Origin of the sequence: Streptomyces sp. NPDC001828, from assembly GCF_042892175.1 — a bacterium.
Lineage (GTDB): Bacteria > Actinomycetota > Actinomycetes > Streptomycetales > Streptomycetaceae > Streptomyces.
Genome location: NZ_JBIATV010000001.1, coordinates 446,585 through 558,129, shown reverse-complemented (window position 1 = coordinate 558,129; position 111,545 = coordinate 446,585). Strand labels below are relative to the sequence as shown.

At 72.0% G+C, this 111,545-nt stretch carries 103 protein-coding genes and 1 tRNA gene (1 of these 104 cut by a window edge); 51 read left to right on the top strand and 53 right to left on the bottom strand.

All coding sequences use genetic code 11. The annotated features are described in order from the left end of the window. Positions 1 to 72 precede the first annotated feature (72 nt). The 5 genes from ACFYZA_RS02625 to ACFYZA_RS02605 all read left to right on the top strand — a co-directional run bounded on the left by ACFYZA_RS02625 (position 73) and on the right by ACFYZA_RS02605 (position 6,730). Complete coding sequence (locus tag ACFYZA_RS02625) at positions 73 to 879, top strand: class I SAM-dependent methyltransferase (protein ID WP_388487963.1); 807 nt, start codon at positions 73 to 75, stop codon at positions 877 to 879. A 245-nt stretch (positions 880 to 1,124) separates the two neighbouring features. Then, the gene (locus ACFYZA_RS02620; protein WP_388487960.1) at positions 1,125 to 2,672 is read left to right on the top strand and encodes an MFS transporter; all 1,548 of its coding nucleotides are present in this window, start codon (positions 1,125 to 1,127) and stop codon (positions 2,670 to 2,672) included. Between the two features lie 299 nt (positions 2,673 to 2,971). Continuing rightward, positions 2,972 to 4,330 (top strand): cytochrome P450, encoded by a 1,359-nt coding sequence (locus tag ACFYZA_RS02615; RefSeq protein ID WP_388486492.1) that lies wholly within the window; start codon positions 2,972 to 2,974, stop codon positions 4,328 to 4,330. Between the two features lie 187 nt (positions 4,331 to 4,517). Further along, positions 4,518 to 5,882 (top strand): FtsW/RodA/SpoVE family cell cycle protein, encoded by a 1,365-nt coding sequence (locus ACFYZA_RS02610; RefSeq protein ID WP_388487958.1) that lies wholly within the window; start codon positions 4,518 to 4,520, stop codon positions 5,880 to 5,882. Positions 5,883 to 6,052: 170 nt separating this feature from the next. Continuing rightward, entirely contained in the window at positions 6,053 to 6,730 is a 678-nt protein-coding gene (locus tag ACFYZA_RS02605) for a hypothetical protein (RefSeq protein WP_388486490.1), read from the top strand. Between the two features lie 20 nt (positions 6,731 to 6,750). Here the strand turns inward: ACFYZA_RS02605 and ACFYZA_RS02600 are convergent, their stop codons facing one another. From ACFYZA_RS02600 to ACFYZA_RS02590, 3 genes are all read right to left on the bottom strand, one after another. Beyond that, the gene (locus ACFYZA_RS02600) at positions 6,751 to 8,013 is read right to left on the bottom strand and encodes a cytochrome P450 (RefSeq protein ID WP_388486489.1); all 1,263 of its coding nucleotides are present in this window, start codon (positions 8,011 to 8,013) and stop codon (positions 6,751 to 6,753) included. Further along, positions 8,006 to 9,064 carry a cytochrome P450 gene (locus ACFYZA_RS02595; protein WP_388486488.1) on the bottom strand — a complete coding sequence of 353 codons (1,059 nt, stop codon included), beginning with the start codon at positions 9,062 to 9,064 and terminating at the stop codon, positions 8,006 to 8,008. Before ACFYZA_RS02595 ends, ACFYZA_RS02600 begins: the two co-directional genes overlap by 8 nt. A gap of 112 nt (positions 9,065 to 9,176) precedes the next feature. After that, positions 9,177 to 9,338: a hypothetical protein gene (locus ACFYZA_RS02590; protein ID WP_388486486.1), complete on the bottom strand. Its 162-nt coding sequence runs from the start codon at positions 9,336 to 9,338 to the stop codon at positions 9,177 to 9,179. 421 nt (positions 9,339 to 9,759) lie between these two features. Between ACFYZA_RS02590 and ACFYZA_RS02585 the strand changes: the two genes are divergently transcribed. Then, positions 9,760 to 10,149, top strand: a complete 390-nt coding sequence (locus ACFYZA_RS02585; RefSeq protein WP_388486484.1) for a nuclear transport factor 2 family protein — start codon at positions 9,760 to 9,762, stop codon at positions 10,147 to 10,149. A 163-nt stretch (positions 10,150 to 10,312) separates the two neighbouring features. Then, complete coding sequence (locus tag ACFYZA_RS02580) at positions 10,313 to 10,456, top strand: hypothetical protein (protein ID WP_388486482.1); 144 nt, start codon at positions 10,313 to 10,315, stop codon at positions 10,454 to 10,456. Between the two features lie 55 nt (positions 10,457 to 10,511). Here the strand turns inward: ACFYZA_RS02580 and ACFYZA_RS02575 are convergent, their stop codons facing one another. The 3 genes from ACFYZA_RS02575 to ACFYZA_RS02565 form a co-directional block, all read right to left on the bottom strand. Next, positions 10,512 to 11,498 (bottom strand): alpha/beta hydrolase-fold protein, encoded by a 987-nt coding sequence (locus ACFYZA_RS02575; protein ID WP_388486480.1) that lies wholly within the window; start codon positions 11,496 to 11,498, stop codon positions 10,512 to 10,514. Between the two features lie 202 nt (positions 11,499 to 11,700). Then, entirely contained in the window at positions 11,701 to 13,170 is a 1,470-nt protein-coding gene (locus ACFYZA_RS02570) for a condensation domain-containing protein (protein ID WP_382584277.1), read from the bottom strand. Between the two features lie 607 nt (positions 13,171 to 13,777). Next, positions 13,778 to 14,173, bottom strand: a complete 396-nt coding sequence (locus ACFYZA_RS02565) for a hypothetical protein (protein WP_388486477.1) — start codon at positions 14,171 to 14,173, stop codon at positions 13,778 to 13,780. A gap of 173 nt (positions 14,174 to 14,346) precedes the next feature. Between ACFYZA_RS02565 and ACFYZA_RS02560 the strand changes: the two genes are divergently transcribed. Beyond that, positions 14,347 to 14,895 carry an NUDIX hydrolase gene (locus tag ACFYZA_RS02560; protein ID WP_388486475.1) on the top strand — a complete coding sequence of 183 codons (549 nt, stop codon included), beginning with the start codon at positions 14,347 to 14,349 and terminating at the stop codon, positions 14,893 to 14,895. On the opposite strand, the gene ACFYZA_RS02555 is transcribed toward ACFYZA_RS02560, so the two are convergent. From ACFYZA_RS02555 to ACFYZA_RS02545, 3 genes are all read right to left on the bottom strand, one after another. Beyond that, positions 14,851 to 15,138, bottom strand: a complete 288-nt coding sequence (locus ACFYZA_RS02555; protein ID WP_382584286.1) for a hypothetical protein — start codon at positions 15,136 to 15,138, stop codon at positions 14,851 to 14,853. The genes ACFYZA_RS02560 and ACFYZA_RS02555 overlap by 45 nt on opposite strands. A 108-nt stretch (positions 15,139 to 15,246) precedes the next feature. Continuing rightward, positions 15,247 to 15,939 carry a hypothetical protein gene (locus ACFYZA_RS02550; RefSeq protein ID WP_388486472.1) on the bottom strand — a complete coding sequence of 231 codons (693 nt, stop codon included), beginning with the start codon at positions 15,937 to 15,939 and terminating at the stop codon, positions 15,247 to 15,249. After that, positions 15,936 to 16,568 (bottom strand): hypothetical protein, encoded by a 633-nt coding sequence (locus tag ACFYZA_RS02545; protein WP_388486470.1) that lies wholly within the window; start codon positions 16,566 to 16,568, stop codon positions 15,936 to 15,938. Before ACFYZA_RS02545 ends, ACFYZA_RS02550 begins: the two co-directional genes overlap by 4 nt. 211 nt (positions 16,569 to 16,779) lie before the next feature. Here ACFYZA_RS02545 and ACFYZA_RS02540 point away from each other — a divergent pair, with 211 nt between their 5' ends. Together ACFYZA_RS02540 and ACFYZA_RS02535 are read left to right on the top strand one after the other, a co-directional pair. Next, entirely contained in the window at positions 16,780 to 17,022 is a 243-nt protein-coding gene (locus ACFYZA_RS02540; RefSeq protein WP_382584294.1) for a chaplin, read from the top strand. A 216-nt stretch (positions 17,023 to 17,238) separates the two neighbouring features. Beyond that, positions 17,239 to 17,538 carry a hypothetical protein gene (locus ACFYZA_RS02535; protein WP_382584297.1) on the top strand — a complete coding sequence of 100 codons (300 nt, stop codon included), beginning with the start codon at positions 17,239 to 17,241 and terminating at the stop codon, positions 17,536 to 17,538. A 67-nt stretch (positions 17,539 to 17,605) separates the two neighbouring features. On the opposite strand, the gene ACFYZA_RS02530 is transcribed toward ACFYZA_RS02535, so the two are convergent. Continuing rightward, the gene (locus ACFYZA_RS02530; protein WP_382584300.1) at positions 17,606 to 18,481 is read right to left on the bottom strand and encodes a JmjC domain-containing protein; all 876 of its coding nucleotides are present in this window, start codon (positions 18,479 to 18,481) and stop codon (positions 17,606 to 17,608) included. A gap of 199 nt (positions 18,482 to 18,680) precedes the next feature. Here ACFYZA_RS02530 and ACFYZA_RS02525 point away from each other — a divergent pair, with 199 nt between their 5' ends. From ACFYZA_RS02525 to ACFYZA_RS02515, 3 genes are all read left to right on the top strand, one after another. Beyond that, positions 18,681 to 20,564: an ABC transporter ATP-binding protein gene (locus tag ACFYZA_RS02525; RefSeq protein WP_388486466.1), complete on the top strand. Its 1,884-nt coding sequence runs from the start codon at positions 18,681 to 18,683 to the stop codon at positions 20,562 to 20,564. Positions 20,565 to 20,811: 247 nt separating this feature from the next. Then, positions 20,812 to 21,924 carry an alpha/beta hydrolase gene (locus ACFYZA_RS02520; protein ID WP_382584306.1) on the top strand — a complete coding sequence of 371 codons (1,113 nt, stop codon included), beginning with the start codon at positions 20,812 to 20,814 and terminating at the stop codon, positions 21,922 to 21,924. 154 nt (positions 21,925 to 22,078) lie between these two features. After that, complete coding sequence (locus tag ACFYZA_RS02515; RefSeq protein WP_388486464.1) at positions 22,079 to 23,053, top strand: aldo/keto reductase; 975 nt, start codon at positions 22,079 to 22,081, stop codon at positions 23,051 to 23,053. A gap of 96 nt (positions 23,054 to 23,149) precedes the next feature. On the opposite strand, the gene ACFYZA_RS02510 is transcribed toward ACFYZA_RS02515, so the two are convergent. Beyond that, entirely contained in the window at positions 23,150 to 23,413 is a 264-nt protein-coding gene (locus ACFYZA_RS02510; RefSeq protein WP_382584313.1) for a DUF6225 family protein, read from the bottom strand. A gap of 99 nt (positions 23,414 to 23,512) precedes the next feature. After that, positions 23,513 to 24,196: a peptidylprolyl isomerase gene (locus ACFYZA_RS02505; protein WP_382584316.1), complete on the bottom strand. Its 684-nt coding sequence runs from the start codon at positions 24,194 to 24,196 to the stop codon at positions 23,513 to 23,515. A 269-nt stretch (positions 24,197 to 24,465) separates the two neighbouring features. On the opposite strand from ACFYZA_RS02505, the gene ACFYZA_RS02500 reads away from it, so the two are divergent. Both ACFYZA_RS02500 and ACFYZA_RS02495 read left to right on the top strand, forming a co-directional pair. After that, positions 24,466 to 24,843, top strand: a complete 378-nt coding sequence (locus tag ACFYZA_RS02500) for an SH3 domain-containing protein (protein WP_382584319.1) — start codon at positions 24,466 to 24,468, stop codon at positions 24,841 to 24,843. Positions 24,844 to 25,114: 271 nt separating this feature from the next. Then, complete coding sequence (locus tag ACFYZA_RS02495; protein ID WP_388486462.1) at positions 25,115 to 26,842, top strand: TIGR03767 family metallophosphoesterase; 1,728 nt, start codon at positions 25,115 to 25,117, stop codon at positions 26,840 to 26,842. A 35-nt stretch (positions 26,843 to 26,877) separates the two neighbouring features. On the opposite strand, the gene ACFYZA_RS02490 is transcribed toward ACFYZA_RS02495, so the two are convergent. After that, positions 26,878 to 27,927, bottom strand: a complete 1,050-nt coding sequence (locus tag ACFYZA_RS02490; RefSeq protein ID WP_388486459.1) for a phosphotransferase family protein — start codon at positions 27,925 to 27,927, stop codon at positions 26,878 to 26,880. 183 nt (positions 27,928 to 28,110) lie between these two features. On the opposite strand from ACFYZA_RS02490, the gene ACFYZA_RS02485 reads away from it, so the two are divergent. The 3 genes from ACFYZA_RS02485 (at position 28,111) to ACFYZA_RS02475 (ending at position 30,781) form a co-directional block, all read left to right on the top strand. Further along, positions 28,111 to 28,626: a histidine kinase gene (locus ACFYZA_RS02485; protein WP_388486457.1), complete on the top strand. Its 516-nt coding sequence runs from the start codon at positions 28,111 to 28,113 to the stop codon at positions 28,624 to 28,626. 250 nt (positions 28,627 to 28,876) lie between these two features. Continuing rightward, complete coding sequence (locus tag ACFYZA_RS02480; protein WP_388486455.1) at positions 28,877 to 30,052, top strand: alanine--tRNA ligase-related protein; 1,176 nt, start codon at positions 28,877 to 28,879, stop codon at positions 30,050 to 30,052. A 108-nt stretch (positions 30,053 to 30,160) separates the two neighbouring features. Continuing rightward, positions 30,161 to 30,781, top strand: a complete 621-nt coding sequence (locus ACFYZA_RS02475; RefSeq protein ID WP_388486453.1) for an L-threonylcarbamoyladenylate synthase — start codon at positions 30,161 to 30,163, stop codon at positions 30,779 to 30,781. Between the two features lie 90 nt (positions 30,782 to 30,871). On the opposite strand, the gene ACFYZA_RS02470 is transcribed toward ACFYZA_RS02475, so the two are convergent. Both ACFYZA_RS02470 and ACFYZA_RS02465 read right to left on the bottom strand, forming a co-directional pair. Then, positions 30,872 to 31,090: a ferredoxin gene (locus ACFYZA_RS02470; protein ID WP_382584336.1), complete on the bottom strand. Its 219-nt coding sequence runs from the start codon at positions 31,088 to 31,090 to the stop codon at positions 30,872 to 30,874. A 5-nt stretch (positions 31,091 to 31,095) separates the two neighbouring features. Further along, positions 31,096 to 32,286, bottom strand: coding sequence for a cytochrome P450 (locus ACFYZA_RS02465; protein WP_382584339.1), 1,191 nt, complete (start codon positions 32,284 to 32,286; stop codon positions 31,096 to 31,098). Between the two features lie 109 nt (positions 32,287 to 32,395). Here ACFYZA_RS02465 and ACFYZA_RS02460 point away from each other — a divergent pair, with 109 nt between their 5' ends. Continuing rightward, positions 32,396 to 32,992 carry a TetR/AcrR family transcriptional regulator gene (locus tag ACFYZA_RS02460; RefSeq protein WP_382584342.1) on the top strand — a complete coding sequence of 199 codons (597 nt, stop codon included), beginning with the start codon at positions 32,396 to 32,398 and terminating at the stop codon, positions 32,990 to 32,992. A gap of 223 nt (positions 32,993 to 33,215) precedes the next feature. On the opposite strand, the gene ACFYZA_RS02455 is transcribed toward ACFYZA_RS02460, so the two are convergent. Then, positions 33,216 to 33,407, bottom strand: a complete 192-nt coding sequence (locus ACFYZA_RS02455) for a ferredoxin (protein WP_382584345.1) — start codon at positions 33,405 to 33,407, stop codon at positions 33,216 to 33,218. Between the two features lie 20 nt (positions 33,408 to 33,427). Beyond that, positions 33,428 to 34,657, bottom strand: coding sequence for a cytochrome P450 (locus ACFYZA_RS02450; protein ID WP_382584348.1), 1,230 nt, complete (start codon positions 34,655 to 34,657; stop codon positions 33,428 to 33,430). 113 nt (positions 34,658 to 34,770) lie between these two features. Between ACFYZA_RS02450 and ACFYZA_RS02445 the strand changes: the two genes are divergently transcribed. Continuing rightward, a complete protein-coding gene (locus ACFYZA_RS02445) occupies positions 34,771 to 35,475 on the top strand; it encodes a TetR/AcrR family transcriptional regulator (protein WP_388486447.1) in 705 nt (234 codons plus the stop codon). A 218-nt stretch (positions 35,476 to 35,693) separates the two neighbouring features. Next, positions 35,694 to 36,020, top strand: a complete 327-nt coding sequence (locus ACFYZA_RS02440) for a hypothetical protein (protein WP_388486445.1) — start codon at positions 35,694 to 35,696, stop codon at positions 36,018 to 36,020. 445 nt (positions 36,021 to 36,465) lie between these two features. On the opposite strand, the gene ACFYZA_RS02435 is transcribed toward ACFYZA_RS02440, so the two are convergent. The 3 genes from ACFYZA_RS02435 to ACFYZA_RS02425 all read right to left on the bottom strand — a co-directional run bounded on the left by ACFYZA_RS02435 (position 36,466) and on the right by ACFYZA_RS02425 (position 39,018). Next, positions 36,466 to 37,611, bottom strand: a complete 1,146-nt coding sequence (locus ACFYZA_RS02435) for a permease (RefSeq protein ID WP_388486444.1) — start codon at positions 37,609 to 37,611, stop codon at positions 36,466 to 36,468. 186 nt (positions 37,612 to 37,797) lie between these two features. After that, the gene (locus tag ACFYZA_RS02430) at positions 37,798 to 38,493 is read right to left on the bottom strand and encodes a DUF305 domain-containing protein (RefSeq protein ID WP_388486442.1); all 696 of its coding nucleotides are present in this window, start codon (positions 38,491 to 38,493) and stop codon (positions 37,798 to 37,800) included. 99 nt (positions 38,494 to 38,592) lie between these two features. Next, positions 38,593 to 39,018 carry a hypothetical protein gene (locus ACFYZA_RS02425; RefSeq protein WP_382584362.1) on the bottom strand — a complete coding sequence of 142 codons (426 nt, stop codon included), beginning with the start codon at positions 39,016 to 39,018 and terminating at the stop codon, positions 38,593 to 38,595. A 252-nt stretch (positions 39,019 to 39,270) separates the two neighbouring features. On the opposite strand from ACFYZA_RS02425, the gene ACFYZA_RS02420 reads away from it, so the two are divergent. The 3 genes from ACFYZA_RS02420 (at position 39,271) to ACFYZA_RS02410 (ending at position 41,369) form a co-directional block, all read left to right on the top strand. Next, complete coding sequence (locus tag ACFYZA_RS02420) at positions 39,271 to 40,188, top strand: MurR/RpiR family transcriptional regulator (protein WP_382584365.1); 918 nt, start codon at positions 39,271 to 39,273, stop codon at positions 40,186 to 40,188. Between the two features lie 406 nt (positions 40,189 to 40,594). After that, positions 40,595 to 40,996, top strand: a complete 402-nt coding sequence (locus ACFYZA_RS02415) for a hypothetical protein (RefSeq protein WP_382584369.1) — start codon at positions 40,595 to 40,597, stop codon at positions 40,994 to 40,996. Between the two features lie 196 nt (positions 40,997 to 41,192). Then, on the top strand, positions 41,193 to 41,369 hold the full coding sequence (locus ACFYZA_RS02410; RefSeq protein WP_382584372.1) for a hypothetical protein: 177 nt from the start codon (positions 41,193 to 41,195) through the stop codon (positions 41,367 to 41,369). A 184-nt stretch (positions 41,370 to 41,553) separates the two neighbouring features. Here the strand turns inward: ACFYZA_RS02410 and ACFYZA_RS02405 are convergent, their stop codons facing one another. After that, the gene (locus tag ACFYZA_RS02405) at positions 41,554 to 42,432 is read right to left on the bottom strand and encodes a maleylpyruvate isomerase family mycothiol-dependent enzyme (protein WP_388486439.1); all 879 of its coding nucleotides are present in this window, start codon (positions 42,430 to 42,432) and stop codon (positions 41,554 to 41,556) included. Positions 42,433 to 42,638: 206 nt separating this feature from the next. On the opposite strand from ACFYZA_RS02405, the gene ACFYZA_RS02400 reads away from it, so the two are divergent. Both ACFYZA_RS02400 and ACFYZA_RS02395 read left to right on the top strand, forming a co-directional pair. Next, on the top strand, positions 42,639 to 43,775 hold the full coding sequence (locus tag ACFYZA_RS02400) for a PP2C family protein-serine/threonine phosphatase (protein WP_388486437.1): 1,137 nt from the start codon (positions 42,639 to 42,641) through the stop codon (positions 43,773 to 43,775). An 89-nt stretch (positions 43,776 to 43,864) separates the two neighbouring features. Further along, positions 43,865 to 44,695 carry a class I SAM-dependent methyltransferase gene (locus tag ACFYZA_RS02395; protein WP_388486435.1) on the top strand — a complete coding sequence of 277 codons (831 nt, stop codon included), beginning with the start codon at positions 43,865 to 43,867 and terminating at the stop codon, positions 44,693 to 44,695. Positions 44,696 to 44,740: 45 nt separating this feature from the next. On the opposite strand, the gene ACFYZA_RS02390 is transcribed toward ACFYZA_RS02395, so the two are convergent. Then, entirely contained in the window at positions 44,741 to 45,079 is a 339-nt protein-coding gene (locus ACFYZA_RS02390; RefSeq protein ID WP_388486432.1) for a thioredoxin family protein, read from the bottom strand. A gap of 297 nt (positions 45,080 to 45,376) precedes the next feature. Here ACFYZA_RS02390 and ACFYZA_RS02385 point away from each other — a divergent pair, with 297 nt between their 5' ends. Further along, positions 45,377 to 46,450: a hypothetical protein gene (locus tag ACFYZA_RS02385; RefSeq protein ID WP_388486430.1), complete on the top strand. Its 1,074-nt coding sequence runs from the start codon at positions 45,377 to 45,379 to the stop codon at positions 46,448 to 46,450. Positions 46,451 to 46,591: 141 nt separating this feature from the next. On the opposite strand, the gene ACFYZA_RS02380 is transcribed toward ACFYZA_RS02385, so the two are convergent. The 3 genes from ACFYZA_RS02380 to bla form a co-directional block, all read right to left on the bottom strand. After that, on the bottom strand, positions 46,592 to 47,065 hold the full coding sequence (locus ACFYZA_RS02380; protein ID WP_382584390.1) for a hypothetical protein: 474 nt from the start codon (positions 47,063 to 47,065) through the stop codon (positions 46,592 to 46,594). 270 nt (positions 47,066 to 47,335) lie between these two features. Continuing rightward, the gene (locus tag ACFYZA_RS02375) at positions 47,336 to 47,665 is read right to left on the bottom strand and encodes a LuxR family transcriptional regulator (protein ID WP_382584393.1); all 330 of its coding nucleotides are present in this window, start codon (positions 47,663 to 47,665) and stop codon (positions 47,336 to 47,338) included. A gap of 167 nt (positions 47,666 to 47,832) precedes the next feature. Then, positions 47,833 to 48,822: a class A beta-lactamase gene (bla, locus tag ACFYZA_RS02370; protein WP_388486427.1), complete on the bottom strand. Its 990-nt coding sequence runs from the start codon at positions 48,820 to 48,822 to the stop codon at positions 47,833 to 47,835. Between the two features lie 308 nt (positions 48,823 to 49,130). Here bla and ACFYZA_RS02365 point away from each other — a divergent pair, with 308 nt between their 5' ends. From ACFYZA_RS02365 to ACFYZA_RS02350, 4 genes are all read left to right on the top strand, one after another. Further along, complete coding sequence (locus ACFYZA_RS02365; protein WP_382584398.1) at positions 49,131 to 49,778, top strand: DUF4956 domain-containing protein; 648 nt, start codon at positions 49,131 to 49,133, stop codon at positions 49,776 to 49,778. Continuing rightward, positions 49,775 to 50,617 (top strand): polyphosphate polymerase domain-containing protein, encoded by an 843-nt coding sequence (locus ACFYZA_RS02360; protein ID WP_388486425.1) that lies wholly within the window; start codon positions 49,775 to 49,777, stop codon positions 50,615 to 50,617. Before ACFYZA_RS02365 ends, ACFYZA_RS02360 begins: the two co-directional genes overlap by 4 nt. 110 nt (positions 50,618 to 50,727) lie before the next feature. Then, positions 50,728 to 51,750, top strand: coding sequence for a trypsin-like serine peptidase (locus ACFYZA_RS02355; RefSeq protein WP_382584404.1), 1,023 nt, complete (start codon positions 50,728 to 50,730; stop codon positions 51,748 to 51,750). Positions 51,751 to 51,948: 198 nt separating this feature from the next. Further along, entirely contained in the window at positions 51,949 to 52,524 is a 576-nt protein-coding gene (locus ACFYZA_RS02350; RefSeq protein WP_382584406.1) for a TerD family protein, read from the top strand. 81 nt (positions 52,525 to 52,605) lie between these two features. Here the strand turns inward: ACFYZA_RS02350 and ACFYZA_RS02345 are convergent, their stop codons facing one another. Further along, positions 52,606 to 53,010: a peptidase inhibitor family I36 protein gene (locus ACFYZA_RS02345; RefSeq protein ID WP_388486423.1), complete on the bottom strand. Its 405-nt coding sequence runs from the start codon at positions 53,008 to 53,010 to the stop codon at positions 52,606 to 52,608. 693 nt (positions 53,011 to 53,703) lie between these two features. Between ACFYZA_RS02345 and ACFYZA_RS02340 the strand changes: the two genes are divergently transcribed. Next, a complete protein-coding gene (locus ACFYZA_RS02340) occupies positions 53,704 to 55,110 on the top strand; it encodes a lipase maturation factor family protein (protein ID WP_388486421.1) in 1,407 nt (468 codons plus the stop codon). A gap of 95 nt (positions 55,111 to 55,205) precedes the next feature. Here the strand turns inward: ACFYZA_RS02340 and ACFYZA_RS02335 are convergent, their stop codons facing one another. The 8 genes from ACFYZA_RS02335 to ACFYZA_RS02300 form a co-directional block, all read right to left on the bottom strand. Further along, positions 55,206 to 55,862, bottom strand: a complete 657-nt coding sequence (locus ACFYZA_RS02335; RefSeq protein WP_388486419.1) for a hypothetical protein — start codon at positions 55,860 to 55,862, stop codon at positions 55,206 to 55,208. Positions 55,863 to 56,105: 243 nt separating this feature from the next. Beyond that, positions 56,106 to 59,006, bottom strand: coding sequence for a condensation domain-containing protein (locus ACFYZA_RS02330; RefSeq protein ID WP_388486417.1), 2,901 nt, complete (start codon positions 59,004 to 59,006; stop codon positions 56,106 to 56,108). Next, a complete protein-coding gene (locus tag ACFYZA_RS02325; RefSeq protein ID WP_388486416.1) occupies positions 58,993 to 60,789 on the bottom strand; it encodes an amino acid adenylation domain-containing protein in 1,797 nt (598 codons plus the stop codon). Before ACFYZA_RS02325 ends, ACFYZA_RS02330 begins: the two co-directional genes overlap by 14 nt. A gap of 48 nt (positions 60,790 to 60,837) precedes the next feature. Beyond that, positions 60,838 to 62,730, bottom strand: coding sequence for a non-ribosomal peptide synthetase (locus tag ACFYZA_RS02320; protein ID WP_388486414.1), 1,893 nt, complete (start codon positions 62,728 to 62,730; stop codon positions 60,838 to 60,840). After that, on the bottom strand, positions 62,730 to 65,933 hold the full coding sequence (locus ACFYZA_RS02315) for an amino acid adenylation domain-containing protein (RefSeq protein ID WP_388486411.1): 3,204 nt from the start codon (positions 65,931 to 65,933) through the stop codon (positions 62,730 to 62,732). Before ACFYZA_RS02315 ends, ACFYZA_RS02320 begins: the two co-directional genes overlap by 1 nt. 159 nt (positions 65,934 to 66,092) lie before the next feature. Beyond that, entirely contained in the window at positions 66,093 to 67,388 is a 1,296-nt protein-coding gene (locus ACFYZA_RS02310) for a non-ribosomal peptide synthetase (RefSeq protein ID WP_388486409.1), read from the bottom strand. A gap of 96 nt (positions 67,389 to 67,484) precedes the next feature. Next, positions 67,485 to 68,798, bottom strand: coding sequence for an MFS transporter (locus tag ACFYZA_RS02305; protein WP_388486407.1), 1,314 nt, complete (start codon positions 68,796 to 68,798; stop codon positions 67,485 to 67,487). 294 nt (positions 68,799 to 69,092) lie between these two features. Then, positions 69,093 to 69,542, bottom strand: a complete 450-nt coding sequence (locus ACFYZA_RS02300; RefSeq protein WP_388486404.1) for a DUF6299 family protein — start codon at positions 69,540 to 69,542, stop codon at positions 69,093 to 69,095. A gap of 329 nt (positions 69,543 to 69,871) precedes the next feature. Here ACFYZA_RS02300 and ACFYZA_RS02295 point away from each other — a divergent pair, with 329 nt between their 5' ends. Together ACFYZA_RS02295 and ACFYZA_RS02290 are read left to right on the top strand one after the other, a co-directional pair. Then, positions 69,872 to 71,005 carry a glutamate--cysteine ligase gene (locus ACFYZA_RS02295; protein ID WP_382584438.1) on the top strand — a complete coding sequence of 378 codons (1,134 nt, stop codon included), beginning with the start codon at positions 69,872 to 69,874 and terminating at the stop codon, positions 71,003 to 71,005. 210 nt (positions 71,006 to 71,215) lie between these two features. Next, on the top strand, positions 71,216 to 71,848 hold the full coding sequence (locus ACFYZA_RS02290) for a hypothetical protein (protein WP_388486402.1): 633 nt from the start codon (positions 71,216 to 71,218) through the stop codon (positions 71,846 to 71,848). Between the two features lie 81 nt (positions 71,849 to 71,929). Here ACFYZA_RS02290 and ACFYZA_RS02285 read toward each other — a convergent pair whose 3' ends face one another. The 3 genes from ACFYZA_RS02285 to ACFYZA_RS02275 all read right to left on the bottom strand — a co-directional run bounded on the left by ACFYZA_RS02285 (position 71,930) and on the right by ACFYZA_RS02275 (position 73,639). Then, positions 71,930 to 72,631 (bottom strand): ribonuclease H, encoded by a 702-nt coding sequence (locus ACFYZA_RS02285; protein ID WP_388486399.1) that lies wholly within the window; start codon positions 72,629 to 72,631, stop codon positions 71,930 to 71,932. 174 nt (positions 72,632 to 72,805) lie between these two features. Beyond that, positions 72,806 to 73,246 (bottom strand): lamin tail domain-containing protein, encoded by a 441-nt coding sequence (locus tag ACFYZA_RS02280; RefSeq protein WP_388486397.1) that lies wholly within the window; start codon positions 73,244 to 73,246, stop codon positions 72,806 to 72,808. A 319-nt stretch (positions 73,247 to 73,565) separates the two neighbouring features. Continuing rightward, positions 73,566 to 73,639, bottom strand: a tRNA-Met gene (locus ACFYZA_RS02275). A gap of 192 nt (positions 73,640 to 73,831) precedes the next feature. Here ACFYZA_RS02275 and ACFYZA_RS02270 point away from each other — a divergent pair. Beyond that, a complete protein-coding gene (locus ACFYZA_RS02270; RefSeq protein ID WP_382584450.1) occupies positions 73,832 to 74,017 on the top strand; it encodes a hypothetical protein in 186 nt (61 codons plus the stop codon). 105 nt (positions 74,018 to 74,122) lie between these two features. Here ACFYZA_RS02270 and ACFYZA_RS02265 read toward each other — a convergent pair whose 3' ends face one another. The 4 genes from ACFYZA_RS02265 to ACFYZA_RS02250 all read right to left on the bottom strand — a co-directional run bounded on the left by ACFYZA_RS02265 (position 74,123) and on the right by ACFYZA_RS02250 (position 80,811). Then, positions 74,123 to 75,172 carry a PHP domain-containing protein gene (locus ACFYZA_RS02265; RefSeq protein ID WP_388486394.1) on the bottom strand — a complete coding sequence of 350 codons (1,050 nt, stop codon included), beginning with the start codon at positions 75,170 to 75,172 and terminating at the stop codon, positions 74,123 to 74,125. A gap of 229 nt (positions 75,173 to 75,401) precedes the next feature. Next, positions 75,402 to 75,788, bottom strand: a complete 387-nt coding sequence (locus ACFYZA_RS02260) for a hypothetical protein (protein WP_388486392.1) — start codon at positions 75,786 to 75,788, stop codon at positions 75,402 to 75,404. Positions 75,789 to 75,940: 152 nt separating this feature from the next. Then, a complete protein-coding gene (locus ACFYZA_RS02255; protein WP_388486390.1) occupies positions 75,941 to 76,828 on the bottom strand; it encodes a C40 family peptidase in 888 nt (295 codons plus the stop codon). 218 nt (positions 76,829 to 77,046) lie between these two features. Continuing rightward, a complete protein-coding gene (locus ACFYZA_RS02250; protein ID WP_388486388.1) occupies positions 77,047 to 80,811 on the bottom strand; it encodes a helix-turn-helix domain-containing protein in 3,765 nt (1,254 codons plus the stop codon). A 399-nt stretch (positions 80,812 to 81,210) separates the two neighbouring features. Here ACFYZA_RS02250 and ACFYZA_RS02245 point away from each other — a divergent pair, with 399 nt between their 5' ends. Continuing rightward, positions 81,211 to 82,995: a M4 family metallopeptidase gene (locus tag ACFYZA_RS02245; RefSeq protein WP_388486386.1), complete on the top strand. Its 1,785-nt coding sequence runs from the start codon at positions 81,211 to 81,213 to the stop codon at positions 82,993 to 82,995. Positions 82,996 to 83,053: 58 nt separating this feature from the next. Here ACFYZA_RS02245 and ACFYZA_RS02240 read toward each other — a convergent pair whose 3' ends face one another. Next, positions 83,054 to 83,947 (bottom strand): hypothetical protein, encoded by an 894-nt coding sequence (locus ACFYZA_RS02240; protein ID WP_388486383.1) that lies wholly within the window; start codon positions 83,945 to 83,947, stop codon positions 83,054 to 83,056. 155 nt (positions 83,948 to 84,102) lie between these two features. Then, complete coding sequence (locus tag ACFYZA_RS02235; RefSeq protein WP_388486381.1) at positions 84,103 to 85,446, bottom strand: serine hydrolase domain-containing protein; 1,344 nt, start codon at positions 85,444 to 85,446, stop codon at positions 84,103 to 84,105. 349 nt (positions 85,447 to 85,795) lie between these two features. Here ACFYZA_RS02235 and ACFYZA_RS02230 point away from each other — a divergent pair, with 349 nt between their 5' ends. From ACFYZA_RS02230 to ACFYZA_RS02215, 4 genes are all read left to right on the top strand, one after another. After that, the gene (locus tag ACFYZA_RS02230; RefSeq protein ID WP_382584473.1) at positions 85,796 to 86,002 is read left to right on the top strand and encodes a hypothetical protein; all 207 of its coding nucleotides are present in this window, start codon (positions 85,796 to 85,798) and stop codon (positions 86,000 to 86,002) included. 162 nt (positions 86,003 to 86,164) lie between these two features. Then, positions 86,165 to 87,709 carry a carboxylesterase/lipase family protein gene (locus ACFYZA_RS02225; protein WP_388486379.1) on the top strand — a complete coding sequence of 515 codons (1,545 nt, stop codon included), beginning with the start codon at positions 86,165 to 86,167 and terminating at the stop codon, positions 87,707 to 87,709. A gap of 136 nt (positions 87,710 to 87,845) precedes the next feature. Continuing rightward, positions 87,846 to 89,354, top strand: a complete 1,509-nt coding sequence (locus ACFYZA_RS02220) for an MFS transporter (protein WP_388486377.1) — start codon at positions 87,846 to 87,848, stop codon at positions 89,352 to 89,354. A 211-nt stretch (positions 89,355 to 89,565) separates the two neighbouring features. Beyond that, positions 89,566 to 90,519: an NAD-dependent epimerase/dehydratase family protein gene (locus tag ACFYZA_RS02215; RefSeq protein WP_388486374.1), complete on the top strand. Its 954-nt coding sequence runs from the start codon at positions 89,566 to 89,568 to the stop codon at positions 90,517 to 90,519. A 17-nt stretch (positions 90,520 to 90,536) separates the two neighbouring features. Here the strand turns inward: ACFYZA_RS02215 and ACFYZA_RS02210 are convergent, their stop codons facing one another. After that, positions 90,537 to 90,953 carry an organic hydroperoxide resistance protein gene (locus tag ACFYZA_RS02210; RefSeq protein ID WP_161245877.1) on the bottom strand — a complete coding sequence of 139 codons (417 nt, stop codon included), beginning with the start codon at positions 90,951 to 90,953 and terminating at the stop codon, positions 90,537 to 90,539. Between the two features lie 134 nt (positions 90,954 to 91,087). Here ACFYZA_RS02210 and ACFYZA_RS02205 point away from each other — a divergent pair, with 134 nt between their 5' ends. The 4 genes from ACFYZA_RS02205 to ACFYZA_RS02190 all read left to right on the top strand — a co-directional run bounded on the left by ACFYZA_RS02205 (position 91,088) and on the right by ACFYZA_RS02190 (position 93,484). Next, complete coding sequence (locus ACFYZA_RS02205) at positions 91,088 to 91,564, top strand: MarR family winged helix-turn-helix transcriptional regulator (protein WP_388486373.1); 477 nt, start codon at positions 91,088 to 91,090, stop codon at positions 91,562 to 91,564. A 152-nt stretch (positions 91,565 to 91,716) separates the two neighbouring features. Continuing rightward, a complete protein-coding gene (locus ACFYZA_RS02200) occupies positions 91,717 to 92,457 on the top strand; it encodes an SDR family NAD(P)-dependent oxidoreductase (protein WP_382584487.1) in 741 nt (246 codons plus the stop codon). A 38-nt stretch (positions 92,458 to 92,495) separates the two neighbouring features. Continuing rightward, a complete protein-coding gene (locus ACFYZA_RS02195; protein ID WP_382584490.1) occupies positions 92,496 to 92,936 on the top strand; it encodes a hypothetical protein in 441 nt (146 codons plus the stop codon). A gap of 80 nt (positions 92,937 to 93,016) precedes the next feature. Beyond that, a complete protein-coding gene (locus tag ACFYZA_RS02190; protein ID WP_388486372.1) occupies positions 93,017 to 93,484 on the top strand; it encodes a hypothetical protein in 468 nt (155 codons plus the stop codon). A gap of 21 nt (positions 93,485 to 93,505) precedes the next feature. On the opposite strand, the gene ACFYZA_RS02185 is transcribed toward ACFYZA_RS02190, so the two are convergent. Further along, entirely contained in the window at positions 93,506 to 94,540 is a 1,035-nt protein-coding gene (locus tag ACFYZA_RS02185; protein ID WP_382584495.1) for a methyltransferase, read from the bottom strand. 235 nt (positions 94,541 to 94,775) lie between these two features. Here ACFYZA_RS02185 and ACFYZA_RS02180 point away from each other — a divergent pair, with 235 nt between their 5' ends. Continuing rightward, complete coding sequence (locus ACFYZA_RS02180) at positions 94,776 to 95,162, top strand: PPOX class F420-dependent oxidoreductase (protein ID WP_382584498.1); 387 nt, start codon at positions 94,776 to 94,778, stop codon at positions 95,160 to 95,162. Between the two features lie 13 nt (positions 95,163 to 95,175). Here ACFYZA_RS02180 and ACFYZA_RS02175 read toward each other — a convergent pair whose 3' ends face one another. Beyond that, positions 95,176 to 97,401, bottom strand: coding sequence for an RICIN domain-containing protein (locus ACFYZA_RS02175; RefSeq protein ID WP_388486371.1), 2,226 nt, complete (start codon positions 97,399 to 97,401; stop codon positions 95,176 to 95,178). Between the two features lie 244 nt (positions 97,402 to 97,645). Between ACFYZA_RS02175 and ACFYZA_RS02170 the strand changes: the two genes are divergently transcribed. After that, entirely contained in the window at positions 97,646 to 98,173 is a 528-nt protein-coding gene (locus ACFYZA_RS02170) for a hypothetical protein (protein WP_388486369.1), read from the top strand. A gap of 122 nt (positions 98,174 to 98,295) precedes the next feature. On the opposite strand, the gene ACFYZA_RS02165 is transcribed toward ACFYZA_RS02170, so the two are convergent. Continuing rightward, positions 98,296 to 99,513: a trans-sulfuration enzyme family protein gene (locus ACFYZA_RS02165; protein WP_388486368.1), complete on the bottom strand. Its 1,218-nt coding sequence runs from the start codon at positions 99,511 to 99,513 to the stop codon at positions 98,296 to 98,298. Between the two features lie 59 nt (positions 99,514 to 99,572). Between ACFYZA_RS02165 and ACFYZA_RS02160 the strand changes: the two genes are divergently transcribed. Beyond that, the gene (locus ACFYZA_RS02160; protein WP_362728097.1) at positions 99,573 to 100,046 is read left to right on the top strand and encodes an Lrp/AsnC family transcriptional regulator; all 474 of its coding nucleotides are present in this window, start codon (positions 99,573 to 99,575) and stop codon (positions 100,044 to 100,046) included. 76 nt (positions 100,047 to 100,122) lie between these two features. Here the strand turns inward: ACFYZA_RS02160 and ACFYZA_RS02155 are convergent, their stop codons facing one another. The 3 genes from ACFYZA_RS02155 to ACFYZA_RS02145 form a co-directional block, all read right to left on the bottom strand. Then, positions 100,123 to 101,706 (bottom strand): GMC family oxidoreductase, encoded by a 1,584-nt coding sequence (locus tag ACFYZA_RS02155; protein WP_388486367.1) that lies wholly within the window; start codon positions 101,704 to 101,706, stop codon positions 100,123 to 100,125. Further along, entirely contained in the window at positions 101,687 to 103,228 is a 1,542-nt protein-coding gene (locus ACFYZA_RS02150; protein WP_388486365.1) for an APC family permease, read from the bottom strand. The genes ACFYZA_RS02155 and ACFYZA_RS02150 overlap by 20 nt, the downstream gene beginning before the upstream one ends. 89 nt (positions 103,229 to 103,317) lie before the next feature. Beyond that, entirely contained in the window at positions 103,318 to 104,805 is a 1,488-nt protein-coding gene (locus ACFYZA_RS02145) for an aldehyde dehydrogenase family protein (RefSeq protein ID WP_382584517.1), read from the bottom strand. Between the two features lie 282 nt (positions 104,806 to 105,087). On the opposite strand from ACFYZA_RS02145, the gene ACFYZA_RS02140 reads away from it, so the two are divergent. Beyond that, positions 105,088 to 105,687: a Type-2Aa cytolytic delta-endotoxin gene (locus ACFYZA_RS02140; RefSeq protein ID WP_388486364.1), complete on the top strand. Its 600-nt coding sequence runs from the start codon at positions 105,088 to 105,090 to the stop codon at positions 105,685 to 105,687. A 9-nt stretch (positions 105,688 to 105,696) separates the two neighbouring features. Here the strand turns inward: ACFYZA_RS02140 and ACFYZA_RS02135 are convergent, their stop codons facing one another. The 3 genes from ACFYZA_RS02135 to ACFYZA_RS02125 all read right to left on the bottom strand — a co-directional run bounded on the left by ACFYZA_RS02135 (position 105,697) and on the right by ACFYZA_RS02125 (position 109,586). Next, positions 105,697 to 107,406 (bottom strand): ricin-type beta-trefoil lectin domain protein, encoded by a 1,710-nt coding sequence (locus tag ACFYZA_RS02135; RefSeq protein ID WP_388486362.1) that lies wholly within the window; start codon positions 107,404 to 107,406, stop codon positions 105,697 to 105,699. A 315-nt stretch (positions 107,407 to 107,721) separates the two neighbouring features. Further along, a complete protein-coding gene (locus ACFYZA_RS02130; RefSeq protein WP_388487956.1) occupies positions 107,722 to 108,375 on the bottom strand; it encodes a response regulator in 654 nt (217 codons plus the stop codon). 5 nt (positions 108,376 to 108,380) lie between these two features. After that, positions 108,381 to 109,586: a sensor histidine kinase gene (locus ACFYZA_RS02125; RefSeq protein ID WP_388486360.1), complete on the bottom strand. Its 1,206-nt coding sequence runs from the start codon at positions 109,584 to 109,586 to the stop codon at positions 108,381 to 108,383. Between the two features lie 168 nt (positions 109,587 to 109,754). On the opposite strand from ACFYZA_RS02125, the gene ACFYZA_RS02120 reads away from it, so the two are divergent. The 3 genes from ACFYZA_RS02120 to ACFYZA_RS02110 all read left to right on the top strand — a co-directional run. After that, on the top strand, positions 109,755 to 110,270 hold the full coding sequence (locus ACFYZA_RS02120; RefSeq protein ID WP_388486358.1) for a YceI family protein: 516 nt from the start codon (positions 109,755 to 109,757) through the stop codon (positions 110,268 to 110,270). Between the two features lie 59 nt (positions 110,271 to 110,329). Next, the gene (locus ACFYZA_RS02115) at positions 110,330 to 111,088 is read left to right on the top strand and encodes an N-acetyltransferase (protein ID WP_382584532.1); all 759 of its coding nucleotides are present in this window, start codon (positions 110,330 to 110,332) and stop codon (positions 111,086 to 111,088) included. A gap of 199 nt (positions 111,089 to 111,287) precedes the next feature. Next, on the top strand, positions 111,288 to 111,545 hold the start of the coding sequence (locus ACFYZA_RS02110) for an alpha/beta hydrolase (RefSeq protein WP_382584535.1). 855 nt of this gene lie beyond the right edge of the window; 258 of the gene's 1,113 nt are visible here — the first part of the coding sequence; the start codon lies at positions 111,288 to 111,290; its stop codon lies beyond the right edge, outside the window.

Here is a 111,545-nt window from a genome sequence, read left to right as displayed (position 1 = left end):
CGCCCTCCCTGACTCCCTTAGGGTGCCGGGGAGTGCCCGAGGGGGTGCGGTCAGGAGAGGCGGGTGCTGGTGTTGACGGCCTTCGACGCGAGTGAGCGGCGCATCTGGGCGGGGCGGGCCGAGGCGTACGCGCACAGCTTCGGCAAGGTGTGCGCCCATCCGGTCCCCCGGCTGCTCGACGCGGCCCGGGTGCGTGATGGCGTACGCCTTCTCGACGTGGGCACCGGGACGGGCACGGTCGCCGCGGCGGCCTGCGCGCGAGGCGCCGGGGTGACGGGTGTGGACGCCGAGATCAGCATGGTCGAGCTGGCCGCCCGGACGGTGCCGTCGGCCGGGATGCATCTGGCTGTACTGCCTCAACTGCCTTTCTCCGACGGCCTGTTCGATGCCATCACAGCCAACTTCGTGCTCAATCACGTGGGCCGCCCCGGGGCCGCGCTCGCCGAGCTGCGGCGTGTGGTCCGTCCGGGCGGCTGGATCGCGGTGACGATCTGGGCCGTCCCCGCCGGGGCCGGCCAGACGTTGCTCGGCCGGGCCGTCCAGGCCGCGGGCGCGGCCCGCCCGCCCCATCTACCGGCGCTGGCCGACGAGGACGACTTCCCCAGGACCGAGGACGGCCTGGCCGGCCTTCTCGCCTCGGCCGGCCTGAAGGACGTCAGCTGCGAGCCGCTCCACTGGGACCATCGCGCCGGGGCCGACGAATGGTGGAGCGGGGCGGCCGACGGCATCGGCACCATCGGCCAGACCGTGCTGAGCCAGCCGGAGCACATCCGCGCGGAGATCCAGAGCCATTACCGGCGGCTCTGCACCGAATTCGCCACCGACGAAGGCGACTTGGCCCTCCCGCACGCCGCACTGCTGGCCCGCGGCCGCCGCTGACGCGCTAACACAGCTGACACCGCCGACCCGGCTGACATCGGGCCGCGTTCTGCCATGTGTGGGCCGCCCACACATGCCCGGGCCAGCTCTCCGCTCCGCGTCTGCCCGATCCGCGTCTATGGGCCGCCGACACATGTTGGGGAACCGGGCAGGGTCTTGATCGACTGGTGACGTCCCGTACCCGGGCATAGGGTCGAACAGTGGACGTCACCGTCCACCGCCCCTCGTGCGAGGGCAGGTCCATCATGACGAGTTCACAGCCGACACCCACGGTGGCGGCCGCGGCCCCCGGCAGCGGAGGCGGCGGCAAAGGCATAGCGCTGCTCGTCATCGCCTCCTGTCAGCTGATGGTGGTCCTCGACATCACCATCGTGAACATCGCTCTTCCGCACATTCAGAGCGCACTGCACTTCTCCACCACGGGCCTCGCCTGGGTGGTCAGCGCCTACACCCTCACGTTCGGCGGACTGCTCCTGCTCGGCGGTCGCACCGGGGACATCCTCGGCCGGCGCCGGGTGTTCATGTGTGGTGTGCTGCTGTTCGCGGTCGCCTCGCTGCTCGGTGGACTGTCCCAGAGTTCCGGGCAGTTGCTCGCGGCACGCGCCGTGCAGGGGGTCGGTGGCGCGATCGCCTCGCCGACCGCTCTCGCGCTGATCACCACCACGTTCACCGAGGGTCTTGAGCGCAACCGGGCGTTCGGCGTCTTCGCCGCGGTCTCCGCCGGCGGCGGCGCGATCGGTCTGCTCGCGGGCGGCATGCTCGTCGAGTGGCTGGACTGGCGCTGGGTGCTGTTCGTGAACGTGCCGATCGCCGCCCTGATCCTGCTTGCCACCCCTCGGCACATCAAGGAGTCCGAGCGACATTCCGGCCACTTCGACATCGCCGGCGCGCTCACCTCCACCGGAGGCATGGTCGCGCTGGTCTACGGCTTCATCCGGGCTGCCCAGGAGGGCTGGCGCGACCCGCTGACGCTGGGGTCGTTCGCCGTCGCGGTGGTGCTCCTGTCCACGTTCGTGCTGGTGGAGCGGCGCTCGCAGCAGCCGATCACGCCGCTGCACATGTTCGCCGACCGCAACCGCGCGGGCACGTACGGCATCATGCTGAGCCTGGCCGCCGCGATCTTCGGGATGTTCTTCTTCCTCACCCTCTTCGTGCAGGACGTGCTCGGCTTCACCCCGCTGCGGGCCGGCCTCGCCTTCCTTCCGGTCAGCGCGATCATCGCGGTCGGCGCGGGTCTCGCCTCCCAGCTCCTGCCGAAGTACGGCCCCAAGCCGTTCATGGTGGCGGGTGCGCTCCTGGCGGCGGGCGGGCTGTCGTGGCTCACCCAGACGGACATCCACTCCACCTATCTGGGGAGCATCCTCGGTCCGATCCTCGTCTTCGGCCTCGGCATGGGTCTGAACTTCGTCTCGCTGACGCTGATGGCCGTCTCCGGTGTCCCCCCGCACGAGGCCGGCGCCGCCTCCGGCATGCTCAACGCGACCCAGCAGGTGGGTGGTTCGCTGGGTCTGTCCATCCTGGTCACCGTGTTCGGCACGGCCAGCCGCAACGAGGCGACGGACCAGGTCCCCAAGTTCCTGAGCCACGCCGACGCGGCGCAGCGCCTGATGTTCCGGCGCACGGGCCAGCTGCCGCGGCCCTGGAGCGACCAGGTGCTGGCGTCCGGAGTGTCCACGGCCTTCGTGGTGGCCGCGATCTTCGCGGTGGTGGCCGCGCTGATCGCCCTCCTCGCCATCCAGGTACGCCCGGCGGACCTCGAACGCCTCCAGGGTGCGAAGCCCACCGCGCCGTAAGAGCCGGGCCGGGGTCCACCCAGTCCACCCCCGGCACCCGACCCAGAGCCAGTTCGTCATGCCGTCCGGAACGGTTCCGTATCGACTCGATTTCTGCCCCAACTGCCTGGAAAACCAGGCCATATGACGGCAGCGCCCCTATGTAACGGATGTGCGGCGGGGCGCGCCGGGGAGTGCGGTTCAGAGCTGGTCACGCTGCCGCGCGCCGGGTTCCCGGCGGCGGGGAGTGGGGAGGATATCGGGGATCTGGGGGCTACCAGGGCCTCCGGTCGCCAGATCTCCTCCGGAGGTGCCCCACCGTGAGCACGACGCTTCCGTCACGTACGGGAAAGGCCCCGGGCGCCTGGCCGTTGCTGGGTCACGCTTGGCAACTCCACGCGCGTCCACTGGAGTTCCTGTCCTCGCTCCCCGCGCACGGAGACCTCGTACGCATCGGGATGGGCCCCTGGCCGGCCTATGTGGTGTGCGAACCGGACGCGGCCCACCGCATGCTCACGGACTCCCGCACCTTCGACAAGGGCGGCCCCTTCTTCGACAAGGCCCGTGTCCTCTTCGGCAGCAGCCTCCCCATGGCCGGCTGGCAGGAACACCGCTGGCAGCGGCGTCAGATGCAGCCCGCCTTCCAGAGCGACCGGATCGAGAAGTACGCCCTGGTCATGGGCGAGGAGGTGGACCGGATGACCGCCCGCTGGCGGCCCGGCCTGCGCTTCGACGTGACCGCCGCGCTGACCACCCTGACCCTGCGCATCGTGACCCGCAGCGTGCTCGCCGCCGAGGCACAGGACGAGGCGGTGGCCGAGGTCCAGCAGAGCCTGCACACCGTGATCGACGGCATCTATCAGCGGGTGATGCTGCCGCTCGGCCCGCTCTACCGGCTGCCCACCCGCGCCAACCGCCGCTACCGCCGGGCGTGCGACCGGCTGCACCGTGCCATCGACGGCATCATCGCCGCGCGCCGGGCGGCGCCGGGCGGGGACGATCTGGTCTCCATGCTCCTCGCGGCCACCAATGACGACACCGGCGAGCCGATGTCCGATGTGGACATCCGGGATCAGCTCATGGTCATGATCGGCGCCGGGTTCGAGACCACCGCCAACAGTCTGGCGTTCGCCCTGTGGCTGCTGAGCCAGCACTCCGAGGCCGAGGTCCGGGTGCACGACGAGGTCGACCGGACGCTCGCCGGACGCACCGCCACCACCGCCGACCTCGACGGTCTGACCTACACCCGCCGGGTCATCAACGAGGTCCTGCGCATGTATCCGGCGGGCTGGTTCTTCACCCGCGTCACCACCGCCGACACCACCCTGGCCGGGCGCCACCTCACCAAGGGCACGGCCCTGCTCTACAGCGCCTACCTCCTGCACCACCGCCCGGAGCTGTTCCCCGACCCCGACCGCTTCGACCCCGACCGCTGGGCGTCCCAGAGCACGGAGACCCTCCCCCGGGGTGCGCACGTCCCGTTCGGCGGCGGCAACCGCAAGTGCATCGGCGACCAGTTCGCCCTCATCGAGATGACCCTGGCCCTCGCCACGGTCTGCACTCGCTGGCGGCTGCGCCCCGACCCCGGCAGCACCATGACCGTCCAGGTCCGCGGCACCCTCGGCCCCGGCCCGCTCACCATGACCTGCGAGCCACGCGGCAAGTCCGCCGGCGACTGAGCCCCGAGGGAAGCGGAACGGGAACCACCGTTGATCCACTGCCGTCTCTCAGCCCGTGATCGCCGTGAGCCTCGGCGGCGCCAGGATCCCGGGCCTGCGGCTCACCGGGGCGGAGGTGCTGCCCGTGCGGGGCCCGATCAGCGGGATCCGGTTGCGGTCCGCGATGCCCGAGGACGCCTGGCGCACGATGTCCTTCGCCGCGTCGGCCCAGGCACCCGACCGACGGCGCACCGAAGCGTGGCTGCTCGCCTTCGTGGTGCTGATCACGCTGGGCGGCCACGCGGCCACCGGATGGACGATGAAGGGCCAACTGCCTTCAGGATTCGGCAGGTTCGCCGGTGTGATCGCCCTGCTCGCCCTGGTCCCGCATCTGGTCGTACGACGCTGGGCGGCGCGCGCCGATCCGCTGGTGCTGCCGCTCGCCCTGCTGCTCACCGGCCTCGGTCTGGTGCTGCTGCACCGCCTGGACGTCACCTATGTCGCCGAACCGCGTCTGCACATGGTTCCGGCGGGCAGCGGCCAGTTGGTGTGGACGGCGATCGGGGTGGCCGCCTGTGGCGGCCTGTTGGTCGTTCTGCCCGATCACCGTCGGCTCCAGCGGTACATCTACCTGACGATGGCCGTCGCCCTGGCCCTCCTGGCGGCCCCCGCGTTCTTCAGCGCCGACCAGTTCGGGGCCAAGCGCTGGATCATGCTGGGGCCGCTGTCCGTGCAGCCGGGCGAGTTCGTGAAGATCATGATCGCGGTGTTCTTCGCGGGCTACCTCACCGTCAACCGCGAGGTGCTGGCCCTCTCGGGCCGCCGCTTCCTCGGTGTGCGGCTGCCGCCCGGACGCCAGCTCGGCCCGATCGCGGCCATCTGGGTGCTCAGCCTCCTGGTGCTGGTCTTCGAGCGCGACCTCGGCACCTCGCTGATCTTCTTCGGCCTCTTCGTCATCATGCTCTATCTGGCCACGGAGCGTACGAGTTGGGTGGTCTGCGGTCTGCTGATGGCCGTGGTCGGCGCGGGTGTGGTCGGCTCGCTCGAACCGCATGTGCACGGCCGCGTGGAGGCCTGGCTGCACCCCATGGACGCCTTCACAGCGGCGGGCCGGAAGGCGGGCCTGTCGAGTCAGCTGGGCCAGGCGCTGTTCAGCTTCGGCAGCGGCGGGATGACCGGGAGCGGGCTCGGCCAGGGGCACCCGGAACTCGTCGGCTTCGCCGGGAACAGCGACTTCATCCTCACCACCGTCGGCGAAGAGCTGGGCCTGGCCGGCGTGATGGCGGTCCTGCTCCTGTACGGTCTCCTCGCTCAGCGGGGGCTGCACATCGCGCTGCTGGCGCGCGATCCGTTCGGCAAACTGCTCGCCACCGGCATGGCGGGCGCCCTCGTGCTCCAGGTGTTCGTGGTGACGGGCGGGGTCACCGGCCTCGTCCCGCTGACCGGGAAGGCCCTGCCCTTCCTGGCGAAGGGCGGCTCCTCCATGGTGGCCAACTGGCTGATGGTGGGCCTCCTCATCCGCATCAGCGACAGCGCGCAGCGGCGTCACGAGCCCGCCCCGAACCACTCCTGAACACCCACACACCCTCGCTCGGAAGGTGGAGCCGGACACCGATGTGGCGGCCGGAACCATGAGGTGTGCATGCCGCGTCCACACCTGTGGCCACGTCATCTGTGGTCGCGCCACATGTGGTCATGCCATATGTGGGCACGTGCAGTCGCCGTCCCCAGGGGGAAAACATCATGGTCGATCCGGGCACCACAGTCGCGCCCAACCAACGCCGCAGGAAAGGGGGATGCGTGCCGGCCCTGGTGGTTCTCGTGGTGATCCTCGGCCTCGGATTCGGTGCCTCCAAGCTCTTCGGAGGCGGGAGCGGAAAGTCCAAGTCGTCGTCTTCGTCTTCGTCGTCGTCCTCGTCGTCGTCCGGTTCGCACGACAGCGGCGAGTGGAAGGTGGGCGACTGCGGCGGCCCCGACCCCGATGACGCGCCGAACGGCTACAAGGCGTTCGGCTGCGGCGACTCGGGCGCGACCTTCAAGGCCCTCGACATTCAGGCCGCCAGTTTCATGCCGGACTCCATTCAGTGCCCGGCCGGCACCGACCTGATCATCCAGGTGAGCATCAGCTACGGCAGCAGCAAGAGCAAGGGCGGCGGCATCCCGTCCAAGACCGTGTGCGGACGCAACCTCTCGGCCTCCCACCCCGGCGATCCGGGCGCGGGCGGCGGCCAGCTGGTCAAGGGCGACTGTGTCACCGACACGGCGAAGGAGGTGTCCTGCGCCTCCTCCGGCTCGGGTGCGTACAAGGTGCTCGGCCTGACGAAGGAGACCTCGCAGTGCCCGTCCGGGACCACCGAGCCGATGCGTCTGACCATGGCGATCGGCAGGCCCTACGACGTCATCTGCGCGGCGAACCGGTAGCGGTCGCGGCCGCCCGCGGACTACGTCAGCCGTAGGGGCAGCGAGAGCAGTCCGCGGTGGCGGGGGTTGGCCTGCCACCGCGCCTCGTGGTCCTCGCTCAGGCGCAGGTCCGGGTAGCGGGTCAGCAGCTGGGTGAAGGCGATCTCGGCCTGGAGGCGGGCCAGCGGCGCGCCCAGGCAGTGGTGGATGCCGTGGCCGAAGGCGAGGTGCTTGGCGGCGTCCGCACGGGTGATGTCGAACCGGTCGGGGTCGGCGAACACCCGGGGATCGCGGTTCGCGCCGAGCAGCGAGATCTGTACGAACTCCCCCTCGTCGACGGCTACTTCGCCGAAGTCGACCGGCTCGGCGGCGTACCGCAGCGAGGCTAGGGCCGAGGGCGACTCGTAGCGCAGGATCTCCTCGACGGCTCCCGGCATGAGTGTCATGTCGGCCCGCAGGGCGGCGAGTTGGGCCGGGTGGGTCAGCAGGGTGTGCATGCCGTTGGCGATCAGGTTGACGGTGGTCTGGTGGCCCGCGATCACCAGCAGGAAGGCCATCGAGGTGATCTCGTCCTCGCTGAGCGCCTCCTCCCCCTCCGCGCGGGCCTCGACCAGCGCGGACAGCAGCCCGTCGTCGGGCTGTTCGCGCTTGAGGGCGATCAGGGCCTGCAAGTAGGTCAGCATGGACTCGGCGGTGAACACCGACACCTCGCCGTCGCCCTGTCCGCCGTCGAGGGTGTTGCCGCGCACCTGGAGGGTCTCGTGGTCGGCGTCCGAGGCGCCGAAGAGGTCGAATACGACGGCCAGGGGCAGCGGCAGCGCGAACTCGCCGATCAGCTCGACCTCGTCGCGCCCCTCCCACGTGTCGAGGAGTCCGGCCACATGGGCCTCGATCGCGGGGCGCAGGGCCGCGGTGCGCCGCGTGGTGAACGCCTTCTGGACGAGTTTGCGCAGCCGGGTGTGGTGTGGCGGATCGCTGTTGAGCATGTGGCTGAACAGGGCGCTGCCGGGCCCTTGGGTGAGCCCCACATGGCGGCCGAACCTCTCCACCGCCCCGTTCTTGGAGAGCTGTCGGCCGGAAAGGAGCTCCTTCGCCTCGGCGTACGAGGTGACGACCCATCCCTCGACCGGGGCAGGGCCCGGGTAGCGGGCCTGGCGCACCCCGCCCCCTTCGCGCCACTCGTGGTAGGTGGCGTGGGGGTCGTCGAAGAACGCCGGGTCGAGGGTCTGGATCTCGGGCGCCTCGCCCGGCGGCGCAGCGGATGCCACGGCCTCGGGCTTGTCGGGTGCCGTGGTCTCAGACATGGCGGACCTTGCTCTTGTGGCCGATGTGGACGGTCTTCACACCGAGCAGCCCCACCAGGGGTACGTCGGCGGTCCGTTGGCCCGGAGCCACCACAAGACCGGTGCGACGTATGTGGTCCAGAAGGAGCTCGGCCAGCGGCATCACCATGTGGCGGCCCCAGCAGCGCTCCGAGACGTGTCCGAACGGCATGTAGCCGGAGGTGTTGTCGGGATCGAGGGCCGCCCAGCGTTCGGGACGGAACTCGTTGGGCGCGTCCCACAGGGCGGGGTCACGATGGGTGAGGAGCGGCAGCATCAGGAGGTCGTCACCGTGCCCGATGCGGTCGTCGATGGCCGGGTATTCCGGTGACCGGTTGCGCAGCAGGTTCCACGACGGGGGCAGCAGACGCATCGCCTCGAAGAGGATGTCGCGGTTGGACGCGCCGTCGTCGAAGGGGGAACCGAGCCAGAGGGCGTTGGCGACGAGGGTGGAGACCGTGAAGCAGACCGGGGCGGCCGCGCGGCGGTAGATGCCCATCGCGTAGCGGCGGTCGTCGTAGCTCCGGGCCTCGGCGAACAGGTTGGCCAGGTGCGTCAGTCGGGGCCCCGGAGCGGGCCGCCTGGGCAGGGCCGCGCCGGCCACGATGGTGCTCCAGGTGAGTCTGGGGTCGATCTCCAGCGTGCGGGACATGAGGATCCGCAGCCGGTACGGGTCGTCGCGCAGGACGAGGTCGCTCAGGAAGCGGTGGCCGGTGATCGGCCAGGGCCCGGACAGGTCGGTCGACTCCGGCAGCGGGTCGGGCTGTTCGAGGGCGGCACGCACGTCCTTGCCGATCGTGCGCATCACCGACGAGGCCTCCGCCTTGGAGATCGACCGGCCGTGCAGGGGCTTGAAGGTGGGGCGTTCGGTCTCGGTCGCCCGCCGCGCGGCCAGGATGCGGTCGGAGAGCTCCGCGCCGGCGATGCCGATGGTGTCGGGTTCGAGACGGACGAGATCCTTGCCCAGGTGTTCATCGAGCAGAGCCTGCAGGCGGGGGGCGAGAACCGTGGTGCGGCGGCTGGAACGGGTCATGGCGGATGGCATACGAAGAGCTCCGGAAAATGAAATGCGGAGGGCCCGCACACACGACTGACCGAAATTCAGTCGGCCTGCCTTGTGTGCGGGCCCAGGAATGGCCTTCGGCTTAGTACCAGAAGTACCAGGCGGCCTGCTTCAGGCTCGGCTCGCTCTTCTTGGCACGCAGGGCGGCAATAATCTTCGACATGGTGATCCCTTCCTCTCGCAGATATCCCGATGTGAACCGGCGGACGGTGAGCGTCAATTCACGCACCTGGGGTGTGTTCATTTCCGTTCACCGGCCACTGAGGGGAAGTGAAGCGGGCCGGGACAAGCGTTGTCAATGGTTCCGCTTTTCTTCGTTCCTGTGAGTCCTGGCGTTCAAGTCCGGCCTCTCGAAACATTCATTTCGACGGCTCGGTAAACAGTGCCCGAACGGTCATGGGCGATTGCCCGGCAATACCTTTCGATGCTTGTACTCGGCCTGCTAACAAGGGAAATAGGTACGCTGCCGTGGAGGTCTGGCCCCGCGCGGTGCCCCTTCAGCCGGCTGTCCGCCGAGCGTCCGTGGGCAGCCCGGTGGCAGCGCCACCCGGCTCCGGGCGCGGGGTCGCCGGGCGGACCCCTTATTGTCGGGCGAGCCATGGACCCCCGTGGCGCCGGGCGATCGTGGTCGTCCGGGCGACCCAGATCCAGGAGTGTGCGACGACATGCCCAGCAACCGAGCCGACGCGACCGTGGCCGAACGATTCCTCACCGCGTTCGCCGCACGCGACTGGGAGGCCCTGCACGCGCTGTTCTCCCCCGACCTGGCCTGGAGCATGCCCGGCGACGGCACCATCTCCGGGACGGTGCACGGCGCCGACGCCGCCGTCGACCGGGCCCGGATGATCGCCGGCCGGGCCCTGGACACCGAACTGCGCCACGTCCTGACCGGCCAGAACGGCGTCGCCCTGGCCCTGCACAACACCGCCGAGGACGCCGACGGCCGCAAGCTCGACGAGCACCTGGCGACCGTGCTGACCATTCGGGACGGCAAGGTCTGCGCGATCGACAGTTATGTGTCCGACGTGGACGGCATGAGCGCCTTCTTCAGTTAGGCGGCAGGCACACATCAGCCAGGCGGTGCGCCCACATCGACCCGGTCGAGGGTCTGGGGGAACCATGGACATCAGCGCTGAACAGCCGCACCGCACAAGGCAGTTGCAAGCGGGGCACGCCGTCGCGATCGGGTGACTGCTGTGCGGTGCCGCCCTCGTCGTCGTGGCCGCTCTCCTCGTCGCGGCGGACGGGGTGGACGCCCATGGGGAGGCGCTGGCCACCCAGCTGTCGGCCACACCGTTCACGGCTGGGGCGTGTGACTACGTCCCGCAGGACGATGTCGCGACACCGGGCTGGTTCTTCTGACAGGCGGCGGCCACCTGGGTGTGCGCCACACCATTGGGTGGCTCGCGGTGGCGGGTCAGACGTCCAGCGCGTTCAGCAGCATCGGCAGGGAGCGGCGCAACTCCCTTTGCCAGTAGGGCCATCCATGGGTTCCGGGTCCGTAGAAGTCGGTAGACACAGGGCTGCCGAGAGCGCCGAGCCGGGCGGCCAGTGCCCGGTTCTGCTGCTCGAAGTAGGTCTCGTTCGGGTCCTTCACGCCGGGCGGATCGTAGGGGCCGGGCTCACCGTTCCCGCAGGACAGGAAGACGGGCAGCCCGCGCAGCGCGCTCGCCCGGGCCACGGGGTCGTGCGCGGCCCACACGGTCCGCTGGCGTACCGGATCACCCCAGACGGCATAGGGGTCCACGCCCTGCTGCCGGTCGAGGTTCAGGAACCAGTCGGGGCCGAATCCGCCGGGCACCTGGAGCAGCGGGTGCACGGTGCCGCTGTAGGAGGCGACGGCCCGGAACAACCCCGGGTGGCGTGCCGCGTACGACAGTGCGCCGAAGCCGCCCATCGAGAGACCGGCGGCGACGCGTCGGCCGCCCGCGCCGTAGCCGCGTTCGACGATCTGCCGGACCTCGGTGGTGTGGAAGGTCTCCCAGGCGGGGGCGCCGCCCTTGCCGTAGTTCCACCAGTTGCTGTACCAGCCCGCGGCACCGGCCTCCGGCATCACCACCAACACCCTTCGCAGGGAGGGAATTCGGGCGACGTCCGTGTACTTGGTCCAGTCGGTGTACCCACCGCAGCAGCCGTGCAGCAGCCACAGGGCCGGCCAGTCGTGCCGCCCCGGAGCCCAGCCGTCCGGCGTGAGCAGGCGCACCTGGGCGGTGGTGCCGAGAGCCGGTGATTCGATGGTGAGGTCGAGGCGGTTCGGCGCGAGGCGCCGCTCGGCGACAACCCGCGCTCCGTCGTCGGCGTGTACGAACCGGCTCCGCGCGTGGCCCGCGCCCGCGCTGAAGGCACTGGCCAGCAGGGCGACCAGGATCGTGACGAGGACTGTGCTGACCCGTACGCGACGCATCCCGACCCCTTTGGTGTGAGCCCCCGGCCCGGTGCGGAACACCGAGCCGTCCGGCAATCGACGGCTCCGCCGGTTTACCAGCCGCGTCCGTCATCGCGCGAGAGGCGCTCCCCGGCCACCCCCATGTGGGTTCACCACATGGGGGCCGCACCCATGGCGCGATCCGCCGGCATGGGATGCGCGTTCCGAACCGGACGGGGGCTCAGCGCGACAGCTGCGAGACCTCACTGCTCAGCCTCGGTGCCGGGACCGGGCGCTCGGCGCGCGGCCTGGGCGGCACGGCCGGAGCGTCGCGGGCGATCGAGGTGATGAGCTCCCGCAGCTGGTCCGCGTAGCGATGGATGTTCTTGTGGGCGATCGCCGTGTCCGGGTAGCGGATGGCCAGTTGCAGACCGCCGTGCAGCCGCGTGAACCATGCGCACACCTGGTCCCCGTAGGACACCCTGAGCAGGGCGGAGGCCCGGAGCTCGTCCCACTGCCGGGCCCCGGGGATGTCCCGGGCGTCCACGAACGACACGATCGAGTAGAGATCGGGAGACGTCGGGCGGAAGTCCGAGCCGAGCAGCCGGAGCACCCGGGCGATCGGCAGGTGGGCGAGTGCCTTGTTGGCCCGCAGCGCGCCGTGGACCATCTTCAGGGCGTCGTCGAAGCCCTGTGCCTGCGCCACCGGAATCTCGATCGGCGCCCCGCCCACATACCACCCCACCGAATCTGCCCACCGGGACTTCGCCCTGGTGTGGAGCGGCACCACCGTGCGGTAGACCGGCTCGCCCCCGATGTCATGGACGATGAGGCTGGTCGCCGCGAGAATGCCGACCTGACCGCCGCCGAAGGGCCGGCAGTACGCCGAGAAGGCGGCGGCGTCCGCGTCGTCCACGAGCATCTTGTACAGGAGCTTCTGCTCGGGCAGCCCCCCGCCGGGTTCGAGGCCGAGGTCGACGGGGAAGGCCGGCAGCCTGCCGTCGCAGCGGCTGATGAACTCCCGCCAGCGCGCCACGATCGCGTGGGTGTCGTCGACCTGGTCCGCGCTGGCCCGCTCGATCTCGCAGAAGTCGACGTAGCTGCCGGCCGGAGGTGCCTCCACGCTGCGCCCTTCGGCCCGCGCCGAGTAGAGCTCATGGATCTCGGAGGGGATGCGCTGGAGCGAGTACGCGTCGACGTTGCTGTGGTCGAAGGCCATGTACACGCTGGTGGATTCGGGCCTGACGACCGCCGTGTACAGGAAGTTCGGCCAGCACAGCGCGTCCGCTTCCACATCGAAACGGTCCTGGAGGTGGTGGCTCAGCTCCTCCGCGTCGGGGAAGTCACCCACGACCTCGCGCCGGAGCGCCACCGCGTCGGGCGCGGCGGTGAAGCGGCGCATCTCGTCGTCGACCCAGCGGAACCCGCTGCGCAACGTCTCGTGCCGCAGGGTCCAGGTCCGCAGCGCCGCTTCCAGGTTGTCCAGGTCGACGGGCCCCGGGATGTCGAACGCGGCGCCCAGCCAGGTCGGCACGAACAGGCCGTCCTGGCGCACGGACCGGGCGGTCCTGATGTGTGATTCCTGTACATAGGCAGGGGGCCGGGAGTCGTCGGGCTGGCTGGTCGCGGCCTCGACCATGGCGGGATCCAGGCTCCACTCCACCAGCCGTCCGGGCCGGACCTCGCAGCCGTGAATGTCGGTGATTCGCACGGGAGTTGTCCATTCACAAGCTGTCGGGGAACACGGGCGGGCGACTGGCCGAGGGTGCTGGTGCGGCCGTGCGGGAACGCCCGCGGCGGCCGGTCCTTGGGAGCACCTCGCGGCAACCGGCCGGGCAGGGTGAGCGGCCGGGCCGGGCGCGTACGGCGGGATGGTCGCGGACACGGCGCGCGGCGCATCGGCGCGGTACCGTACCGGTTCGCCCCCCGACCCCAGCGCGTCCCGGCAACTCCCCTGCGGAGCAGGGCGAACCGGCGGGGTCTCGAAGCGGCTCCCGCCGGTGCGCCGCAACACCCCTCGGCTGGGCTCCCGTTGGGGAAGGCGTCGGGTGGGGGGCGGCAGCCGCGCTCCGCAGCCCAGGAAATACGGTCATGTGGTGACCAACGCGCGACGGGCGCTCCCGGGCACGCGAAACCACCCCATCGAGTCGTTTGCGCCGACCCGCGCGCCATCGCGCCCCGCGGGGATCACACCCCCCGCCCCGCCACCCGTGAGCCCCGCGCATGACGTGAACTGGCCACATTAGTAAGGCATTTGGGGATCCCGCCGACCGACGGACAGGGGGCGGGGGTGCGGAGGGGGCCGGTTGGGCGGGGCGTCAGCCCGTCGTGGCGGGAAGCGTGTTCGGCATCGACAGCGGAGCGGGCTTGGTGGTGGCCGGCTTGGTCGCCGGCTTCGCCTGGGCGACGTCCTCCTTGACCATGGCGGCCACTTCCTTCAGGAGCGCCGCCACCTCGGCCTTGGCCTCGGCGACGTCCGCCGCCGCGTCCTTCTTGTCGGCCGCGACCATCTGGTCGATCTCCTTCAGGAGCGCCGCCACCTCGGTCTTGACGCCGGCGACGTCGTCGTCGACGGCCCGGCTGCCCGTCGGCCCGCCTCCCGTCCCGGGGACGGACGCGGCCGGCGCCCGGTCGGCGGCGTAGGCGGGTGCTGCGGTACCCGCGGCGAGAGCACCGCACAGGGCGATGGCGGCGACGGTGGCACAACGGCGCATGATCGCGCTCCTCATCAGATCGACGGCATCCAAGTCACTGCACTCTCGATCCACTGTTCGCCACCTTCGCGCCGGGGGCCACCCGGGCCTTGCCGAACGAGTGAGAGCGGTCTGACGCCCCGTCGGGAGGGGGCGCCCCACATACGCCGGTCGTGGTCATGGAGGATCGACCCATGGGTGAACGTGTGGAGCGGGTCGACGAGCGGGATCGCGTCATCGGTGTGGTCGAGCGGGGCGAGGCCGTGCGGCAGGGGTGGCTGTACCGGATGGCCATGGTGCTGTGCCGCGATGCGAGGGGCCGCTGCCTGGTGCACCGGCGCCCCGAGACCGGCCCGCGGTTCCCGGGCGAGTACAGCTGGCTGGTGGCCGGGGCCGTGGGGGTGGGCGAGCCGTACGAGGACGCGGCGCGCCGGGAGCTGCGCGAGGAGCTCGGGGTGGACGCACCGGTGCGTCCGCTGTTCAAGTTCCTGTGCGACGGCGAGCTCAGCCCGTACTGGTTCGCGGTGTACGAGGCCGTCGTGGAGGAGGCGGAGGTCGCGACGGACGCGTCGGAGGTCGCCTGGTACGGCTGGCTGACCGACGACGAGTTGAGGGCGGCCATGGCGAGCTGGAAGTTCGTCTCGGACAGCCGGGACGCCCACACCCGCTATCTCGCCCTCGGCTCGTCGGACCAGGGTTCAGGAGCGGTTGACCCGGCCGGCCACCGCATGGCCGATGAGTAGGTAGACCACCGCGGGCAGGCCGTAGTTGACGATCGTGCGCCAGGTGTCGGACTTGATGGTGAACATGTCGCGCGACCAGCCCGAGAGCCAGTCCGCCGCGTGGCGCACCCACGACACGATGTCGTTGGCCGTGTTGGCGTTGACCAGGAAGAAGGCGATCCAGAGGATCAGGATCAGGGCCATGACATCGGCGATGACGAGTATGCCGGTGGCGGCGGGGTTACCGCCGTAGCGCCTGGACATGTTCAACTCCTTGTCTGTGCGGGTGGGTTGGGGCTCTGAGACGGCCGCGCGCGGGGTGGCCCGGGGGCGCCGCGAGGGCGCCCGCCGGGACCAGGGGGGTGTCGGTCATCACAGGCTGAGCAGGCGTTCCGCGAGCCGGCGGTATTCCCGCAGGGCCATCCGCAGGTCCTCCGTGGCCGACCCGCCGGACGCGTCCTGCCAGGACGCGCGCAGTGCGCCGCGCCGCTGGCCGAGGGTCTCGATGATCTGCTCGGTGAGGGCGTCGACCGCCGATGCCGCCTCCTCGACCGCCGAGCGGGGCTCGTCCACGAACCCGCCGACCGCGTGCTGGAGCTTGAGCTGCAGCTTCTCCCGCTCGTGGGGCGGCAGCACGGCGTCGTCGTGACCGACGGCACCGGACTCGGCTCCGGGCCGCCGCCCGGCCTGCTCCGGGACGCGCCCCTCGGCGGCGGGCTGCGCGGTCAGGCGCTCCTCGGACACGGGCCGCTCGGACACGGGTTGGCCGGTGAGGTGCTTCCCGGTCACGGAGTGGTCGATGAGGGGCTGGTCGGGGGTGCCGCGCCCGGTCGAGGACTGATCGGGGACCTCTCGGCCGGGCCCTTCCTCCGCGGTCGAGGGCCGGTCGGCGGCGGTCCGGTCGGGAACGTCACGCCCGGTCAGGGGCTGATCGGAGACGGTCCGGCCGGAGTCTCCGCGCCCGGCGACGGGCTGATCGGGGACGGTGCGACCGGGCACGTCCTGCCCCGACACGAGCTGATCGGCCAGGGGCTGTTCGGGGACGGAACGCTCGGGCTTGGTCATGACTTGCTCCCTCGGGCGATGTCATCGTGCTGCGTACCGGTGTGGGACGTGTGCCGGCCGCTGCGGACTCCGAGGCGCCCGCCCTTGTCGGCGCGGCGCTCCCCGGCCAGCACGGCGAAGAACTCATGGGCCTGCACGAGGGTCTCGCGCAGCTCTTCCGTGCTGGGCCTGCGCCCGTCGGCACCCTGGGCCACGCCGCGAATCCGGCGGTAGCTGTCGAGGTGCTGGGGGTGGTGCACCGAGAGCGCGGCCAGCTGCTCGTCGGACGAGCCGTTCGGGAAGCCGCGTTCGTTCGCGAGCCGGCCGAGCAGCGCCTCGGCCTGGGCCACCGCGTGGGTGGGCGAGTCCACGAACTCCTCCTGGACGCGGGCCCATTCGGCCGCGTAGCGGCTGCGCTCCTCGGCCGTCGGAGGCTCGACCTTCAGGCTGCCGTACCGGCGGACCCGCTCGTCCAGGTCCTTCTCGGCGGCCTTCACATCGCCGTGGTGTTCGGCCACGGTCCGCTCGTACTCGGGTCCGAACCGGCTGCGCAGGCCTTGGCCCCGCCGCGCGACGAACATGCCGAGAACCACCGCCAGGACAACGATCACCACGATCGCTATCAGGATGATGACGACACCACTGGACATGGCCTGCCTTCCCGTTGAAGAAACGGCCCCGCACTACGGGCTGTCCTCCTCCGTGTAGACGCGAAACGGCCGAATAAACGCGGCATCAAGAGACCCGTCCCGGGACTTCCGCGCGGCGCGCCATTCACCCCATCGGGTCACGGGATTTTCCCCCGGGCCCGAACCCGGAGACGCTGCAAAGGACAAACCACCACAAACCGGAGGAAAAACCGTGCGTATTCGTACCGCTCTCGCCGCAACTGTCCTCGCTGCCACTGCCGTCATCGGTACGGCCGGTGCCGCGTCGGCCGACCCCAACCCGCCGGTGGTCGGCACGGCCGAGAACTCCCCCGGCGTGCTGTCCGGCGACGTCATTCAGGTTCCGGTCGACGTCCCGGTCAACGTCTGCGGCGACAGCATCGACCTCATCGGGCTGCTCAACCCGGCGGCCGGCAACACCTGCGTCAACCACTGACGCACCGGGCCCCGTACGTGACTTCGCCCCGGAACAGCACCTCCGTTCCGGGGCGAAGTCGCGCCCCACTCATGCCCGGGGCCCGGCAACCGGCCGGGCCCATAAGGAAATCGCCCGGTCCACCCCGCGTCAGACGTGCATCGGCGCCGCACCCGGAGCAGACTCGCCCTCGCGAGGGGGGCCGGCGAAGAACACAACGAACAGGAACGCGACGTCATGACGACTGCCTCCCACACCGAGCACGCCGAACACACCCATGAGCACGGCCCCGGCTGCGGCCATGTAGCCGTGCCCCATGCCGACCACGTCGACTATGTGCACGACGGCCATCTCCACCGGTCCCATGACGGCCACACCGATGAGTGCGAGCCGGACGCCCACACCGTGCACGAGGACCACGCCCACCGTCACCAAGCGGGCTGCGGGCACGTCTCCGTGCCGCACGGCGACCACGTCGACTACATCCACGACGGCCACCGCCACGCCGATCACGGTGGCCACTGGGACGACCACTGAGCCGCGCCGACCACTGAGCCGCGCCCGGCCCCGAGTACGGCCGCGCGACCTCCGCGACGGCCCCGGATCAGTCCGCGGCCGGCCAGTCGACCGGGACCTCCCTCGGCGGGGGCGGCAGCGGCCCGGGCGTCCGGGCGAAGAGCCGCCCGCGAGCGGCCGCGTCCGCCCTCGTCCTCGACGCCTCGATCAACTCCCTTGCGGCATTGAGCAGTTGGGTCTCAGTGAGTGGGGTCTCCGCACGCGGGCGAGGCACCTGCCCGCCATCCGGCTCCGCCGTCTCGCGGAGGGTGAGGGCGAGGTGGACGGAGAGGCCGTCGTTGCCGGTCGCGGCGTGCGGGGTGCCGCGCGGTACGTAGAGGACATCGCCCGCTCCGACGACAGCACGCAGGGCGGGCGCACCCGGGTGCGGCGCCGGGCCCGGGTGCCCTCGGCGGCCGGCCGGGGCGTCGTACAGCGTCCACTCCTTGCGGCCCGCGAGCTGCACGACGAGGACGTCGGCGTCGTCCTCGTGCACAGCGGGCCCCCGGCGTCCCACCATGGTCGCGAGGCAGAACGCCTCCGTCACGCGCCCCAGGTCCTGGGAGAGCAGGGCGGTCAGGGCGCCCACGGAGGCGTTCCACCGGTCGAGTCGGGGCAGGAGGAGCGTCGCCCCCTCGGCGAGCAGGCGCATGATCCGGTCCGGGTCGGCGAACGCCTCCCCGGGGCCGTCGGCGGCGTCCACGGCGGTGCTGAACTCAACCGCCGGCACGACCTCGCCCTCCCGCACCAGCTCGACGTACGGCGTGCGCATCAGGCCGCCGTCGAGCGCGCCCGTCAACTCCCGCAGGGTGGGCACCTCTTGAGGGAGCGACGGCGGAGTGAACAGGTGCGGTCGGCCCCGGCGGTACGTGTCGAGGAACGGCCCGGGCTCACCCAGCAGGCGGTCAAGCACTCCCCAACTCATCGTCTCTCCCCAGGTCGGAGGCGGTCCGGCGCCGCCCATTGCCGAACCTACGGGAGGCATCACGGGTATGCCCCGGGACGCCAGGGCAACGTCGGCGACCGCGCAGACGCCGAAACTGCCCGGGAGATCATTGACCGGTGCCGGATCCGTCCACCCCGATCGTTGACCTCAAGCACGGTGGAGGTCGTACGTTCCTCGCATGAGTATGGAAGCCACCGCGTGGACGCAGCTCCACAACGTCATGAACGCCCAGCAGGACAAGCGGCCCTTCAACCGGGCCACGCTGCGCCGCATCGCCGCGTTCGCCCGGCCGCACCGGCGCCGCATCGTCCTCTTCCTGGTCCTGAGCGTCGCCACGGCGCTCCTCGCGGTGGCGACGCCGTTGCTCGCCGGACGGGTCGTGGACGCGATCGTGGCCGGCAAGGAGAGCGGGACCGTCACCCGGCTCGCCCTGTACATCGCCGCGATCGCCGTCGCCGAGGCGGCTCTCGGCATCGCGAGCCGGTGGCTGTCGTCGACGCTCGGCGAGGGGCTGATCCTCGATCTGCGTACGGCGGTCTTCGACCATGTGCAGCGGATGCCGGTCGCATTCTTCACCCGGACCCGTACCGGCGCGCTCGTCAGCCGCCTCAACAACGATGTGATCGGCGCGCAACGCGCCTTCAGCAACACCCTGTCCGGTGTGGTCAGCAATCTGGTCACGCTGCTGCTCACCCTCGCGGTGATGCTCGGCATCTCCTGGCAGATCACGCTGCTCGCGCTCGTTCTGCTGCCCGTGTTCGTGCTGCCCGCGCGCCGCATGGGCACCAGAATGGCGCGGCTCCAGCGGGAGGCCGCCGAGCACAACGCCGCCATGGGGACCCGGATGACCGAGCGTTTCTCGGCGCCCGGCGCGACCCTGATCAAGCTGTTCGGGCGGCCCGCCGACGAGTCCGCCGAGTTCGCCGCCCGGGCGGGCCGGGTGCGGGACATCGGCGTGCGTACGGCGATGGCGCAGTCCGCGTTCATCACCGCCCTCACCCTGGTGTCGGCCCTCGCACTCGCCCTCGTCTACGGCCTGGGCGGCTACTACGCGCTGCACGGCACCCTCGAAGCGGGCGCGGTCGTCTCGCTGGCCCTGCTCCTGACCCGCCTGTACGCGCCGCTCACCTCGCTGGCCGGGGCGCGCGTGGAGGTGATGAGCGCGCTCGTCAGCTTCGAGCGGGTCTTCGAGGTGCTCGATCTGAAGCCGCTCATCGCCGAGAAGCCCGGGGCCCGCGCGGTGCCCGAAGGCCCGGTGTCCGTGGAGTTCCACGACGTACGGTTCGGATATCCGGCCGCCGACAAGGTCTCCCTCGCCTCGCTCGAAGAGGTCTCCAGCCTGGACACCCGGGGCGGCACCGAGGTGCTGCACGGCGTCTCCTTCCGCGCCGAGCCGGGCCAGATGGTCGCCCTCGTCGGATCGTCGGGCGCCGGAAAGTCGACGGTCGCCCAGCTCCTGCCCCGGCTCTACGACGCCGACGCGGGCACGGTACGGCTCGGCGGCATCGACGTAAGGGATCTGACCGCCGACTCGATCCGGGACACGATCGGCATGGTCACCCAGGACGGCCACCTCTTCCACGAGTCGGTCCGCGCCAACTTGACGCTGGCCCGCCCGGACGCCGACGAGGAGCACCTCTGGGAGGCGTTGCGCCGCGCCCGCCTCGACGGCCTGGTCGCGTCCCTGCCCGACGGTCTGGACACGGTGGTCGGCGAGCGTGGCTACCGGCTCTCCGGCGGCGAGCGCCAGCGTCTGACCATCGCCCGCCTGCTCCTGGCCCGCCAGCGCGTCGTCATCCTCGACGAGGCGACCGCCCATCTCGACAACACCTCCGAGGCGTCGGTGCAGGAGGCGCTCGGCGAGGCCCTGGAGGGCCGCACCGCGGTGGTGATCGCCCACCGGCTCTCCACGGTGCGCTCCGCCGATCTCATCCTGGTCGTGGAGGACGGCCGGATCGTGGAGCGCGGCACGCATGACGAACTGCTCCAACTCGGCGGCCGTTACGAGGAGTTGTACCGCACCCAGTTCGAGCGCCCGGGCGGCGCGCCCGCCCTCGGCTGACGGCACGGCCGACCGGTCAGCCCGGCGCCGGGCGGGCGGCCGGCATCGGTGGGCGCCCGCGTTCCGCGCGCGGGGCGCCTGCCGGCATGTCGTGCGCGCGAGTCTCCCAACAGAGCGGGATCGCGAGGCAACGGATCACGTCCGATCACGGTCTAGTTCCGTGCGCACCCCTGGAGGCGGTGCGGCTGGACGGTGGTCGCCGGGCGCCGCGTCCGGGACGACCGTGTGCAGAGAGTGTTCTTGATCCATGGGGCTGACGAGTACCACCGTTCTGGCTTTGGCCGTGCTCTGCACGGTGCTGCTGTCCCTCCTAGTCGTGTGGCAGTGGCCCCGGCTCTCGGGGCGGGGGTGGAAGGCGGTCGCAGGACGGGTGGGCCTGATGTGCGCGGTCCAGCTGCTGCTCTTCTCCGCCGTGGGGCTCGCGGCCAACAAGTCGTTCCTCTTCTACGGCTCGTGGGCCGATCTGTTCGGCCAGCAGGACGGCGTGGGGGTGCTCGGCACACACGCGGCCGCGAACCCCGGGGTGAAGGTCGACGGGAAGCAGAAGGTCGACGTGCCGGGCGCCGGAAAGCCGAGCATCGGCGGCGAGGTGCAGAAGGTCTCGGTGCAGGGTGAGCGGTCGCGGATAGTGACTCCGGCCTACGTCTATCTGCCGCCGGAGTACTTCCAGAAGGGGTACGAGAAGCGGACCTTCCCCGTCACCGTGGTGCTGACCGGCTTCCCCGGCACGGCCGAGAACCTCATCAAGGGGCTGCACTACCCGAAGACGGCGTGGACGCTCTCCAAGCAGAAGCGGACCCAGCCGATGATCCTGGTGATGATGCGGCCGACCGTCGCTCCGCCGCGCAACACGCAGTGCATCGACATTCCGGGCGGCCCCCAGACCGAGACGTTCTTCGCCGACGATCTGCGCAAGGCCGTCTCCCGTACGTACCGCGTGGGCACGAAACCGCGGAACTGGGGCTTCATCGGCGATTCGACGGGCGGCTACTGCGCCCTGAAGATCGCCCTGCACCACCCGGAGGCGTACGCGGCCGGGGTCGGCCTGTCCGCCGACTACAAGCCGGACGTGGACCTCCAGTCCGGTGACCTCTTCCATGGCAACAAGCACGAGGAGAACCGTTCCGACCTGCTGTGGAGCCTCGACCACCTGCCTCAGGGCAAGTCGTCGTTCCTGGTCACCACGTCCCGGCAGGGCGAGAGCAACCTCCAGGAGACCCGGCAGTTCATCGCGAAGGTCAAGAAGCCCGCCCAGGTCTCCTCGATCACGCTCGATTCCGGCGGCCACAACTTCAACACCTGGCTGCGCGAGATCCCGCCCTCCCTGGAATGGCTGAGCGCCCGCCTCGACGGAAACTGACGGGCACCCCCTTCGGGCCCGGCCCGCAACTCCCCGGCGCTCTTGCCGGACCGGAAACTCGGCTGCTCCGGGCTCCCGACTCGCTTATCGTCAACGTGATTTCCGGCCGGCGCCCCGGCCCGGCCGGACGAGGACGACGACGTGGAGGACGATTGTGCGCTACCGCGAACTGGGACGCAGCGGGCTGTCCGTGTCCGAGATCGGTTACGGCGCCTGGGGCATCGGCGAGTCCAGTTGGGTGGGTGCCACCGAGGACGAGTCGGTCCGCGCGCTGCACCGGGCCCTCGACCTCGGCGTGAACTTCATCGACACCGCACGCGGCTACGGCGAGAGCGAGCGGATCGTGGGCCGTGTCGTCCGCGAGCGGTCCGCGCGCCCGGGGGACGAGGTGCGGGTGGCGACCAAGGTGCCGCCGAAGAACCGCGTCTGGCCGGCGCCCGGCGGCATCGACCCCGCCGAGGCCTTCCCCGGCTCGCACATCCGCGAAAGCCTGGAGACCAGCCTGCGCGCGAGCGGCCTGGACCGCTTCGACGTGCTGCAGTTCCACGTGTGGAGCGACGACTGGGTCGGCCGGGGCGACTGGCTGGAGACCATCGGCGACCTCAAGCGCGAGGGCAAGATCGGCCTGTTCGGCGTCTCCGTCAACGACCACCGGCCCGACACCGCGCTGGCTCTCGTCCGCAGCGGCGCCGTGGACAGTGTGCAGGTCATCTACAACGTCTTCGACCAGTCCCCCGCCGACGAGCTGTTTCCGGCGTGCGTGGAACACGGCGTCGGCGTCATCGTGCGGGTCGCCCTCGACGAGGGCGGTCTCACCGGCCGCATCACCGCCGACACGACGTTCCCCCAGGGCGACTGGCGCAACCGCTACTTCAGGGGGGACCGCCCGGCCCAGGTCGAGCGACGGGTCGCCGCGATCGTCGCCGATCTCGGCATCGGCCAGGACGAGATCGCCGAGACCGCGCTGCGCTTCGTGCTGAGTTCCCCGGCGGTGTCCACTGTCATCCCGGGCATGCGCAGCGTGCGCAACGTGGAGCGCAACACGGCCTTGAGCGACGGGCGCGCACTGACCGCCGAGCGGCTGGCCGTGCTTGCGAAGCACCGCTGGGAGCGCGACTTCTACGCCTGAGGACCGCCGGAAGGCGGGTGGCAGGCGGGGGAACCGCCTGCCACCCGGCGGGCAGAACGGCCCGCCCCGGCCCGTAAGCCGTAGGCGGGCGCCGGCTCAGACCAGGTCTACGTGGTACTGGCCGGCCTTGTAGTCGGCGAACAGCGTGTATTCGACCTCGGTCCTGGGTGCCGTGTCCTCGCCGCATTCCTTCTCGACGGGCTCCAGGTCGACCAGGGCGTACTCGCTGTAGCCCTCGAAGTCGCCGGGCCCGTCCGCGACGGCGATGTGGATGGGGGTGTCGTCGGACAGGCCGGCGAGGGCCTGCCGCAAGCGGCCGGCCGTCCATACCTGCGGGGTGTGATCAAAGGTGTCCGTCATGGGCGGAGAGTAGCCTCGCCCCCCGGCCCGCCCCGCGCTCCCCCGCCAGCGGGACGCCAACAGCAATCGCTTGGCCTACCCGGACGGGCCGGTCCCGGGTCAGCCCTTCTTGATCTGGACGCGATTGATGTTCACCGGCAGCGTGGGATAGCCGTCACCGGGGCCGTTCTGGTCGTCCTCGCCGCCCGCCGCGATCTTCCGCAGCACGTCGAGCCCGGAGGTGACCCGGCCGAAGGGCGTGTAGGCGGGCGAGAGCTTGGTGTCCTTCCAGACGAAGAAGAACTGGCTGCCGTTGGTGTTCGGTCCCGCGTTGGCCATCGCCACCGTCCCCGCCGGGTAGGTGGCGCCGGTGAGGTTCTCGTCCGGGAAGGAGTACCCGGGGCCGCCGCTGCCGGTGCCGGTCGGGTCGCCGCACTGCAGGACGTACAGGCGGGCGGTGGTGAGCCGGTGGCAGTGCGAGCCGTTGAAGTAGCGCTTCTCGGCGAGGAAGCGGAAGGAGTTGGTGGTGCAGGGGGCCTTGTCGGTCAGCGCCTTGAAGGTGACGGGGCCCTGGCTGGTGCGCAGGGTCGCGCTGTACGGCTTGGCGGCCTTGACCGGGTCGAAGTCCGGTATCCCCTTGTAGTTGTCGGCGGGCACGGCCGGGGTGTAGGCGCAGGCGGCGGCCGTGGGCGCCGGTGCCACGGCGTCCGGGTGCGGCGCGGGGGCGGCGGCACCGGCCTGGGTTGCCGTGGCGAGGGGAAACAGGACTACGGCGGCGAGCAACGCGCCTTTTCTGCGGAGCACTTGAGGGCCTTCCTTCCGGAGGGACGGACGTGACATGGCCGCCTCATCCTGCCCAGCCGCCCGCCCGGCATGCCACCCACGGCCACCACCTGCCCCGACGCACCCGCAGGCCCCGGCAGCGGCTCCCCCACTCATCCGATCGGCACATCAACTGCCGTATGGATCGCGGAAGTTCCCCCTCCCGAGTGGAACGGATCGGCGCGAGAGGCGGTCCTACAGGGCGCACATCCCAAAAGGAACGAAAGGGGAACAGCGTGTACGTGTCTGGCATGCGCAGGATTGTCGCCGCGAGCGCGGTGGCGGTACTCGCCGGATCGGGGCTCCTGCTCACCGCGGGCAGCGCCTCGGCGGCCGACCCGACTCCGGCCGGCACCTCGGGCGGGCAGGCGGCCCCCGCGGCACCGGTGGTGGCCGAGCCCAAGGGCAAGGTCGTCGCCAACGGCGGCCTGTGGGTCCACCAGGAAGCGAACACCACCTCCAAGCGGCTCAACCTGCTGCCCCAGGGCGCGGTCGTCGCTCTGCAGTGCAAGAAGGTCGCCCAGAACGTGGACGGCAACAAGGTCTGGTACAAGCTCGGAGCGGGCAAGCCCGGCTGGGTCACCGCCCGTTACGTGCAGAACCTGTCGGCGGTCCCGTACTGCAAGTGAGCGTCTGACCGCTCCGCGAGTGATCCGACCACGAGAGGTCCGACCGCGAGTGATCTGACCCGGCCCGGGGTGTCGACAGCCGTCAGAACGACGGGCGCTGACACCCCGGGCCTCCGCGATCACGTCGTCCCGATGCACTTTTGTTTCCCTCAAGTTTCCTCCCGGCCCCTGTACATACGAATACCCGCCAGTAGTGTGTGGCCGCGCGGTCGTGTCAGTCGTGTCAAAGGGATGCCGTGCCATCAACTGCCAGGTCTTCAGGGGGATACCCATGCGCGGGATGAGCCGCCGTCAGTTCGTTTCCAGGATGTCCGGCGCGGCCGCGGGGGCCGCGCTGTGGTCGCTGGCAGCGCAGGACCGGGCGCTGGCCGCCACCGTCGCCCGAGCCGTACGGGTCGGCGGGACCACCCTCGAACAGGCCGCGACGCCGGTCGGCGACGGGCCGTACAAGCGCCTGGTGGCCGGCCCGGGGTGGCCGCTGGTGGTCCGGGGCGAGCTGGCCACGGGGAGCACGGGGCGGGACGACCGCCGGACCGGGCTCGCCTCCTTCGTCCAGTTCACCGACCTGCACCTGGCCGACACCGAGTCGCCGGTGCGGTTCGAGTACCTGGCCCAGTACAACGGCAGCGCGTACCGACCGCAGGAAGCCCTCACGGTGCGCGGCGCGTCCGCGCTGGTCGAGCGGGTCAACTCGGTGCGCCAGGGCCCGTACACGGGGCTGCCGTTCGGCATGGTGATGGCCACCGGGGACAACACCGACAATCATGAACTCATCGAGCTGGACTGGTACTTGACGGTCATGAGCGGCGGCCGGATCACGCCGAGCAGCGGTGACGTATCGCGCTACGAGGGCGTGCAGAACTCCGGCAGCGCCCAGTACTGGAACCCGGAGTCGTCCTTCCAGGACTCCTACAAGGCCAAGGGCCTTCCGCAGATCCCCGGCTTCCTGTCGGGTGCGGTCCGCCCCTTCGACGCGCCGGGCCTCGGACTCCCCTGGTATACGACCGTCGGCAACCACGACGACAGCATCGAAGGCAGCCTGCCCGACCTCGGTCTGCTGGGCGACCTGTACACGGGCTCCCGGAAGATCGAGGGCTGCGACGACGCCACGGCGGCCAAGCTCTCCTACGCGTTGCAGCACAACCCGGCCCAAGCGGCGCTCCTGCTCGCGCAGTTGCTCGGCAACGGCGGCGCGATCCGCCGGGTCACCCCGGACGAGCGCAGGCGCCCCTTCACCCCGGCCGAGTTCGCCAAGGCGCATCTCAACCCGGCCTACACCGGTGCGGGTCCGGTCGGACACGGCTTCACCTCGGACGCGGCGAGCAGCGGGCACCTGTACTACACGTTCCCGCTCGCGGGCGGGGTGCTCGGGATCAGCCTCGACACCACCAACAGGGCCGGATTCGCGGACGGTTCGATCGGCACCGCGCAGCTCAACTGGCTGGAGTCGGTCCTCAAGTCGCACAGCAGCCGCTGGTACGACACCGACGGGCATGTGGTGCGCGGCGGATCGAGCGACTCGCTCGTCGTCCTGTTCAGCCACCACACCAGCACCACCATGGGCAACCTGCTGCCCGACCCGTACCACCCGTTCGAGGGGCGGCACGACGGCAACGCCCTGGTCTCGCTGCTCCAGCGCTATCCGAACGTGGTGGCGTGGGTGAACGGCCACACCCACGAGAACCGGATCACCCCGCACGGCCACGCGGTTCCCGAGCGGGCCTTCTGGGAGATCAACACGGCATCGCACGTCGACTATCCGCAGCACGCCCGGATCATCGAGATCGCGGACAACGGCGACGGCACGCTGTCGCTGTTCACCACCCTCATCGAGTCCGACGCGCCCTACACGACGGACTTCGGCGACACCTCCGACCGGGGCCTTGCGGCCCTCTACCGCGAGCTGTCCTACAACGACCCCTACGGCACCCCGAACGCCCGGCTCGGCTCATCCGCCGACCACAACACCGAGCTCCTGCTGGCCCACCCGGGCAAGTAGAACCCGGCTCTGAGGCCGGGCCCACTCCCCCGCCTTCAGGGCCGCTTGGTCGGTACGGGCGAGAGCGCGGGCCAGCGGGCGAGCATGCGGTCGCGCATGCCGCTCGTCAGGCCGCGCAGTCCACCGAGAAGGGGGTCGTCGGCGACGAGTCCGCCGACGACCCCGAGCCGGTGGACGAGGCGCTGCCGGGCGGTCGCCGTGCCCCACGTCCAGTCCTTGTGCGGGATGCGGGCCAGATGGTCCGTGCCTTCGCGGTGCGCCCGCTGGACCAGCGCGTCACCGCGGATCAGCCACCCCACGCAGGCGTCCACGAGCCGCCCCTCCTGGAGCTCGGAGCCGGTCGCGGTGTGCCAGGCCGTTCGGTACGCGCGCTCGGCCCTGGCCAGCAGCGGTCCGGCCGCCGAGGTGACGCACCAGCAGGTGGGAAACCCGATCCGCAGGTAGGCCAGCTCCATCAGGCCGCTGCCGAGGCAGGCCTGCTCGAAGTCGACGAACCTGACCCCCTCGACGGTGTGGAGGTCGTTCCCGGGGCAGGGATCCCCGTGCAGCAGAGCGTGGCCGGGTTCCTCGTCGAGCCGCTCCACGAGGGCTTCGAGTTCCTCGGCGACACCGGGCGGGACGACCGCTCCGAGCGCCGCCGCCAGCGCGAGGAACGACGTGACGTCGGCCTCGCCGGGGCCCTTCCAGCGCGGCAGCAGTCCGGCGTCCCGCGGTCCTGCCGTGGCGTGCAGCCGGGCCAGGGCCTCGGCGTACGGAACGATCCAGTCGGGCGCGGGGTCGCGATGGTCCAGGTGATCGAGGACCAGTACGCGTTGTTCGGGATCGACCGCCAACAGCCTTGGTACCAGAGGCACTTGGGACCTGGCGGCGATCCGCAGCGCCGCCACCTCACGGGCGTACCGCCCATCGGCGCCGGGCCCGTCGACGAGGTGCTTCACCACCGCCGCGTGCGGGCCGCCCCCGGCCGTCCCCGGCAGCTCGACGCGCCACACCTGCGAGCGTGGGCTGCTGCTCAACGAGCGCACCTCGGTGGGCGATCCGAGCTCGGCCCGTAACACGTCCCCGTATGTCAGTCGCGTACCCATGCCCGCATCCTGGCAGGCGCCCGTCACGCCCGTCACGCCCGTCACACCCGTTTGGACCGGGCCGGCCCGGGCACACTCCCGGGGCCCCGCCCGGCCTTCCCGCCTGGCGGGCCGGCCGGGCGGGCGTTCCACTGGGAGGGTCGTCCGGAGCCGGGCGTCACACGATGAGGGAGTACACCTGCGATGGCGGACACGCACCACGTTCTGCTGATCTCGTTCACCGACCCGGCGCGGTGCCGCGCGGCCTTCGAGGAGGCGGCCTCCCTGTCCGGCCTGCGCCAGGCGGCCATCCTGGAGCGGTCGGCCGACGGCCTGCTCGATGTGCCGGACAACCATGTGCGGGGCGCCGGAGTGCCCACGGTCGGCGGTGGCCTGGTGGGTGGCCTCCTGGGACTGCTCGGCGGACCGATCGGCGTGCTGCTCGGCAGCGCGGCCGGGGCCACCCTGGCGAACGCGGCGGAGAACCGCCAGATCCTGGAGGACGGCGCCGGCCTCATCGTGCTGAGCAGCAGGGTCGAGGACGGGACGTCGATGCTGGTGGTCGATCTGCACGAGTCCTCGCGGGAACCCGCCGACGAACTGGCCCGGCGGCACGGCGGGACACTGCGACGGCTGTCCGCGAAGGAGCTCGCCGCCGAGGTCGAAGCCGCGGAGCGGGCGGCGGAGGACCACACCTCGAAGGACACGGGCGCGGCCTGAGCCGATGGTGTGACGGAAATCCGGGTGCGGGTACGGCCGGCCCGGCCGTACCCTGGGCCGCATGAAGGTCATCCACCGCAGCAGCACCACGACCGCGCGAGCGACCAGCTCGCCGGTTGCCGCCGCCTGACCTCATTCCCCCTCTCCCCCGGCGACCGGAAACGGCCCGCCGGTGTGGACCTGGTTTCCCGTTCGTGTCCCGTGCTCGCGGTCCCTTTCCGGCTGCCCCGCAGTCGAAGGATCCGCAGTCATGAACAGCGAACACGTCGTCCACACCTTCGTCGAGTACTTCGAGCAGCTGGGCCACCGGCGCATCACGGGCTCGTCCCTGCTGCCGCCGCCCGGCGACTCCGTACTCTTCACCACCTCCGGCATGCATCCGCTCACCCCCTATCTGGAAGGCCGCCCCCACCCGCTGGGCCGGCGCCTGGTGAATGTGCAGCGCTGTCTTCGCACCACCGACCTGGAGGAGGTGGGTGACGACACCCACCTGACGGTCTTCGAGATGCTCGGCACCTGGTCGCTGGGCGACTACACCGGCTCGCACAGCCTCCGCTGGGGCTACGACCTGCTGGTGGACGGATTCGGCATCGATCCCGGGCTGCTGTACGCCACGGTGTTCGGCGGTGACGAGCGCTCGGGCCCTGACGGCGAGTCCCTGCGCACCTGGCGGGAGATCGGGGTGCCGGTCGAGCTGACCCGCGAGGAGAACTGGTGGTCCAACGGCCCCACGGGCCCCTGCGGGCCGGACTCGGAGATCTTCGTCTGGACCGGTGACACCCCGCCCCGGTCCACGCCGACCCGGGACGAGCGGTGGGTCGAGGTGTGGAACCACGTGATGATGCGCCACCGGTGCGGCGAGGACGGCACCCTGGAATCCCTGCCCCAGCGGAACATCGACACGGGGCTCGGCCTGGAGCGGCTCGTCGCCGTCCTCCAGGGCAAGGGGTCGGTCTTCGAGACGGATCTCTTCGAGCCGTGGATGCGCACGGTGCCCTCGCTGTGGGACCTGGACGTGCGGTCGCTGCGCCTGGTCTGCGACCACCTGCGGTCCGGCATCGTCGTGGTCGGCGACGGGGTGCTGCCGTCCAACACCGGCCGTGGATACGTCCTGCGGCGTCTGGTGCGGCGGGTGCTCACAACCCTGTGGCGCGTCGATCCGTCCCGCACGCTCGGCGATCTGCCCGAGGAGCTGTCCGGCCACACGCTGGACCACTTCGGCCAGAGCGGGCCGACCGGCCGGGTTCGTGACGTACTCCTCGATGAGGAGCGGCGCTTCCGCGGACTCCTGGAGCGGGGGCGGCGCGTTCTGTCGCGGCCCCGCTTCTCCGGGCCGCTCGGCGAGGACGACTTCGGGTACCTCCACGACACCCACGGGCTGCCCCGCGACCTCGTGCTCGGCCTGCGCGCCGGCCTGCGGGGATGAGGCCGGGTGCCCCGTCCCCGTGGCTCCTGCCCCGGGGACGGGGCGGCCGTCGACACCTCCGCACGGCCGGATCCGGGCGGTCGAACGCCCGGACCTTAGACTCGGCGGATGGCAAAGTACTTCGACGTGCACCCCGAGAACCCTCAGCGGCGCACCATCAGCAGTGTGGCCGACAGCATTCGTTCCGGTGCCCTCGTCGCGTACCCGACGGACTCCTGCTACGCGCTGGGGTGCCAGCTGGGCAGTCGTGACGGCATCAACCGGATCCGGTCGATCCGCGATCTCGACGACCGCCACCACTTCACCCTGGTGTGCGAGAACTTCGCGCAGCTGGGCCAGTTCGTGCAGATCGACAACGACGTGTTCCGCGCCATCAAGGCGGCTACGCCCGGCAGTTACACGTTCATCCTGCCCGCGACGAGGGAGGTGCCCCGGCAGTTGCTGCACCCGAAGAAGAAGACGGTGGGCGTACGAATCCCCGATCACGCCGTGGTGCGGGCCCTGCTCGCCGAGCTCGGGGAGCCGCTGCTTTCCAGCACGCTGCTGCTGCCCGACGAGGCCGAGCCGATGACGCAGGGCTGGGAGATCAAGGAGCGCCTCGACCACGTGGTGGACGCGGTACTGGACTCGGGCGACTGCGGCACCGAGCCGACGACCGTCATCGACTTCTCGGGTGGCGAGGCGGAGATCGTGCGCCGGGGCGCGGGCGACGCCTCGCGATTCGAGTAGTCGCCCGCGCCGGCTCGGCCCCGTACCCGGAAGGCGCCTGCCCGCGCGCCGCCCGGTACGGAGGTCGCCCGCGCCCGCCCGGGCCGGGCGTCAGTCGCGGCGCGGGCCGATGACGGCGCTTCCGTCGTGCACGGTGATCGCCTGGGCGGGGCAGGCGTCGGCGACGTCCAGGATCCGCTCGTCCGGCTCGATCGCGTCGGGCAGCACCCGTGCGTGCTCCGTGTCGAGCGCGAAGACGTCGGGGGCAGCTCCGGCACACATGCCCGAGGCCAGACAGAGCTGTGGGTCCACGCGTACGGTCCAGGTCATGGCGGTCACCACGCGACCGGCATGACGCGCGGACCCCGGACCAGCATCTCCGACTTCCACGTGATGTCGCCGGCCAGCTTCAGGCCCGGGAAGCGGGTGATGAGCGCGCTCAGCGCCTCCTGGAGTTCGAGGCGGGCCAGCGGGGCGCCCAGGCAGTGGTGGACTCCGTGGCCGAAACCGAGGTGCTGGTTGCCCTCGCGGGCGATGTCGAGGACGCCGGGGGCGCTGAAGCGCAGCGCGTCGCGGTTGGCGGCGCCGGTCGCGACCAGGACCGGGGTACCGGCCCGGACCAGGGTGCCGCCCACCTCGACGTCCTCGGTGGCGTACCGCGCCTGGCCGGCGCCGCTGCCCAGCGGCACGAAGCGGAGCAGCTCCTCCACCGCGTTCGCGATCAGCTCCGGGCGGGCCCTGAGCTGGGCGAGCTGCTCGGGGTGGTCGAGCAGGGTGAGGGTGAAGTTGGGGATCTGGGACGCGGTGGTCTCGTGTCCTGCCACCAGGACCGCCACGCACAGGTCGACGAGTTCGAGCTCGGTGAGGCGGTCGCCGCCGTCCCTGGCCTCGATGAGCGCGGTCATCAGGTCGTCCTGCGGTTCCTGGCGGTGCAGGGCGATCAACTCGCCCATGTAGGCGCGCAGTTCCTCACGGTTGGCCTCGAACTCGGCGGCCGTGAGCGAGCTCGTGGACAGGGCCGCGTCGCTCCACACCCGGAAGCGCGGGCGGTCCTCGGTGGGCACGCCGAGGAGTCGGCAGATCACCGCCACCGGCAGGGGCAGCGCGTAGGAGTCCACGAGGTCGGCGGGCGCGCCGGCCGCCTCCATGTCGTCGAGCAGGCTCGCGGTGAGCTCGCGGACCTGCGGCCGGAGCTTCTCGATCTGGCGGACGGTGAACGCCCGCGCCACCAGGGAGCGCAGCCGGGTGTGGTCCGGCGGGTCCATGCCGAGGATCCCGCTGTTGGTGCGGCCCTCGGACTGGCGCGGCTCGTCGTGCTCGGCGCCCGCGGCCCGGCTGAAGCGCTGGTCGCCGAGGACGAGCCGGGCGTCCGCGTAGCGGGTGACCAGCCAGGCGGACTCGCCGTACGGCAGCTGGACGCGTAACAGACCCGGCAGTTCGCGCACGCGCTCGTACTCGTCGGCGAGCTGGAGTCCGTCGGAGGTGTTGAAGGGATAGGCGAGGGGTGTGATGTCGGCTGTCGTCACTGCGGCCTCCCAGATGTAAGCAGCTGCTTACAACGGTAGGGGTGCCCCCCTGACCGGTCAACGGCGCATTGTGGCCGTTATCCTGACGGGCCGTCTGAGAGGACCTCCCATGGAAGAAGCGCCCGACCCGCCCGCCGGCGAGCGCCGCCGCGACGCCGGAGCCACCCGCCGGCGACTGCTCGACGCGGCACGGGATCTGTTCGCGGAACGCGGTTACGAAGGGGCGACGGTCCGCGAGATCGCCGAACGCGCGGGCGCCAACCAGGCTTTGCTGTTCCGGTACTTCGGGTCCAAGCAGGGACTGCTGACGGAGGTCGTCGCACAGGGCGGCCTGGAGCAGTTTCGCGCCACGCCGCCCGAGGAACTCTTCGAGACCGCGCTGCGCTCGATGCTGACGAGCAGTGCCGCGGGGACCGCCGACCGGTCCCTTGAGGTCTATCTGCGCTCCATCGGGCGGGGCGACGAGGCGACCGGGACGCTGCGTGAGCTGGGCGAGCGCTACCAGAGCGCGCTGGCCGCGCTCTCCGGCGCCAAGGACGGCGCCCTGCGCGCCGATCTGGCCATGGCGTGGCTGCTCGGCATCGGCCTCATGCGAACGGTCGTCGCGCGCGAGCCTCTGGCGAGCGCGGACCCGGACACGGTGTGCCGTCTCGTGGTCGACACCCTCGATCACCTGTGGGCCGACGCGGAGCGGGAGGCGCCCTAGGGCGCCATCCGGCCTTGCCGAAGGCTTGGCCCGGCCGGGCCGGGCCGGGACCGACCGTGCGGCTCCGGCCCGGACGGAGGCGTGCCCTGGGGTGCGGGGCCCATGGGTTCGGCACCCATGGGTGCCGGATCTGTAGGTACCGGGTGCATGGGTGCCGGGCCCATGGGTGCCGGGCCCATGGATGGCGGGCCCATGGGTGCCGGGTCCCGATGGGGGCTGTGCCCTATTCGGTGATGTGGACCGCGCCGGACGGACAGAGGTTGCCGGCCTGGCGGGCGGCGGGCTGTTGGTTCCGGTCGGGATCCGGTGTGAGGACGTCGACGAGGCCGTCGTCGTCCTGGTCGAAGACGCCGGGCGCGGTGAGGGCACACAGCCCGGCGCCGACGCACACATCACGGTCGGCTGACACCCGCATGGGGACTCCTTCCACCCCGGTCACCAGGTGACCGGGAGCTCGTTGACGCCCTGGATCGTCGTGCCCGGCCGCAGGGCGAGCCGCTCCACGGGGACGGCAAGACGCAGCGTCGGAATACGGTCGAACAGCGCGGTGAGGATGACTTCGAGTTCGAGCCGGGCCAGGTTCTGGCCGAGGCACTGGTGCACTCCGTACCCGAAGGAGAGGTGGTGGCGTGCCGTGCGGTGCACGTCGAGGCTGTCCGGGTTCTCGAAGACCGAACCGTCGCGATTGGCAATGGAGTTGGTGACGATGACCCCCTCGCCCGCACGGATGACCTTGCCGTCGACCTCGATGTCGGCCGTGGCTATGCGCCCACCGGCGATGTCCGCGATGGCCAGGTAGCGCAGCAGCTCCTCCACGGCGCCGGGCACCAGAGCGGGGTCAGCCCGCAACGCGGCGTGCTGGTCGGGGTGTTCGAGCAGGGTGATCACGCTGAGCGAGGTCATCGAGGCCGTGGTCTCATGACCGGCGACGAGCAGCAGCAGCGCGGTCGAGACCAGCTCCTCGCGGTCGATCTCACCCGCCGCCAACTGCTTGTTCACCAGGGTGTTCAGGAGGCCGGGGCCGGGCTTGGCCTGCATCCTGGTGATGAGCCCGTCCAGGTAGCGGTCGAGGTCCTCGCGGGCGGTGACCGCGCTCCGCATGTCCGTCGACTGCACGAGGCGCCTGCTCGCGTCCTGGAAGAAGTCGTGGTCGGCGTACGGAACACCGAGCAGTTCGCAGATCACCATGGAGGGAACGGGGAGTGCGAACTGGCTGACCAGGTCGGCGGGCGGGCCCGCGGCGAGCATCTCGTCGATGAAGCCGTGCACGATGCGCTCGACGTCCGGACGCATTCCCTTGATGCGCTTCACGGTGAATTCGCTGATCGTCATCCGCCGCCGGGGCCCGTGCTCGGGCGGGTCCATGCCGATGAAGGCCGGGCGGCCCGCGCGGATGGCCTGGAAGCGCGGCGAAGTGGCGGGAAAGTGGGCGTCGTTGCGGTCGGAGGAGAGCCGCGGGTCCGCGAGTAACCTGCGCGCGGTCTCGTGCTTGGTCACCACCCAGGCGCGTCGGCCGTCGAACAGGGTCACCGGGCTCAGCGCGTCGGGCTGGTCCCTCAACTGGCTGTAGGAATCGGGCAGTTGATAGGGGCAGGTCCGGTCGGCCGGGAAAGCGGGCGCCTCGGCCGTCTGCAAGGTTGTGGTCGTCTCGGTCGTGTCGGTCATCGAATCCCTCGAAACCTCAGACGTTAAAGAACGGTCAGTTCTCTAAGTGAGAGGCTAGGCTGAGCCCCCTTGAGAACGCAACGGCCCCTATCGGACACACCCGGGAGGCATGGGTGCCCAGCAGCACCGGCCCGGCCACCGAACCACCCGTTGACCACCGCAAAGGCCCACGCCGGCGCGGCGAGGAACTGGAACGAGCCATTCTGCGGGCGACCTTGGACGAGCTCACCGAATCCGGCTACGCAGCGCTGACCATGGAGCGGGTGGCCGCCCGGGCCCGTACCGGCAAGGCCGCCGTCTACCGCCGCTGGCCCGGTCGGGCCCAACTGGTCCTGGATGCCTGCAAGTTGGGCAAGATCTCCGAGCTCGACCTGCCCGACACCGGTGGGCTGCGCGGCGACACGCTGATCCTGCTGCGCCAGATGGCGGCCACGATGGCCAGCCCGCTCGGCGGGATCATGCGCGGGCTGCTCGGGGAGATGACCCGCGACCCGGAGTTGGCCGAATTGATCCGGGAGCGGGTCCACACCGTCCGCCCGTCGACGGTCCACGTCATCCTCGAGCGGGCCGTCGCACGCGGCGAGGTCGAGCCGTGGGTCCTCACGTCGCGGCGGGCCACGGTCGCGACCGACCTGCTGCGCAACCAGTTCCTGCTGTTCGGCGCCCCGGTGCCGGACGAGTTCATCACGGACATCGTGGATGACGTCTACCTGCCCCTGCTCCTGAGCCCGGCCGCGTCCCCGTGCCCGCATCCACACCCACACGCAGAGCCGGACTCGGGTGCGGCCCCGGAGACGGCGAGCCGCGTCGCCGACTGAGGCCTGACCCGTCGTCCGGACGAGCACCACCAGGGGGCGGCCGCCGTCCCCTTGGCTCCTTCACGTCCGCTCGTACCGGCGGAACCACACGGCGTAGGCAGTATCGATACCTCACTGCTCCAACCGGGGGAACCGGGGTGGTCATGGCTTCGAGAGGGGGCGGCCCGGCGGGCAGGCTCGGACCGAACGGTTCCCCCTCATCAAAGGACATCGAGCTCATGCGTCTTCACCAGACCCTCGGCGCGGCCGCCGGCGCACTCCTGCTGGCCCTGGCCGTACCGACTTCCGCACACGCCACCACCGGCGACTTCCTGTACAAGACCGGTGCGGGCCAGGAAGCGGGCGTCGCCGACCCGGCGAGCGGTCGCTGCATCGATCTGCCCGGCACCTCGGGGGACGCCCCCGGCCACTCGCCCCGGAACTTCACCACCTCCACCGCGACCGTCTTCCTGGAGGCCGACTGCGAGGGCGACACCTACTACGTCATGAAGCCGGGCACCAAGCTCGGCGACAAGCTCAAGCTCAGCTCGGTCGTCTTCTCCTGAGAAGAAACGACAGCCCGCCTCACACAGGTGCCCGTCTCCAGCGAGCGGGCACCGGCCCGGCGGGATCGGCTGGACAGCCCCTCATGCCTGCCGCGACCGAGGCATGGACACGCTCAGGCCCCCGCCGGGTGTCCGTGCGGGGCGTGAAGCCAAGGGCCGGTTGTGCCGGCGACGACAAGAACGCGTCGGGCAGCTCGACGGCCTGCGGGTCTCCGTAGTGATAGGCGTTCGCGATGGCGTTGGTGGCACCCAGTCGCACCGTCACGTCGTACGACAGGGCGCCGTAGGAATCCCTCCTCATGTACACCGGGGTGAGCCTCCGGGACGGGCCGCCGCTTGGTTCCCCGTGCCTCGGGCGCACCTTGCTGGGGAAGCCGGCGCTGCCGCGGTCGAGCATCGTGATGGCGGTCACGGTGCCTGGTAGTCGCGGCCCCTTGGGCGATGCCTAGTCGCCGCCTCCGGGCGCCGCCCCGCCCATCATGCGCAGCATCTCCCTCCCACCCGTACGGAAGAAGCGCACGAGCAGGACCCCGGCCAGCAACAGGAACACCACGTTGAGCCACGTCGTGTAGTTCCAGGCCACACCGTCCATGGGGATGGTCGCCGAGTCGGGGTCGGGCACGAGGCCGAGGCCGCCGAAGACGAACTCGACCACATATCCGGCGACGACCATCGCCAGATAGAACGTGCCGAGCAGAAAGGCTGCCATGCGGGCGCCGTAGTACTTCCGGTAGATGGAGAGGATCGGCAGGATCAGCAGGTCCGCGAAGATGAACGCGACCACCCCGCCGAAGCTAATGCCGCCCTTCCACAGGACCACCGCGAGCGGCACGTTGCCGATGGAGCAGACGAACGAGGCGATGGCGACGAGCGGGCCGATCAGCGGCCCCCAGAGCTTGGACGCCAGCGGGTGCCCGTCGAAGAAGAACGTACGCCAGAAGGAGTCCGGCACCCATGCGGCGATCGCGCCGGCGATGAGCAGCCCGACGACGAGATCGCGCAGAATCGCCGCCCATTCCATGACGAAGACGTGCGCGGTGGAGGTGAAGCCCTCGGCCGAGAACAGCCGCCCGGCGAACGAGCCCTCCTTCCGTACGGACATGTCCATCGCGGCGTGCCCCTCCATCGACCCGGCGAGGCCCCGCTCGGCCTGCTCGCGCGCCTGGACGAGCAGTCGGTCGCGCAGGAAGAGCCGGAAGAGCACGGCGAGCAGCACGATCATGACGGGGCCGCCGACGAACTCGGCCGCGGTGAACTGCCAGCCCATCAACAGGGCCAGAATCACGCCGAGTTCGACGACGAGGTTGGTCGAGGCGATCTCGAAGGCCATCGCCGCGGTGAAGTGGGCGCCCTTGCGAAAGAGGGAGCGGGCGAGCGCGACGGCGGCGTACGAGCAGGAGGACGAGGCCGCGCCGAGGCCGGCGGCGAGGGCGAGGGTGCGCGGCCGGTCGTCGCCGAGCAGGGCGACGACCGTGGACTTGCGCACCACCGCCTGCACGACGGCGGACAGGGCGAAGCCCAGGACCAGCGCCCAGGTGATCTCCCAGGTCATCGAACCGGTGATGCGCAAGGCGTGCAGTACGGCATCCATGGCGTGCCTTCCCTGGGAGGTGCGCGGGAGTTGATTCTCGGCGGCCGGGTTCCGGCCCCGCGCCTCGGCACGGGACCGGAACCGCCGCTCCCCCGGCGCCCGCGCCCTCCGGTCAGGACGCTCGTGCCGGAGGTGACGGCGTTGCCGGGGTTACCACTGTCGTGCGGGCTATCGCGGTCGTGCGGGTTACCGGAGTCGCTCCACGATCTTGTTCATCTGCTCGATTTCGGCGTTCTGTGCCGCGATGACATTGCCCGCGAGCTTCTTCGCGTCGGGGTTGGCCCCGTTGCTCTGCTCGTCCTTGGCCATGGTGACCGCGCCCTGATGGTGGCCGATCATCAGCTGGGCGAACTTCTTGTCGAAGTCCTTGCCCTTCGCGGACTTGAGGGCGCTCATGTCCTGGTCGGACATCATCCCCGCCATGCCGGACGAGTCGTGGTGCATCCCGGGCATGTCCCCCATGGAGGAGGCCGAAGGCGAAGGCAGCGGCTTGCCCCACGACGTGAGCCAGCCCCTCATCGTGGCGATCTCGGGGTCCTGGGCCTTCTGGATCGCGGCGGCCAGGCTCTTGACCTCGGAGTCGGCGGCGCGGCCGTCGGCGAGGCGGGCCATCTCCAGGGCCTGCTGGTGGTGCGGGATCATCTGCTGCGCGAACGTCACGTCGGCGTCGTTGAACGCGCCGGATGCCGACGGGGCTTTGGCGGAAGGGGAGTTGGGGGACGCGGCGCTGCTCGGTCCGTGGTTCATGCCGGACATGGCCGGGTCCTGGGAGGGGGAACCGCCGGAGGAACCGCAGCCCGCCAGGGCGACGGTGAGGGCGGCGACGGCGCCGACGGCCGCGAGCGTGCGGCGGCGGGCGGCGAAAGCGAGGGCGAGGGACATCGAATGGTGTTCTTTCCAGGTGGTCGCGCCCCTGCTGGGGCGCACGAACGGGCAGGGCACACATGGCCGGTCCGGCCGGGGCCGGGCCGAGAGCGCCTGTCACGTCCGTGCGACACACACCTGAAGGAGCAGACCTCTGCCGTGGAGGGGTGGTCCGCGCCGGGCCCGCGCGAAGGGGGTCGTACGACGCCCGGCGAGACCCCGGACGACGAGGACCACCAGGCCGAGCACCCCGAACAGCCCGGCCGCGGCCGCCGGCAGGCGGTCCCGGGCGGGCGTGGACACACATACCTCGCCACTCATGGGTGGGGTGACGGAGGTGGCCTGCCGGCCGATGTGGTCGCCCCACATGGTCGCGTGACCCATGCTCATTGGCGCGCCCATGGGTGTCGCCATGGCCAGGTCACCGTGGCAGCCCCCGGCGGCACTGGCCGGAGCACCATGCATGGAGAAGAGCCCGAACAGGACGGCACACAGCACGAGGAACCGGGAGAACCCGACCCCGCGCGTCCGTCCGCTGTCCACGGCTGCCCCGCCTTCCCTTGCTCGTACGGCTCGTTCCTGCCCGGCCGACCATACCCCCACCGGGTTTACTCCCGGGCGACCACACCCCGGCGTGGACGAACCTCGGCCAGGCACCTTCACCCTCGTGTCCGCCGGGGTTGTCGTGGCCGTGGACCACATCGAAGTAGCCAGGTCAGTGGTGGAATTTGGGCTGGTCCGCCACAAGGGTGAGCTATGTTTTGAGCACACGTGGCATGAGAAGGAGGCCCGCCGGTGTCATCGGGGCAGCAGGTACGCGCCCAGTCGGCCGCGATCACGCCGAGCGGCGAGTCCTCGGACTACGAGCGCGCTCCGGCGGACCGGGTCCGTGCGCTGTTCGACGGCCACCGGCTCTCCCCCGGGCAGCGGCGCATCGCCCAGTACCTCATCGACCACCTCACCGACGCCGCGTTCCTCTCGATCACCGAGCTCGCGGAACGGGTCGGCGTGAGCCAGCCGTCCGTGACCCGGTTCGCCTCCTCCCTCGGCTACAGCGGCTATCCCGCGCTGCGCGAAGTCCTCCAGCCGCTCGCCCTGAGCGCGGTCGCCGGCACCCCCGAGGGCCGCGAGGAGAGCAAGCACAACGAGCTCCAGGCGGCGGTGGACGCCGAGATCGAGAACCTGGAGAACGTGCGCCGGCTGGTCGCCAACACCACCCAGGTCCTGGAGATCGGCCGCGAGCTGGCCCTTTCGGTGCCGCTGACCGTCCTCGGCCTGCGCATCTCCGTGTCCCTCGCCGAGTACTTCGCGTACGCGGCCCGGCGCATCCACCCCGATGTGCGGCTGGTGACGCGCGGCGGCAGCGTCGCCTACGACGCGCTGCTGCAGTCCCGTTCGGCGGGTGGAACGTGGGTGCTCGCCTTCGCCATGCCCCGGCACGCGAAGGAGACCCTCTCCGCGCTGCGCACCGCCCGCAGCGCCGGGCTGCGCATCGCGCTGGTCACGGACACCACGCTCGGCCCGCTCGTCGACGAGGCCGATGTGGCGCTGACCGCGGGCACCGGCTCACGGCTCGTGTTCGACTCGTACGCGGCACCGGGCGTTCTCGCGGCGGCGATCCTGCAGGCGATGGCCGACGCCGACCCGGAGCGGACGCAGGCGCGCCTCGAGGAGTACGAGCAGGCCGCCGACAAGCACGGCTTCTTCCTCTAAGCCGGGCCCGGCCGCCGCCCCCAGCCGCGCATCCGTTTCCCTGACCAGGCCTTTCGTCGCACTGAGTCGACTCTTCCGTTTCTTCCCCCGGGGCCGGATTCGTCCGGGACGGCTCGCAAGATCTTCACACCGCAACAGCGCATGAATTTTTTCATACCCTTGTTTACTCAACGGTATATATGTTTACTGAGCCGTGGCGGTCACCGACTCCCCCCTGCCAAGGAGAGCGACCCCAGTCCCTCTGAGAACGAACAACCGGCGTGGCGCCCCCCTCCTCACGCCGCGCCGGCTGTCCGATCCAGGCTGTCGGATCCGGTGGCACGCCCGTGGCGGCTCCGGCTAACCCCTGAGCCGGGGCCGCCCCCACCTCTCGATCAGAGTTCGACAACCATCGGAAGCGACGAGAATGTCCCCTACGGCCACCACCTCCCTCAGCCCGGACTGGCCCTGTCAGGTCAAATCGCCCGGGAGCCGTGACTGGGAGCGCACCGCCACCCGTTGGCTGCGCGACCTGCTGCCGGCCCGCTACGCCGGCTACTCGCCCCTGGTCCGCCACCACGTCCTGCTGGCACGCCACGCACAGATCCAGGTGCAGCACGAGATCCGCGCGGTGCGCGTGGCCCTCCAGACCAGCCGCGCCGAATTGCCCACCCTGGGCGTGGCACCGGCCGTCATCGAGAACACCATCAGGATGTACGCGATGGAACTCGAGCAGCTCGGCCGCCTCGCGCGCGGGATCCGCCTCGTCATGGAGGCGCTCATGGACGACGGCCCCACGCCCCGAAGGGCAGCCGCACAACGAAGGTGACGCCGGCGCCTACGCGGTGCCGGACCGGTCGAACCGGGAGCGCCCGGTGACCGTTTCGCGGACGCCGACCGGACGCGTCGGCGGACAGTCGGCGGGCGCCTCGCCGCACGCCGACGGCCCGGAATGCGATCTACCGGGGCGCGTGCGAGCGTGGAAGTGGCTCAACCTCCGACCTGCCCAGCAGGGGGCGACCACGATGAGCAAGAAGCAGACCCGTCAGAACCGGGGCGCACGCACCGGCGGCCATGACCGGACCACGACGACGACCACCGCCGAGGTCAAGGAGCAGGCGCAGACCGCCACCGTGTCGGGGGCGATGCACTCGACGCCGGAGGTCTCGCACAAGCAGCCGCGGAAGTTCGGCCACAACTAGCTACAACTAGCCACCACCGGCCTACACCCCACCCTTACCCCGACAACCCAACTGCCTTTTCCACAAGGGCAGTTGGGTGTGTGGCATGCCCCAGCCGCCGATCCGGGGCCAGGCCCGTCCGCGAGGCTCCGGTCCGGCCCGCGGGCTCCTCGCCCGCCGCGACCACCACTCCTCACGATGGCTGTCAGAAGGCGGAGTTGGTCACCCAGCGCTGGAGCAGGCCGTCGTGGCCGGAAGTCTCCAAGGCGTCCGCGCCGCGGTCGAGGCGTCCGTAGAGGAAAAGGAGCAGATCGGCGGCGGGGCCCGCGACGGTGGCGTCCGCCGACTCCGTACCGGCCGCCTTCGCGGGGCTCGGGTCGAGTCCGAACCCGTCGGGGCGCAGGCGGATCAGCCACTCACCGGCCCGGTCCGTACAGCGGAAGCGGATGGTCTCGCCCTGGCCGCGCAGCTCGGCGGTCCCCGGCGCGAACGACGCGGCGAAGGGCAGGTTCACCAGGAACTCGTCCACCGCGTCGGCGGCGAGCGCGGGGTCGATGACGGGCCGGAGGCCGACGGCGAGCTCCGCGTCCACCCGGTGCATCAGCGTCTCGCACAGCATCCGGCGCATCCAGAACCTGGCGTGGGGGTCGGCGCCCCACACCCACATGGGAGCGTCGGGGTCGGTGTCGGCGAACACCTGGGCCGCGACCTGCGCACTGGCCCTCAGCCAGGCGGGGTAGCCGTCTTCGCTCGCCGGCAGTTCGAGTGCGGTGTCGCGGGTGAGCGGCCGCTCCTGGACGCGCTGCCGCAGCAGTCCGGAGAACATGCGCTGCACGCTCCCGGTGTGCCGGATCAAATCGACGAGGGTCCAGCCGGGGCAGCTCGGCACCGGTGTCGCAAGGTCCGCGCCCTCGACGGCCGCCACGAAGCGCTCGGTCTCCGCCATCACCGCGCGGCAGTGGATCGCGGGGGCGAGCCCCAGGGGCGCGTCACTCCGCTCGCCCCCCGCCCCGCCGGTTTCCCGGGCCTCGCCTCCGTGCCCGTCGCTGTTCCCGTTCGCGTTGCTGTCCACGGCCCTGTCCATGTGGTCGCACCTTTTCGTTCGCGCTCTCGCGGTGGGAGCGACCGGATCGTCGCGCGGGTGCGCTCCGGCCGCTCGTCGCCGCACTGTCCGTGATCAGTGTGCGCCGAGGCCGGGCCCGGCGGGGCGGCGGGCCGCGCGACGTGTGCTCGCGGCACACTCGGCCGGGCTTGCCGTGTGTGGGCGGCCGTCCGGTGTATGCAGGGGTGATGGATCTTCAGGCACTGCGCGCGGCCCGCCGCCGCTCCCTGGCGCCGCGGCATGCTCTCCTCGCGGTGCCGCTCGCGATGATCGCGATCGTCACGGCGGGCGATCTGCTCGTCCCGCCCGATGTGCACCTCGGCCCGTTCCTGGCCGCCGCCCCCGCCGTCACGGCGTCGTTCGCCGGGCCCAGGACCACCGGGTTCATCGGCGCGGTCGCCGTGCTGGCGCAGGTGGTCGTCGCGATGGTGCGCGGCAGCGTCACCGATCTCAACCACACCTTCCAGATCATCACGCTGCTCCTGATCTCGGTGTTCGTGACGTTGTTCGCCCATCTGCGCGAGGTGCACGAGAAGCAGCTCGTGCAGTTGCGTTCGGTCGCCGAGGCCGCCCAGCAGGTCGTGCTGCGGCCGCTGCGCGAACGGCTCGGCCCGCTGCGCATCGCGAGCGTGTACCTGGCCGCGGCGGCGGACGCCCAGATCGGGGGCGACCTGTACGCCGCCGCCCGTACCTCGCACGGCACCCGGCTCATCATCGGTGACGTACGGGGCAAGGGCCTCGACGCGGTGGGGGACGCGGCGCTTGTGCTCGGCGCGTTCCGGGCCGCCGCCCATCAGGAGGCCGATCTGCCGGGTCTCGTCGAATATCTCGAACGTGCGGTGGCACCGGACCTGGACCAGGCCCACCAGTCCTCCGTCGGCTTCGACGACCACAGCGAGGCGTTCATCACCGCCGCCCTCATCGACATCCCGGATCTCGGACACGCCGTCCAGCTGGTGAACTGCGGACACCCCTCGCCACTGCTCCTGCGCGGCGGCCGGGTCATCCCCCTGGAGGTCGACCATCCGGCGCCGCCCCTCGGGCTCAGCGGCCTCACGGAGTCCCAACTCACCCCGCAGGGCTTCCCGTTCGAGCCCGGCGACATCCTGCTCCTCCACACCGACGGCGTACTCGAAGCGCGCGACGAGGCGGGCGGTTTCTATCCCCTGGCCGAACGCGCGGCCGCTTGGCGCGGCACCGGACCCCGCGCCCTGCTGAGTCACCTCCGCGACGACCTGCTCGCCCACACCCCGACCGGGACGTTGGGCGACGACGCCGCGATGGTGGCGATCGAACGGCTGCCCACGCCCACGCCCACGCAATAGGGTGCGCCCCGCCCGTAGGGATTCGATGATGGAAGAACCCCCGTCCGGCGAGAGGCATCCCCCGGGCATCCGAGAGACGGGACCAGACCATGCCGCAGGAACCAGCAGATGAGCGGCCTGCTCCCGAGGGCGAGCGGCCGGCCTCCCGAGGGGAGCGGCCGGCCGCCGGAGGTCCGCGGGCCTGGTCCGGGCGTGCGGGTGCGCGGGCCTTCGCCGCGGTGGACGCGGCGACCGACTGGCTGGTCGGCTATCCGTTCGTGTTCCGGGCGCTGGCCGAGCGGAGCAGGGCGGGCGGGGTACTCCTTGACTTCGGCTGCGGGCCCGGCACGGTCGCCGAACACGCCGCCCGGCGGCTCGGCATGCGCGTCATCGGCGTGGACGCCTCCCCCGACATGCTCGCCCTGGCCCGCGAACGAGGCACCCCGGACGCCGAGTACCACCTGGTCACGGAAGGTCGCGCGGACGGTCTGTCCGACGGGTGCGCGGACGCGGCGATGTGCAACCACGTCCTGGCGTCGCTGCCCGACGAGCGGACCGTCCTCGGCGTGTTCGGCGAGATCCACCGGCTGCTGCGGCCGGGCGCCCCGCTCGTCCTGCTGACCACCGACCCGGCGGGCAGCGGCATCGAGTACGCCTCGCTGAAGGTCGGCGAACCCGGTGTCACCTACGCCCCCGGCCGGCCCATGACCGTACGACTTCGCCGCACCGACGGGACGTGGCAGACCATGCCCAATCACGCCTGGCCCCCCGGCGCGATCTCCGCCCTCCTGGAGCGTGCTGGTTTCACCCCCGTCGCGCAGCACCATCCGACCCCGGACGAGGCGGAGGGCGTCGCCGACCCGGCCCATGCGCACAGCCGCGACTGGGCGGCCGAACGGCGTCGCCCGCCGCTCGTGGTGACCGTCGCCCTCAGGCCCTGACCCGGGCCGCCGGGGTGCCGCCCCTCGCTCCTGACCTGCGAGCCTTCAGAGGTGGCTGTCCAGGAAGGCCGTCAGCTCGGCGCCGTCCATCGCGCCCGCCGCCAGGGCCACGGCCTCCCCTTCCTTGATCAGGACGACCGAGGGCGCGGCCGTGACCTCGTAGCGCCGCACCGGTTCCGGGCAACGCGTCATGTCGACCTTGACGGCGGTCAGGCGCCCCGCGTACGCCTCGGCGGCCTCGCCCACGACCGGGTCCATCTCCTTGCACGCCTTGAGGGCCTTGGGCCAGGTCCCGCTGAAGTAGGCGAGCACCGGGCCGTCGGACATGGCGAGGATGAAGTCGAACTCCTTGTTCTCCAGCGGTTGGTGGACCCTGCGGGCCATGGTGTTCCTCCGAGTTGCGGGCGGTACCGCACCGCGTACGACGAGCAGTACGCCGGCCGGCACTGCGCCCCCATGATGACCCGCGCGCACGGCCCACGGCGAAACGCGCGTTCCGGTGGCGCGAAGCGGCGCTGGACAGGGACGGCGGGATGTGCCGTCACCGGCACGTTCGGCGCGTGCGGCGGGGCACCCGGCGACACGGATCCGGACGGCCGTGCGGCGAGGTGCGCGGCGCGAGGGCCGGGCGGGCGGATACTGGCGGCATTTCCGTACGCCCGCGCGTCCGAGGAGCCGGCCATGGTTCTGCCTCCCCCATCAAGCCGGCCTTCGCCCGGAGCCCCCGGGCGGCGTGCGGTGCTCCTCGGCACGGCTGCCTGGTGCGTGGCCACCGCGGCCTGTTCGAGCGGGGGCAAGCCCTCGCCCGCCGCCGCGTCAACGGGTACCGGCTCGCGCACGCCTTCCACCGCTTCCCCGGCCGGCTCGGCGTCCTCCTCCGGCTCGCCGTCCGTCTCCGCGAGCCCGCCGGACGTGCTGCCCAGGGCCGTGCCGTGGCGGCCCGGGCCGGGCGAGATCGAGCCCGCCGCCAAACTCGCCGCCGTGCGGCTCGTCGAGGCACTGGGTACCTGGCCCGCCGGCAAGGGCGGCCGGGAGGCGGCCGCGGCGCGCGTCGCCGAACTGGGCGTCTCCGACGCTCTGGCCGCTCAACTGGCCCAGGAATCAGGGTCGTTGGCGCCATCCGCGGATGCGGCGGTGGTCCGGGTGATCGACGCCCAGTACGGCGGGATCCTGCCCGACACCGCGAGCGTGCTGGTCGTCTGCGACCAGCCGACGCTGACCGGCTCGTCCGTGCACCACGGGGGCACGACGGTCGACGTGCGGCTCAGCCGTGACTCCGGCGGCTGGGCCGTCACCTCCCTGCACCCCGCGGCCCCGGGTCCCGCCGCGGCCCTGGACTCGGCGGCCCGGGAGGTACTCGCCCAGTCCCGCATCGAGCTGCCACCGGCCTCGGTCGCCGACATCCGCAGCGGTGCCGTGCACGACAGCGCGTTGCGCGCGATGCTCCAACTCGCGGGAACCTACCGGCTTTCGGTCAGTGTCGTGCGCTCCGGGCACCCGCTGGACGTGTTCGGTACCGACCGGCCGAGCGACCATCCGCTGGGCCGCGCCTTCGACGTGTGGCGCATCGACGGCCGCCCCGTCGTCGACCCGGCGACCTCACGCTCCCTGATCACTTCGTTCATGCGGGCCGCGGCGGCGGCCGGTTCGTACAACGTGGGCGGCCCTGTGCGGCTGACGGGCGGCGCCACGGCCAACCAGTTCTTCTCGGACGACACCCACCACGACCACGTCCATGTGGGCTTCTCCTCCTGACCGCATCCACTCCTCCTGACCGCATCCACGCCGGACCGCGAGGGCGCGGGCCAAGGTATCGGCCGGCACATCGCGCCGGCAGCCCGGATGCCGGACGGGCCGTGCTGCGGGTCGACCAGGCCTTGGGCAGGACGGAGTCGGTCAGTGGGAGGGGGCGAAGACCGACCGGAGGTGTTTGCCGTTGATCAGGGCCATCACGGCGAGCAGGAGCAGTCCGCAGACCGCTTGTTCGGCCTTCATCCACGCGGGGAAGGCCCCCGGCAGCGCGATGACGGCCGCGATCGCCACGACCATGACGCCGGAGATGACCCTGAGCCTGCGATACGCCGAGCGAGACCCCCGGCCCGCGCGGAGGGCGCACAGGAACGTCACGAGCGCGCTGACAACCACGATGGTTCCCCGGACCCACACGGCGGAGTTCACCTCGGCCGAGTCGTCGCGGAGCAGGACGATGGCCGCCAGCGTGAGCACGCTGATCCCCAGGTAGGCCCCGACGAGTGCCTTCGTGCCGCGGAAGGCGGCGAGGCTGCGGGGATGGTTCAGGGCCTGAGGGGGCACCGGCGCGGGGGCGGGTCGCGCGCTGCGGGCGGGGCGCGAACTGCGGACGGCGTTCATGAAGGTCCTCGCTTCTCGGGGCTCGTTCTCCTGGTTCGGTCGCTCCTGCGGCGGCCAAGTCCAGGGTCCGCCCCGCGTACCGCCCATCCATCGCCCGCGCGGACGAAGCCCACTCGGCTCGGCGTCAGGGCCCGGTGAGGGCCGCCCCGTAAGGGGGCACCTCCTGGGCGAGGGCGCCCCGCGCCGGTGTCGCCGGTGTCGCCGGTGTCGCCGTTGTCGCCGGTGTCGGCGGTGTCGGCGGTGTCGGCGGTGTCGGCGGTGTCGGCGGTGTCAGGCCATCGCGACGGTCAGGAGGAACGCCGAGTCCTCCAGTGCCTCCACGGTGTGGGATGTGGCCGGTACCGCGAGGAGATCCCCGTGCCGGCCCTCCCACGTGTCCTCCCCGGCGACGAGCCGGATCCGGCCCGTCCACACCAGCAGCGTGGCCTCGCCCCCGTGGCCGTGCTCGCCGAGCGTGCTCCCCTCGGTCAGGGCCATGACCGTCTGGCGCAGCACACGCTCGTGCCCGCCGATCACGGTGGACGCGCTGCGCCCGGACCCGGCATCCCGGGCGGCCTTCAGCTGAGCGCGGGCGATCGCTTCCAGAGAGAACTTCTCCATGCCTTGCTCTCACTTCCTTGTGCGGAGGGTGCCGGGCCCCAGCGCCACGGGGCACCAGGCCGACCCTCGCAGACCCCCGGCCGGGCGGCACGCCGGGACGCGCCGGAAGGCGGGCCCACCCGGACCCGGCCTCCCCTCCCCGGAGCCCAGCACCCCCGCTCCACCCATCAGGAGGTCGGCAGCCCCAGGCCCCGCACGAGCGTGGACGCGGTGTTCGCGATCACCGCGTTGTCCGTGGGGGCGTCGGCGGCCTTGTGGCTGGTGTAGATCGCGATGATCACGGGGTGGCCCGACTTCGGCCACGCCACGGCGATGTCGTTGGCGGAGCCGTACGCATCGGTCGTGCCGGTCTTGTCGCCGACGGTCCAGTCCTCGGGCAGCCCGGCCCGGATGCGCTCGCCGCCGGTGACGGTGGCCCGCAGCCAGGTGTTCAGGGTGTCCCGGTCGGCCGGCGCCAGACCGCGTCCGAGGGAGGTCCTCGCGAGGTCGCGCCCCATGGCGGCGGGAGCCGTGGTGTCGCGCTGTTCGCCGGGCCGCCAGTCGTTCAGCTCGGGCTCCCAGCGGTCCAGGCGCGAGACCGGGTCCCCGAGGGACCGGTAGTAGCGGGTCATGCCCTGGGGGCCACCGATCTGGTGGAGCACCATGTTGCCCGCGGTGTTGTCGCTCTGGGTGATGGCCGCCCGGCAGAGTTCGGCGACCGTCATCCCCTTGTCGCCCTGCCCCTTGGTGACCGGCGAGTTGGCGACCTCGTCGCCGGCGCTCCAGTGGACGACCTTGTCGAGGAGCCCCGGCTCGACGTGCCGGGCCCGGTCGAGCACGGCCGCACAGGCCATGGCCTTGAAGGTGGACAGCGAGGGGAAGCTTTCGTTGCCCCGGTAGCTGACGGTCCGTCCGGTCCCGGTGTCGAGGGCGTACGCGCCGATGCGTACGTCATGGGTGGCTTCCAACTGCCGCAGTGCGTCCGCCACATCATGGGTGCTGCCCCCATGGAGCGGCGCCGGCCACGAGGGGGCGTGGGCGGCGGTGTGGCCCCTGGCTTCGGCCGCCTGCGCGGTGGAGGCGGTCCCCGTGCTGAGCACCGCGAGGGCGAGCAGCGCGGCGGGCCACTTCGCAGGGGAGCGGCGCAGGGCGGCAAGGCGTGTCGTGTTGTCTCGCATGCCACCAGAAGAACAGGCGGCGCGCCCGGCGTCCAAGAGGCGTCCCGGGAACACATCCATAGCGAACTGCCTATGGCACCTGTTGAGAGGGGGCACGGGCCGGCGGAGGCGGGACCGCGAACCGAGCACCGCAAGAGTGCTGAACTCGTCAGCCACACACCGGAATTGGCCAATGACCACTCGGATACATCAACGATCCGTTGGATTCGCTGACGAGCCGGCGAACGTTCACCCGTTGGCCTCCTAGAGTCTGGGTTCTCTTTCCGTACGCACACCTGCGTACGCGTACGCATACAGGGAGCGGAGCCATGGACTCGTTGCGTCATCTCGCCGCCCATCTGGGGCTCGACCTCACCGCCATCTGCCTGCTCACGTTCGCGATCTACTATCCGAGGCACCGACGGCGCGACCTCGTGCCCGCGTATCTCGCCCTGAACGTCGCCTTGTTCACCATCGTCGCGGCCCTCGCCGAAGTGGGCGGACGCGGCGGCATGGCGCTCGGCTTCGGCCTGTTCGGCGTCCTGTCGATCATCCGGCTGCGCTCCGACGCCGTACAACACCAGGAAGTGGCCTACTACTTCACCACGCTGGTGCTCGGCCTCATCTGCGGTCTGCCCCATCTCCGGTTCGCCCTGGCGGCGGCGCTGAGCGCCGTCCTGCTCCTGGTCGTGTACGCCGCCGACCACCCACGGCTGTTCGCCCGCGCCCGCCGCACGGTCATCACCCTGGACCGCGTCCACACCGACCCGTCGGCGCTGCGGGCCGACCTCGCCCGGCGCCTGGGCGAGCCGCAGCACTGGACGGTCATGGAGATCGACTTCGTACGGGACCTGATGGTCGTCGACGTCCGCTATCGCGAGCCGCTGGCGACGGTCGCCGCGCCCACGGCCACCCCGGGCCGGCCCGTCCACGCCGAGGCGCCGCGCCCGGCCGCGCCCGCCCTGGACACCGCGTGAGCATCGCCCGGGCCGCGATCCCGGCGCAGTCCGGCGCCCCGGCCGCCGAAGCCGTGCGGGCCGTCAACGAGGCGGCGTGGGGCGCCGACCCGATCTCGCTGGCCGAGCTCAACGACCGGTCCTCGCTGCTCACCCGCTTCGACCGCAGCTATCTGGTGCCCGCCCGCACCTTCCTCCGGGTGGCCGGCCGGCTCACCGAGGCCCACCGTCCGGGCGGCCCCTTCCGGGCGCTGGCCATCGACGGGCGCCGGGCCTTCCGCTACCACTCGGTGTACTACGACACCCCCGGCCTGCGCTCCTTCCACGACCACCGGCAGGGCCGCCGGCTGCGGTTCAAGGTCCGCGAACGCCTCTACGAGGACAGCGGGGAGCGGCAGTTCGAGATCAAGCTCAAGGGCGCCCGGGGAGACACGGTCAAACACCGCCGCACCCTCACCGGGGCCGACACCCCGCTCGGCGTCGCGCAGCGGGTGTTCCTCGCCGACACATTGCGGCACGCCTACGCGATCGAGGCGCCGACCGTGCTCGGGCCCTCGCTGTCCACCGACTACCTCCGGACCACGTTCGTGGCCGACGGGCAGCGCATCACCTGCGATGCCGGGCTGGTGTGTGTCGATCTGGGCAGCCACCGGGCCGTGCGCGCCGACGCCGGTCTCGTACTCGTCGAGACGAAGTCCGCCGGACACCTCACGGAGGCGGACCGGCTGCTGCACGCCCATCGGGTGCGTCCCGCCGTGTTCACGAAGTACTGCGGTGCGCTGGCCGTGCTGCGTCCCGAGCTGCCCGCCAACCGGTGGCGGCGCGCCGCCCACCAGGCCTTCGGGCCCGTATCGCACTGACCGGTCCGGCCGGCCGCTGGGCGCCGCGCCGGGCGGCTCGGCGCACTACTGCACACCAGCATGGCCGCCGTATGGTGGGCCGTCACATGTGTCCGGGCAGAGAGGAATTGATGGTGCGCAGGACCAGGAACATCCGACGTGCCGCCGCGCTCGCGGCCACGGTACTGCTGTCCGCCGGCCTGACTCCCGTCGCGTTCGCAGCGGGTGCCCCGTCAACACCGCCGGGCCCGGACGCCGCCGAGCTGGGCGCCTTCTGGACCGCGGCCCGTATGGAGGCCGCACAGCCCGGCGACACAGGTCCGGGTGACAAGGGTCCGGGTGACACAGGTCCCGGTGACACGGGTCGGGATCACTCCATGGGGGCCGGCACCACGGCGCCGACCGTGGACGGGCCCCGGCCCGGCGAAATCATCCCCCCGAGCAAGAGCTTCGACGGCATCCCCCAGGCGGGCACCTTCTTCTGGACGGACGCCTCCGGTACGGGGCGTACGTGCAGCGGATCAGTGGTGCGCAGCCCCGGCCGCAACCTGGTGCTCAGCGCCGGGCACTGCCTGAAGGGGTACTCGGGCAGTTCCCCCAAGCGGCACCTCGCCTTCGTGCCGCAGTACCACGACGGCACCACCCCTTTCGGTGTCTTCCCGGTCGAGGACAACGGCGTGTACGTCTCGCAGGAGTACTACGACAAGGGTGAACACGCGGGCGCCGCCTATGACTTCGGGTTCGCGGTCACCGAGCCCGACCAGGACGGCAAACGGCTGGAGGACGCGGTCGGCGGCGTTCAGCTCCTCACCGGATCGGGGTACGCCCACGCCCCCGTGCGCATGATCGGGTATCCCGGTGGCGCGCAGAAGCCGCTGGAGTGTCTGAGCAAGACCACGAAGTGGGTCAGCGACGACGCGGCCGACCCGGGCACGTTCGAGCGCATCGCCTGCGCCGGTTTCGTGGGCGGCACCAGCGGCGGCCCGATGCTGGTGGCGCGGCCGGGCGGCTGGGGGGTGGTCGGAGTCATCGGCGGCTACCACACCGGCGGCAACACCCCGCAGGTCTCCTACAGCGCGTACTTCGGCGCCGCCACGCAGGCCCTGTACAGGGCCGCGACCACCGGAGCGCCCCCGGCGGGCCCCGCCTCCTGATCACCGCGTTCCAACAACACCTCCCCGATCGGCGCCCCCTGATCGCACCTCCTCATCGCACCTCCCCCATCGGCACACTTCGGCCCTCGGCTCGAACAACCCGGGAATCACTTCAGGAATTGCGCAATCGTGGAACCGTAGCCGGGTACCGGACGTTCTAACCGGACGACGGAAAAGGCACAACCACGGAGGAAGAACATGGGCGTGAGCCTGGGCAAGGGCGGCAATGTCTCGCTGAGCAAGGAAGCCCCCGGCCTCGTGGCCGTCACGGTGGGCCTGGGCTGGGACGTGCGGACGACCACCGGCACGGACCACGACCTCGACGCGAGCGCGCTGCTGTGCAACGAGAGCGGCAAGGTGCTCTCCGACAGCCACTTCGTCTTCTACAACAACCTGACAAGCCCCGACGGTTCGGTGCGGCACACCGGCGACAACCTCACCGGTGAGGGCGAGGGCGACGACGAGACCATCAACATCGACCTCTCCGCCGTCCCGGCTCCCGTCGCGAAGATCGTCTTCCCGGTCTCCATCCATGATGCCCAGGCACGCGGCCAGAGCTTCGGCCAGGTGCGCAACGCCTACATCCGCGTGATCAACCAGGCGGGCGGCACCGAGCTGGCCCGCTACGACCTGAGCGAGGACGCCTCGACCGAGACGGCGATGGTCTTCGGAGAGCTCTACCGGCACGGCGCCGAGTGGAAGTTCCGCGCCGTCGGCCAGGGTTACGCGTCCGGGCTCGCCGGCATCGCCTCCGACTACGGGGTCAACGTCTGACGCGGACGGCGTTTTGCGGTCGGCCCGGCCCGTGTGTGGGGGTGCGCGGGTGCCGTACCCCCACACCGTCCCGTCCCGGCGTCAGCAGGCCTTGACGTGCCAGACCGGGGCGAAGTTGTAGCTGCCGTTGTACCAGTTGTTGGTGGGGTCGGTGTCGACCAGCGTGTTGTAGTTGCGGTCCTGGATCAGCGCGTGTGCGCCGCCGGTGTTGTCGTTGATCCAGGAGCCAACGCCGTTCCAGTTGTTGAGGTTGTATTCGGCGCAGTGGTACATGCGGAACATGGTTCCGGTGTAGTTCGCGCCGGTGTAGATACAGAAGTAGCCGGGCGTACAGCCCTCGTCCGGGCTCACGCCCGCGACACCGGCCACCGAGGCGCCGTTGTTGTCGTGCGGACCGGCGAAGGCGACACCGGAGGTGGCGGCGGCGAACGACAGCGCCATGGCGCTGATACCGAGTGCGGCCTTGGTTGCCTTGCGGATTGCCATGCTGATTCCCCTGTTGGGCTCTGCGGGGCCGGTCCCGTACCGGCCCTCGTGCCGTGTTCGTGATTGCCGGCCACTCGACGTGCCGGTCACCGTCGACCTCGACCTCAACCTTGGCCTCGGCCGACCAAGTCGCCTATTGGATAGGCCAGTTGAGACATCGCTCGGCTTGTCGATCCGGCGGCACAGCGATGCGGCGGTCGCTCTCGGCCCGGCCCGCGACGCAAAGACCCTCGCACGGACACCGCCCCTCGACGAGGGGGAAATCGGCTGTCGCGATATCGCCGATCGCAACGCCCTTCCCGGTGCCGGGAGATTTCGTCTGAGTTCCCCGAGGCGCCCCGGCCGGCCGGCACTGTGGCGTTTCCAGGTGGCCAGGCGGGCGAAACGGCCACCGGCCCGGGGACCCGCCCCGGCGGCGACGGCGCGATGCGACCACTGGCCGACCGCCTGCCGGCCACGCGCCTCCGCCCCACCGGGCCACCGGGCCACCGGGCCACCGCCCCACTGCCCCTCCGGGCCTCCGGGTCTTCGCGCCGCCGGGCAACGCCACGCCTCCGGCCCTCTTCCGATGATCACGGTTGTCGCGCGAGCGGGTGACGGGGCAGTCGGCCGTCTCGACCCGCACCCGGATCCCCGCTACGAAGAGGTCGCGGACTCTTCCGCCCTTCCGCTCCACCCTGGAGGCGCCCCGCCGTGCAGTGGTTCTCGTCGTCGGCGTACTGGTTCGGCCGACTCGTATTCCAGCGCTCGCTGGCGGCCGTCTATCTCGTGGCGTTCCTCGCGGCGGCCCTGCAGTTCCGGGCACTCATCGGGGAACGCGGGATGCTTCCCGTGCCCGCCTTCGTGCGGCGCGTGCCGTTCCGCAGTGCACCCAGCCTGTTCCATCTGCGGTACACGGACCGCCTGTTCGCCCTGTGCGCGTGGTCGGGCGCGGTGCTGGCGGGGGCGGTCGTCGCGGGAGCCGCCGATGCCGTGCCGCTCTGGGCGGCGATGGTGTGCTGGGCGGTGCTGTGGGCCCTGTACCTGTCGATCGTCAACGTCGGCCAGACCTGGTACGGCTTCGGCTGGGAGTCGCTGCTCCTGGAGGCCGGGTTCCTCGCCGTCTTCCTGGGGAACGACGACGTCGCCCCGCCGGTGATCCTGATGTGGCTGCTGCGGTGGGTGGTGTTCCGGGTGGAGTTCGGCGCCGGCCTCATCAAGCTGCGCGGCGACCCGTGCTGGCGCGATCTGACGTGCCTGTACTACCACCACGAGACGCAGCCGATGCCCGGGCCGCTCAGCTGGTTCTTCCACCATCTGCCCAAGCCTCTGCACCGGGCGGAGGTGGCGGCGAACCACTTCGTCCAACTCGTCGTCCCAGTAGCCCTGTTCACCCCACAACCCGTGGCGAGCATCGCCGCGTGCCTGATCATCTGCACCCAGCTGTGGCTGGTGCTCTCCGGGAACTTCGCGTGGCTGAACTGGCTGACCATCGTCCTCGCCGCCGCCGCCCTCGACGGCTCCCCCGTCGCGAGCCCACCTCCGCTCCCCCACCCTCCGCTCTGGTACGAGATCGTGGTCGCGATGGTGGCCGTGCTCGTACTGGTGCTGAGCTATCGCCCCGCCCGCAATCTCCTTTCGCGCGGGCAGCGCATGAACACGACGTACGAGCCCCTGCATCTGGTGAATTCGTACGGTGCCTTCGGGAGCATCACGCGCGTCCGGCGTGAAGTCGTCATCGAGGGCACGGCGGACGATTCGGTGACGGAGCGAACCGTATGGCGGGAGTACGAGTTCCACGGAAAGCCGGGCGATGTCCGGCGGCTACCGCGCCAGTTCGCCCCGTACCATCTGCGGCTCGACTGGCTGCTCTGGTTCCTGGCGCTCTCGCCGTCCTACGGATATTCCTGGTTCAGCGCATTCGTGGAACGGCTTCTGGTCAACGACCCCGATACGCTGCGCCTGTTGCGGCACAATCCCTTTCCCGACGCGCCACCCGTATTCATCCGCGCCCGCTCGTGGCGTTACCGCTTCACCACGTGGCAGGAACTCCGTACGACCGGGGCATGGTGGCACCGGGACGCACCCCGCGAATTCCTGCCCCCGACCACACTGCGCTGACCCCGCCGAGCCGGCCCATCGGGGTCGGCGGAGTCGGCGCGGTCCACTGGGTCGGCGCGGTCCACGGGCTGGGCGAGGTCAACGGGGTCACGGGGTCAGCGGACGATCTGGTCGCCGTCCGGCACGTCCTGGACGGTCACCAGGGGGCGCGGAACACCGAGCCCGTCGGCCACCGCGCGGGCGATGCCTTCGACGTCCTGGCCGGTCGGGACCGGCACCGGGTCCATGTCGCCGTAGCTCTCGATCGCCTTGGTGAAGTAACTCGGGTGCCAGGCACCGACCGCACCCCTGACCTCGACGGCGGCCACCGGCCGGCCCCCGGCCCGAGCCTTCAGGGCGGGCAGTATCTCGTCGGAGCGCAGCTCGCCGGGCACCTGGAACAGGCTGGCGTGCGCGCCCACCAGGCCGCCGCCGCGCAGACGGACCGTCACGGTGAGGCAGCTGGTCACACTCGGGTACGTGAGCACACCGCCCGGCGCGACCTCCTTGACCTGCCCTTCGGAGATGGTGGCTTCGAGGGGCGCCCTTCCCTCGCGCACGGCCGCCCCGGCCACCGCTTCCGCCCCGACGGTCGGGGCATGGGCGTCCGGCGCCGTTCCCTGCGTGCGCGCCCGCGCCGCCGAGCCCGCCCCGATCTGCAGGGCGAGCAGCGCCACCGGGAGCACCAGGGCGCCGGCCACGGCCGCCCGTCGTGCCGTCGGCCGTACGAGCACCGGGGCGGAGGCGGAAGGACGGGACTGCGGAAGGAACACGGAAACTCCTGCTGATCAAGCGGGGCCGGTGAGACAGGTGCGGGTGCACGCTCCTCGGCCGAGGGTGAGCCGACCACTGTACGCAGCACACATGTGGCCGCGCCCCATGCCTGGAGCCGCCATATGGCCACTCCACATGGCGGCTCGGCATGCGAAACCCGCTCCGACACACACCCACCTGTCCCCGCGCCGCATGGCTACGGGAACAACAACTACGGCGCGGGCATGGCCAGTTGACGACACCTAGCCCTTCATCGGCTCGATCATCGCCGTCAGTACCGAGTGCAGGTCCTCACCCGGAGCCGGGCGCAGGGCCGGGGCGAGGCGGTCCGCGCGGTAGTGCCAGCGGTGGTCGAGGTCACGGTGCACCTCCTGCTCGAAGGTGACGGCGCTGTCGCTGCCGAGCAGCGTCACCAGCTCGGCGGTCAGGTCGGACCAGGCCACGTGACCGCTCACCGCGTTGGCCACGCCGTGCACGGGTGCGTCCAGGCAGGACACCACCGCGCGGGCCAGGGCGGCCGCGTGCACCCAGGGCGCCCCGTACCAGTCATGGCCCCCGGCGCCGGCGGCGGGCAGGGCGATGGGGTGGCCGCCCAGGGCGGCCTGGTACAGCAACCCCGTCGCACCCCAGCGGAGTTGGTCGCGCAGCCGGTCGTGCGCGCCCCACACGATGGGCGACCGTACGGCGCTCGCGCCGCCCCGCCCTTCGGTGCCCGCCGCGCTCAGCAGGAGCCGCTCGCAGTCCAGCTTGGCCTGGCCGTACGGGCTCAGCGGTGCCTGCGGGGCCGACTCCTCGGGCACTTGGGCGGCCTTCGGCTGCCCGTAGGCGTCCACACTGCTCACGAAGACGAAGGGGCCGCCGCGCCACGCGTCGACCATGGCCCGCATCGCGGCCACGTCCACGTCGGGGCGGGTGAAGGTGCATGCGGCGTGGATCACGGCGTCCGCGCTCTCGACGGCGGTGCGCAGACCGTCCAGGTCGCCGAGGTCGCCCTCGATCACCTCGATGCCGTCGCCGCCGACCAGGTGCGCGGACTCGGGACGGGCCAGCGCGAGCACCGGCCTTCCCCGCGCGGCGAGTTCGCGCAGCACGAAGGCGCCGACGCCGCCCGTGCCGCCGGTCACCAGGACCGTGCCCTCGCGCGACCGGCGCGGTCGCGTGGAAGCGGCCGGGGCCGACGCGGCGACGGCAGACGCCCGGTCCGCGGCGCGCGCGTCGAGCAGTTCGGCGATGGCTCGGGGGGTACGGGTCTGCATGATGTCGAGGCCGACCAGCGGCAGGGTCAGCGCGGACCGCAGACGTTCGGCGAGCTGGACGGCGGCCAGCGAGTGGCCGCCGAGCGCGAAGAAGTCGTCGTCGGGAAGCGGCCGTTGGCCGAGGAGTGCCGCGAACCCCTCGGTCACCGCTTCGAGGTGGGGGCTCCTGGGTGTGGCCGGCGCCGGTGCCGCGGGCAGCCGTGCGGTGTCCACGGCGCCGTCGGCCGAGCGCGGCATCGCGTCGAGCAACATGACCGTGGCGGGGACGAGTTCACGTCCGAGGGCGCCGCGCAGATGGGTGCGGAGCTGGACGGGTGAGGGCCCTCCGGTGCGGCGCAGTACGGCGTAGGCGAGCAGGGGGCCGCCCGCCGGGTCCGGTACGTGTGCGTCGGCGATCTCGGGGTGGGCCAGCAGGCGGGCCTCGGCCGGATGGCGGCCGTCGTCCTCCGGCTCGGCGAGGCTGCCGGTGGGCTCCGGCTGTCCCAGCGGTCCCGGCCGTCCCGGCAGTGCGCACAGCGGGAGTTCGGGGTCGGCCGCCACGGCGGTGAGGAGTTCGGCGAAGGACGCGGCCAGGGCTCGGCCCGTCTCCTCGTCGAGGGCGGCCCTGCCGTACTGGACCAGGCTCGCGGGCTCGTCCGTGTCGCACAGGCCGAAGGTCAGGTCGAACTTGGCCTCGCCGACGCCCACTTCGACGGGGCGCGCCTCAAGTCCCGGCAGTCGCAGAGCGGTCCCCGCACCCACCACGTCGGAGGTGACTCGGACGAGGGCGGTGCCGTCGTCGCCCCGGGCCGCCGCGCCGAGCCGTTCCAGGATCAGGTCGAAGGGCACTTCGCGGTGCCGCTGCGCTTCGAGGAGGGCGTCGCGTACGCGCTCGACGAGGGTCGCGAAGCCGGGGTCGCCGGACAGGTCGACGCGCACCGGGAGGGTGTTGACGCACAGGCCCACCAGGCCGCGCATCGCCGGGCCCTCGCGGTGGGTGGCGGCGCAGCCGATGACGAGGTCGTGTTCGCCGGTGAGTCGGTGCAGCGCGGCGAAGGCGGCGGCGAGGCCCACGGTGAACACCGTGGCCCGGCGCTGCCGGCCGAGCTCGCGCAGCGCGGGCAGCACTTGCTCGCCGAGTGCGGTGGAGCGGGTCGCCGCCGGGTGTTCGGCCACGTCGGAGGGGAGGGTGAGCGGCCGGGGAAGGCGCGGCGGGGTGGCTCCGGTGAGACGCCGCGTCCAGTGGGCGAGACCGTCTTCGAGCCGGGCCGGGTCGGTGTGCTCGCGGCGTGCGAAGTCCGCGTACTGCGGCGGCTCGGGCAGCACGGGGGTACGGCCGTCCACGGCGGCCTCGTACAGTGCGCAGAGTTCCTCGGCCACGGTCTCCAACGAGCCGCCGTCGATGGCTATGTGATGGAACGTCAGCAGAACGGTATGGTCCCGCGGTCCGTGGCGCAGGACGAGGGCGCGCGGGATCGTGCCGTCGGCGAGGTCGAAGGGGCGGCGGGCCTCCTCGGTCAGGAGCCGGTCGCCGTCGTCCGGGGACTCGACCACGATGACCTCGATCGCCCCGGGGGCGGGCAGCGGCTCCTGGTAGGGCTCGTCGCCGTCGCGGCCGTAGCGGGTGCGCAGGATTTCGTGGCGGCGCACCAGCCCGGTGAGCGCGGTGCTCAGGGCGTCCGGGTCGAAGGGGCCGGTCAGCCGGGTCGCGAACGGCACGCTGTACTGGGCGCTGTGCCCGCCGAGCCGTTCCATGAGCCACATGCGGCGCTGGGCGTGGGTGAGCGGGGCGGGTCCGGCGGGGCGGACCTCGGCCTGCGCCGGGGCGGTGGAGCGGCCGGCGGCGCGGGCGCGGGCCCTGCGCAGCAGCTCTTGCTGCAGGGCGGCGGAGGTGTCAGTGGCGGCCATCGGTGTCCTCGGGCGCGTCGGGGTGCAGGTCGGTGTGTGCGGCGAGCAGGGCGCGCTCGACCAGGTCGGCGTGTCCGGCGACCGTGGGGGCGGTGAAGAAGTCGGCGAGGGACAGCTCCACGCCGAGGTCCTCGCGCAGTTCCTCGGCGACGACGAGAGCGAGCAGGGAGTGCCCGCCGAGTTCGAGGAAGTCGGCGTCGGGCCGGGTCACTTCGCAGCCGAGCGAGCGGCCCCACACCTCCGCGACGGCCTGTTGCAGCGGGGTGAGCGGCTCGGCGGCGCCGATGGTGTCGACGGCGGTCGCGAGGTCGGCGAGGGCCCGGCGGTCGACCTTGCCGGAGGTGGTGAGCGGCAGCCGGTCGACGACGGTCAGCTCGTCGGGGACCAGGTGGCCGGGCAGGAAGGCGGTCAGCCGGGCGAGGAGCGCCTCGGAGCGGGGCACCGGCCCCGGCCCGGCCACCACGAAGGCGGCGAGGCGGGCGTCGTCGGGGGTGGGGCGGCGCACGGTGACGGCCGCGTCGTCCACCTCCGGCTGCTCGCGCAGCGCGTGCTCGATCTCTCCGGGCTCGATGCGGAAGCCCCGCACCTTGATCTGGTCGTCGGTGCGGCCGTGGAAGTCGAGGATGCCGTCCGGGCGGGCGGAGACGAGGTCGCCGGTGCGGTAGAGGCGGCCGAGCATCGGGTGGTCGACGAAGCGCTCGGCGGTCAGCTCGGGCCGCCGGGTGTAACCGTGGGCGAGGCGGCTGCCGCCGATCCACAGTTCGCCGCGTACGCCGTCTTCGACGGGCAGGTCCGCCCCGTCGAGGACGTGGGCCGTGGCGCCGGCCACCGGGCGGCCGATGGGCACGGGCCCGTCGCAGTCGGCGTCGCTGACGCGGTGGGCGGTGGCGAACGTGGTGGTCTCGGTCGGGCCGTAGCCGTTGACGAGCTCGACCCAGGGGAAGGCGCGCAGCACGGCACGGGCGTGCTGGGCGGCCATGGCCTCGCCGCCGACGACCACGGTGCGAAGGAGCGTGAAGACGCGCGAGCGGCGGGCGGCGAGCTGGTGGAAGAGGGCGGTGGTGAAGAACGCGACGGTGACGCCGTGCCGTTCCACCTCCTTGGCCAGGTCCTCGAAGGAGGGCCGCTCGGTGGTGCACACCACGACGGCGGCGCCGTTGGCGAGCGCCGACCACACCTCGAAGGTGGATCCGTCGAACGTCGCCGGGGAGTGCAGGAGCACCCGGTCGCGGGCGGTGACGGTGACGTAGTCCGGGGCGGTGACGAGTTCGGCGATGGCGCCGTGCGGGATCGCGACGCCCTTGGGGCGGCCGGTGGATCCGGAGGTGAACATGACGAACGCGACGTCGTCGGCGCCGGGGCCTTCGCCGGGCATCTCCAGGTCGGAGAGCTGTTCGTCGCCGGGCAGGGCGAGGACCGCTCCGGTCGGTGCGGCCGCTTCGAGCAGCTTGCTGTCGCCGATGGTCAGCGTGGCGCCGGAGTCTTCGAGCATGGCGGCGGTACGGGGCCCGGGGTGCGCCGGGTCGAGGGGCACGCAGGCGGCGCCGGCCCACCACAGGGCGAGCTGGGCGACGACGGTCCCGGCCGAGCGTGGCATGAGGAGCGCCACCGAGTCACCGGGGCGTACGCCCTGGTCGTGCAGGTGCGAGGCGAGGCGGCGGGCCCGCGAGACGAGCTGCGCGTACGTCAGGGTGGTGTCGCCGTCCGCCACCGCGAGGGCGTGCGGAGTGCGTTCGGCGTGCCGCGCCACCAGGGCGGGCAGGCCGGTCTGTGCCACGGTCACGGTCGTTTCCTTCCGGTCGTCGAGGGGAGAGGCCGCGGGTTCGTCACGTCAGGACCCCGGGGTGCGGGCGGTGGTGCGGCGCCGGTCGAGGACGGCCGCGATCGCGCGCAGGTCGGGCTGGCGCAGCAACTCCGGTGCGCGCAGCCGTACTTGGGTCTCCCGCTCCAGCACTTCGAGGAGGCGGGCCGCGAGGATGGAGGTGCCTCCGGCGTCGGTGAAGTTGTCGTCCAGGGTGGTTTCGGGGCGGCCGAGCAGGTCGCGGACCGAGGCGAGGACGAGCCGTTCGTCGGCGGTCGCGTCGCCGGGCAGGGCGGCCTCGGCGGCGCGTGCGGGCGCCTGTCCGGCCTGCTGGAGGAGGGCCGGCCGGTCCACCTTGCCGTTGGCGTCCAGCGGGAAGGCGTCCACGAACCGTACGGTCGAGGGGACGGCCTGCTCGGGCAGCCAGGCCCGTACGGCGGCGATGAGTTCGTCGGCGGCGGGCGTGGTGCCGGGGGCGGCGAGGACGTACGCCACGAGCCGGGCACGTCCCTCGGTGTCGCGCGGGGCGGTGACCACGGCGCTGCGGACGTGGTCGTGCTGCTCGAACGCGGCCTCGACCTCGGCGGGTTCGATCCGCACTCCGCTGATCTTGACCTGGTCGTCGAGACGGCCGAGGAATTCGAGGCGGCCGTCCGCCAGCATGCGTACCCGGTCGCCGGTGCGGTACATGCGGTCGAGGTCCGGCAGTTGGGCCGGCGGGGCGGTGAAGCGCCGTGCGGTCAGCTCCGGGTCGAGGTAGCCGAGGGCCAGGCAGTGGCCGCCGACGCGCAGTTCGCCGTCCGCGCCGCGCGGGAGGACCGTGCCGTCGGCGTCGGTGACGGCGACGGTCGCGCCCGCGATCGGGGTGCCGATGGGCGGTGCGGCGTCGACGGCCACGTCGGGGTCGGTGGGGCGCATGGCGTGGGTGGTGGTGACCACGGTCGCTTCGGCGGGACCGTAGGCGTTGTGGACGGTGGCGGTGACGTCGGGCCCGGGGCGACGGCGCATCCGGTCGCCGCCGACCACGAGGTGACGGATCTTCAGGTCCTGCGGCCAGGGCCGGTCGAGGAGCGGTTCGACCATGGGGGTGGCGGAGACGGCGACCGTGACCTCGGCGTCGCGCCACCATCCGGTGAGGGCGGCGGGGTCCCAGCGGACCTCGTCCGGGGCGGGTATGAGCGCCGCGCCGGAGGTCAGCCCGCCCCACAGCTCGAGGAGGTGCGGGTCGAAGGCGACGCCGATGAGGAGGGACTGCCGGTCGCCGGGGGCGAGCGAGGTCTCCGCGCGGTACCAGTCGAGGAGCGCGGCGAGGGCGGGTTCGGCGACGGCGACCGCCTTGGGGCGGCCGGTGGAGCCGGAGGTGAGCACCGCGTACAGGGCCTCGGGCGGCGCGGTACGGGCGCCCGGCGCGACCGGAGCGAAGGCGGCCACCACGCAGGTGGCGGCGTTGACGCCCTCAAGCGACAGAGGCAACTCGACCTGAGCGTACCCATCTTGACGGTGTGTCAGAACGGCGGGGTCACCGATGAGGCATACGACGCCGATGTCCTCGGCGACGGCGCTGATGCGGCGCTCGCCCGGGCGCGGGCCGAGCGGCAGGTAGACGGCGCCGAGCCGGGCCAGGGCGACCGCGGTGACGACCAGGGCGGCCGAGCGGTCGAGGCAGACTCCGACGAGGTCGCCGGGCCGGACCCGGTCGGCCAGCGTCTTCGCGACGGCGTCCGCCGCCTCGTCGAGCTCCGCGTACGTCCAGCGGTGCTGCCCGTCGATCACGGCGGGGGCCTCGGGAGAGGTGCGCACCCACTCCTCGTAGCGCGCGAGGACGCCGGGGGTGGCGGGCCCGGCGAGGGAGGCGCCGCGCAGGACGCTCAGGGAGGCGTCGGTGGCCATGGGGTGCTGACGGTCCATCAACTGCTCGGTCATCACGACTCCTTCGGCGTACTGAGGGCGGGGGTGGCGGTCTCGGCGGAGGCGGTCGCGGCGAGGGCGCGGGCCTGGTCGGCGAGGACGGGGTGCTGGAAGAGCAGGCGCAGCGAGGGGCGTTCGCCCAGGCGCGGCTCCAGCCAGGCCGCCAACTGCGCGGCGAGCAGGGAGTGTCCGCCGATGTGGAAGAAGTGCGAGCTCTCCTCGAAGCGGTCGTGCCCGAGCACCTCGCGCCAGCCCTCCGCGAGCAGCACGACGGCGGGGTCCCGCGAGAGTGCGGGGTCCGTCATCGGCGGCGCTTCCTCGACGGGTGCGGCGGGGGCCAGTTCGGCGGCGAGGCGCGCGAGGGCCACCCGGTTGGGCTTGCCGCCGGCCAGTGTGGGCATGGCGTCCAGGAGGACCCAGCGGCCGGGCACCAGGGCGCCGGGGAGGCGGTTGCTCAGCTCGGCGTGCAGGGCCTGCTCGTCCCACTCCTCGGTCTCGTCGGCGCGCTCGCGGAAGGCGACGAGGCGGGGGCCGCCGCCGGACTCCTTGTCGAGGACGACGGCGCAGGACCGGCCGCCGAGCGCGGCGGAGGCCGCGGCCTCGACCTCTTCGAGCTCGATGCGGTAGCCGCGCAGTTTGATCTGGTTGTCGCGGCGGCCGAGGAAGCGCAGCAGCCCGTCCTGGCCCCGGTAGCCGAGGTCGCCGGTGAGGTAGACGCGCTCGCCGCCGAGCGCCTCGACGTTGACGAAGCGGGCGGCGGTGGCCTCCGGGTTGCCGACGTATCCCTCGGCCAGCCCGGCGCCCGCGATGGCCAGTTCACCGACGGCGCCGGTGGGCAGCGGGCGCAGGCCCTCGTCCAGGACGTGGATCCGCTCGCCCGGCAGTTCGCCGCCGAGCGGGATCTCGGCGCCCTCGACGAGGCTGTCCCGGGTTATCTCGTGCACGGTGGAGCTGATGGACGCCTCGGTCACGCCGTACACGTTGAGCACGGAGAAGGGGGTGGCGGTGTCCGTGTCCGTGTCGGCGAAGAAGCCGCGCATCACGTCCGCGGGGATGCGTTCGCCGCCGAGGACGATCAGGCGCGGCGCCCAGCGCCCTTCCCCGAGGACCGGCAGGAGGTCTTCGCGGGTGGCGAGGAAGTAGCTGGTGGGCAGGTTGGCCACGGTGACCCGGCCGGCCGCGAGGAGCTGGGCCAGTTCCCCGCCCGTCGGCACGTCCTGCTCCGGTACGACGAGGCAGGCGCCCGCGTGCAGCGAGGGCAGCACCTCTTCGAGTGCGACGTCGAAGGACGGCTGGGCGAACAGGAGCACCCGGTCGCCGGCCGCGAGGCCGAAGCGCTCGGCCGTGCCGGTCAGGTGGTTGATCAGGGCGTCGCGTCCGACGGCCACCGGCTTGGGTATGCCGGTCGAGCCGGAGGTGTGGATGATGTACGCCGTGTTCGGCACGGCCTTTGCCGGGCGCGCGGCGGGCAGGGCGGGTGCGTCGACGTGGGCGCTCGGCAGGCTCTCGGGGACGCGGACCGGGCTGCCCTCGGCGGTGAGGACGAGCGCGGGGGCGAGGCGCTCCAGGAGCAGCTCCAGGCGGGCGGCCGGGTCGGCCGGCGACAGCGGGCAGTACACGGCGCCGGTGCGCAGGCAGGCGAGCAGGGTGACGACCGAGTCGACGCCGCGCGGCAGGACCGCCGCCACCGGCTGTCCGGCGCTCACACCGGCGGCCAGCAGCCGCTCGGCGAGCGAGGCGACCTGGGCGTCCAGGTCGCCGTAGGTGAGCCGGCGGGCGCCGATCAGGAGGGCGGGCAGCGACGGGTCCTGGCCTGCGGCCGGGTCGAGCGCGTCGCGGTCCTCGGGCACGGCGGGCGCGGGCTCGGGTTCCGCGAAGGTGGTGGGGAGCGCGAGGTCGCCGAGGACGGTGGCGGGCGCGTCGAGGTAGGCCCGCAGCAGGTCGAGGAAGCGCTCGGCGAGCAGCTTGGCCACGGGCTCGCCGAACAGGTCGGCGTCGTAGTCCCAGACGAGGGTCATGCCCGCCGTGCCGTGCCGCAGGCTGACGCCGCGCCGGTCGTCGGGGAGCAGCACCACATCGAGGTCGAAGCGGGTGGTGCCGGTGTTGAATCCCTCGAACAGGGTGACTTCGAGGCCGGGCACGTCCAGTTCGGGCAGGGGCGCGTCGTGGGCGCTGAACATGACGCTGAACAGCGGGTTGTCGGCGCCCGAGGTGTGCAGGCCGAGGGCCCGGGTCAGCTCCTGGACGGGCACTTCCTGGTGTGGGAGCGCGCGGATGAGGGTGTCGGTGACCTCGTCCATGGTGTCCTCGGCCGGTGCGGCCGCGTCCAGGGTGAGGCGGAGCGGGATGGTGTTCACGAACATGCCGACGGCGTCCTCGAAGCCGCGCGGCCGGTTGCCCACGGCGGTGCCCACCACCATCTGGCTGCGTCCGCTGTGGCGGCGCAACAGTTCGGCGAAGAGTCCGAGGAGGGTGGCGAAGGGGGTGAGTCCGCGTTCGCGGGTGTGGGCGCGCAGCCGCTCCGCGAGGTCCGCGCCGATCGACTGGCGCAGCTGTCCGCCGTGGTGGCGGCGCCGGGCACCGGGCCGGGTGAGGCCGGGCAGCGGCATGTCGTACGAGGCGTCGCGCAGCGTGTCGGACCAGTACGCCAGGCTCTTGCTCAGCTCCTCGGCCCGTACGTCCTCCGCGCGGGCGCGCACGTGGTCGGCGTACGAACTGGGGGTGCCCAACTCGATGGTCTCGCCGAGCACTTGGGCCCGGTAGACGCTGAAGACGTCGCGCAAAAGGATCGCGAAGGAGTGGCCGTCGTGGATCAGGTGGTGTTCCACGTGGATGAGCCGGTGCTGGTCCTCGGCGAGCTTGACGAGGGTCCAGCGGATCAGCGGCGCCTCGAAGGTGTCGAGCGGGGTCTCCGCCTCGTCGCGCAGCAGCTTCTCGAAGGCGGCCTCGGGGTCGGCTTCCCAGGAGATGTCCACGGTGCGCAGCCGCGGCAGGCAGACGTCGGCCACCCGCTGGCCCGGCATCGCGCCCGGCACGGCGACGAGTTCGAGGCGCAGTCCGGTGTGGCGGGCGAGCGTGGCGGCGAGGCCGCTGCGCAGCGCGTCGACGTCGAGGGTGCCCCACAGGTCGAGCGAGGCCGTGAAGTTGTAGGCGCGGCTGCCGGGCTGCACTTGCTCGTGCAGCCAGACGATCTCCTGCGAGGAGGAGAGGGGGAGCATGGGCGATCCCTTGGGTTGTCGGGTCGGATGGTGCGGAGCGCGGTCGTGCGCCCGCACGGCGGCGCGCCGGCCGGTCCGCGGATCGCGCGGCACGGACGGATGCGGGCGGTTGGGGGGTACGCGGCCGTCCGGGGACGTCCGTGTGCGGCGCGGGGGTGGCTAGTGGGTCGGCGCCTCGGCGGGCAGTGCTCCGCGCAGGGCCGCGAAGGCGTCCTCGGCCGCGGCGTCGTCGAGGACCGTGCGGTCCCACACCATGCGGAGATGGAGTTCGGGGCCCTGGGTCGCGGAGACGGCGAAGGGCGCGCGGACCTGGCGGCCGCCGATGTGCACTTCGCGGCCCGCCGTCCCGCCGAGCGCGAGCGGTGTGCGGTGGCGGGCGTCGTCCACGGTGAGCAGGCCGTCGAGCCTGCCGGACCAGGCGGAGCCGCCCGCGCGGGCGGCCCGCACCACTTCGTCGAACGGGGTGTCGGCGCGGTCCAGGTCGTCCCACCACTGTGTGGCGGTGACCTCGGGTGCCGCGGCCGATCGGGTGTCGGCGGGGAAGACCACGGTGTTGAGGAAGCAGCCGAGCACCGGCTGCGCACCGGCCGGCCGGCCGCCCCACGGGTAGCCGATGGGCGATACGGGGCCGGTGCCGTACAGGGCCTCGGCGGCCGCCCGGCAGGCGTCGAGCAGTGCCGGGAAGGGGACGCCTCCGGCGGGCGAGGGGAGCTTCAACTCCATCGCCCCGCTGGGCAGTTCGGCGGATATGGGGCGCGTTCGGGGCGGCGGAGCCTGTTCGCGTACCGTCCGCAGCCGCTCTCCCCAGTACGCGAGGGCGCGGGGCGAGGCCGCGCGGTCCTCGGCGTCGAGCTGGCGCAGGACGGCGTCGCGGTACGCGGCCAGTTCGGTGGCCGCTTCGGCGGGCGACAGGTCGTCGGGGCCGAGGCGGTCGCGGTAGGCGGCGCCGAGTTCCTCGACGATGCGGGCGAGTGACTGGCCGTCGCAGGCGGTGTGGTCCAGGACGACGGCGAGCAGTTCCTCATCGGCGTGCGCGGTGTCCTGGGCGAGGAACAGCCGCAGGGGCGGGCCCTGTGCGGCCCAGCCCGCGAGCGTGCGGCGCAGCGCGTCCTCGGCGCTCTCCCCGGGTGCGCAGTCGACGTGGTCGAGGGGTACGTCCGCCGGGTGCGGCCGCAGTGCGGGCGTGCCGCGTACGACGCACGGCTGGGAGCGCAGTACGGGGTGGCGGGCGGCCAGGTGGCAGGCGGCGGCGCGCAGCCGTGCCGGGTCGACGGTGCCGCGCGGGAACGCGAAGAACATCGGGACGATGTCCGCGCGGCCCGCCGGGTCGAGGGCGCGTACGAGCAGGAAGCGCCGCTGGGCCCCGGTGACGGGCAGCAGTGCGGCTGCCGGGTCACCCGCGTCGCCGAGGCGCTGGTAGCGGGCCAGATACTGGCCCGTGATGCTGGGGAGCACGTGGTCCTCTCTCGGGTCGGAAACTCTCGGCGTGGGGGGCGGGTGTGAACGGGCTTGCCGTGGGGCGGAGTTGGGCGGGTTCTGCGGCTTCGCGGGTCAGGCGACGGGAACGCTCTCGTCGTGGCCGGGGGACGCGAACTGGCGGTCGTCGTCCTCGGGGTGCGGGGTGTCGGGGAGTTCACGCATGCGGCGCAGCGGGGAGAGCAGCAGCGGCAGGGGGACGACGAGGAAGCCGACGGCGCAGATCCACAGCGCGGTGCGCGCGCCGGACGCGTCGGCGACGGCGCCGCCGACGAGCGCGCCGAGCGGCAGGGTGCCCCACATGAGGAAGCGCAGAGTGGCGTTCATGCGGCCCAACAGCCGTGGCGGGCACAGGGTCTGACGGAAGCTCACCTGCGCGACGTTGTAGACCACGGCGCCGAAGAAGACGACGGCGGAGGCGAGGGCGAAGAGCGCGGCCGCGGCGCCCTTGCCGGACAGCGGCCACAGCAGGGCGAACGGGCCGGTGGCCAGGGCGGAGAGCCAGATGATGCGGGCCTGGCCGAAGCGGGCGGCCAGACGGCCCGCGCAGAGCGCGCCGGCGAGTCCGCCCACGGCGGAGGCGGAGAGCATCACGCCGACGGCCGCGGGCGCCAGGCCGAGGACCCGGACCAGGAAGACGGTCTGGGTGGCCATGAGCATGGCGGTGAAGAAGTTGCCGAGGCCGGTGGCGCCCGCGATGACACGCAGCAGCGGGTGGCCGAGGACGAAGCGCAGGCCCTCGCCGACCTCCTTGCGCAGAGAGGCGCCGGGGACCGGTTCGGGCTTGGCTTCGGGGCGGCGGATGGCCAGGAGGAACACGGCGGATATGGCGTAGCCGATGGCGTCGGCGACGATCGCCAAGTGCGCGCCGACGAGCTGGACGAGCCCGCCGCCGAGGCCGGGCCCGGCGACCTGCGCCGAGGAACGTACCGTCTCCAGGGCCCCGTTTCCCGCCACCAGGTGCTCCCGGGGCAGCAGTTGGGGCAGATAGCTCTGGTGGGCCACGTCGAAGAAGACCGTCGCGACGCCCACGACCAGTGCGACGACGTACAACTGAGGCATCGTCAGCACGCCCGCGACCGCCGCGAGCGGGACGCTGGCCATGGCGAGGGAGCGCACGAGGTCGGCGCGGATCATCAGTGACAGCTTGCGCATCCGGTCGACCCAGGCCCCGGCCGGCAGTCCGATGAGCAGGAACGCGGCGGTCTCCGCGGCGGTGAGCAGTCCCACTTGGAAAGCGGGTGCGTCGAGTTCGAGCACGGCCACCAGGGGCAGCGCGACCAGCGTGACTTGGGCGCCTACCTGCCCGGCCGCGGCTCCGGCGAGCAGAAGGCGGAAATCGCGCATACGGAGCAGACCACCGGAAGCGGCCTGGGACGAAGGGGACATGCACGAGACCTTCACCTCAGGCCGATCAGGAGTCAAAACAAACAGGACACTTTCGGTCGTTTCTTATGCCATTCTGGTAGTGGATCAAGAGAATCAACGGCCAGATCAGGGCAACCACCGTATGAATTACAGGTGTTGACACCTGTCGACAGAGGACTTCCAGCACTGGGGAGCGAGCCTTTCCGGGGAAGAGCGCACCCCTGGCCCCCATGAATGCAGGTATGTCCGAAACTCACCGTCCCCACACTTGCGCGGGCAACCTTGCGCGCGCTCAGCCGTCGGGGTTGCGGGCCGTCACTCCACGGCGGGGCGCAGCTCCACCTGGCGGCGGTCGGCGGCGATGACGGAGGGCAGCGGAAGCCCGCCGCGCATGACCAGCTGCACGAGGGTCGCCTGGACGTCGACGGGCCCGGCCTGCGGGGCGGGCCCGGTGCCGAGCCGCCCCCGGTTGACCCAGGTGTGCTCGGCGCCGTCGCACTGGGCGGCGATGCCGTTGAGGCCGTACCGCACGGTGCCGCCCTGTGCCGAGACGATCCCCACCGAGCTGGCCACGAGCACCGGGCCCTGGCCGGTCGGCGCGGAACAGCGGTAGGTACCGGACAGGGCGATGGTGCCGTCCCGGGAGACCGTTCCCGTCGGATCGGCCGACACCGCTCCGGAGGAGGCGGCGGCCGGGCCGACGGCCACACCGAGAAGGGCTCCGGCGGCGGCGACGGCCCCGGCGGCGACAAGACTTACGCGCATCGGCAGATCTCCTACATCGTGACGTGAGTGGGGCGCGCGGGCGGCACGTTCCCCCACCCGCGCTGGCCCAAGGAATACCGTGGGCGCGCCCGCCCGCCGGGGATTCACCCCGGACGGCGGCGTGTCCGGCGGGGCGGGACGGCTGGTGCCCGGGTGATGTGGTGGGTGCCGTTCGGACGGGTGGGGCGGAGGGTGCCGGGCCGCGCGCGGTGTGACCGAAAGAGGGCCCCGCACCGGGAACCGCGAACGGCACGGGCCGGGCATGCTGGTGCCCCCGGCCGTTTACCCGTGCCGCCCGACGGGCGCTCGGACAGGATGGGAGCGTCATTTTGCGCACCGTAGGCGTGGAAGAGGAATTGCTCCTGGTCGACCCGGGCACCGGGTACCCCTGTGCCCTGTCCTCGGAGGTGCTGGCCCGTCTGGCCAAGTGTGCCGCCGCCGGAGGCGGTGCGTCGGCGAAGACCTTCGAAGGTGAACTCCAGGGTCAGCAGCTGGAGTTCGGCACCCGGCCCCACACGGACATGGACGAACTCGGCGCGGAGATCATGCGCTGGCGCCGCGAGGCGGCCCGGCACGCGGCGGAGGCCGGGGCGGCGGTGGCCGCCCTCGCCACCTCTCCCCTGCCCGCGCGGCCGGCCGTCAACGTGGGCCGGCGCTACCAGTGGATGGAGGAACAGTTCGGTCTGACCACCCAGGAACAGCTCACCTGCGGTTGCCATGTGCATGTGTCGGTCGCATCGGACGACGAGGGCGTCGCGGTAGTGGACCGGATCCAGCCGTGGCTGCCCGTCCTGACCGCGCTGAGCGGGAACTCCCCGTACTGGCAGGGCAACGACACCCTCTACAGCAGTTACCGCAGCCGGGTGTGGGGGCGTTGGCCCATGTCCGGACCCACCGGGGTGTTCGGCTCGGCCGAGCGCTACCACGCCCAGGTCGACGACATGGTGACGAGCGGGGTGGTACATGACCGGGGCATGATCTACTTCGACGCCCGGCTCTCCCACCGCTATCCCACGGTGGAGATCCGGGTCGCCGATGTGTGTCTGGAGTCCACCACCACCCTCCTCGTGGCATGTCTGGGACGTGCACTGGTCGAGACCGCCGCCCGTGACTGGCGCGCGGGGCTGCCGCCGGTGGGACACGGGGTGCAACTGCTGCGCCTGGCCGCGTGGCGGGCCGCCCGCTCGGGCCTCGAAGGCGATCTCCTGCACCCGGAGACCATGCGGCCGGTGCCCGCACCCAATGTCGTACAGGCACTGCTCGACCATGTACGGGAAGCCCTCGAAGACAGCGGGGACCTCGCCTGGGCGCGCAAGACGGCGGCGGAGCTGCTCGCCCACGGCAACGGCGCCCTCATCCAGCGCGCGCTGCTCGCCCACACCGGAAGCCTCGGCAGTGTGGTCGCCGCATGTGTGCGCCGCACCCTGGGCGAGCGCGAACTCAGGTGCACGGCACCGGAGTGACATCGGACCGCCCCCACCACACGATCCGGCCCATACACAACACCCACACCTCAGGGCCGGACCTCACTCGATGTGCCTATCAGGGCCACCGCCGCACCACTTCATCACCCTCAGCGGTCTCATCTACTGTCAAGTGGGTGCCCGTACACAGGGGAGGCGCGTAACATCCGGCAGCAATCACGTACGCACACACCCCCGGAGGAACGACTCGTGCCGGACAGCACCACGCTCCAGTCCCAGTACGCCGCCCAGATCCAGAGCGACCTGGACAGCAACGTCGCCGAACGCGAACAGATCGCCGGCCAAATCAGCACGCTCCAGGAGCAGTTGAGCGTCCTGGAGGACAACCACGCACTGCTCGCGTCCATGCAGCAGGCGATCGGCCCCGGCTCCCCCGCGCCGGCCAAGGCGAAGGACAAGGCCGCGAGGAAGACCGCCGGTGCCGCCGCACCGCGGATCCCGCAGGCGCGCAAGGCGGCGAAGTCCGCAGCTCGCGCCCCGAAGAAGCAGGCCCAGCCGGCCGCCAAGGCCAAGGCGTCCGGGAACGCCCCCACCCTGCGGGACCTCGTCGCGAGCCACCTCGCCCAGAGCGGTGAGCCGCGCTCGGCCGCCGAGATCACGGCGGGCCTCACCGACGCACACCCGCAGCGCAACATCGCCGGCACCGTGGTGCGCAACACCCTCGAAAACCTCGTGGCCAAGGGGCAGGCGCAGCGCACCCGGCAGAACCGGTCCGTCTTCTACACGGCTCCCGACGGGACCGACACCGCCACCCCGAAGGAGTCGGCGGGCCGCGACGCCAAGAAGGGGGAGGACGCCGTCACCCCCGCGACCACCGGCTGACCCGGTGCGGAGCCGGACCGGCCGGCCATCCCGGAGCCATCTGCGGAGCCACCCACCCACGAGGTGACAGGGCCCCGTGCCTCATGCCACAGGGCCGCAGTCCGGGTGGCCCCAGCCGCCCTCGCGCTTCATGATGGGAGTACCCGCGGCATACGGCTGCCCACAGGGGCAGCGGCCCGGGAACTTCGCCTTGATGGTCCGCGGCTTCCCCGAGGAGGCCGGCTTGGCCGCGGACGATGTCCCCCGCACGGCGGCGGGCCTGGCCCGCGTCGCGGTGGCGCGAGCCGGGGCCGGCACCGGCAACTCCTGGTCGCCCAGCGCGGTACCGGCGGCCCGCTGCGAGGTCGCCGCATCGCTCGCGGCCTGGTCGGCGATCGCGTTCAGCGGGTCCCCGCCCACCTGGTGCGCGGGGACATGGATGAATTCCACATCCCGTTCGGCGAGCAACTCGTCGATCCGCTCGACGAGTTCACGGTTGGCGACCGGCTTGCCGGCCGCGGTCTTCCACCCGTTGCGCTTCCACCCAGGCAGCCACTGGGTGACCGCCTTCATGGCGTACTGGGAGTCCATCCGCACCTGCATGCGGGTGCCCGGCGCCACCGCTTCGAGGAGGCGCTCCAGGGCGGTGAGCTCGCCGACATTGTTGGTGGCGGTGCCGAGCGGGCCCGCGCCCCAGCGCTCCGGCCGGCCCTCCGGGCCGGCGATGACCCAGCCCCATCCCGCTGGGCCCGGGTTACCCTTCGACGCACCATCACAGGCGGCAACAACAACACGATCAGACATTGCGCCATCATCCCACCGCCGCTCGCTCATCAGGAAATCCCCTCCCGGCGGTGACCCGGCGCTCGTCCGGTCGGGCGCGGCGGGCGCGGCGACGGCGACGGCCGGCACTCCCCTCCCGAGGTGCCGGCGGTCGTCAACTCCCTTCATACGCCCGTCACTTGGCGCATCACAGGCTCAGTGGCGACCCCAGGACCTGGTGACGACGACGTGGCTGCGGCTGTCGCGCAGGGTGGCGGTGTCCCCGGTGTTGTTCCACACGTAGGCGCGGCGGTTCTGGTAGACGTCGCCACGGGTGTTGCGGCCGATCCCGGTGTGCACGCGCACCGAGGTGTGGCCGCCCAGAGTGAAGGCGCCGAAGGTGTACACGTGGTGGCTGCGGTCGCTGAGCGTCCAGCCCTTGAGGCTGACGGACGAGCGGCCGGTGTTGCTGACGGTGACCCACTCGGCGTTGAGGCTGCGCTGCGAGCCGTCGTCCTTGCCGGGGCTGTCGTACTGGATGGCACCGAAGGCGATCGGCGAGCGCGGGGCGGCGGTGGCCGGCAGGGCGGTGGTCCCGGCCAGTGCGGCTCCGGCGGCCAGGACGGCGAAGACACGGGCTATGGAACGTGCGGACATGGAAACCCCCAGTTCAGGACGGTGTGCAGGGTCTGCTCGACCGTCCGGCGGTGCGAAGGTCCGGCTCTTCTCGTTGCCGGACAGCCACACTCTGGACCCGATCCGCACCAGCTGAGGCAAGTAGTTCAACGCGTAACAGAACGCGGACATCGACACACCGTCAGGTCTCCCGGCGCGCACTCCCCCGCGCGCGGCGGCCCCAACGAGCCGCGCCCACAGGGGAGTCACAGCACGGTGCGTCCAGGTGGCATACCCCCATGTATGTGCCCGGCACACACTTCGGCCCCCCGGCACTGGGTGCCGGGGGGCCGAAGTTCCGTAGCGGGGACAGGATTTGAACCTGCGACCTCTGGGTTATGAGCCCAGCGAGCTACCGAGCTGCTCCACCCCGCGTCGATGACTCCACCCTACGGCACGTGGAGCGGGGCGCCGACCACTCCGGCGCCGGCTCCCCCTCGCCCTGTCGAGCCGCGTGACCCAGCCCCCGGCGACGGATCACGGTGCGTCACAGCTCGACGCGCGCCGGGTGAGGGGGCGTGGCACCGTGAAGGGGTTGGATCCCCCCACACGCAGGAGTGAATCTCGATGGGTAAGGCCGAGAAGTTCCGGGACAAGGCGCAGCAGGCCGCCGAGCAGGCCAAGGAGAAGGCGGCTCGGACGCGGGAGCAGATCTCCGGTCGCTCCGGCGACTCCGACGCGCGCCGACAGGCGCAGGAGCAGCAGGAGCGGACCGAGCAGGCCATGCGCGACGCCGGGACCGACCGCGGCTGACGCCGCTCGCGGTACGCCGCGGGAGCCGGGGCCCTCACCCACTACGAGGTGGATGCCCCGGCTCTCGCGCGCGTTGGCCGTTTCGCCCGCGCGGGGCCGGCCCGTTCACCCGCGCCCGGCCACCCCCGAGGGGACCTTTCGGGTGCGGGTCCAGGTCAGCAGGTCGTCCATCGGCCAGGTCGTGATGACGCGCTCCGGTGGGACGCCGCATTCCTCGGCGCGGGCGCAGCCGTAGATCTGCCAGTCGAGCTGTCCCGGGGCGTGGGCGTCGGTGTCGATGGCGAACAGGACGCCCGCCTCGACGGCCCGGCTCAGGAGGCGGCGCGGTGGGTCGAGCCGCTCCGGGCGGCTGTTGATCTCCACGGCGGTGCCCGCCTCGGCGCACGCCGCGAAGACGGCGTCCGCGTCGAACTCGGACTCGGGGCGGCCGCGCCCGGTGACGAGGCGTCCGGTGCAGTGGCCCAGGACGTCCGCCAGTGGGTTGCCGACGGCCGCGACCAGGCGGCGGGTCATCGCGGCGGCGTCCATGCGGAGCTTGGAGTGCACGGAGACGACCACGACGTCGAGCAGGTCGAGCAGCTCGTCCTCCTGGTCGAGCGAGCCGTCGTCGAGGATGTCGCACTCGATGCCGGTGAGCAGCCTGAACGGCGCCCAGCGCTCGTTGAGTTCGGCCACCACCTCCAGCTGGTCGCGCAGGCGCTCGGGGCTCAGCCCGTTCGCGACGGTCAGGCGGGGCGAGTGGTCGGTGAGTACGGCCCATTCGTGGCCCAGCTCGGCGGCCGTGGCGCCCATGTCGTCGATGGTGCTGCCGCCGTCCGACCAGTCGGAGTGCAGATGGCAGTCGCCGCGCAGTGCGGCGCGCAGGGTCTCGCCGCCCGCCGCCAGGGGCGCCGCGGCCTCCAGCTCCGACTCGAGGCGCTGGAGGTAGGCCGGCACCTGGTCGGCCAGTGCCTCGCGCACGACCTGGGCGGTCTTCGGGCCGATCCCCTTGATGGATTCGAGCCGCCCTTCCACCGCCGCGCGTGCCGCGAGCTCGTCCGGGGGCATCTCCCTGATCGCCGCGGCGGCGGTACGGAAGGCCTGGACGCGGTAGGTGGCGCCTTGGCCGCGTTCGAGCAGGAAGGCGATCCGCCTCAGGGCCGCCACCGGGTCCATGGACACCTCCCGCGCGTGCGCCCGCCGTGCGGACGAGCCGACATCCGTTCCTCCCAGCTTCCCTCAGCCCCGCCTCGCCCGCAGTTTCGCGGGGTGCGCGCGCCGGGTCACGCTCCCACCCCATGGCACCCCTTGTATGAAGCGCCTGAACATGGCGTCCCCACACATGTGGCCGGGCCACCCGTCGGGGGATCGACGGGCGGCCCGGTGCTTCAGTGTGGTGCCGGGGTCAGCACTGGCGCAGGCCCGGGGCCGGGTCCTGGCCGGTGTGCAGGCTGACGGCGGGGACGTTGCCCCAGGCACCGTTGTCGAGCTGCGTCCAGTACCAGATGTCGTTCTGGCCCTGGTGCGGGTCGCCGTGGCCCCAGCACACGAACCAGTTGAACCCGGTGTTGAGCGTGCCCCGGGTCGCCGAGCGGTAGGAGCGGTCGGCGTAGCCCTTCGCGCCGACCGCGTTGCCGCAGTACAGCCGGCCGTCCGAGCGGACCCCGCATTCGGCGGCGGGCGCGGCGGCCTTGGCGGGTGCGGCGACGGCGGCGGGCAGGCCGGTCGCGGTGAGGCCGGCGGTCAGCGCGGTGGCGGAGAGGAACAGGGCGATCTTCTTGCGAGTGTTCACTGCGAGCTCCTGAAGAGTGACGGGTGTGGTGCGTGAGGTGTGATGCGTGGCGCGTGAAGCGCGGTGTGTGAGGTGCGGTGTGTGAGGGGCGGTGCCGGCATGGGGCGGGCCGCGAGGGTGGTGTGTGGCGCCATGGGTGCCGGGCCGGGTGTTCAGGCGCAGGTGGGGACGCCGTCGAGCCAGGCCGGTCCCTGGATGTAGATGTTGGTGATCCACGCCTTGTAGTCGGGCAGGTACGACCAGGCGTCGTTGCGGTAGCCGTCGGCCTCGACGAGCTGGGCGTGCTTCTGGCAGCCGACCTTCACCCGCGTCGGTCCCGCGAACTTGTTGACCCGGGCGCTGGTCGTGGACGGTTCGGCGTGCGTCCACACATCGGTGCCCCAGGTCGAGAAGGTGCCGTTCTGGTCCGGGGTCCCGCCGATGCGTACGGCGCCGTTGTAGTCGCCGCCCAGGCGCACGTCGCTGACCATCACATGGGTGCCGGACTGGCGGGCCTCGACCATCTTGCCCGCGCCGAGGTAGACCGCGATGTGGTGGATGGAGTTGGCGCCGCCCCACGCCATCAGGTCGCCGGGCAGCAGCGGCCCGGTGCCCTGGGCCGCGCCGAAGCGGGCGGTGACCCGGGAGGAGTGGTACTGGCTGTTGGCGGTGCCGGCCAGGACGTCCTGGCCGGTCGCCCGGGCGTAGGCGTACCGCACCAGGCCCGAGCAGTCGAAGCCGAGCCGCTCCGGGTCGTGGTTGCTGGCCGGGTCGGTGGGGTCCACCTGCCCGTAGGTGGCGCCGGGTTGCGGGCCGTGGCCGCCGCCCCACGTGTACCAGATGCCGAGCTGCGAGCAGGCGGCGCGGACCGCCGCTTCCGCGGTGGCCGAGGCGCCGGGAGCGAGCACGTCGCACCCGCCGGCGGCCGCTGCGGCCCGGGCCGCCGGTGCGGGCAAGTGGGTTGTGGCAGAGGAGAGTTGGGCGGTCGGCACGATGGCGCAGGCCGCCACGATGCCCGCGGCGACGAACGTCCGTCGCGCCCTGGCAAGGGTGTGGTGCATGTGTGTGTTCCCCGTTTCGTCGTACGTGTGCCGGGTCGCTGCCCGGTCGTGTGCCGGGTCGCTGCCCGGTCGGCCGCGAGGTGCTCCGGTGCGGAGCGGGATCATCTGTCGCGGTGCGTTCGAGACTGGGCCGCGCAGGGGGTCGCTGTCGAGGACCCGGGTGTCTCCTGTGCCGTCGGGAAACGGGAAACACCTGGGAAACGCGGTGGGCGTGCGGGTCAGTCGGGGGGCGGGCACAGCGGCCGGTAGGGCAGGTCGGGCAGCAGTCGCGCCCACCGGTCGCGGCCGGTGTCGCCCAACAGACGGCACACCTCGCCCTGTTGACGCGGTACGTCGGTGTTCCAGAGCCGTACGGTTCCGTCGTTGCTGCTGCTCGCCAGCGTGCCGGGCAGGCCCGGGTCGAAGGTGACGCCCCAGACGGCTCCGGTGTGGCCGCTCAGGGTGGCGAGTTGTCCGGAGCCGGCCGGGTTCCACAGGCGTACGGTCTGGTCGCTGCCGCTGCTCGCGAGGGTCTTGCCGTCGGGGCTGAAGGCGACCGCGCGCACCGATCCGCTGTGTCCCGCGAGCGTCCGGGTCGCGGTGCGGCGTGCCGGGTCCCACAGGCGCACGGTCCCGTCGTTGGCCCCGCTGGCCAGGGTGTGGCCGTCGGGGGCGAAGGCCACGGACCGTACCGAGCCGGTGTGGCCGCGCAACACGAAGCGCGGCCCGCCGGTGGGGTCGCGCACGTCCCACAGACGGACCGTCAGGTCGTCGCTGCCCGTGGCCAGGGTGTGTCCGTCGGGGCTGAAGGCGACCGCGTTGACGAAGTCGCCGTGGCCTCGGAGGGTGGCGTACGGGCGCCGGGTGGCGACCGTCCAGAGGGTGGCGGTGCGGTCGGCGCTCGCGGAGGCGAGCAGACGCCCGTCGGGCGAGAAGGCGAGCGCGAACACCGAACCGGTGTGGCCGGTGAGGGTCGCCTCCGCGCGGCCGGTCGCCGTGTCCCAGAGCCGGACGGTCCGGTCGGCACCGGCGGAGGCGACGAGGCGGCCGTCGGGTGAGAACGCGACCGCGAACACCGAGCCGTCATGGCCGGTCAGCGTGGCGCGCAGGCGGTGGTGGGCGACGTCCCACAGCCGTACCGTGCGGTCCGCCTGCGCCGAGGCGAGCAGGCTGCCGTCGGGTGAGAACGCGGACTGCCAGGCCTCGGTGAACGGCCGGGCGGTGAGCGCCGAGCGGCCCGGGTCCCACAGCACCACCGACTGGTCGAATCCGCCGGTGGCCAGGCGTTCGTCGGGTCCGGCGGCGACGGCCAGGACGTAGTCGGTGTGGCCGGACAGGGTGGCGACGAGGCGGTGGTTGACGGCGTCCCACAGTTTGACGGTGCCGTCGCCGCCGGCGCTGATGACGGTGTCACCGGTGCGCGTGAAGGCGACGGCGTTGACGTCGTCGCTGTGCCCGGTCAGGACGCCGCGTGCCGTTCCGTCGGGCAGGTTCCACAGCCGTACGGTGCGGTCGGCGCTGCCGGACGCCAGGGTGTGGCCGTCGGGACTGAAGGCCACGCCGAGCACTTGGTCGCTGTGGCCGGTCAGGACCATCGACGGCTGACTGCCCGTCACATTCCAGAGCCGTACGGTGCGATCCGCGGAGGCGGAGGCCACCGTCCGCCCGTCGGGGCCGAAGGCGACCGACATCACCGCGTCGCCGTGGCCGGGCAGCACCGCGCGCGAGGTGCCGCCCGGCACGTCCCACAGGCGTACGGTGCGGTCGACGCCGCCGGACACGAGGGTGCGCCCGTCGGGGCTGAACGCCACGGAACGGACCGGCCCTTGGTGCCCGGCCAGGGTCGCGGTCATGCGGTGCGTGCCCGCGTCCCAGAGCCGCACGGTGCCGTCCTCGCCGGCGGTCGCCAGGCGCGCGCCGTCGGCGGAGTAGGCGAGGGAGGTGACCTCCCCGGTGGGGCCGGTCAGGGTCGCGGTGGCCCGGTGGCTCGCGGTGTCCCAGAGCTTCACGGTCGCGTCCGAGCTCGCCGATGCGAGGGTCCGGCCGTCGGGGCTGAACGCGACGGAGTTGACGGGCCCCGCGTGGCCGCGCAGCCGTCCCTCGAAGGACTGCGCCTGCGTGCTGAGCAGGGCGCCGCGCGCCTGCGGGGTGCGGTCGGTGCGGTAGGCGTCGGAGGCGAGCAGCATCGAGGCCTCCGGCTGACCGGCGGCGAGCGCGCCGGAGCGCACGGCCAGCGCCTGCGACTGGGCGGTGCGGCTCTGCTCCAGGGCCCGCCGGCTCTGCTGGAGGGCGAGGGCCCCGGCCGTCACCGCGAGTGCGAGGAGTCCGGCGAGGGTGACGAGCAGGGTGCGGCGGACGCGGACCTGGCGCCGCGCCACGCGCTCCCCGCGTCCCTCCTCCGCCTCGCACGCCTCGATGAAGTCCCTTGCCTCCGGGCCGAGTTGGCTGCGGTCGTGGGCGTGGCGCGACCGCTCGCGCACGGCCGCGAGCCGGCTGCCGCGGTAGAGCAGGCTCGGGTCGCGGCCGGCCCGTACCCACTGGGTCGCGGCGTCGAAGACCTCCTGGCGCACCACGAGGCCCGCACGGTCGGCGTCGATCCAGCCGCGCAGGCGCGGCCAGGCGTGCAGGAGTGCCTCGTGGGTGATCTCGACCGTCTCGCTGCCCGCCGTGACGAGGCGGGCCCGCACGAAGGCGTCGAGCGCGCGGGCTCCGTGCGCGGGGTCGCTCAACTGCCGGAGCAGGAGGGCGCGTTCTACGGGTTTGCGGGTCTGCGCGCTGTCGTCCGCCACGTGGACGAGGCGGACCAGGAGCTGGCGGGCCGTGAGTTGTTCGGCCGGGTCGAGGCGGGCGTACACGGACTCGGCGGTGCGGGCGACGGCGCCGTGGATGCCGCCGGTCGTCTCGTAGCCGGCCACGGTCAGGGTGCGGCTGGTGCGTTGCTGCCAGGTGACGAGCAGCGCGTGGGCGAGCAGCGGCAGCGAGCCCACGGAGGCCGCCGAGTCGGTGCCGAGGTCCCTCAACAGGAGTTCCACCAGGCCGGGTTCGAGGCTGAGTCCGGCTCGCTCGGCGGGTCCGGTGATGGCCTGGCGCAGCTGGGTTCCGGACATCGGGCCGAGCGCGAACAGGCCGTGGGTGAAGACCTCCACGAGGTGGGGGTGGTCGAGACATCGGCCGCAGAAGTCGGCGCGCAGGCCGACCACGACGGCGGCCTGCGCGGCGCCGTCGTCGGCGGTGCGCGCGGTGGCAAGCGCGTGCAGCACGGCGACGAAGTCGCGGCGCTCCCGGTCGTCCTCGCAGAGGGTGAAGGCCTCCTCGAACTGGTCGACCACGAGGACGAGTCCGGGCGGGCCGCCGCGCGCCGCCGAGGCGTCGAGCAGGGCGCCGGGCCGCGCGGCCAGCGCCTCGGGGGTGATCTCCGCGCCGGCCGCGCCGAGCACATCGGCCGCGCAGCGCAGAAGTTCCTTGAGCGGATGGGCGGTCGGGGTGCACACCACGACCGGCCAGCGGTCGGATCCGGGTACCGGAAGGGCGCCCCGGCGCAGTGCGGGCAGCAGCCCGGCCTGGAGGAGCGAGGACTTCCCGGCCCCCGAGGGGGCGACCACCGCGAGCGGTCCCCGGCCCATCCGTTCGGCGAGCCGGCCGGTCAGCTCGGCCGTGGCGCTCTCCCGGCCGTAGAACCACTCGGCGTCCTGCGGGCCGTAGGCGGCGAGCCCCCGGTAGGGGCACAGGGCGGTCTCGGCGGGGCCGCCGTGGGCGGTGCGGGCCGCGGGGACGGCCGGCGGGTTCGCCACCAGGCGCAGCAGGGCGCCGCCCGCCTCCAGGACCTCGTCGCAGCGGCGGGCGACGTCGAGGGTGGGCGGCTTGCCACCGTTCTCGATCTTGCTGAGGTACCCCTTGCTGTAGTGGATCGAGCGGGCGAGCCCGGTGAGGGACACCTTGCGCAGGCCTCGCAGGCGGCGCAGCTCGGCTGCGAATCCGTCGGCCGTTTCGTCGTCCGTTGGCACGGGCCCTACCTTTCCGTGACGGGCGGGGCGTACGCCGGAAAAGGGCGAACTTCGTCCGGTTCCGGTCGGCAACAGCCGTACGCGACGGGTTCGTTCGGCAAGCCGACGAAACGTCGTCGTAGAAGCGAACGAACGTGCGCCGCCGAGGCAACCGATGCGCCCGATCCCGCATCTGGGCCGGTGAACGGGAAGTTGGACACCTTCTGGCCACCTCGAACACCAGCAATTGTTAAATCTGGGTTCCGGGAGCGCAGAAAGTCGATCATCCCTCTTTACATGTTCATGCCAGGCATAGCAGGGTTCCGGCCGGGACCTCATGGTCCCCGCGGTGCACAACAGCACCGTGCGTACGGGTGGTTGTTGAGCCGACCGCCCCCGCACCTCTAAGGACCTACCACCGTGCGTACACCCCACATACGCAGCCTGGCGATAGCCCTGGCCGTCACCTCGGCCCTCACCGTCACGGCGGGAGGCGGGGCCACGGCCCTCGCCGCACCGTCCGCCCCGGGGGCCACCGCCCCCGCCGCGAACGCCGGTTTCCAGCCGGTGATCGACGCGGCCCGCACCGCCGCCGTCACCCACGCCTCGGCCACCGGGGTCGGCAAGGACGACACGCTTCAGGCCACCGACGTCCTCGTCGACCCGGACGGAAAGCAGCACGTCCGGTTCGTCCGCTCGCACCGGGGCCTCCCGGTCCTCGGCGGCGACCTGGTCATCCACCTCGACAAGAGATCCGCCTACACCGGGGTGACCCGCGCGCTGCGCCAGCAGGTCGAGGTCGCCACCACCAGCGCCAAGCTGACGGCAGGACAGGCCCAGGCGAAGGCCGCCGCCACCGCGAAGGGCACCGCCGGTGCCGCCCAGCTCGTGGTGGACGCCCGCGCCGGACGCTCGGCCCTCGCCTACCGGATCCAGGTGACGGACAGCTCCACCGCCGAGTCCGGCTCCCGCACCGTGGTCATCGACGCGGCCAGCGGCGCGGTCCTCAGCAACGCCCCGGCGAGCGACTCCTTCCTGTCGCCCCGGGTCCAGGAGAAGCTCCGCGCGAGCGGCCAGAAGCTCAACCCCGCCCTCGGCACCGCCGCACCCGCCCCGCTCGCCTCCTCCAGGGCGACCGGCTTCCCCGCGCAGGCCAACGGCACCGGCCAGTCCCTGTTCGTCGGCAGCGTCCCGCTGATCACCACGCAGACGGCGAAGAGCTCCTTCACGCTGAAGGACCCGAGCCGCGGCCAGACCGAGACCCGCGACGCCGGCAACAAGGAGCTGGAGCAGTTCTCCGGCGGCAAGGCGTTCACCAGCACCACGGACCGCTGGGGCACCGGCAGGGCGAGCGACCGCGCCACCGCGGCCGTCGACGCGCAGTACGGCATCACCAGCACCCTGGACTTCTACAAGAAGACCTTCGGCCGCGACGGGATCAAGAACGACGGCGCCGGCGCGCACGCCCTCGTGCACTTCGGCAACAAGGTCGGCAACGCGTTCTGGTCCTCGGACTGCGGCTGCATGCTCTACGGCGACGGTGACGGGCAGACCTTCGCGCAGCCCCTCGTCGTCCTGGACGTCACCGGCCACGAGCTCACCCACGGTGTCGTGGACGCGACGGCGAACCTCCAGCCGACCCGGGTCGACGCCGACGACAACCAGTTCGGCGAGCCCGGCTCGCTCAACGAGTCGCTCGCCGACATCTTCGGCAGCAACGTCGAGTTCACCACCAACAACCCGAACAACCCGCCCAACTACCTGATGGGCGAGAAGCTCGGCCTCCAGCAGAAGTTCCTGCGCCGCCTCGACAAGCCGTCCCTCGACAAGCTCGAAGGCACGGTCGACTACTGGTCGAAGGCGTCGTACGACACCGAGGTGCACGCGGGTTCCGGCGTCTCCTCGCACGCCTACTACCTGCTGGCCGAGGGCAGCGGCAAGAAGACCATCAACGGCGTGGCCTACGACTCGCCGACCTACGACGGCTCGACGGTGGCCGGCATCGGCCGGGACAAGGCGACGGCGATCTTCTACCGGGCGCTCACCCGGTACATGGTCTCCACGACCGACTTCCACGACGCCCGCACCGCCACGCTGAGCGCGGCCGCCGACCTCTACGGCGCGAGCAGCACCGAGTACAAGACGGTGGACAAGGCCTGGGCCGCCGTCAACGTGACCGCGGCGAACGCCCCGGCCCGCGGCTGATCCAGCCCGTCCGCTGCCGCCCCGCGAACCGTGGGGCGGCAGCGGCATGTCCCGAGCGCTACGGCACCAGGGTGTCGAGCGGGATCATCACCACGTCACTGGTGGGGCGCGACAGATGCAGTGCCGTGTGGAAGGAGCCGTCGCACTCCTTGCCCGCCGGGTCGAGCCCCGCCGCGGTCACCGTGTCCACGGCGTAGCGCTGTTCGGCCCGGTCCGTGAAGCGCCGCTGCGGGAAGGTCGTCCCGGTCCGCTCGGTGGCGAGGCCGAACGCCGCGAGAGCGCCCGCGATGTCGTCGTACGAGCTGGTGCGCAGCACGAACGCGGCGACCCACACCGGTCCGTGGGCCGCGCACAGCAGCGGCCGGAAGGTGCGCTGCGACAGGAAGGTGGTGCCGCCCGTGACGGTGATGAGGCGGACGTCCTGTACCGCGCGGCGCAGCGCCGGGCTCGGCGGCGCCTCCTCCAGGTCCTCGGCGAACCCCTCGGCGAGCAGCCCGACGGCCCGCCCGTAGGCGACGGCACGCGGCGCCCGGTCGAGCCCGATGACGCGGACCTGGTCGCCGCGGCGCCGGGCGGCGTAGAACTCCCGGTCCCAGTCGGCCAGTTGGGCCGGAGTCTTGGCGGCGGCCTCGCGCGAGGTGTAGCGCTCGTAGAGGTCGTCCAGGGTCACCTCGTGGTTGAGCAGGGCCGCGTTGATCCCGTACGAGCAGCACAGGTCAAGGACCGTCAGAGGTGCGGACCCGGCCGGCGAGAGCGCCGTGCGCAGCCGTCGGAAGACCCGCTGGGCATGGCCTGGCGTGCGGTATCCGAGCGGGCAGAGCGCCCGGAAGTAGGCTCGCGGGTCCGGCTGGTCGTAGATCGCATCGAACCGGGACATCCCGGGCATGGCGACGGTGTCCGTCACTCCCACCCCGCCGGTCGCTCCCGAGCCGGTCCGCCGGTCGTCGGTCATCGTGTGCCCGTCCCTTCTCTCGCCACCCCCGATCCTCGCCAGAGCATGCGGACGGCGGCGGCCGTTGGGAACACGGCCCGAACGAATCAGGCCATGCCCAACTACCCTGGAAACAGAGTCAGTTGTGTCTCCAGGGGCAGTCGGTCACAGGCGGGTCAGTGGCGCGGGGCCAGGGCGGGAGCCAGGTCCTGGATGCGGGGCAGGGGTACGGCGGGCGCGACGGGCTGGTCCGAGCGCTCTCCCGCGCCCGTTCCGCACAGCGCCTGGAGATAGAACCCGCTGAACGCCTCGTCGATCGGGCTCGGCTCCAGCTTCCCGTCCGGGCCCACCCTCTGATACTTCATCAGGTTGTGGGCGAGGGACATCTGGCGCTTGCCGTCCGGGCTGGACAGGACGGCCGTACCGGCTCCGAAGACGGCCCCGTCATGTCCCCAGAACCGTCCGCACGGCAGGTCGAAGGCGTAGATGCCGAGGCCGTACCGCATCACGGTGGTGCCGTTCTCGTCGAGGACCGGAACCGTGGTCCGCATCTCCTGGAGCTGTGCGGCGGGCAGGAGCCGGCCGCGCAGCAGCGTGCGGTAGAAGTCGTTGAGGTCGCTCGTCGTGGAGACGAGCGCGCCCGCCGTCCCGGCCCAGGACATGTCGTACACGCTGTAGTCGCGGGGCGGGTCGATGAGCCCGTAGAACGACTCGTACATCTTGGGGTGTGGCCCGGACACATACGGCGAGCGCGGGAAGTAGGTGTCGCGGAGCCCGGCCTTCTTGATGACGTTGCGGGTGATGTAGGCCTCGGGGTCCTCCCCCGTGACCTTCTGGAGCAGCATCCCGGCGATGATGTAGTTGGTGTTGGAGTACGACCACGTCTCGCCGGGCTTGCCGGTGGGCGCCGCCGCGAGGCCGATACGGACCAGTTCCTCGGGCCCGATGTGGCGGAAGCGGTAGTCGTCCAGACTCCTGGCCGAGTTCCGCGCCAGCGAGGGGAACGCGCCCAGGACGTAGTCGCCGATGCCACTGGTGTGGTTGAGCAGCATCCGTACCGTGATCGCCCGCCCGCGCTCGCCGGGCACGGTCGTCGGCAGGTAGCGGCCGATCGGGGCGTCCAGGTCGACGCGGCCCTTGGCGACCTGCTGGAGCACGGCCACCGAGGTGAACGCCTTGGTCACGCTGCCCACGCGCTGCTCAAGCCGCGGCCGCATGGGCCGTCCGGTGTCGACGTCGGCGACGCCGGTGGCGCCCAGCCACTCCTGACCGCCGTCCCGGACCGACGCCACGGCGCCGTACATGCCCGCCGCGCGGACCGCGTCGAGGGAGGCGGCGAGCGCCTTGCGGTCGAGGCCCGCCGGGGCGGCGGCCGTCGTACCGGGAGCGGAGCCGGTGACGGCCGTGGGCGGGGCCGGCGCGGCCTGGGCCGGGCCGACGGTCGCGAGGAGAGCCATCGCCAGTGCCGCGGTGGTTCCGGCGACGCGGGCGCGACGGCGGTCCGGGCGGGATAAGTACATGGGGTCTTCCCTTCGGTCGGGCAACCGGGTGAGGCCGGCAACCGGGCCCAACTGTCGCAAGGGGCCCCAGCCGGGCAAATCCTCCCCGGGCACGATCTTGCTCGCGAGCGGGTGCACCGAACGGAGGAGCCGCTCTCGGCCACCGTGACCGGCGGGGGCCGCCGTGGGGCGGCCAGGGGGCGGCCGCCGTCGGGGCGCCGGAAGCGGCCCGGCCGCGGCGCGGTGTCACCTCCGGCAGGTGTTCCGCATGCGTCGGCGTGGTACCGGTGACAGGGTCGAAAGGCCGGGGTCCACCCGGCGTCCGCGGCCGGGCGGCCGGGCGCGGGCCGAGACGGAACAGGAGCCACCAGTGCGCCATCACATCGTTGCCGAAAGACTCCCCGACACCGACACCCTCAAGGAATGGCACATGGTCCGGGGCGAGGAGCAACACGCCATGTGCGGCGCCGAGTTGGTCCCCGGCGCCGAGGAACAGCCCGATGACGCCTGGGGTACGGAAACCGCCCACCCCTTCTGTCACACCTGCGGCGCGCTGTACCTGCGCGAAACCCCGTAGCCGGGCCACCCGGCGGGCGGCGCGCTCCCGCCCGCCGCCCTTCTCAAATGCCCTGACAGTCAGCGAAGTTGACGGAGCATCACAGCCTGGCTCGCCACCCCCTCGCCCCTCCCCCTTCCCGGCTTCGTATCGTGGAGTCCCGCTGCCGAGAAGGGACATCGCATGCCCGAGTCCACCCGCGCACCCGAGATCCGTACCACCGCCGGTTCCGTTCGCGGACGGATGGTGGACGGCCTGGCCGTCTTCCGCGGCATCCCGTTCGCCCAGCCGCCCGTCGGCCCCCTGCACCTGGCCCCTCCCGCGCCGGCCCTGCCGTGGGACGGCGTCCGTGAGGCGGTCTCGTTCGGACCCACTCCCCCGCAGTCGCTCGCGCTCGGATTCGGCTCCGGGCCCGAGACCACGAGTGACTCGGACGAATGGCTGACGGTCAACGTGTGGTCCCCTGACCCCGGTGCGACGACCCGGCTGCCGGTCATGGTGTGGATCTACGGCGGCGCCTACCTGGTCGGCTCGGCCGAGGGCCCCACCTATGACGGGGCGGCGCTGGCCCGCCGGGGCACGGTCGTCGTGACGTTCAACCACCGGGTGGGGGCGGAGGGGTACGGCCACTTCGAGGGCGCGGTGCCCAACCGGGCGCTCCTCGACCAGGTGGCCGCCCTGGAGTGGGTACGGGACAACATCGCGGCGTTCGGCGGCGACCCGGGCCGGGTGACCGTCTTCGGCGAATCGGCGGGCGCCGGCGCGATCGCCGCGTTGCTCGCGATGCCCAGGGCCACGGGCCTGTTCCATCGAGCGGTGGCGCAGAGCGTGCCGGGCTCGGTCTTCACCCCGGCGCTCGCCGCGGACGTCGGCGCGAGCGTGGCCGCGGAACTCGGCCTGCCGGCCACCCTGGAAGCCCTCGCCCCGGTCGCACCCAAGGCGCTGCGCGACGCGGCGGACGCCGTGCTCGGCGGGATCACGCGGCACGCGGCGCGCTGGGGCCGGATCGCGCACGCGCATCTGCCGTTCTCGCCGGTGGTCGACGGTGAGGTGCTGCCCCGTTCGCCCTGGGCGGCGCTGCGGGCCGGGCAGGGCAGCGAAGTGGAACTGATGGTGGGTCACAACCGGGACGAGGCACGGCTGTTCACCGTGATGTCGGGCCGTTCGGGGAGGATCACGCGGGAGGAGGCGGACACCGCACTGGAGCGGTTCGCGCCCGGGAGCGGGGGCGCGGCGGCCTATCGCGCGGCCCACCCGGACGCGGACCCGACCACGATGCAGGACCTGGTCATGTCGGACTGGCTGTTCCGGATGCCGAGCCTGCGTCTGGCCGAGGCGCACACGGCCGGCGGCGGCACCTCCTACCTCTACGAACTGGCGTGGGCGGCGCCCGCGTTCGGCGGGGCGCTCGGCGCCTGCCACGGCCTGGACGTGCCGCTGGTGTTCGGCAACCTGCTCGGCGGGATCGCCACGCTGGCGCTCGGCGAGGAGCCGCCGGCCGAGGCGTGGGCCGTCTCGGACGCGATGGGCCGGGCGTGGACCGCGTTCGCGGCGCACGGCGAACCCGGCTGGGCGCGCTACCGCACCGGCGAACGGCTGACCCGGGTGTTCACCACCGAGCCGGTCACCGTGCCGTACCCGCAGGAGGTCTCGCGCCGGATCTGGGCCGAATTCGACTTCGCGCCGCTGGAGTTGGGCGCGGGGGCGGGCCCCACGGCCGCCGCCTGAGAGCGGGCCCCGAGGGGGCGCGCCGCGTGCGCCGGGTGCGGCCGAGCGCGGGGCGTTGCGGGGAGTATGTCCGGTGCACGCCGGGTACACGCGTCCGGCAGGCGCGGTTTCGGCTCCCGGCGGCAGGAGGCAATTCATGAGCAGTGCGGTGCGGGGCCCCGGATCGGGGCCGCGGACGATCACCACTTCCGTGCCGGCCAGACTGGACCGGCTGCCCTGGTCGCGCTGGCACTGGATGATCGTGATCGGCCTCGGCACCGTGTGGATCCTGGACGGTCTCGAGGTCACGGTCGTCGGCAACATCGCGAGCCGGCTCTCGGAGGACGGCAGCGGGCTCGCGATCACGGACGCCCAGGTCACCGGCCTGGGCGCCGCGCTGTATGTGGCCGGCGCCTGCTGCGGGGCGCTGTTCTTCGGCTGGCTGACCGACCGGTTCGGGCGCAAGAAGCTGTTCCTGGTCACGCTCGCGGTCTACCTCGCCGCGACCGCGATGACGGCGCTGTCCTTCACGGCGTGGTGGTTCTTCCTGTTCCGCTTCCTCACCGGCTTCGGCATCGGCGGCGAGTACGCGGCCATCAACTCGGCCATCGACGAGCTGATTCCGAGCAAGTACCGCGGCCGGGTGGACCTCATCATCAACGGGAGCTACTGGCTCGGCGCGATGGCCGGGGCGCTGCTCTCGGTGCTCGCCCTCAACACCGACCTGCTGCCGAAGGACGTCGGCTGGCGCCTCACCTTCGCGCTGGGCGTGGTGCTCGGCCTGGTGATCCTGCTGGTGCGGCGGCACGTGCCGGAGAGCCCGCGGTGGATGTTCATCCACGGCAAGGAGGAGGGAGCGGAGAAGCTGCTCGACGACGTCGAGCACTCGGTGGAGGAGGAGACCGGCGAGCGGCTTCCCGAGCCGGGCCGTTCCATCACCATCGAGCAGCGCACGAGCGTGGGCTTCCTGGAGATCGCCCGTACGCTCTTCAGGTCCTACCCCAAGCGTGCGGTGCTCGGGTTCTCCCTATTCATCGGCCAGGCGTTCCTCTACAACGCGATCACCTTCGGGTTCAGCTCGATCCTGGTGAAGTTCTTCGACGTGCCGAGCGGTACGACCGGTTACTTCTTCGCGGTGATCGCCTTCGGCAACTTCCTGGGTCCGCTGCTGCTCGGGAAGCTCTTCGACACCGTGGGCCGCCGGAAGATGATCGCCGGGACCTATGTGCTGTCGGGTCTTCTGCTCTTCGTCACCGCGTGGTTCTTCGCGCAGGGCTGGCTCAACTCGGCCACGATGACGGCCTGTTGGTGTGTGGTGCTGTTCTTCGCCTCGGCGGGAGCGAGCTCCGCCTACCTCACGGTGAGCGAGATCTTCCCGATGGAGACCCGCGCGATGGCGATCGCCTTCTTCTACGCCATCGGGACGGCGGCGGGCGGCATCTCGGGTCCGCTGGTCTTCTCGGCGCTGACCTCCAGCGGAGTGGTGGGTGACGCCGTGCTCGCCTTCAGCATCGGGGCGGCCCTGATGACGGCGGCCGGAGTGGTGGCGGCCTTCCTGGCGATCGACGCCGAGGGCAAGTCCCTTGAGGACATCGCGGCCCCGCTGTCGGAGCGGCTCGCCGCGGCGGGCGAGGGCACCGCACCGCCGGGGGCGCCGGCGGCTTAGCGCGCCGAGGCGCCTTCGGGGCGGACGGGTCTTTTCAGCGGGCGGTGGGCGAAAGCCACCGCCCGCTTCCGCGTGCCCTTCCCGCGACCGACACAAGCTTTGGATCCCACGCCATTGCGTACACCCATAGCTGGCGTTACAGTCTCTAACTAACGGCACTGCACATAACACCGCCGGGCGCGGCAACGCCCCGGCCGGGAGGGGATGCGTCATGGCACACACCGAGAGCAACCTTCACGTGGTCCTCGGCTCGGGCCCGGCCGGGACCGCGCTCGCCACCGAGCTCGCCCGCCGCGGCCACCCGGTCCGGCTCGTCGACCGGTCGGGAACGGGTCCCGCGCCGGCCGGAGTCGACCGCGTGCGGGGCGATGTCTCGACGCCCGAGGGGGCCGCCGCCGCCATCCACGGGGCCGGGGTCGTCTACCACTGCGTGAACGTCGCCTACCAGCTCCAGGTCGACGTCATGCCCCGGATCCAGCGGGCGGTGCTCGGCGCCGTGGAGGCGGAGGGAGCGCGCCTGGTCGTGCTCGACACGCTCTACCCGTACGGCGAGACGCACGGTGAGGTGATGACCGAGGACACGCCCTGGCGGGCCACCACCCTCAAGGGCAGGATGCGCGCCGAGCTCGACGACCTCTATCTGGCCGCACACCGCGAGGCGCGCGCCTCGGTGGTGCTCGGCCGGTCGGCCGACTTCGTCGGCCCCGGGGTGCTCAACTCGACGCTCGGCGCCGCCGTCTTCCCCGGCGCGCTGACCGGCGGTGAGGTGCTGACCCTGGGCGACATCGACCTGCCGCACAGCTACACCGACATCCGGGCGGTGGCGGCGGGCCTCGCCACGCTCGGCGAGAGCCCCCACGGCGACGGCCGCGTCTGGCACCTTCCGACGGCGTCCACCCTGACCACCCGCGAGGTGCTGGGGATGATCGAGGACCGGGTGGGCCGGCCGCTGAAGATCGTGACCCTGGACGAGCCGCGTCCGTTCGGCCCGTTCGACGAGGTCTTCATGGGCGCGTACGCCGAGATGTTCTACCAGCACACCGAGCCGCAGATCATGCACTCGGGCGCCTTCGAGGCCGCGTTCCGCACCGCGCCGATCGCCATGGGCGACACGCTCGACGCCACGCTCGCCTGGTACCGCGGCCTGCTGGCCAAGCGCGCCTGACCACGGCCCCGGTCCCGCTACTCGATGACGATCTCGAACGGGATGTTGCCGCGGGTGGCCTTGGAGTACGGGCAGGCGGCGTGGGTCAGCTCGACGAGCTTCTCGCCGCTCTCGCCCTCCAGGTGTCCGGGCAGCTCGACGCGCATGACCACGCCGATGCCGAAGCCGCCGTCGGCCGGGTCCTTGCCGATGCCGACCTCGGCGGTCACCGAGACGTCCTTGACGTCGAGCTTCAGCTGACGGGCGACCGAGCCCATGGCGCTGGCGAAGCAGGCCGCGTATCCGGCGGCGAAGAGCTGCTCGGGGTTGGTGCCCTGGCCGTTGCCCCCGAGGGCGGGCGGGAAGGCGAGCGGCAGATCGAGCTGACCGTCGGAGCTGACGGTCCGGCCCTCGCGGCCGTTGGCGGTCGCCACTGCGGTGTAGAGCGCGTCCATGGGATCGGTTCCTCTCGTGTCCGTCCGTACGGAGCCGGTGCGGTTCCGTACGGGGAAGCCTCGGCTGCCCGGAACCAACTGAAGCACACAATTAAGTTGTGCACAACTAAATCGCGTGGTGTTAGCCTGGGCGCATGGTGACCACGCCCCCCGCCCGCCCGCACGACGAGGACTACCTGCGGCTCGACCTCCAGCTCTGCTTCTCGCTGCACGCGGCCTCGCGCGCCTTCAACGGCGTCTACCGCACGCTCCTCAAGGACCTGGGCCTGACGTATCCGCAGTACCTCGTGATGCTGACGCTCTGGGAGCACGGCGAGCTGCCGGTCAAGAGCATCGGCGAGAAGCTGCGGCTCGACTCGGGCACGCTGTCACCGCTGCTCAAGCGCCTGGAGTCGGCGGGCCTCGTCGAGCGGCACCGCAGCCGGGCGGACGAGCGGTCCGTCACCATCCGCCTCACGGAGCGGGGGACGGCCCTGCGGGAGCGTGCCCTCGCGGTGCCGCACCACATCGCGCGGGCCGTCAACCTGCCCCCGGAGGACTTCCACACCCTGCGCACACTGCTGGCCACCCTGACCGAGGGCCTCGACGCCGCGGCGGCGGCTCACTCCTAGCCCGGACTCGTGTGCGCTCCCCACATACGGGCGCGCGAACCCATGGTGTCCGAGCGGCCCCGAAGGCGAGGGGCCCCGCACCGATCCGCCGCTCGTGCGGTAGGACTTGGGGTGGCGCGCAGGGACACACGAACCAGCACAGGGGGCAGCACATGGCACGGCCGATCACCATCGTCACGGGCGGCAGTCGCGGTATCGGGGCGGCGACCTGCGCCCGCCTCGCGGCCGACGGGCACGACCTGGTCCTCGGGTACGTCAGCAACGAAGGGGCCGCGCGCGAGGCGGCCGAGGCGGTGCGCGCCGCCGGGGCCCGCTGTGTCACCGTGCGGGCCGACACCTCTCAAGAGGCAGACGTGGAGCGGCTGTTCGACACGGCCGCCACGGAGCTGGGGCCGGTGACCGGCCTGGTCAACAACGCCGGGGTGACCGGACCGCTCGGCCGCCTCGCCGATACCCGTACCGAGGATCTGCGCCGCGTCCTGGACGTGAACCTCCTCGGCTATCTGCTCTGCTGCCGCCGCGCCGCCCGCGACATGGCGGCCTCCGGCGGCGGCGCCATCGTCAACATCTCCTCCGCCGCGGCCACGCTCGGCAGCCCCGGCGACTACGTCCACTACGCGGCGTCCAAGGCGGCCACCGACGCGCTGACCACCGGCCTGTCCAAGGAACTCGGGCCGGACCGCATCCGGGTCAACGCGGTCTCACCGGGGCTCATCGACACCGATATGCACGCCACCATGGGCGACCCCGGGCGCCCGGCCAGGATGGCCGACAGCATCCCGCTCGGCCGCCCGGGCCGGGCGTCCGAGATCGCCGCCGCCGTGGCCTGGCTCCTTTCGGGCGACGCCTCGTACACCACCGGCGCGATCCTGCGGGTCTCCGGCGGGCGGTGAACCCGGTTGATCCTGCGGCGAGTTCAGGGGGTGGGCGGATGAGCGAGGCGGCCGGGACGTTCGAGGCGGCCACGGGGGACGGCCCCGTCCTGCGGGGCGCCGGGCGGACGGCCGCCGTGCGCACCGCCTTCGACGGTCTGCTGAACATCCGCAGGGTCATGGGCGGTTCGGGCCCCGCCGAGTGGGAGCGGCTGAAGCCGGTGCGTGCCGTCGCCCTCACCCTGGAGGCGGCGGGCATCGAGGCGTCCGCCGTCGACGCGCACGGCGCGCGGTGCGCGACGGGCTACCGGGTCAGCGCGACGGACGGCGCCCGCGCGGTCCGCGTCGAATGGGCGGGCCCGGCCGGGAGCGGCGCCGAGTACGCGGCGAACGAGGCGCTGCGCGGGTGCGCCGAGACACTGCGGGCGCTGGGATGGGTGGCGCTCGAGTACCGGGGGCCGCGCCGCCACCACTACCTCGAAGTCGAACCGGCGGGGTGATCCTCCGCCGGTTCGCGAGGCGCCCCGCCTGCCGCTAGAGTGCGATGCTTGTTCGATCGTCCAGGGGTGTGGGGGGAAGCGTGAGCGCGCAACTACGGGAGACAGCGGGCGAGTTGGCCGAGCTGTTGTGGCGGGAGCACACCCTGTACCGCGAGCGGTCGGGCACCGTGGTCATCCGGGGCTCGCACGTGGAGCGCTGGATCAGCCTCTCCCCCACCGGCGGCAAGGACCAGGTCCTGATCCGGGCCGGCCGGATCCTGGACGGCGGCACCACCGCCCCGGCCCGCTCCGAGACGGTGGCCAGCCTCGCCGTCGGCAGGGGTGAACTCGCCGCGGTCTGCCGGAGGTTGCTCGCGGAGACCGCCGCGGGGCCCGCCCCCGGCGCCGCGCGTCCGCCGAAGTCCGGCAGATCCCGGAAGGCCGGAGCGAGACGGACGGGCAGGCCGGCGCGCGGGGGCCGGCACACCGGCCTCACGTCCTGGCTGGTCATCCTCGCCGTGCTCGGCTTCGTCGCCCTGTACGTCCGGGGTGTGGCGGCGGGGCTGTAGCGTCCGGCCGGACGGGTCCCCTCACACCGCCTCCGCCTCGATGATCGACGGCAGCGACGGGGTGGGCAGGACGCGACGCAGCCGGAAGCCGGACTGGGTGAGCAGGCTCTCGAACTCGGCGGCCGTGCGCTCCCTGCCCTTCAGGACCATCAGCATGATCATGTCCAGCTCGACCGCCGGGTGCGGATCGCCGTTGTCGGGCAGCACCGCGTCGACCACGAGGAGCCGCTTGCCCGGGGCAGCGGCCCTGCGGACGGCCCCCAGGATGCGCAGGCAGTCCTCGTCGTCCCAGTCGTGCAGGATGTTCTTGAGCAGATAGAGATCGCCGCCGGACGGCACCTCCGCGAAGAAGTCGCCGCCCGCCACGCTCCAGCGTCCGCTCAGCTCCTCGGTGTCGAGGAGGTGCTCGGAGACGGTGTCGGGGCGGTCGAACAGCACGCCGTTCAGGCCGGGTTGACGGCTCAGCACCGCGTGCAGGAAGCCGCCCCGGCCGCCGCCGACGTCGACGACGGTTCCGCCGTCGGGAAACGCGTAGCTGCCCGCGACGAGCTCGACGACCCGGCCGGACAGCGAGGCCATCCCGGCGTCGAAGAGGTCCCGCGCGTCGGGCGTGGCCGCCAGGTGCTCGAAGAACGGGCGCCCGTAGGCGGCTTCGAACGGGGTCTCCCCCGTGCGCAGGACGTCGGTGATGCCGTAGGAGGCGCGGCGGAGCATCTCGTCCGTGATGAACAGGGCCGCCGCGTGCTGCGATCCGGGGACGTCCGTACGCAGCGGCCGTCCCGCGTCGGTGAGGCCGAAGGCGCCCTTCTCGTCCTGGCTGAACAGGCCGTGCATCGCGAGCAGTCGCAGCACGCGCCGCAGCGAGTCCGCGTGCAGACCGGAGTCCTCGGCGAGCTCCTCGACGGTGCGGGGCCCCTCAGCGAGGCGGTCCGCGATGCGGTGCACCGCCACGGCCCGTACCGCGGCCGAGTAGATGTGTCCGTACAACAGCCCGTTGAGCGGTGAGGGGCCGGCGGAGGCGGTGGGGTGCGGGGTGTGGTCCGAGCTGGTCGCCAACGGTCGCTCCTGTCGTCACGCGAGGTGGCCTCTGTCACGGCAGAGGTCTGCCGTCCCATGGTCGCAGGGCGTGCAGCGTGCCGGTGCTGATTCCGGCCGGGCGCGTGATCCGTCAAGTCGCCTTCCGGTCAAGGCCCGTCCCCGGGGCCTGCCCCCGCGTCGGGTTCGACCGCCGTCGGCGCCCACCTGCTAGAAAGGGCCTTCCAGCTTCTCCGCGGACCTTAGGGACGGCGCCATGCCCACTGAAGTGCTGAACCGGCTCGGCGCCGGCAAGTACCTCCTCGTCACGACGTACAAGAAGAACGGCACCGGCGTCGCCACCCCGGTGTGGGTCGTGCGGGACGGCGAGGCCCTGGTGATCTGGACGGTCGCCGACTCCTGGAAGGTCAAGCGCATCCGCAACCGGCCCGAGGTGCTCGTCGGCCCCTGCGACGTGCGCGGCAACCCGACGGGCGAGCAGCACCCGGCGACCGCGGTGATCTGCGACCCGGCGGCCACCGAGGCCTGCCGGGCGCTGTTGCGGCGCAAGTACGGGGTGGTCGGACGGCTCACCCTGCTCGGCAGCCGGCTGCGGCGCGGCGCGACGGGCACGGTGGCCGTCCGGATCACCCTCGACGACTGACCGGGGCCGCCGGCTAGGGGCCCGAGACCAGGTTGGCCACATTGTTCGCGGAGTTGGAGGGGCCTCCGCTGGTGTTGATGACGTGGTTGATGGTGCCGGTGCCGCCGAGGGACACCGTCACCATGTCGTGGAAGCGGACTCCGGAGGCGGCGGGCGCCTCGAAGGCCCGCTCGGCCACGACCGAGGGGTTGGAGCTGAAGTAGCAGTAGCTGCCGAGCCCCCACGCCTGGTGGCTGGTCACGTTGCCCGCCACCTTGTACGCGTCGTAGCCGCGGGTCGAGCCGTTCATCCAGGAGCCCTGGTCCGGCGGGTCGTAGGGCATCTCGTTCTGGAAGAAGTAGGTGCGTCCGCCGTTGCCGTTCCAGAGCACCTGGTGCTGTTGGTAGTGCTCGACGAACAGGCCGTACATCGTGACGTCGGTGCCGTTGACGACGAGGCCGTTGGCGGCGGTGTTGCTGGTCCAGCCGACTCCGCTGCCGTGGTCGGCGCGCCACAGCCACATGTGGTCGCCGATGACGTCGGAGCTGTTGACGACCAGGCTCTGGGTCGCCTTGCCGACTCCGGCGCCGCCGATGCGGAAGAACACGTCGTGCAGCGAGGTCGGGTCGGCGCCGTGCCGGGCGGTCGCCCCGCTCTGCCCGATCCGCATCAGGGCCTGGGAGTTGGTGGTGCCCGCGTCGATGAGCAGACCGGCCAGGTTCACGCCGTCGACGTCGGCGACGTTCATCGCGGTGATGCCGTTGTCCGGAACCAGCGTGGCGAGGCCGAGGCCGAGCACGACGGTGTCCGCCCGGTTCACGTTCAGGGTCTGGTCGAGGTGGTAGACACCGGGTGTGAACAGCAGGTTCTTGCCCTGGGCGAGTGCCTGGTTGATGTCGGTCGCGGTCGCACCCGGCTTCACGATGAAGAAGGTGTCGATCCCGAGCGAGCTGCCGGGCTGGTTGCCGCCCGACCAGGTCGTGCCCTGGGTGTTGGTCCGCAGGGCGGGCACGAACACCTTGTACGCGCCCGCGCCGTCCACGTACAGGAACGGCTTCTCACGGGTCACGGGTGACTGCGCGACCGTGGTGTAGGGCGGGCTGGGGAAGGTGTTGGCGGGGGCGTTGACGTCGCCGACGAACACCATGTTCCAGTTGGAGCCGTTCCAGCTGCCCCACTGCGTGTTGCGCGAGAGCCACTGCTGCTGGGAGCCCGAGCGCACCTGACCGTCGATCTTCGAGTCGGCGATGAACCCGCCGCTCGACCAGCCGCCGTCGTCGAGCTGGAGGTCGCCGCGCACGTGCATACGGCGGTAGGGGGCGGCCTGCGAGACGGCCCAGCGGTCGCTTCCGCCCGCCGGGTTGACCGAGAGGTTCTCGGCGGACCGCCAGAAGTTCTGGGTGGCGTTGCCCTGGAACCAGTCGGCCTCGGCGTGCACGGCGCCGTTGATGGTGACGTCGTCCGGCGAGAGGCCGAGTCCGGCGACCTGGGTGTAGAAGCCCACGTTGGCGTCGGCGCTGTAGGTGCCGGGCTTGAACAGCAGGGCGTAGCGCTGCGCGCCGAACTGGTTCTTCTCCTGCTGGGCGAAGACCTGGTTGAGCCTGCCCTGGATCGCGGAGGCGGACATGGAGGGGTCGAAGACGGAGACGTTGGGCCCGAAGTCCGGTGTTCCCGACGGGGGTTGGGGCCCGCTCGCGGCGTCCAGGGAGAAGGACTGCGCCGCACTTCCGTTGCACGCGTACTGCTGCATCCGGGCGCCGTCGGCCGTCGAGGCGCTCGGCACGTCGAGGCACTTGCCGCTGTTGCGGTTCACGAAGTGGTAGGTGCCGCCGGCCTCCTGGACGGGCAGCCACTGCTGGTTGGCGCCGCCGCCGTACGTCCACAGCTGGACGGGCGCGGAGTCCGCGGTCGAGACGTCGGTGACGTCCCAGGCCTTGCTCGCGTCGTTGCGGTTGTCGACGCGGACGTATCCGTCGCCCGTCGCCTGGAACTGCCACTGCTGCGCGGCGCTCGCGTTGCAGACGTACTGCTGGACCGCCGTGCCGTCGGCGGTGCCGGCCGCCGCCGCGTCCACGCACTTGCCGCTGTTCCGGGCGGCCACGGTGACCCAGCCCGTGGGCAGGTCGGCGGCGTGTGCGGCGGGGGCGAGGGCGGTCGCCGACACCAGGGAGGCGAGCAGGGCGCCCAGGGCGAGCACCGGGACCAGTGGGGTGGTGCGGCGCGGGGGCCGGGGTGGGACCAGGGATGCGGAAGTTCTCATACGTCTCTCCTGTACCGCGGGGTGCACGGAGTAAGTGGGGGGTGTACGGGAGGAGTTGCGAACAGTGGACGGCGCGAGGGCGTCACACGTGACGCGTGGGGTTCACGTCTTTCTTCAAGGTGTGAAGTTAGGAGGACCCGGCTGACCCGTCAAGAGTTCAGGTACGGAAGAAGTTCCGATGGGCGGGGCGGGTGGCTGGTAGCTTGACGCGTCCGGAAATCGCGTGGCAAGGGGACGATCAGCAGTGCACAGGTTCTTGCGTACCACCGGCCTCGCCTCTGTGGGGCTCGCCGCCGTCCTGGCCGCCTCGGGGTGCAGTAGCGGGGGATCGGACAAGGCTTCGGACAAGCCGGCGGACAAGGCGACGGTTCAGCCGTCGAGCCAGGCGTCGGGGCAGGCCTCGGCGGGCAGCAGCACGGCCGGACAGGCCCCGGCAGGGTCGGGCGGTGCCTCAACTCCCGCCCGGGGCAAGGGATCCGGCACCCCGGCGGGCTCCCCCGGCGCCGGGGGTCTCGACGGCAACTGGGTCGCCGTGACCCAGGGCAAGCCCGTCGCGCTCGTCATCAAGGGCAAGGTCGCCTCGGTGCTCGGCGAGCACCAGTGCAACGGGACGGCGAGCAGCGCCGCCGGTACGACGGCGCTGCGGCTGAAGTGCCCGGACGGGAACACCACCCGCGTCAAGGGCACGGCGAAGCTGAACGGCGCGAAGCTGGAGGTCAGTTGGGAGGGCTTCGGCAAGGACGAGTTCAGCCGGAACAGGACGGCCGGCTGAGGCGCCCCGCGACAGAGGCGCCTCACACGAGAGAGGCGCCTCACGAGCGGGCGCCTCGACGGGGCGCCTCGACGGGGCGCCTCATCCGAGCGGGCGCCTCGCGCTTCCGTGTCCCGTCTCGTTCACGCGTCGACGAACCGGTCCTCCTCGGCTGCGTGCAGGGTCCTGACTCCGTTGACCGGCAAGGGAGTTGCGAGTGACTCGCCGAGTGCCCGGTCCAGGTCGCGCCAGAGGTCCCCGGCGTCCTCCAGGCCGACCGACATGCGCAGCAGCCGGTCGCTGACGCCGGAGGCGGCCCGGTCGTCCTCGGGCACGATGCGGTGGCTGATCGAGGCGGGGTGCTGGATGAGGGTGTCGACGCTGCCGAGGCTGACGGCCGGGGTGATCAGGCGGACCCGGGCGATCACCTCGTGCGGGTCGGCCAGCGTCTCGAAGGCCACCATGGCCCCGCCCACCGTCGGATAGTGGACGCGCAGCACGCGCGGGTCGGCGGCGAGGCGGGCCGCGAGCCCGGCGGCGGTCGCGGACGCGGCCCGTACCCGGACGGGCAGGGTCGAAAGCCCGCGCAGGAGCAGATAGCCGGCGAGCGGGTGCAGGACGCCGCCCGTGGCGAAGCGGATCTGGCGCAGCCTGCGGGCGAAGGCCTCGTCGCAGGCGACGACTCCCCCGAGGACGTCGCCGTGGCCGCCGAGGTACTTCGTCGCGCTGTGCAGCACGAGCCGGGCGCCGCTGGTGACGGGCCGCTGGAGCACGGGCGTGGCGAAGGTGTTGTCGACGAGCAGCGGCACCGGGCCGCAGGCCTCGGCGAGCGCCGCGAGGTCCACCTCGGCGAGGGTGGGATTGGCGGGGCTCTCCACCATGACCAGGGCGGTGTCGGTACGGATCGCGTCCGCGACGCCCTCCGGGTCGGCCCAGGTGACCTCGGTGCCCAGGAGCCCTGCGGTCAGCAGGTGGTCGCTGCATCCGTACAGCGGGCGCACCGCGACGACGTGCCGCCGGCCGGTGGCGTGCTGGGCGAGCAGCACGGCGGACAGCGCGGCCATGCCGCTGGCGAAGGCGACGGCGGCCTCGGTGCCCTCCAGGGTGGCGAGCGCGGCCTCGAAGCGGGCGACGGTGGGGTTGCCGAGGCGGCCGTAGACGGGCGGGCCGTCGGGGGCCTCGCCGGTGGCGGCGAAGGCGTCGATCCTGGCCGCCTCGCCCCTGCTGTCGTAGGAGGGGTAAGTGGTGGAGAGGTCGATCGGCGGGGCGTGCAGCCCGAGGCCCGCGAGGTCTTCGCGGCCCGCGTGCACGGCGAGGGTGTCCACGGCTCTGGCGTCCACGGGTGTGGTGTCGGCGTCCATGGGACCACTGTGAACAGTGACCGGGCTATCGAGGCGGTGGCCCGTGTTACGTTCGGGCCATGGCCGAATCCGTCGTACTGGACCCGGTGGATCTCCACATTCTGCGCCTCCTGCAGAACGATGCCCGCACGACCTACCGCGATCTCGCGGCCGAGGTGGGTGTGGCGCCCTCCACCTGCCTGGACCGCGTGGCGCGGCTGCGGCGCAGCGGGGTGATCCTGGGCTATCAGCTGCGCGTCGACCCGGCGAAGCTGGGCCGGGGGCTGCAGGCGCTGCTTTCCGTGCAGGTCCGTCCGCACCGGCGCGATCTGATCGGGCCGTTCGTGGAGCGAGTCAGGGCGCTGCCGGAGTCCCGGTCGCTGTTCCATCTGACCGGGCCCGACGACTACCTCGTGCATGTGACCGTCGCGGACACCGCCGATCTTCAGCGGCTCGTCCTGGACGAGTTCACCTCGCGCCCCGAGGTCGCGCGGGTGGAGACGCGGCTCATCTTCCAGCAGTGGGACTGCGGGCCCCTGCTGCCGCCGGCTTAGGGCCCGTCCGGCGGACGGGCCCTAAGAGACCGGCCCCGGGCCCCGTGCAGGAGGTCCGGAACCGGTCGGCAGGGGGTCAGCGCGCGTCGGCCTTCAGGAGGTCGGCGCACTTCTCGCCGATCGCCATCGTGGTGATGCACGGGTTGACGGTGACGAGCTCCGGCATGACCGAGCCGTCGCAGACCCGCAGGCCGTCGATGCCCTTGACGCGCAGCCGGGCGTCCACCGGGGCCATCGCGTCGTCGTCGGCGCCCATCTTCACCGTGGAGGCGGGGTGGTAGACGGTGTTGTGGGTCTTTCGGATGTAGTCGAGCAGCTCGTCGTCGGTGCGGACGTCCGGGCCCGGGGCGAGTTCGGCGCCCGCCCAGCCGCTCAGCGCCGGCCGCGCCGCGATCTCGCGGGCGAGCTTCAGGCCGTACGTCATGACCCGCTCGTCGTGCTCGTGCGTGAAGTAGCGCGGGTCGACCATCGGCTTGTCGCGGTAGTCGCGGGTGCGCAGCCGTACGGTGCCGCGGGACTTGGCCTGCGTCACGTTGGGGGTGAGGCAGAACGCGTTCTCGGTGGTCGGGTAGCCGTAGCGGGCCGTGTTCATGTCGAACGGCACCTGGCCGTAGTGGAACATCAAGTCGGGGCGTTCCAGGCCGGGTTCGGTGTCCGCGAAGATGCCGATCTCCCACCACTGGGTGGAGGCCGTCGTCATGGGCTGCTTGGCCTCCCACATGATGACGCCCTCGGGGTGGTCCTGGAGGTTCTCGCCGACGCCGGGGGCGTCGACCAGGACGTCCACGCCCACCTCGCGCAGATGGGCGACCGGTCCGATGCCGGACAGCATCAGGAGCTTGGGGGTGTCGATCGAGCCGCAGGACACGATGACCTCGCGCCGGGCGGTGACGGTACGGGTGTGGATGAGGTCCGGGTCGAGGTACTCGGCGCCGGTGCAGCGGCGGTTGGCGTCGATGAGGAGCTTCTTGGCGCGGACCCCGGTGCGGACGACGAGGTTGGGGCGCTTGTCCATCACGGGGTGGAGGTAGGCCACCGAGGAGGACTGGCGGATGTTGTTCTCGTCGGAGTTGATCTGGAACCAGTTGGCTCCCCGGACCACCGTCCTGCCGTCGTTGAACTGCGTGGTGGGGATGCCCTGTTGGGCACACGCCTCCAGGAGTGCGGCGCCGCAGGGGTCGGACGACTTGACGTTGCGGATCTTGACCGGGCCGCTGCGGCCGTGGTGGTCGCCGGGGGCGTCGTTGGTCTCGAGGCGCTGGTACAGCGGGAAGATGTCGGCCGCTCCCCAGCCCGAACAGCCCGCCGCCTCCCAGGCGTTGAGGTCTTCGGCGGGCGCCCAGAAGGCGATGCACGAGTTGTGCGAGGAGCAGCCGCCGAGCACCTTGGCGCGGGCGTGCCGCATGAAGCTGTTGCCGTGGGTCTGGGGCTCGACGGGGTAGTCCCAGTCGTAGCCGGATTCGAGCAGGCCCATCCAGCGGTCCAGCTTGAGGACGTTGTCGTCGCCGACGTCGGAGGGGCCTGCCTCCAGGACGCACACGGTGACCGAGGGGTCTTCGCTGAGCCGGGCCGCGACCACGTTGCCCGCCGTGCCGCCGCCGACGACGACGTAGTCGAACTCCTCGGTGGGGACGGGGGATTCAGTGGGCTGTGTGGACATGGGTCTCTGACTCACTTTCGGTTTCCGATGCGGCGTGGCTCGCGAGGACGCCGGTCTTGTGGCGCTGGACGAACCAGTAGTAGGCGAAGCCGCCGAGCAGGACTGCTCCGACGAAGAGGAAGGCGCCCCAGCGCAGGTACCAGTGGTAGGGGGCGGTGGCGTTGTAGACCTCGGCGCGCGGCCAGGCCAGGTTGAGCGTCATGGCGCCGCCCCACAGCACGCCGAGGATGTTCACCGGAAGGCCCCAGCGGCCCAGCGAGAACTTGCCGTCGCCGGCCGGGGTCCACTTGCCGCGCAGCCGGGCGATGAGCATCGGCAGGGTGACCAGCAGGTAGGCGACGTAGATCATGATGATGCCGATGCTGGTGACCACCGAGAAGATCTGCGGCTGGCGGATGTTCACCAGGAGGATCACCAGGGCCAGTACGCCGATGACGACGGCCGGCAGCACGGGGGTCTGGAAGCGCGGGCTGACCTTGGCCATCAGCGACGCGGCCGGCAGGTTGTTGTCCCGGGACATCGCGAACGCGAGGCGGATGGCGGCGGTGTGCACGGCGAGGGCGCACACGGTGACCGCGATCAGGACGCACCACAGCATGAGCTTGCCGCCGGTGTCGCCGAGGACGTCGAGCACCACGTACTGGAGGCCGTCGCTGGTGATGCCCTTGCCGTCGAGGCTGGAGACGCTCATCAGGGCGAGGATCAGGATCAGGCCGCCGAGCACGAACGAGGCGAGCAGCGCCCGCAGGATGGCGCGCGGCGCGTTGCGGGACGGGTCGACGGACTCCTCGCCGAGGGAGGCGGCCGTGTCGAAGCCGTACATCACGTAGGCGGAGGCGAGGGCCGCGGTGAGGAAGGCGCCCATGTAGCCGAAGCTGCCGCTGCCGCCGTGGCCGTGGGTGTCGAGGACGACGGAGGGGCCGCGCACGACGTGGACGGCGAAGAGGACGATCAGGACGACGGTGGCGACGAGTTCGAGGAAGACGCCGGCCGTGTTGATGCGGGCCATCAGCTTGACGCCGAACGCGTTGACCAGGGTGGTGAAGAGGATGAGCACCGCGGCGAGGATCACGGCGTTGGTGGCGACGTCGTAGGTGCCGGTGCCGTCGCCGACTATCTGGAACACCATGGAGATCTGCGGCAGGGTCGCCTGGTAGGCGAGCGCCACCGCGGCGATCGACACGATCGAGGCGATCAGCATCATCCAGCCGGCCAGCCAGCCGACGTGCGGGCCGCCGAGCTTCTTGGCCCAGTTGTAGACCGAGCCGGCCACCGGGTACTTGGCGGCGAGTTCGGCGAAGCACAGGGCGACCATCAGCTGGCCGACGAAGACCAGCGGCCAGGACCACCAGTAGGCGGGGCCGCCGAAGCCGAAGCCGAAGTAGAAGAGCTGGAAGGTGCCGGTGAGGATCGAGATGTAGCTGATGCCCGCGGCGAAGGTGTGGAAGTTGCCGAGGGTGCGTTTGAGTTCGGGTCTGTAACCGAACTCCCGGAGATCGTCGTCATCCTTCGTCATGCTCATGACCAGACTCCAAGTAGGCAGGGATTCAGGAGGGGGCACGGTGCGGTGACCGGCCGCTCGCGGGGAGCGGCCGGCCGTGGATCAGCGGGTCAGCTCTCGAACCACCGCTGGGGTTCGGGGGCGGTGTTGCGCCAGATGTGCTTGGTCTCCTGGTACTCGGCCAGGCCCGCCGGGCCGAGTTCGCGTCCCGTCCCGGACTGCTTGTAGCCGCCCCATTCGGCCTGCGGGACGTACGGGTGGAAGTCGTTGATCCACACGGTGCCGAGCCGGAGGCCGGCCGCCACGCGACGGGCCCGGGATTCGTCGGTGGTCCACACCGCGCCGGCCAGGCCGTAGATCGTGTCGTTGGCCAGGCGCACGGCCTGGTCCTCGTCGGTGAAGCGCTCGACGGTCAGGACCGGCCCGAAGGACTCGTCGGTCACCACGCTCATTCCGGCCCGGCACTCGTCGAGGACGGTCGGCGGGTAGTAGTAACCGCCTTCCAGATCAGCGGAGTCGGGACGCTCGCCGCCGCAGCGCAGGACGGCGCCCTCGGCGATTCCGGCGGCGACGTACGCCTCGACCTTGTCGCGGTGGGCGGCGGAGATCAGCGGGCCGGTCTCGGCTCGCTCGTCGAACGGGCCGCCGAGCCGGATCAACTGGGCCCGGCGCACGAGTTCGTCGACGAAGCGGTCGTGGATCGCGTCCTCGACCAGGAGCCGGGTGCCGGCCGAGCAGACCTGGCCGGAGTGCAGGAACACGGCGGTCAGGGCGTTGTCGACGGCCGCCTCGAAGCTCGCCTCGGTCGCGGCGACGTCGGCGAAGACCACGTTGGGGTTCTTGCCGCCGAGTTCGAGCGCGGTCTTCTTCACGGTGGGGGCCGCCGCGGCCATGATGCGCCGGCCGGTCACGAGGCCGCCGGTGAAGGAGACCAGGTCGACGTCCGGGTGCTCGGCGAGCGGCGCGCCGGCCTCGGCGCCCGCGCCGAGCACCAGGTTGGCGACGCCCGCCGGAAGGCCCGCCTCGGTCAGGAGCTTCATGAGGTGGATGGCGGTGTGCGGGGTCAGCTCGCTGGGCTTCAGGACGAAGGTGTTGCCCGCGCCGATGGCCGGAGCGACCTTCCAGGCGGTCTGCAGCAGCGGGTAGTTCCACGGCGTGATCAGGCCGCACACGCCGACCGGCTCGTGGACGACGCGGCTGTCGACGACCGGGTTGCCGGTGTCCACGACGCGGCCCGCGCCCTCGGCGGTGACGAGGGTCGCGAAGTAGCGGAAGCAGTTGGCGATGTCGTCCATGTCGTAGCGGGACTCGACGAGGCGCTTGCCGGTGTCGAGCGACTCGGCCCGCGCGAGGAGCTCCTTGTCGCGCACGAGCAGATCGGCGACGCGAAGGAGCAGCGCACCACGTTCGGCCGGGGCCGTCCTCGGCCACGGTCCGTGGTCGAAGGCGGCTCGGGCCGCGGCGATGGCGTTGGCGGTGTCCTTGGGACCCGCTTCGTCGACGGTGGCGACGAGGGTGCCGTCGGCGGGACACCGGATCTCACGGGTCCGCCCGTCGACGGCGGCACTCCACTGGCCGTCGATGAAGAGCTCGGGCATGGTTCGGATCCTCCGATGCGGTGCTGGGACAGGGCCACCACCGCCCCTGCCCCGGCATGCGGGGAACATGCCGAAAAAATAACCCGAAGTGACGGGCGTCACTTTCCGTGGTCCTTGCAGGTCAGGGCGGTGCGATTCCTTGCTTTCGGTCACACGGAGTCAATCGCCCGCACTCTCGCGGCACTTCGCGTACGGAATATGAGACCGGTCTGCCCGTTCGGGACCGCTTGGGCATACTGGCGCGGCCGAAACTGATCACTTCCAACCCGCGCGGGAGCAGCCATGGTTGACCGGGGCACCACCACAACGGCCGCCTTCAGGACGGTCGTAGAAGTCGGCCCGCAGGCCCTCGACCAGGTACGGGCCGCCGAAGCCGCCCTTCAGGAGGCGATCGCACCGGCGGCGGACGCGGCCTTCGACTTCGGGGCCGTGCGTTCGGCCGCCCGGGGCCTGCCGAACAGCTCCGTCGTCAAGATCATCCCCGGGTTCGGCCTCCAGGAGACCGCCCCCCTCCAGGTCATGGTCCTCACGCTCAGGCAGGCCGTGCGCCAGGCCCTGGTCGAGCCCTTCGAGAATCCGGCGTTCTGGGACAAGGCGGACGCGGCCCTGGCCGGGGTGTTCCTCGGGCTCGACGCCCAGCGGGACGCCGGGCACCTCGCCTTCCAGGAGGACGCGGACGGCACGCGGTACTTCTACCACCTGCTCTTCGCGCTCCAGGACAAGGAGACGGGCGGCCACCTCTACGTCGTCGCGTTCCGCGTCGAGGTGACCGTGGCCGCCGGCCGGGCCGAGTTCCTGTCACTGGGCGCCGAGGACACCGCGGCGGTCACGATCCGCCTCGACGCGATCAGCGTGCGACAGGAGCTCGCCGCTGCCGGCTGACGCCGGCCGTCACACCGGCAGCGCCCACGTCTGGTTGGCCTGGCGGCTGCCGCAGGTCCAGGTGTCGAGCTTGGTGCCGTTGGCCGTGCCACCGCCGTACACATCGAGGCAGAGCCCGGATCCGGTGTTGATCAGCGCGCCGTCCCGGTCGGTGGTCCAGCGCTGGGCGTCCGCACCCGTGCAGGCCGACAGGACGGCCGGGCTCCCGGCCCCGGAACCGCTCGCGGTCAGGCACTTGCCGAGTGCCCGTACGGTGTCGTCGCCGGCCAGGCTCCAGCGCTGGTTGGCCTGGGCCGTGCACGCGGAGAGGACCACCGGGGTGCCGTCGGCCGTGCCGCCGTGGGACACGTCCGCGCAGTTGGCGCCGTTGCCGGTCAGCTGCCCGGTGGGCACGGCGGGGGCGCAGCCGCCGCCCGGGGTGAGCCGCCAGATCGCGGTGCCGTGTGCGGGAACGTTCGCGCTCAGCGCGGACGAGGTGGTCGAAGTGGCCCCGCTCCAGAGGTTCTTGGCGCTCACCGCGCAGCCGGGCAGGCCGATCGAGGCGAGGCTCGTCGACACGTTCCGCGCCGAGGACGACCGGTTGAGCACGGCGACGGCCCGGTCGGCGCCCGCCAGCGGCCGGACCAGGACGTCGGTGGTGCCGTTGGTGGCGACCACGGCGGCCTGCCGGCCCATGCGGTCCTGGTCGATGGCGAGCAGCCCGGGGTTGGAGAGGGCCGAGACCCCGGCCGGGGTGAGGGCGGCCACGTCGGAGGACAGGATGAGCGGGGCGGCCATCATCGACCAGAGCGCCACCTGGCTGCGGGACTCGTCGGCCGTCAGACCCGGATCGCCGGCCAGCAGGAAGTCGGGGTCGTTCCAGTTGCCGGGCCCGGCGTAGCGGCCGAGCCAGCGGTTGTAGCCGTAGTTCCACAGGACGCTCGCCCAGCGGCTCGCGGTCGGCTTCCGCGGGTCGAACACCACGATGTCGGTGCCTTCGCGCCAGAGCTGGCCGTCCCGCCCGACCCAGGACAGGACCGAGAACCAGTCCGGGCTGCCCCACTCGCCGTTCGGCTGGAAGTAGGCGGGCGCCGACTCGGAGAAGACGATGTCGCGTCCGGCGTCGTGCAGCGCCGCGGACGCGGCGTCGTAGGCCTGACGGTAGGCCGCTTCCTTGGTCTCGCCGGGTGCGACGTACATGTTGCAGCCGTCGAGCTTGAGGTAGTCCACGCCCCAGGACGCGAACGTGGCGGTGTCCTGCCCGAAGTGGTCGGGGCCGCCGCCCTGGGGGCGGCCGCTGCCCGGGAAGCCCTCGCAGGTGGCGGAGCCCGCGTCCTCGTAGATGCCGAACTTCAGGCCCCGGGCGTGCAGATAGGAGCCGAGCCAGGCCATGCCGTGCGGGAAGCGCACCGGATCCGCGACCAGGGCGCCCTGGCCGTCGCGGTTCTTGGCCATCCAGCAGTCGTCCACGGTGAGCGTGCGGTAGCCCTTGGCCGCGAGGCCCGAGGAGACCAGCGCGTCGGCGTTGTGCACGACGGTCTGTTCGCTGATGTCGCACATGTAGTGCGCCCAGTTGTTCCAGCCCATGGGCGGGGTGGCGGCGAGGGGGGCGCTCCGGGCGGGGGCGGCGGGCGGCGCCGGTGCCGCCGCGGCGTGCGCCCCGGTCACGGTCAGCGGGACGGCCAGGAGCGCGGCGAGCAGGGCGGCCAGTCTCCCGCGTCGGGTAGGAAGTGACGGCACGACAGATTCCTTCCTGGCCCGGCCGGTCGCGGCCCGGGCGGGATGCGTAGGAGGCAGGGGAAGGTGCCGATCCCGCCGGCACGAGCCTGCCGGAGGGCACCCGCCAGTGCAGTACTGATGCTCGTACCTGTCAATGGCGTCCATCGGACGAGCAGAAGCAAGCATCCGCCCCCGCCCGCGCCGAGCCCGGCATTGCCGCGGCGTGTCCGGGCGCGGGCCGTCCGGCGCGGGCCCGCCGCGCCGCATCGACTTGCCCAGGCCAGACCGTCTGTCCGGGCAACTCGCGCTGCTGACGCGGCAGTTGGGGCGAGCGGGCTAGGGTGCTACGAGCCCTGCCTCGTGGGCGAGCAGTCCGGCCTGGGTGCGATTGGCGCATTCCAGCTTGTCGAGCGTGCGCGACACATAGCCCTTGACGGTCGCCTCCGAGAGGTGGAGCCGGGCCGCGATCCGCGCGTTGGAGAGCCCCTCCCCCAGTCCCGCGAGGACCTCGGTCTCCCGGTCGGTGAGCAGGGCGACGCGTTCGCGGGCGCGGTCGCGCGCCGACAGACCGTCGGTCGAGGCCGCGATGAGCCGCCGGGCCGCCGCGGGCGACAGGACGGTGTGGCCCTCGGCGGCCACCCGGACCAGCCCGATGAGTTCCTCCGGCGGCGTGGACTTCACCAGGAACCCCGTCGCCCCGGCGCGCAGCGCGCGCAGGACGTACTGGTCCGCGTCGAAGGTCGTGAGCACCACGACGGGCGGCAACGGCCCCTCGCGCCGGGCCAGCCGCTCGATGGCGGTGATGCCGTCCATGCCCGGCATCCGCAGGTCCATGAGGACCACGTCGGGCCGGTGCCGCAGCACCGCCTCGATGCCGGCCGCCCCGTCGTGCGCCTCGGCGACCACCTCGATGTCGTCGGCGGAACCGAGGATGGTGCGCAGGAATCCGCACACCATCGCCTCGTCGTCCACGACCACCACGCGCACCACTGGCCTCACCCCACCGATTCCGCTGTCGGTACGTAGGCGGGCAGTTCGGCCGCCACGCAGAACCCGCCGTCCGGTTCGGGTCCCGCCCGCAGGCTGCCATGGACGAGCTCGATGCGCTGGCGGAGCCCGGCGATGCCCAGGCCCGAACCGGTGCGCACCAGCTCGCTGTCGGGGCTCCCGCTCGGCCGGGTGTTGCGGACGGCGACGCGCACTCCGCTCTCGTCGTACTCCACGCGAACGGTGACGCGGGCGCCGGAGGCGTGCTTGTGCACGTTGGTCAGCGCCTCGCGCACGACGCGGTACGTGGTGCGGCCCACCACCGGCGAGGCCAGCGAGCGGTCGCCCACCTCGACCAGCTCGGCCGGGACGCCGGCGGCCGTCGACTCGGCGACGAGCGCGGCCAGCCCGTCGGGCGAGGGGGTGCGGTCCTCCTCCGGTGCCGTGCGCAGGATGCCGACCAGGTCGCGCAGTTCCTCAAGAGCCTGGCACCCGGCCGACCGCAGTTCCTCGGCCGCCCGGCGGGTCGCCTCGTCCGAGGCGGTCACGCGCAGCGCGCCGGCCTGGAGCACCATGAGGCTGACCCGGTGGGTGACCACGTCGTGCATCTCTCCCGCGAGCCGGGCGCGTTCTTCGGCGCACGCCCGCTCGGCGAGCAGATAGCGCTCGCGCTCGGCCCGTTCTGCGCGCTCGGTCAGGGCGCACACGAGGCGCCTGCGCGCGTCGAAGTACAGGGCGAGCAGGGGGCCGACGGCGGTGCGGAGCAGGCCGACGGTGAGGACGGTGAGGGACGGCTCCCAGGCCCGGGCGACCACCAGCGTGAACAGGCCGAGCACCAGGAACGCCGTGCGCCGGTTGCGGGCGGTCCGGCCGTAGAAGACCGGGCCGTACGCCGCGAGCGCCGTCGAGAACGGGGCCCAGACGTTGCCCGGGTTGGCGGGGGTCAGGGCGTGCACGGGCGAGATCAGCAGGGTCACGGCGAGCGTGAACGCGCCGAGGACCGCGACCACCGCCAGGGGTGCCCGGCGGCGGGCGGTCAGGGAGAGGCAGGCCAGGGCCTGGGCGCCGAGCAGGGCCCAGGCGAGGGTGCCCGGCCGCTCGGGCCACCAGGTCGCACCGACCAGCGTGATCGCCGTGTCGGCCAGGGTGAAGCAGACGGCGATCGCCGTGTCCACGGCGAGCGGATGCCGACGGTGCCACGGTCCGTCACTCATGCCGTTCACGGTAGGTCATGTCCGGGCGATGGCCCCCGGGAAGCAGACCTCCGGATGCGGCACACCCTACGAAAGTCGTGGGCAGCCCCGGCCGGCCCTCCTTTCGTCGTCCCGGCGCCCTCCCGCCCGCTCTGCCGCGCGGCGCCCGCCCCGCGGTGCAATCGAGGCATGGAAACCAACCAGGACAGCACCACGGCGGCGCCCGGGCTCGGGCACTACACGATCGATCCGGACGCCTCGACCGTCGAGTTCACGACCCGGCACGTGTTCGGGCTGCTTCCGGTGCGCGGCAGCTTCGCCATCCGGTCCGGCAGCGTCGACATCGCCGAGCCGCTCGGGGATTCGGGCGTGCGGGCCGAGATCGACACGGCGAGCTTCACGACCGGCAGCAAGCAGCGGGACGGGGCGGTGCGCTCGGCGCGCTTCCTGGACGCCGCCCGCCACCCGTCGATGACCTTCACCGCGGACCGGCTCGACGGGACCACCGTGGCGGGCACCCTCACCGTGTGCGGCACCGCGCGGCCGGTGTCGCTGTCGATCGAGGAGTCGGCGTCGACGACCGGGGCGTTCACCGCCCTCGCCACGGCCCGTGTCGACCGGACCGAGTTCGGGGTGACCGCGTCCCGTGGCATGGCGGGGCGGTACCTCACGGTGACGATACGGGTCCGCTGCGTCCGCGCATGACGAACCGTCAGATCCAAAAGGTCTGGTGCTGACCTGCGGGTTCTGGCAAAGTTCCGGCCGTGACGCACAGCGACGACATCGAGATCAGCACGCTCGCCGAGCGGCCCCAACTGGCCGCCCGGATCTACGACATGAGCGACAAGTGGCCCGAGTTCATAGCCCGGGACCTGGTCGGCTACGCCCTGCTCGCCCGGGTGCCCGAGGAGTTCCCGCAGTACTGCGTCGTGGCCACGCGGGACGACCGGGTGATCGCCCGGGGCTTCAGCGTCCCCTTCAACGCGGCGCTCGATGGCCGGGAGGAGATGCCGGACCGGGGCTGGGACCAGGTCCTGGCGTGGGCGTTCGACGACGCGCGGCGCGGGCGTCCCGTGACGACGGCGAGCGCGCTGGAGATCACCGTCGACGTGGATCATCTGGGGCGCGGCCTGTCCTACCGCATGCTGGCCGCGATGCGGGAGGCCGTCGGGCGCCAGGGCCTCGACGCGCTCGTGGCGCCGGTGCGTCCGACGGCCAAGCACCTGCGGCCCCGGCTGCCCATGGCCGAATACCTGCGCGACGTCAGGGACGACGGGCTGCCCGCCGATCCGTGGCTGCGCGTGCACGTCAAGGCGGGCGGCACCATCGTGAAGGCGGCCGCCGCCTCGATGACGGTGAGCGGGACCCCGGCCGAGTGGCGCCGCTGGACCGGTCTGCCCTTCGACCGGGACGGCGAGATCGAGGTGCCGGCCGCGCTGGTGCCGGTGCACTGTGACACCCGCCACGACCGGGTGAGCTATGTCGAGCCCAACGTCTGGGTGCGGCACCCCCTGCACGCCTGACGGCACACCCCTGGCCAGGGCCCCGGCGCGCGGAATCGGGCCGGGGCGACCGGAAGATTCCGCGGCCGCCGCGGCCCGATCGGTCACTTTCACAAGATTTGTAAGACAAATCCGGAACCCTTTGCCCGCTCCTGCCCATCAGCCCAGGTGGAACGAACACGCATGCCCTTGGGCCCCAGAACCACCCGGAGCGATCGCAATGACCCACCCCCGCCACGGGGCCTACCAGTCTCGGGGCCACCGCCGGGCCAGCCGCGCCAAGCGCTGGATACTCGGCGTGGTCGCCGTCACCGTGCTCGGCCTGATCGCGTGGCCCGTCCTGAACTACTTCGACGTCTTCTCCGACAAGGGCGACGCGATCAGTTTCGGCCAGGGTGGCTCCGGAGGCGGCGGCGACAAGCCCGGCGGCGACGGGGGCAAGTCGGCCAACTCCAAGGTGCTGATGCCGACCGGGCCC

Bases quoted from the DNA above. Each gene is read 5' to 3' on its own strand.
- ACFYZA_RS02620 (WP_388487960.1), top strand. From the start codon at position 1,125: ATGACGAGTTCACAGCCGACACCCACGGTGGCGGCCGCGGCCCCCGGC.
- ACFYZA_RS02610 (WP_388487958.1), top strand. From the start codon at position 4,518: ATGTCCTTCGCCGCGTCGGCCCAGGCACCCGACCGACGGCGCACCGAA.
- ACFYZA_RS02605 (WP_388486490.1), top strand. From the start codon at position 6,053: ATGGTCGATCCGGGCACCACAGTCGCGCCCAACCAACGCCGCAGGAAA.
- ACFYZA_RS02600 (WP_388486489.1), bottom strand. From the start codon at position 8,013: ATGTCTGAGACCACGGCACCCGACAAGCCCGAGGCCGTGGCATCCGCT.
- ACFYZA_RS02595 (WP_388486488.1), bottom strand. From the start codon at position 9,064: ATGACCCGTTCCAGCCGCCGCACCACGGTTCTCGCCCCCCGCCTGCAG.
- ACFYZA_RS02590 (WP_388486486.1), bottom strand. From the start codon at position 9,338: ATGAACACACCCCAGGTGCGTGAATTGACGCTCACCGTCCGCCGGTTC.
- ACFYZA_RS02585 (WP_388486484.1), top strand. From the start codon at position 9,760: ATGCCCAGCAACCGAGCCGACGCGACCGTGGCCGAACGATTCCTCACC.
- ACFYZA_RS02575 (WP_388486480.1), bottom strand. From the start codon at position 11,498: ATGCGTCGCGTACGGGTCAGCACAGTCCTCGTCACGATCCTGGTCGCC.
- ACFYZA_RS02565 (WP_388486477.1), bottom strand. From the start codon at position 14,173: ATGCGCCGTTGTGCCACCGTCGCCGCCATCGCCCTGTGCGGTGCTCTC.
- ACFYZA_RS02560 (WP_388486475.1), top strand. From the start codon at position 14,347: ATGGGTGAACGTGTGGAGCGGGTCGACGAGCGGGATCGCGTCATCGGT.
- ACFYZA_RS02555 (WP_382584286.1), bottom strand. From the start codon at position 15,138: ATGTCCAGGCGCTACGGCGGTAACCCCGCCGCCACCGGCATACTCGTC.
- ACFYZA_RS02550 (WP_388486472.1), bottom strand. From the start codon at position 15,939: ATGACCAAGCCCGAGCGTTCCGTCCCCGAACAGCCCCTGGCCGATCAG.
- ACFYZA_RS02545 (WP_388486470.1), bottom strand. From the start codon at position 16,568: ATGTCCAGTGGTGTCGTCATCATCCTGATAGCGATCGTGGTGATCGTT.
- ACFYZA_RS02535 (WP_382584297.1), top strand. From the start codon at position 17,239: ATGACGACTGCCTCCCACACCGAGCACGCCGAACACACCCATGAGCAC.
- ACFYZA_RS02530 (WP_382584300.1), bottom strand. From the start codon at position 18,481: ATGAGTTGGGGAGTGCTTGACCGCCTGCTGGGTGAGCCCGGGCCGTTC.
- ACFYZA_RS02525 (WP_388486466.1), top strand. From the start codon at position 18,681: ATGAGTATGGAAGCCACCGCGTGGACGCAGCTCCACAACGTCATGAAC.
- ACFYZA_RS02520 (WP_382584306.1), top strand. From the start codon at position 20,812: ATGGGGCTGACGAGTACCACCGTTCTGGCTTTGGCCGTGCTCTGCACG.
- ACFYZA_RS02510 (WP_382584313.1), bottom strand. From the start codon at position 23,413: ATGACGGACACCTTTGATCACACCCCGCAGGTATGGACGGCCGGCCGC.
- ACFYZA_RS02500 (WP_382584319.1), top strand. From the start codon at position 24,466: ATGCGCAGGATTGTCGCCGCGAGCGCGGTGGCGGTACTCGCCGGATCG.
- ACFYZA_RS02495 (WP_388486462.1), top strand. From the start codon at position 25,115: ATGCGCGGGATGAGCCGCCGTCAGTTCGTTTCCAGGATGTCCGGCGCG.
- ACFYZA_RS02490 (WP_388486459.1), bottom strand. From the start codon at position 27,927: ATGGGTACGCGACTGACATACGGGGACGTGTTACGGGCCGAGCTCGGA.
- ACFYZA_RS02485 (WP_388486457.1), top strand. From the start codon at position 28,111: ATGGCGGACACGCACCACGTTCTGCTGATCTCGTTCACCGACCCGGCG.
- ACFYZA_RS02480 (WP_388486455.1), top strand. From the start codon at position 28,877: ATGAACAGCGAACACGTCGTCCACACCTTCGTCGAGTACTTCGAGCAG.
- ACFYZA_RS02475 (WP_388486453.1), top strand. From the start codon at position 30,161: ATGGCAAAGTACTTCGACGTGCACCCCGAGAACCCTCAGCGGCGCACC.
- ACFYZA_RS02470 (WP_382584336.1), bottom strand. From the start codon at position 31,090: ATGACCTGGACCGTACGCGTGGACCCACAGCTCTGTCTGGCCTCGGGC.
- ACFYZA_RS02460 (WP_382584342.1), top strand. From the start codon at position 32,396: ATGGAAGAAGCGCCCGACCCGCCCGCCGGCGAGCGCCGCCGCGACGCC.
- ACFYZA_RS02455 (WP_382584345.1), bottom strand. From the start codon at position 33,407: ATGCGGGTGTCAGCCGACCGTGATGTGTGCGTCGGCGCCGGGCTGTGT.
- ACFYZA_RS02450 (WP_382584348.1), bottom strand. From the start codon at position 34,657: ATGACCGACACGACCGAGACGACCACAACCTTGCAGACGGCCGAGGCG.
- ACFYZA_RS02440 (WP_388486445.1), top strand. From the start codon at position 35,694: ATGCGTCTTCACCAGACCCTCGGCGCGGCCGCCGGCGCACTCCTGCTG.
- ACFYZA_RS02435 (WP_388486444.1), bottom strand. From the start codon at position 37,611: ATGGATGCCGTACTGCACGCCTTGCGCATCACCGGTTCGATGACCTGG.
- ACFYZA_RS02430 (WP_388486442.1), bottom strand. From the start codon at position 38,493: ATGTCCCTCGCCCTCGCTTTCGCCGCCCGCCGCCGCACGCTCGCGGCC.
- ACFYZA_RS02415 (WP_382584369.1), top strand. From the start codon at position 40,595: ATGTCCCCTACGGCCACCACCTCCCTCAGCCCGGACTGGCCCTGTCAG.
- ACFYZA_RS02410 (WP_382584372.1), top strand. From the start codon at position 41,193: ATGAGCAAGAAGCAGACCCGTCAGAACCGGGGCGCACGCACCGGCGGC.
- ACFYZA_RS02405 (WP_388486439.1), bottom strand. From the start codon at position 42,432: ATGGACAGGGCCGTGGACAGCAACGCGAACGGGAACAGCGACGGGCAC.
- ACFYZA_RS02400 (WP_388486437.1), top strand. From the start codon at position 42,639: ATGGATCTTCAGGCACTGCGCGCGGCCCGCCGCCGCTCCCTGGCGCCG.
- ACFYZA_RS02395 (WP_388486435.1), top strand. From the start codon at position 43,865: ATGCCGCAGGAACCAGCAGATGAGCGGCCTGCTCCCGAGGGCGAGCGG.
- ACFYZA_RS02390 (WP_388486432.1), bottom strand. From the start codon at position 45,079: ATGGCCCGCAGGGTCCACCAACCGCTGGAGAACAAGGAGTTCGACTTC.
- ACFYZA_RS02385 (WP_388486430.1), top strand. From the start codon at position 45,377: ATGGTTCTGCCTCCCCCATCAAGCCGGCCTTCGCCCGGAGCCCCCGGG.
- ACFYZA_RS02380 (WP_382584390.1), bottom strand. From the start codon at position 47,065: ATGAACGCCGTCCGCAGTTCGCGCCCCGCCCGCAGCGCGCGACCCGCC.
- ACFYZA_RS02375 (WP_382584393.1), bottom strand. From the start codon at position 47,665: ATGGAGAAGTTCTCTCTGGAAGCGATCGCCCGCGCTCAGCTGAAGGCC.
- bla (WP_388486427.1), bottom strand. From the start codon at position 48,822: ATGCGAGACAACACGACACGCCTTGCCGCCCTGCGCCGCTCCCCTGCG.
- ACFYZA_RS02365 (WP_382584398.1), top strand. From the start codon at position 49,131: ATGGACTCGTTGCGTCATCTCGCCGCCCATCTGGGGCTCGACCTCACC.
- ACFYZA_RS02355 (WP_382584404.1), top strand. From the start codon at position 50,728: ATGGTGCGCAGGACCAGGAACATCCGACGTGCCGCCGCGCTCGCGGCC.
- ACFYZA_RS02350 (WP_382584406.1), top strand. From the start codon at position 51,949: ATGGGCGTGAGCCTGGGCAAGGGCGGCAATGTCTCGCTGAGCAAGGAA.
- ACFYZA_RS02345 (WP_388486423.1), bottom strand. From the start codon at position 53,010: ATGGCAATCCGCAAGGCAACCAAGGCCGCACTCGGTATCAGCGCCATG.
- ACFYZA_RS02330 (WP_388486417.1), bottom strand. From the start codon at position 59,006: ATGGCCGCCACTGACACCTCCGCCGCCCTGCAGCAAGAGCTGCTGCGC.
- ACFYZA_RS02320 (WP_388486414.1), bottom strand. From the start codon at position 62,730: ATGACCGAGCAGTTGATGGACCGTCAGCACCCCATGGCCACCGACGCC.
- ACFYZA_RS02315 (WP_388486411.1), bottom strand. From the start codon at position 65,933: ATGCTCCCCCTCTCCTCCTCGCAGGAGATCGTCTGGCTGCACGAGCAA.
- ACFYZA_RS02305 (WP_388486407.1), bottom strand. From the start codon at position 68,798: ATGTCCCCTTCGTCCCAGGCCGCTTCCGGTGGTCTGCTCCGTATGCGC.
- ACFYZA_RS02300 (WP_388486404.1), bottom strand. From the start codon at position 69,542: ATGCGCGTAAGTCTTGTCGCCGCCGGGGCCGTCGCCGCCGCCGGAGCC.
- ACFYZA_RS02285 (WP_388486399.1), bottom strand. From the start codon at position 72,631: ATGTCTGATCGTGTTGTTGTTGCCGCCTGTGATGGTGCGTCGAAGGGT.
- ACFYZA_RS02280 (WP_388486397.1), bottom strand. From the start codon at position 73,246: ATGTCCGCACGTTCCATAGCCCGTGTCTTCGCCGTCCTGGCCGCCGGA.
- ACFYZA_RS02270 (WP_382584450.1), top strand. From the start codon at position 73,832: ATGGGTAAGGCCGAGAAGTTCCGGGACAAGGCGCAGCAGGCCGCCGAG.
- ACFYZA_RS02265 (WP_388486394.1), bottom strand. From the start codon at position 75,172: ATGGACCCGGTGGCGGCCCTGAGGCGGATCGCCTTCCTGCTCGAACGC.
- ACFYZA_RS02255 (WP_388486390.1), bottom strand. From the start codon at position 76,828: ATGCACCACACCCTTGCCAGGGCGCGACGGACGTTCGTCGCCGCGGGC.
- ACFYZA_RS02240 (WP_388486383.1), bottom strand. From the start codon at position 83,947: ATGACCGACGACCGGCGGACCGGCTCGGGAGCGACCGGCGGGGTGGGA.
- ACFYZA_RS02235 (WP_388486381.1), bottom strand. From the start codon at position 85,446: ATGTACTTATCCCGCCCGGACCGCCGTCGCGCCCGCGTCGCCGGAACC.
- ACFYZA_RS02225 (WP_388486379.1), top strand. From the start codon at position 86,165: ATGCCCGAGTCCACCCGCGCACCCGAGATCCGTACCACCGCCGGTTCC.
- ACFYZA_RS02220 (WP_388486377.1), top strand. From the start codon at position 87,846: ATGAGCAGTGCGGTGCGGGGCCCCGGATCGGGGCCGCGGACGATCACC.
- ACFYZA_RS02215 (WP_388486374.1), top strand. From the start codon at position 89,566: ATGGCACACACCGAGAGCAACCTTCACGTGGTCCTCGGCTCGGGCCCG.
- ACFYZA_RS02210 (WP_161245877.1), bottom strand. From the start codon at position 90,953: ATGGACGCGCTCTACACCGCAGTGGCGACCGCCAACGGCCGCGAGGGC.
- ACFYZA_RS02205 (WP_388486373.1), top strand. From the start codon at position 91,088: ATGGTGACCACGCCCCCCGCCCGCCCGCACGACGAGGACTACCTGCGG.
- ACFYZA_RS02200 (WP_382584487.1), top strand. From the start codon at position 91,717: ATGGCACGGCCGATCACCATCGTCACGGGCGGCAGTCGCGGTATCGGG.
- ACFYZA_RS02195 (WP_382584490.1), top strand. From the start codon at position 92,496: ATGAGCGAGGCGGCCGGGACGTTCGAGGCGGCCACGGGGGACGGCCCC.
- ACFYZA_RS02180 (WP_382584498.1), top strand. From the start codon at position 94,776: ATGCCCACTGAAGTGCTGAACCGGCTCGGCGCCGGCAAGTACCTCCTC.
- ACFYZA_RS02175 (WP_388486371.1), bottom strand. From the start codon at position 97,401: ATGAGAACTTCCGCATCCCTGGTCCCACCCCGGCCCCCGCGCCGCACC.
- ACFYZA_RS02165 (WP_388486368.1), bottom strand. From the start codon at position 99,513: ATGGACGCCGACACCACACCCGTGGACGCCAGAGCCGTGGACACCCTC.
- ACFYZA_RS02160 (WP_362728097.1), top strand. From the start codon at position 99,573: ATGGCCGAATCCGTCGTACTGGACCCGGTGGATCTCCACATTCTGCGC.
- ACFYZA_RS02155 (WP_388486367.1), bottom strand. From the start codon at position 101,706: ATGTCCACACAGCCCACTGAATCCCCCGTCCCCACCGAGGAGTTCGAC.
- ACFYZA_RS02150 (WP_388486365.1), bottom strand. From the start codon at position 103,228: ATGAGCATGACGAAGGATGACGACGATCTCCGGGAGTTCGGTTACAGA.
- ACFYZA_RS02145 (WP_382584517.1), bottom strand. From the start codon at position 104,805: ATGCCCGAGCTCTTCATCGACGGCCAGTGGAGTGCCGCCGTCGACGGG.
- ACFYZA_RS02140 (WP_388486364.1), top strand. From the start codon at position 105,088: ATGGTTGACCGGGGCACCACCACAACGGCCGCCTTCAGGACGGTCGTA.
- ACFYZA_RS02125 (WP_388486360.1), bottom strand. From the start codon at position 109,586: ATGAGTGACGGACCGTGGCACCGTCGGCATCCGCTCGCCGTGGACACG.
- ACFYZA_RS02120 (WP_388486358.1), top strand. From the start codon at position 109,755: ATGGAAACCAACCAGGACAGCACCACGGCGGCGCCCGGGCTCGGGCAC.